This is a genomic window from Sphingobium sp. SA2, assembly GCF_032227065.1.
Classification (GTDB): Bacteria; Pseudomonadota; Alphaproteobacteria; order Sphingomonadales; family Sphingomonadaceae; genus Sphingobium.
Genome location: NZ_JAPMXX010000006.1, coordinates 2601474 through 2716816 on the forward strand (window position 1 = coordinate 2601474; position 115343 = coordinate 2716816).

The window sequence follows — 115343 nt, forward strand, 5'->3', positions numbered from 1 at the left end:
TTCAGCGATGTCGCGATTGTCGGGGTCAAGAAGAAGGGCGCGGGCTAAAGAACGCATTCCTTGTTCATGAAGATGCGTTTCGCGCTGCACATAGCCTAGATGGCGGTGACCGATAAAATTTTCCGGCTGCGCTTTCGTTGCATTGCGATAGGCGAGCTGTGCTGCATCCGGCATTCCCAAATGACCATAAGCATGACCTAGTTGCACCCAAAGGCGTGCATTCATAGGTACCAACCGCAATGCCCCAACATAGGCATCAACAGCTTGGCTCCAATTCATTGCATGGGCAGCGGCACGTCCCTTTTTCCTGGCTAAATATGCACAGAAGCAGGCGGCAAACGGGACCATCTTCAACTTAGCGATTTCAAATGGGGCGTTCGAAACAGGATCTACCAACTTCATAGCATACTCTAACTGTCAATTTTGACCGAATAAGGCGCGCTGCCCAAGCTTCAGCCTAACAAACCCAAGCCCTGGAAGACTTTACACCGTCGTAGCGATTACAATATGTCGGGAAAGCGCCCGTGAGCTCCGATTATGCAACTGCAAGCCCGAGGCTTTGTGTACAACGCCAATTCCATGCTGCTTAGTTTGGTCAAGCCCATATCAGAAAATATATCATTTTATATCAATTTTTTAGATCAAATTACATGACATATTATCTGGTATGCGACGTCTCAAATCGGAGGGAGCTGGCGTGTTGAAACCGGCGAATTTATGGTTTCTACAATTTCGAGCCTTGCAGCCGCCTTGGCAAGAAAAATTTGTCGAAAGGCGTAATTTCGTAAAAAACGGTACTGGGGTGTTATCTTCTGAACGAGGCAATGACTCGCATTGCTCAATGTTCGGCGAGCAAGACGCGTATCGTGACATTACCGTAATAGAGCGATCCCTCCACCCGCCGCAGGAAGTTACCGGTCGTGCAGCGGCACGTTGATTGACTAACCGCTGAGCGCTCCCTAAATCGCCGCGCATGTCTGCGCGCCTGCCCATCACTGGGCAACGCCTCCCTTTTGAGTCAGGAATGTCCATGTTCGGCGCACTCGCCAAGTCCATCTTCGGTTCGTCCAACGAACGCTATGTGAAGTCGCTGGGCAAGATCGTCGATCGGATCGCCTCGTTCGAACCATCGGTGCAGGCGCTGAGCGATGCGGATCTGGCCGCGCAGACGGCGCGGTTCCGCGAGCGGCTGGCCGCGGGCGAGACGCTGGACGATCTGCTGCCCGAAGCCTTTGCCACGGTGCGCGAAGCGTCCGTCCGGGTGCTGGGCATGCGCCATTTCGACGTGCAGATGGTGGGCGGTATCGTCCTACATCGCGGCGAGATCGCTGAAATGCGCACGGGTGAGGGCAAGACGCTGGTAGCGACGCTTGCCACCTACCTCAACGCGCTGGAGGGCAAGGGCGTCCATGTCGTCACCGTGAACGACTATCTCGCCAGCCGCGATTGCGACTGGATGGGGCAGGTCTATCGCTTCCTGGGGCTGACCACCGGCGTCATTGTGCCGAACATCAGCGAGGACCAGCGCCGCGCCGCCTATGCTGCCGACATTACCTATGCGACGAACAACGAACTCGGCTTCGACTATCTGCGCGACAATATGAAATATGACCGTGCGTCGATGGTCCAGCGCCCTTTCAACTATGCGATCGTCGATGAGGTGGACTCGATCCTGATCGACGAAGCACGCACGCCGCTCATCATTTCCGGCCCGACCGACGACAAGTCCGAACTCTATGTCTCGGTCGATGCGATCGTGAAGCAGGTCACGGAAGCCGATTATGAGAAGGACGAAAAGCAGCGCTCTGTCACGCTGACCGAGGATGGCACCGAGCGGATCGAGCGTCTGCTGGAGGATGCCGGGCTGCTGCAGGGCACCAACCTCTATGATTTCGAAAATACACAGGTGGTGCATCATGTGAACCAGGCGCTGCGCGCCAACGTCATGTTCCGCCGCGACATCGATTATATCGTCAAGGACGGCAAGGTCATCATCATCGATGAATTTACCGGCCGCATGATGGATGGTCGCCGCTGGTCGGATGGCCTGCATCAGGCGGTGGAGGCCAAGGAAGGCGTCCAGATCGAGCCGGAAAACCAGACGCTCGCTTCCGTCACGTTCCAGAATTATTTCCGCATGTATCCCAAGATTTCGGGCATGACCGGCACCGCGTCGACCGAAGCGACCGAATTCTACGAAATCTACAAGATGAACGTCGTCACCATCCCGACCAACAAGCCGGTGCAGCGGATCGACGAGCAGGACAGTTTCTACAAGAATATCGAAGACAAGTTCCGCGGGATTGCGCGCACGATCAAGGAACATGCCGAAAAGGGCCAGCCGGTGCTGGTCGGCACGGTGTCGATCGAAAAGTCCGAAATGCTGTCGGAATTTCTCAATCAGGAAGGCGTGCCCCACGCCGTTCTCAACGCCCGCTTCCATGAGAGTGAGGCGCACATCGTGGCGCAGGCCGGACGCAAGGGCGTGGTGACGATCGCCACCAATATGGCCGGTCGCGGCACCGATATTCAGCTTGGCGGCAATCTGGAACTGCGCGTCGAGGACGAACTGCGCGATGTGCCAGAAGGCCCGGAGCGCGACGCCGCAATCGAGCGGATGAAGGCGGAAATCGCTGCGGAGAAGGCCGAAGTACTGGCCGCCGGCGGTCTGTTCGTGCTGGCGACCGAGCGGCATGAAAGCCGCCGCATCGACAATCAGCTGCGCGGCCGTTCGGGCCGTCAGGGCGACCCCGGCCTGTCGCGCTTCTATCTCAGCCTTGACGATGACCTGATGCGCATCTTTGGCCCGGACACGATGTTCGCCAAGATGATCCGCTCCAACCTGGAAGATGGCGAGGCGCTGCCCCCGTCCAAATGGCTGAGCAAGGCGATCGAGACCGCGCAGAAGAAGGTCGAGGCGCGCAACTATGACATCCGCAAGCAGGTCGTCGAATATGACGATGTCATGAACGACCAGCGCAAGGTGATCTACGAACAGCGGTCCGACATCATGGATGCCGATACGGTGGACGACGTCGTCACCGACATGCGCCATGAAACCGTGAACGACATCGTCGGCGCATCCTGCCCGCCCGGCACCTATCCCGAACAATGGGACATGGTGAAGCTCAAGACCCGCACCTCCGAAATTCTGGGGCTGGAGGTTGATTTCGACGCTTGGATGGCCGAGGATTCGATCGACCCGGAAATGATCGAGGAACGGCTGACCGCCATGGCCGACGAAGCCGTCGCTGAGAAGGTCGCCAATGTCGATTCGGCCGACTGGCACATGATCGAAAAGTCGATCCTGTTGCAGAGCCTGGATCATCACTGGAAGGAGCATCTGGCCACACTCGACGCGCTGCGCCAGGTCGTCCATCTGCGCGCCTACGCGCAAAAAACGCCGATCAACGAATATAAGCAGGAAGCCTTCGCCCTGTTTGAACGGATGCTGGAAAATATCCGCGAGGATGTGACCGGGTCGATCGCACGGGTCCAGTTCCGCATGGACGAAGCGCCGTTGCCGCAATTCGACCTGCCGGTGCTGCCGGACTTCATCACTACCCATATCGATCCCTTTTCGGGCGAGGATAACAGCGCCGACATCGACGCCGGGCAATGGGGCGGGATCACCACGACCATCCCGAGTCGGCCGCTCGACACGGCACCCGATAGCGACTTCGCCAATCTCGACATCAGCCGGAATGCGCTTTGCCCATGCGGGTCGGGCCAGAAATACAAGCATTGTCACGGCGCCTTGGCCTGATCCTGCGTCGGGCGGATGAGTAAGGCCGTCCGCCTATGGCTAATATAGGGTTGACTAGATGAGGCATGGTTTCGGTAACGAAACCAGCCGATAATGGCGTTTGATCCTGGGGGGAAGCCGGGAGAAGGCCATGACAAGCACATCTTATTGTTCACAAAGTGACCGCCGTCGCGAAAGTCGCTTCATCGCCAATACGCCAGCGACCCTGCTATGGGACGGGGTAAGCAGCTCAGTCACCATCCTGAACATCTCGGTCTATGGTGCGCTGCTGGGCGGTGCCCATGTGCCACCGGTCGGTGCCCGTGTGACATTGATTGGCGATCATCTGGAAATATGCGGCACGGTCATATGGCAGGGTGATGACCGATGCGGCCTTCTGCTCAGCCGTGCCGTTGATCCGCTGGCCGTGATCGACGAACCATTGGTGCGCATGACCGAACCGCCCATCACGCTACGTCGGGTCGCGCCTGGCCGTTACGCTTAAAGAGAGCGCCATCGATCTTCTCGACCCGCGCGTCACTATCACAGTCCAGTTATACCGTTGCCCAAGCGCCGCCATCAGAGTGCTAAAGGCTTGGCAAGCCTAGAATTTGCAGCCATAGACCACGCCAATCATCCGTGTGACACTGTTACGGTAACGTTACATCTGATTTGAAGATTGACGGATTAATTAGGCGAAAAATGGCGAGCGAATCTCAATATATTGTTCCTGTGGTCTTGTCTGGGGGATCGGGAACTCGACTATGGCCGGTGTCGACGCCTGAGCGTCCCAAGCAACTGCTATCGCTAACGGCAAAGCAAACCATGCTTCAATTGACCATCAGTAGGACGGAAGGCTATGCCGGTGCTTCGGTTAGTTCCCCGATCATTGTTGCCAATGCCGCACACGCACCCATTGTCGATGAACAATTGCAGGCTATCGGAATCCACGACTATCGTCTGATACTTGAACCGTCGGGGCGCAACACCGCGCCCGCAATTGCGCTGGCAGCATTAGAGGCGCGACCTGATGATATTCTGCTGGTGATGCCAAGCGATCATATCATCCTTGATCTGCCTGCGTTCCATACTGCCATATCGCGTGCGTTGCCGCTTGTTTCAGAAGGTCTGCTAACCACATTCGGCATCGAAGCGGACGGCCCGGAGACGGGATATGGTTATATCCAGATGGGTGCTGACCTTGGCAATATGGTGCATAAGGTAGAAAGGTTCGTTGAAAAGCCTGACGCATCTACTGCCGTAAAGATGTTGGCTGAAGGCAAATATGTCTGGAATGCTGGCATATTTCTGTTCCGGGCCGACGCCTATTTGGAAGCGCTTGAACGTCACCGGCCGGATATGCTGGCCGCAGTCAGGGCGTCCCTGGAAGGGGCGAAGCGCGAAGGATTGCACATCCTGCCAGAACCGCAATCCTTCGCGGCTTGCCCCTCTGACTCGGTAGACTATGCCATTATGGAACGCGAGGCTCACGTGGCCTGTGTTCCCGTCAATATGGGGTGGTCCGATGTCGGCAGTTGGGACTCGTTGCATGCGGTCAGCACTAGGGACGCCAGTGACAATGCAGTGCGGGGGGACGCCCTCCTGTTGAACACAAAAAACTGTTTGGTGCATAGCGATGGACCCCGCGTCACGCTGGTCGATATCGACGACTTGATCGTGGTCGTTTCAGGACAAGAAGTCATGATATTGCGTCGCGGCGAATCTCAACAGGTTCGCCGCGTGACGGAAGCGGTAAAGGGCGCTAAGCCTGCCACAGGGGCGTAAGTTTTCCGCGTCTGCAATCACATTCCCTAGCGGGCATAGCGAGTTTTTATGACGGGTGTTTCTATCGCGGACCTGATGGCCGTGTCTGGCGTCGCTTTCGGTACAAGTGGCGCCCGCGGCCTCGTGAGCGCGATGAGCGACCGCATATGCTTCGCCTACACCATGGGCTTTCTGCAGCATCTGGAAGCCGAGGGATTGTTTCACTCCGGACAGCATGTTGCGATTGCTGGTGATCTTCGCCCATCCTCGCCCCGGATCATAGCCGCCTGTGCAGCCGCTATTGTTCATAAGGGCGGACATGTGGACTATTGCGGTTTCGTACCTTCGCCAGCGGTGGCAGCCTATGGCTTTGCGCGGGGCATGGGGTCGCTCATGGTTACGGGCAGCCACATACCCGACGATCGCAATGGCATAAAATTCAACCGTCCCGATGGTGAAATACTCAAGGCGGACGAACTGTCCATCCGGGGGCAAATAGTGGATTTGCCGGATATATTCGACGGCAGTGGGATGTTGTTGGCGCCTCCCCTAAAGTTTCCCCTTGTCGATGCTACGACAACATATATCGCGCGCTACGTCGATTTCTTTGGTGCGCGCGCATTGGAGGGGCTTAAGCTCGGCATCTACGAACATTCGGCCGTCGGTCGAGATGTCCTTGTTGCTTTGGTCAAGCAGATGGGCGGGCAAGCCTTTCCTCTCGGTAGATCGGAAACGTTCATTCCAGTCGATACGGAGGCGGTTCGCCCTGAAGACCATGTCCTCGCCCGCCAATGGGCTGCAGAATTGCAACTCGATGCCATTTTGTCGTCAGATGGGGATTCGGACAGGCCGCTGCTGGCCGACGAAACGGGTATATGGATTCGTGGGGATATATTGGGCATTTTATGTGCCAGGGCCTTGGGTATCAAGGCGGTCGCGACGCCGGTCAGTTGCAACAGCGCGGTCGAGCTATGCGGCCTGTTCGATGTAGTTCGTCGAACCCGGATCGGATCGCCATTCGTCATAGAAGGCATGCAGGGACTGAGCCGCGCTGGCCATGCCACGATATGCGGCTATGAAGCCAATGGTGGCTTTTTGCTTGGCACTCCTGTTGAAAGCGAGGGCGTTGTTTTAGAAGCGCTACCGACGCGCGACGCCATATTGCCAATGATAGCAGCACTAGTGAATGCAAAGCGCCGAAGCATCACTCTGTCGGCGTTGCAGGAACAGTTGCCGACCCGATATACGGTGAGTGATCGCCTACAAAATTTTCCCACCGATCGCAGCCATGCGTTGATTTCCTATCTTCAAGCTGGCAGCGAATCCGACATCCTTGCTCGGCTAACGAATATGCTGGGCGCGGTAGCGGGGAAAGCGATCCGGTTCGACACGACAGATGGGTTGCGGATCCATTTCGACAATGACGACATCGTCCATCTGCGCCCCAGCGGTAATGCACCGGAGCTGCGTTGCTATACGGAGAGTGCGGATGTGGAAGGGGCATCGACACTCAATCAGCAAATTCTACACCTTGTCGCAAATAGTGATAGTAATTTTCTTGAAGTTACGAACTAAAAATAGAATAATATTCTAGGGATATTATTTTCAATAACGTTCGATTGATGTAGAAATAAACATTTTATCTGGCACGAGGTTTATATGAAGACGGCGATAGTTACTGGAATAACTGGGCAGGATGGCGCCTATCTTGCTGAACTGTTGCTGGGCAAGGGTTATGAGGTTTATGGAACCTATCGCCGTACCAGTTCTGTCAACTTCTGGCGGATCGAGGAGCTTGGCATAAGCCAGCATCCCAATCTCAAGCTCGTGGAATATGACCTCACAGATCTCGCATCGAGCATCCGTCTGTTGCAAACAGCCAAGGCATCGGAAATCTATAACCTTGCCGCACAAAGCTTCGTAGGCGTATCCTTCGATCAGCCGATTACGACCGCCGAGATTACCGGCATAGGCCCTTTGAATCTCCTCGAAGCCATCCGCATCGTCGATCCCACGATCCGCTTCTATCAGGCCAGCACGTCGGAAATGTTCGGAAAGGTGCAGGCCGTACCGCAAATTGAGGACACGCCCTTTTACCCGCGCAGTCCCTATGGCGTTGCCAAGCTGTACGCGCATTGGATCACGGTGAATTATCGTGAAAGCTATGACATCTTCGGATGCAGCGGCATCCTGTTCAACCATGAAAGTCCACTGCGCGGCCGCGAATTCGTAACCCGCAAAATCACCGACACCGTCGCGAAGATCAAACTTGGTAAGATGGATTGCCTGGAACTTGGCAATCTGGACCCGAAGCGGGACTGGGGATTTGCCAAGGAATATGTCGAAGGCATGTGGCGCATGCTGCAGGCCGACGAGCCGGACACCTATGTTCTGGCGACCAACCGCACTGAAACCGTCCGCGATTTCGTTCGGATGGCGTTTAAAGCTGCGGATATTGAGGTCGAATTTTCGGGCGCCGAAGAGCATGAGGTTGCCACCGACGTTGCAACCGGCAAGATCGTCATGCGCGTCAACCCGCGTTTTTATCGCCCTGCCGAGGTCGATTTGCTGATTGGCAATCCCGAAAAAGCTGTCACAAAACTGGGCTGGAAGCCGGAAACGACATTGGAGCAGTTGTGCAAGATGATGGTAAACGCGGACCTCATACGAAACCGTTTGAACGCCTCTTTCTGATCTCGATTTGAGCGTTGGCGACAAGATGCCGGTAGCGGGCGATCGGATACCACATCTACGTGGCAACGGTCGTTCCACGGCCGCAGTTAAGGTGAGACATCTATGAGTAGAATTTTGATTACCGGCGTAGATGGGTTCACGGGACGCTACCTAACCACTTTGTTGTCGCGTCATGGTCACGAAGTCGTTGGTATATCGCATATGCCGATTACTTCGCCTATCGAAGGATTGAGCAGGTCTGTCATATGTGATTTGACCGACGCCAAAGCCCTTACGGACACGATCGCAGACATCAGGCCGGATAAGGTCGTGCATCTTGCTGCAATCGCATTTGTCTCTCATGGCGTAGCCGAAGATATTTATCGTACAAACATCGTGGGTAGTCGCAATCTGCTGGACGCCCTCGATAAAGCGGGAAATGTCGATACAATCCTTCTGGCCAGCAGTGCTAATATTTATGGAAATCGGGTAAGTGGCGCCATTACCGAATCTGTTTCGCCTGACCCTGTAAACGACTATGCTGTCAGTAAATTATCGATGGAGTTTGTTGCCCGCCTGTACAGAGAACGTTTGCCGATCATCCTCGCCCGGCCGTTCAACTATACTGGCGTCGGACAATCAATCAATTTTGTCATACCCAAGATCGTTCATCATGTGCTTCAAAAGGCAGATGAGATAGAGTTGGGAAATCTGGACGTTTCCCGTGATTTTTCGGATGTCCGTGATGTCGTGTCGGCCTATGCCTCTCTTCTGGACGCGCCTTCTGCTTTGGGCGAAACATTCAACATCTGCTCCGGCAAGGCCTATTCGCTGAGAGAAGTAATCGCCATGATCCAGGAGATTTCGGGACGCGATTTCGCCGTTCGCGTCAATCCGGACTTTGTTCGCGAGAACGAAGTAAAAACATTGTGGGGAGATCGTAGCAAGCTCGATGCGGTGTCCGGGCAAAGGCCGATATATGATCTACGCGATACGCTGACATGGATGCTCAATCACCAGTAAACGAGTGTTGCAGGCGAATGGCGTGGTTACTTTTGAACAATCACAGTTACTACGCTGAACTGAATATTGGTGGCATGGCTCTATCCTGACCGATGCGAAAATATGTTTGTTCCAAAGGGTATTGTGCCTAAACCGGCCTCCACCCCTGTCATAGCGAGACGAATATGCAACGCTCTCCCCTCGCCCCTGCCCACTTCCCTGCCCTGCCCTCTATCGCGGGCGTGACGCTGCGCGTGGCGCAGGCGCGCTATAAGGAATGGGACCGCTGCGACCTCACCTATGTCGAACTGGATGCGGGCACGGCGGTCGCGGGGGTGACGACGCAGAGCCTGTGCCCCTCGCCCGAAGTCGAATGGTGCCGTGACGCCATCCCGCTGGGGTCGGCGCGGGCTCTCGTGGTCAATGCGGGTAACGCCAATGCCTTTACTGGGCATCGTGGCCGCGCGGCGGTGGAGGCGATTGCGGCGAAGGTCGCCAACCATCTGGGCTGCCTGCCTTCCGACGTGCTGGTTTCGTCAACCGGGGTGATCGGGGTGCCCCTGCCCATCGACAAGGCCGAAGCGGGCCTCGAAGCTGCCTTTGTTGCCGCGCCCTGCGGCTGGGAGGCAGCGGCTACGACCATCGGCACCACCGACACCTATGCCAAGGGTGCCCATGCCTCCGCCATGATCGGCGACACGCGCGTCGAACTGGTCGGCATCATCAAGGGATCGGGCATGATCGCCCCGGATATGGCAACGATGCTGGGCTATATCTTCACCGACGCGGCGATCGATCCGGCACTGCTCCAACACATGCTGTCGGCGGCCAACAAGCGGACCTTTTCCTGCATCACGGTCGATAGCGACACCTCGACCAGCGACACGGTGCTGGCCTTTGCCACTGGCAAGGCGGGCAATGCGCCAATGACCAGCATGGACGATGCGGGGGCAGACGCCTTCCACGCCGCGCTGTCGGACATCTGCCGCCAGCTCGCGCATCTGGTCGTGCGCGATGGCGAGGGTGCGACCAAATTCGTCGAGATCAATGTCGAAGGCGCTGTGAGCGACGAAAGCGCGCATCGCATCGGCCTGTCGATCGCCAATTCGCCGCTGGTCAAGACCGCGCTGGCGGGCGAGGACGCCAATTGGGGCCGGGTCGTCATGGCCATCGGCAAGGCCGGCGAACCAGCCGATCGCGACCTGCTCTCCATCCGCTTCGGCACAACGCAGGTGGCGACCGGCGGCCTGGCGATCGAAGGCTATGACGAAGCGCCGGTGACCGCGCACCTCAAGGGGCAGGATATCGAGATCGGCGTCGATCTGGGCCTGGGCGAGGGTCGCGCGACCGTGTGGACCTGTGACCTGACGCATGGCTATATCGCGATCAATGCGGATTATCGCAGCTGATGCAGCTCGACATCCACGCCCCCGTCGTCGCCCTGATGCGCGACGTCGCGCGCGACATCGTCATGCCGCGCTACCAGAATCTGGCGCGTCACGAGATCAGCGAGAAGGCGGCAAATGATTTCGTCACCATCGCCGACAAGGAAAGCGAGATCCGTCTGGCCGAAGGGTTGAGTGTGATCCTGCCCGAAGCCGGGATCATCGGCGAAGAAGCCTGTGCGGCTGATCCCGCGATCCTCGACCGGGCGGGCGATGGGTTGAACTGGATCATCGACCCGATCGACGGTACCGGCAATTTCGCAGCGGGCAATCCGCCCTTCGGCATCATGATCGCGCTGGCCGATGGCGGCGCGACGCTGGCGGGGTGGATACTCGATCCGCTGACTGGCCGCCTGTGCCACGCCATGCTGGGCGGGGGCAGCCATATCGACGGGGAACAAGTGCAGGCGCGCGAGAGCGGTGGCGAGCTGCCGATCGCGGCGCTGGCCGTCTATTTCATGACGCCGGAGGAACGGGCGGATATTCAGCGGCGATCGCAGGACCGTTTCGCGCTGGTGGACATTCCTCGCTGCGCCGCCGAACAATATCCCCGGCTGGTGCTGGGGCAGAATGATGTTTCGGTGTTTGCGCGCACCCTGCCTTGGGACCATGCGGCGGGCACATTGTTCCTGAACGAAGCGGGCGGTTGCTGCCAGCGGCTCGATGGATCGCCCTATCTCGTTGGCGACACGCGCCGGGGTCTGCTGGGCGCATCCTCGCCGCGCTTGTGGGACAGGGCAGCGGAGATCTTGTTCCGCTAACCCTGCCCCGCATGCATCGATCTTACAGGACGCTTTCCAGCCAGCTCTTGAGTGCGCTCTTGGGCGCGGCGCCGACCTTGGTCGCGGCGGCTTCGCCATTTTTGAACAGGATCATCGTCGGGATGCCGCGCACGCCATATTTGCCGGGTGCATCGGGATTTTCGTCGATATTGACCTTGGCGATCACGACCTTGTCACCCAGTTCCTCGGAAATTTCCTCCAGAGCCGGGCCGATCATCTTACAGGGGCCGCACCATTCAGCCCAGAAATCAACAAGCACGGGCTTGTCGGCGTCGATCACATCCTGCTGAAAGCTGGCGTCGGTAACTGCCTTGGTGGCCATGTCGCTATTCTCCTTGCGTTGCGTGCTATCTAGGACGCCTGCTCGCCTTGCTCAACGGGCGGGAGCGGCAAATTCTCCTGCGCGGGCACAAAGCCGGGCTTGTGCGCCGCGAGCAGGGCGGACGGCAGGGTGATGAAACGCGGGGCGCTGGTGTAGAGCAGGCCCGCCTCGATCGTCCGGTCTGGGAAGATGACCTGCAGCGCCGCGACATAGGCCGCCATCTGGCGGACATGCGCCATCGGCACTTCGGCCAGCGTCAGCGGCGCGACGCGCCCAGTCTTGAAATCGACGATCTGAACACGATCCGCGCCGACGCACAGCCGGTCGACCGTGCCCGCAATCACCGCTTCGCCCACCACCGCCGCGATCGGCGCTTCGGCCAGCGCATCGGGACTGAACAGTCCGGCGAAATCGGGCGCTTCGATCACGCGCAACGCCTGGTCGATCACATCCTGGCGCAGCGCGGCGTCATCCGCGCCTTGCTGAGCCAGCCAGCGGTCAGCCGCATCCCGGCGGCGATCGACCGGCACGGCGGGTAGCCGTTCGAACAGCGCATGGAGCCAGCGGCCCCGATCGGCGGCTGCACGCATCGCCGAGGTGGGCGGCGGATAGGGCTGGTCATCCTCGACCGCGGCCGATGGTGCGAGCGGACGCGGCGGGCGCGCTTCGACCGGCGCGGGCTGGCGCAGCCATGACAGCTCGCCCACGCTATCGCGCGCCTCGGCCACTTCCGTATCGGCCTCGGCGGCCGGGAGATGCTCGGTCCCCCGCCAGCGACGCATCTGGCCCCAGATCGGATCGTCTTCCCACGGCGCGCCAAGCGATTCCATCGCTGCCTCTACCGCGCCATACCAGCTTTCTGGCTTCACCAGCCCCTTGGCGGCCGGACCCAGCGATCCGGCAACAACCAGCCGCTCCTCCGCTCGTGTCAGCGCGACATAGAGCAACCGCCAATGCTCCTGCCGCTCGACCCGCGCCGCCTCTTCGGCGAGGTCACCGATCGGCCCTTGCCGTTCGGGCTTGCGCGGGGGCAGGATCGGCAGGCCGTTCCATTCCAGACCATCCATCCGGTTGCCTGCATCGGGATCAAGACAGGCATCGGCGAGAATGACGATGGGGGCCTGCAAGCCCTTGGCCCCATGCACGGTCAACAGCCGCAGATTATCGCCCTGCGCGGCGGCATCGCGCACGATGTCCACCTCGCCCCGGTCAAACCAGTCGATGAACCGCTGGAGCGAGGGGTGATCGTCCTGCTCGAACCCCAGAGCGGTGTTCAACAATTCCTCGATCGGGTCCCCCGCTTCGGTGCCCAGCCTGTCGATCAGGCGGCGGCGGCCATCCATCGGCCCAGACAGGATCGCTTCGAGATAGCGATAGGGGGTCGAAAAATCCGCCACCGCCAGCAGGTCGCGCAACGGCTGGAGCAGGCCATCGTCCAGCGAGCGGGTCAGGTGCCGCCACAATCCGCCGCGCCGCCCAATCAGCCGGGTCATGAGGTCATCCTGGGTCCAGCCGATCAAGGGCGACACCAGCAGCGCGGCGAGGTTCAGATCATCCTCCGGCTGTACCGCAAAGCGCAGCGCGGCGAGCAGGTCTCGCACAGCGAGCGGCGCATTGAGCCGCAGGCGGTCGATGCCCGCAACCGCGACCTTTTCCTCATAGAGGCGCGCGACGATCAGCCGCGCCAGTTCATTGCGGCGACGCACCAGGATCATGATGTCGCCCGCGCGAACCGGGCGACCCCGGCTTTCGAGCATTAGCCCGTCATCGATCCAGCTCTTGATCTGGCGCGCGATATTCTCGGCCAGCTTGCGCTCCTGATCGGCAGCCCAATTTTCCTCGCCCTCGGCATCGTCGGACAGGCCGGCGATCACCGGCTTCCACAATTGCACTTCGCCAGGGTGGAGATTGGCGCTAATGTGGCGCACATCGCCCGGTTCCAAACCCAACCGTCCCGCGTCGAGGGTCGCGATGGTGCGGTCCACCACGTCCAGCACCGCCGGGGTCGAGCGAAAACTATGGTCCAGCGACAAGTCGTGGAGCCTGTGGCCGGACTGGTCGGCATCGCGCTGGAACAGGATTTGCGCGGCGGCAAAATTGGCGGGGCTGGTCCCCTGAAAGCCGAAGATCGCCTGTTTGAAATCGCCAACCGTAAAGATAGTGCGGATTTTTTCGCCCGCTTCCCATTCGGTTGCGAAAAACTCTTCGGCCAATGTGCGAACGATGCGCCATTGCGCGGCATTGGTGTCCTGCGCCTCGTCCACCAAAATATGGTCGATCCGCTGGTCGAGCTTGTAGCGGATCCATTCCGCGATACCGTCCTGCTCCAGCAGGCGCGCGGCGCGGGCGATCAGATCCTCGAAATCGACGGCCCCTGCCAGCCGCTTGCCCTCGGCATAGGCCATGGCATAGGCGCGCCCGGCATGGAGCCCCTGCGCCAGCAAAGCGGCATAATCAGCGCGAGCCTTGGTCGCCAGCAATTCCGCGCAGCGCGTATGCAGCCGCACGGACAAGGCACCATAGCCATCGTCCGGCGGCACCCAGCCCTTGGCCTCGATCAGATCGCCATCGGTTTTCGCCCAAGCGCGGTGCAGATCGGCCAAGGTGGCCGCGCGCGTGGTGGGATCGGCGGCGCGCCAAGCAGCGATCCGGTCACAGCGTTCCAGCCCCCGCCCCTTGCCCCAGGCGACATTGGCGGCTACCAGCGCAGACAAGGTCCGCACGTCGAAGACATCATTCGAACATTGGTCAGCAAGCCATTGATCAATATCGCCTTCCGGCAGATCGAACTGGCCCGCGAGCCAGGGTGCGATCGGATCGGGCAGTGCCGCCAGCGCATCGACGCGCGCGGCGCAGCGCAGCAGGAAATGTTCCGCACCACCCTCGCCCAGCCGCAGGCTGATCGCCTGCAGCGCGCCAATCAGTGCGTTGTCGCCCTGCTCCTGCGCGCGCACCGCCATGTCGGCCAAGGTCTGCCGCGCCAATGCGCTCTGTTCGCGCTGGTCGAGTGGGCGGAAGCCCGGCACCAGGTCCGCCTCCAGCGGAAAGGCGGTCAGCAATTGCTGGCAAAAGCCATGGATGGTCTGGATGCGCAGGCCACCACCCGTTGATTCCAGCACTTCGGCAAACAGGCGGCGGGCGCGTTCGCGGGCATCGGGGCCGGATTCTTCACCCAAAGCCTCAAGATCGGCGAACAACCCCTTGTCATCCATCTGCACCCAGGCGGCGAGCCGATCATGGATACGGTCGGCCATTTCCGCCGCACCTGCCTTGGTGAAGGTCAGGCACAGGATATTTTCCGGGCGCACGCCTTGCAGCAGCAGGCGGAATACGCGCGCCGTCAGCACATGGGTCTTGCCCGTGCCTGCTGACGCGGATAGCCAGACATGGGCGTCGGGCGCGGCGGCCTGGGCCTGATTGCCGAGCAGTTTCTGGAGCGGACGCGCCTTAGCCATCGTCGCGGCCATACCATTCCTCCAGCCGCATCAGCTGGTCATAATCGCCATAATCGGCGACTTCCGGGTTGAGTTGCGCAGTAAAGGGCGCGCTGCCAAGCAGATAGGCCTCGACCAATCCGCTGAATTGCTCATGGGCATGGGCGGTGAAGCTCGACGTGACGATCTTGCCGCGGCTGCCTGTCGGATCGACCGGGCTTTCGCGATAGCCGAACTTGTCGCCCTTCTTGGCGAGCGACCAATATTCGAAGTCGGCCGCGCGGGGTTGATTGCCCAGCCCCGCAAAACCGCCCATTTCGGCGATGACGCCCAGCAGACCCAGTTGCAGCGAATAGCCTGCCTTCACCATCTTGGCGCTGGGCGGCTTGCCGGTCTTATAGTCGATGACACCCAGCGTGCCGTCGGGCAAGCGGTCGATTCGGTCGGCCTTCCCCATCAATATGACCTCGGCGATTTCGGCCCGGCCTTCGCGCTCGACCGCCAATATGGTGCGCCCCGCCGCCTTGTCCTTGGCGACCTCCGCCGCGATCCAGCGGATCGCTTCCATCAGGCGCGGTTGCCACAGGGCTTTGAGCAAGGGATGGACTTCGGGTCGGTCGAACATCGCCTGCGCACGCGCTTCAAGGTCAGCGGGTTCGAGCGTGCCCGCCTCCGCCCAATGCTGGAGGATTTCATGCACCGCCGTCCCGCGCCAGGCCGGACCCGCATCGGCATCGACAGGGTCAAGCCGGGCCAAGCGCAAGATACGGCGGGCATAGAAAGCATAGGGGTCGGCCTTGAGCCGATCGACATCGGTGACCGGGATCAGCCTTGGCCGCACGGACAAAGGCGGCACTGGCGCGGGCCGCGTCGCCGGGTGATGGCCATCGGGCCGGTCGATCGCCTGCGCCAGGGCGGCATAGCGGTCGGCGCTTTTCCACTGCGGGCCAGACATGGCCTTTAGCCGCAGCCAGAAGCGCGAAGCGACCGCCGGGCCGCTCCCGCCGCGCCGCGCACGGGTGATGAGGACATAGGGCGCGCCCAAAGCACTGGCGAAATCATGCGCGGCAAGGCCAATCCGGGTTTCGAGGCCCGGAAGGCCCAATTCACGGCGGATGCGCGGTGCGAGCCAAGGATCGGGCGCGGGCAGACCGGGCCAGGTGCCTTCGTTGAGGCCACCCAGCACCATGAGATCGGCCTGCTGCAGTCGCGCTTCGATCAGGCCCAGTATCGCGATGCGCGGATGACCGCCCTGGGGTGGGCGCACCGACACGCCGCCCAGCATATGGTCGAGCAATACCGGCAGCGCGCGCATATCGGCTTGGCGCGGGCCTTCGGGCGCGGCCGCTTCCATCTCGGCGAACAGATCAGCGGCGGCCTGCCCCTGATGCCCGGCCCAGATCGCGTCCCCAGTCAGCGCGCCCGCCTGCTCGCGGATGGCGGCAAGCTGGCCCGACAGGTCAGGCGTTGCGAGGAAGGCGCGCTCCAGCGGTTCGAGCAGCGCGCGCGCCTGCGGCCACCAGTCGCGCACCTGTTCGCGCAAGGCACCTTGCCGGTCCTCATCCTCGCGCGGGCGCAATAATTGGTCGATGCCGATCAGCCCGGCCTGCGGACGCGGGCCACGCAGCAGCAGGTCAAGGCCGCGCACGCCCTCCAGCCAGGCCAACCGCCCCGTCCCGCGCATCACCAGCGGATGTTTGAGCAGCGTCAGCAGTGCAACCGGCGCAAAGCGTTCCGCCACCGCCTGCGCCATCGCGATCAGCAGCGTGCCGGGCGGCAGGCGCGAAAGCGGCAGGCCTGCCGAATCGTCCGCCTCTATCCCCCAGCGGCGCAGATGCGCGGACACGCGCGTCGCCAACTGCCGGTCGGGCGTGACCAGAGCGGCAGTGCGGCCCGGCGTCTCCAATGCCTCGCGCAGGGCGATGGCGATGGCTTGCGCCTCCTCCCCCGGTGTCGCGACATCCAGCGCCTCGACCCCGGCAAGCGAGCGGTCGGCGGTCTTGAGGTCACGCCAGCCGCTGGTGAGCTTTGGCGGCAGCATCGCGTTGGAGATGTTGCGCCCGCGCACCGCGCGCGCATCATGCTCGCTGCCCCAGCGCCATTGCGCCACATCGTCGCGCGTCGCGCTCATGGCGTGAAGCAGGCGCTTGAGCGCATATTGGGGGTGGCTCTCATGTCCCGCAGGCGCGCGGCCCGTCACTGGGTCAGGATCGAACGGGCCGATCGCCTGCCAGGCGGCATCGTCCATATGCTGGTCCAGCCCAGCGAACACCACCATGCCGCCCGGCATCTCGCCGATACGGCGCAACAGTCCGGCCACGGCAGGGGCCGTGGTCGAAATACCTGCCGCCACGACGAAGCCAGTAGGTGGCGCATTGGCCCAGCGTTTGGCCAGCCGATCGAACAGGCGATTGCGCCGATCGACCAGATCGATGCAGCCAAGCCGCGCCAGCTCGGCCGGCCAACGCGCGATAATGATTTCGAACAGGGTCAATGACTTCTGCCAATGACCTGACAATTCGTCTGAAAGGCTGAGCTTGCGCAGCGCGTCGGGGGTCAGCCGTTCGACCTGCATCTGGTCTAGCACCTGTCCCAGCGCCTGCCCCAGTTTCAGCGCCTGTCCGGCATCGATACCGGGCTGCGCCTGCTGCACCAGTCGGGCCAGGATCATCTGCCGCTGCATCGGCGCGATTGCGGGCGCGATGGGATCATCCTCGCCCAGCGGATCGAGCGCGCCGCCGACCTGCTCCCCTATGTCCGGGTCGCCGATCGGAATGAGCCGGGGCAGCAGCAATCCACCGCCTGACGCGCGCACGAAAGCGTCGGCTACCGCCCGCACGCCGCGATTGCTGGGCAACAGGATCATCCCCCGCGACAGCGCCAGCGGATCGCGCCCCTGCCGCGCCATGATGCCTGCGACCAGCGCGTCGGCGAAGGCGCGATGCGCCGGGATCGTGAAGAGTGCTGGCTGTCCGCGATCACCCATGGGCGAGCATGGCTTCGACCACGGGAATGGCCTGCGGCGTGCCGACGTCGAACCAGAGGCCCTGGTGCGACACGCCATAGAGCCGCCCGGCCGCGATCGCGCGGGACCAGAAGATGTTGGTGGAAAAGACGTCGGCAGGCGGATCGACCAGCAGCGACGGAGATAGGATCTGTACGCCGGTAAAGACGAAGGGCGCGACATGCGCGCTTTTGCGTCGGGTCAGCCGCCCATTGGCGTCCATGTGGAAATCGCCCGGCCCGCTATGGCAGTTGGCCCGCGCCAGCGGCACCAGCAGCAGCAGGGCATCCATCCGGTCGGCATCCCAATGGCGCTGCATCAGCGCCAGCGTATCCTGCGGCCCGTCGATCCACAGATTGTCGCTATTGGCGCAGACGAAGGGCTTGTCGCCCAACAGCGGCTTGGCGTGGACCAGGCCACCGCCCGTCTCCAGCAATTTGGCGCGTTCGTCCGAGATCAGAAACTCCGCCCCGCTTTTGCGCGCGCGCAGATGCGCCTCGACCGTGTCGGCGAGATAATGGACGTTCACCACGACCTTGCGGATGCCGCCCGCTTCCAGCCGGTCGAGCGCATGATCCATCAACGGCTGGCCCGCCACCTTGACCAGCGGCTTGGGTCGGGTGGCCGTCAGTGGGCGCATCCGTTTGCCAAGCCCCGCCGCCATCAACATCGCCGTATCGATCATGCCGCCGCAAACTCCGTGAGCGCCTCATGGCGCTGGTCGGCGGGAATGTTGGCGGCGAACCAGTCCGCCACCGGGGCCAGCGCGGGATGCGCGAGGTCGCGTTCCAGCAGCCCCCACATGCGCGGCAGATAGGAGAGGTAACGCGGCTTGCCGTCCCGCTGCCACAAGCGGGTGAAGATGCCGATGATCTTGGCATTGCGCTGCGCGCCGAGCACCGCATAGGCCGCATCGAAATCGGAGGGCGGGGTCGCCACGGCTTTGTAATGCGCCAGCATCGCGGCCTCGACTGCAGGCGGCACATCGCGCCGCGCATCCTGCAGCAACGAGACGAGATCATAAGCGGGATGCCCGGCGAGCGCGTCCTGAAAATCGAGCAGGCCCAGGCCATGCGACGCCGCCCGGTCGATCAGCATGATATTTTCGGCATGATAGTCGCGCAGCACCGTGACGGTCGGGCTGGCCGATTGCTCGACCAGCGGCAGCACCGCGTCCCAGGCTGCGACATATGCGTCCTGATCGACCGCGAGGCCGATCGCCGGGCAATAGCATTCCGTCAGCAATCCGACCTCGCGCTGATAGACGGCGCGGTCATAGGCAGGCACGGGCGCTGCAGGCAGGCGGTGCAGATCGGCGAGCAGGTCGATCGCACGGGCATAGACGGCCATTTCCTCATCGGGCCGGGCATCCAGATGCTCCTTGACGCGCAGGTCGCCAAAATCCTCGATCAGCACCAGCCCTTCGTCCAGGTCGCGCGCCAATATGCACGGCGCGGCAAAGCCGTCGGTCAGCAGATGTTCGGCAATGGCGATGAACGGGCGGGGATCTTCATGCGGCGGGGGCGCATCCATCAACACCGCGCGGCGGCTGTGGTCGATGACCCGGAAATAGCGGCGGAAGGAGGCGTCGCCTGCGAGCGGAACGATGGCCGCGTCGCCCCACCCCGCGCGGGCGAGGAAAGCGGGCGCGGCGGCGGGCGGGATCATAGCTGTGACCATCGCTCCGTCCAAGCGTCCGGCACGTCCGCTGTCAAGCGCCGTCCGCCATCCGGGTCGAACGCGATGGTCAATCGCAGCGCATGCGGCCACAGCGTATCGCCCAGCCGGTCGGGCCATTCGATGATCAACAGGCTGTCCATGAGATAATCGCCCAACGCCAGTTCGTCGGCCTCGCGCGCATCGTCCAGCCGGTAGAGATCGACATGAGCGACCGGCAGGCGGACTTCGGGCACGTCATAGGGCTGGACGATCGCGAAACTCGGACTGGGTGCCTCGCCTTCCAGCCCCAGCGCTTCGAGGATACCGCGCGCAAGCGTCGTCTTGCCCGCGCCCAACCCGCCATAGAGGGCAATCACATCGCCAATACGCGCTTGCTCGGCAAGGCGATGACCAAGGTCTAGCATCGCGGCTTCGTCGGACAGATGGATGGCGCGGTCAGCCACGTGGCAATTCAATCACGATCATCGTCCCCTGCCCTGCCTCCGACACCAGTTGCAACGTGCCGCCATGCGCCTGCGCCAGTTGCCGGGCGAGCGGCAGGCCGATGCCTGCGCGTCCCCCGGCCCGCGCTTGCCCCGCGCGCGCTGTCGGATCGAAAATCGCATCCTGTTGCGCCGTCGGGATGCCGGGACCATTGTCGGAAATCACAATCCGCGCCTTGTCCGCCCCGCCGTCACCGTGGAGCAGTACCCGCGCGCCCTTGCCGCAATGGGCCAGCGCATTGTCGAGCAGATGGTCGATCGCCTGGCCGATGCGCCGGGCGTCGCCCTGCACCACGCCCAGGCTGTTTTCCAGCGAAACGGCGAGGTCGATACCCTTGGCCTTGGCGTCGGCACTCAGCCGCACGGCGCTCTCCCGCGTCACGGCCGCCAGATCGACCGGCGCACGCTCGATCGGCAAGGTGCCCGCCTCGCCCTGGGTCAGGTCCAGCACATTGTCGATCAGCATCGCCAGGCGGCCGGTGCTCTGGAGAATGCCGTCGACATAATCCTTTGCCGATGGGCTGAGTTCGCCCGCATAGCCCGCGCTCATCATCTCGGCAAAACCAGCGATGGTGGTCAGCGGGGTGCGCAGTTCATAGCTCATATTGGTGACGAAGGCGGTCTTGACCTGGTCCGCTTGCTCCAGCGCTTCATTGCGATCGCGCAGCACCTGTTCGACCCGGCGACTGTCGGTCACGTCGAGCATCGTGAAGAGCGCATTACCGTCGGGCAGCGGAATGGCGGCAAATTCGAAGATGCGCCCATCAGCGAAACCGACATGGCCTGCGCGCTGCTTGCGCTCGATCGTGGCGGCGCGGACGAGTTCGCGGACCAGATTGGCCTGTTGCGGCTTGGCGAGCCGCGCCTGTACATCGCGCATCAGGTCGTCGATGCGGGGATGTTTGGCCAGCATTTCCTCGGTCGCGCCCCAGATACTGCGGAACCGGCTGTTCCACATCTGCAACCGTCCGTCGGATGTAAATACGCCGATCGATTCGAACAGATTGTCGAAGGTCGCCGTCCGCACCCGCAGCAACGTGTCGCGCGCGCTCGACAACTGCACCTGCTCGGTGCGATCCTCGAAGATCAGCAACAGGCCACCATCGGGCAAGGGCTGCGCATAGACGCGCAAATGGGTGCCGTCCTGCAACAGCCAATTTTCCTCGCGCGGATCAGGCGACAGAAACCAGTCGCGCCGCTCCGCGCGCCATGCGGGGAAATCGCGATGTTCCGGGATGCGCCGCGCGTCACGCATCTGGTCCAATACGCGCTCGAACAGGGGCGAGTCGGCCAGTTGCTCCTGATGCAGAGCGAACAGGCTGATGAAAGGCTGGTTCCAGAAACGCAGCGCCCGGTCAGGCCCGAAGCGCGCGACACCGGCCGACAGCCGATCAAGCAAGTCGCGCTGCGCCGCTTCCAGCCGCCGATGCTCGACCCGCGCCTGTTCCAGTTCATGCTGGTCGACCGCATAGCCCGCGACGCCCGCGACGCCGAGCGGCACGTCGACCACGCGCATCGTGCGTCGTTCGCCATCGATCGTGGCGGGCACCATCCGCGCAATCGGCTCGTCCTGCGCGACGGCATCAGCCGCGGCGGCCTGCGCGGAAAGGCCAGCCACCGGTTCTACCAATTCGATGCCCTGGGCGATGACGTCATGCGCACTGCCGCCATCGACGGCAGCGACATAAGCGCTGTTGACGAGGCTGAGGCGCAAGTCGGGGGTCCGATGCCACATTGGGAAGGGCGCAGCCTCGACCAGGCCCGCCAGCGCTTCGAGCGCGTCGCTCAATTGTTCGACCTTGCTCTGGAGCGAGCGGATTTCCGCCTGGCTGTCGGTCGCGTCGAATATCCAAAGCACGACGCCGCCATTGGACGCCAGTTCCGGTCCGGCGGGGGCACCACGTATCAGCAGCAACCGCGAGGAGCCCACGCCGCGCACCGGCAACGCGAAGCTCTTGCCCGCACGCTGCGCCGACGCGATCTCACCCGCCAGTGCGGCTGCGTCCTCAGGCTCCAGCCCGCCGTCGGCAGCCGTCAGTTCGGAGGCGAAGTTCGGCACACGCGGCTTGCCCAGCCATTTGGCGAGGCGATCGGCGGCTTCCATCCGTCCGTCAGGGTGAATAATGACCGGTGCGGCGGGGGCGGACGCCAGCAATGTGGCAAGCCGGTCGAACTTGCCCTGCGCCTGCATGCCCTCGCGCCGCATCCGCTGTCCGCTGGCAAGCGCCCAGACGGCCGCGGCCAGCCATAAGGCCAGCACGACACCCAATATGATGGCGGCAAGGGGGCTGAGCGTCATCATGACGCCGTCTCTCCCTTTCGCCGAACCTGCCTGTCCCTGTACATAATTACGCCCCGACTATCGCAAGTCGGGCGCAGCGGGAAGCGGGGATGCAAAGAATTGCAGGTTGGACGAAGAGACGAGATAAAAAAGGGGGAAGGCATCGCCCTCCCCCTTCATCATATTAGTAGCGGTAGTGGTCGGGCTTGTAGGGGCCTTCGACCGGCACGCCGATATAGTCGGCCTGGCGCTGGCTTAGCTTGGTGAGCTTCACGCCCAGCTTTTCCAGATGCAGTTCGGCGACCTTTTCGTCCAGATGCTTGGGCAGGACATAGACGTCGTTGCCGTACTGCTCGCTCTTGGTCCAAAGCTCGATCTGCGCCAGCGTCTGGTTGGTGAAGCTGGCCGACATCACGAAGCTCGGATGGCCGGTGGCGTTGCCCAGGTTAACGAGGCGGCCCTTCGACAGGACGATGATTTTCTTGCCATCGGGGAATTCGACTTCGTCGACCTGCGGCTTGATCTCGGTCCACTTCATGTTGGCGAGGCCGGCAATCTCGATCTCGCTGTCGAAATGGCCGATGTTGGACACGATCGCCATATTCTTCATAGCGCGCATATGGTCGACGGTCAGGACGGCTTCGTTGCCGGTCGCGGTGACGAAGATGTCGGCGCGGGGCGCTGCTTCTTCCATCGTCACGACTTCATAGCCTTCCATCGCCGCTTGCAACGCGCAGATCGGATCGACTTCGGTCACCAGAACGCGCGCGCCGCCATTGCGGAGCGAAGCGGCCGAGCCCTTGCCGACATCGCCGAAACCCGCGACGCAGGCGACCTTGCCGGCCAGCATGACGTCAGTGCCGCGACGGATCGCGTCAACCAGCGATTCCTTGCAGCCATAGAGATTGTCGAACTTCGACTTGGTGACGCTGTCGTTCACGTTGATCGCGGGGAAGGGCAGCTTGCCCTTCTTGGCCAGTTCATACAGGCGATGGACGCCGGTGGTGGTCTCTTCCGACACGCCCTTGATGCTGGCGACGGTCTTGGTCAGCCAGCCCGGACGCTCAGCCAAAACGCGCTTGAGCACCGCGCAGAAGATTTCCTCTTCTTCGTTCGACGGCGTGAACAATTCTTCACCGGCCTCGACCCGCGCGCCCCACAGCGCGAACATGGTGGCGTCGCCGCCATCGTCCAGGATCATGTTGCAGACGCCGGACTCATGATTGTGCCAGTCGAAGATGCGCTCGACATAGTCCCAATATTCCTGCAGCGTTTCGCCCTTGATGGCGAACACGGGCACGCCCGACGCGGCGATCGCGGCGGCAGCATGGTCCTGCGTCGAATAGATGTTGCAGGTCGCCCAGCGCACTTCCGCGCCCAGCGCGGTCAGCGTTTCGATCAGCACGGCGGTCTGGATCGTCATGTGCAGCGATCCGGTAATACGCGCGCCCTTGAGCGGCTGCGACGCGCCGAATTCCTCGCGCAGCGCCATCAAGCCCGGCATTTCGGTTTCGGCAATATCCATTTCCTTGCGGCCAAAGGCAGCGAGGCCGATATCGGCAATCACATAATCCTGCGCCTTGGCGGCGGGTACGGTGGCCACGAGCATATCTCCGTCAGTCAAATAAAGGCTGGCACCGCTGACGTGAGCCGGGCGGCGACGATGGGCCGGGCTTTACCAAGCGGCGGGCCTGATGGCAATGTAATATAAAGATGTCTTTATGTGCCTATCGCCTATGGCGCTCAGGCGGACCCGGCTCCGCTGACCAGATGCGACGAATCGATGCCCATCGCCGCGAAGATGGCCGACCATTTGCGGCGCGCAGGCGTTTCGAACAGCAGATCCTTGTCGCCTGGTGCCAGGAACCAGTTCTCGCCGGTCATCTCTTGTTCCAACTGCCCTGCGCCCCATCCGGCATAGCCCAGCGCCACGAGATAGCGACTTGGCCCTCTCCCCTCGCCGATCGCCTTCAAAATGTCGAGCGAACCCGACAGGCCCCAGCGGTCATCGACCTGCACCATATCCTGCCCCGCCCAGTCGAGCGAATGCAGCACGAAGCCCCGCCGCGGCTCGACCGGGCCGCCACGCAGCACGGGCATGTCCGGCACGCCACTGCCGTCGATATCGAAACTTTCGAGAAGGTCGCGCAGCCGCACCTCCTCCATTTCCTCGCCCACGGCGATCCCCAACGCGCCATGTTCGTCATGCACGCACAGCGCGATCACCGAATGATCGAAGCGCATGTCGTCCATGCCGGGAAGCGCGAGCAGGAAATGCCCACCATAGAAGCGCGACTGGTCCATAGGTTTGACTATAGCCGCACGCACAGCATTGCCAAGGACGGCTTGCATAACGCCCCTCCCCTTGACAGCCGGACCGCCAAGCCCGACCTCCCGCCCGACACAAGGCCAGGAGATATGACCATGACCATTGCCACAGGCGAACGCCTGCCCAGCACGACCTTCACCAAGATGACGCAAAACGGCCCCGAAGCCGTGGCTTCGGACGAGTATTTTGCGGGCCGCACCGTCGCCATCTTCTCGGTGCCGGGTGCCTTCACCCCGACCTGTTCGGCCAAGCATTTGCCTGGTTTCGTTGAAAAGGCCGATGCGCTCAAGGCCAAGGGCGTGGATGAAATCGCCTGCACCGCCGTCAACGATGTGTTCGTCATGGGTGCGTGGGGCAAGTCTGCCGGTGCCGATGACAAGGTAACGATGCTGGCCGATGGCAATGGCGATTTCGCCAAGGCGGTGGGCCTGACGATGGACGGCAGCAAGTTCGGCCTCGGCACGCGCGGCCAGCGTTTTTCGATGATCGTAAAGGACGGTGTCGTCACCGAGCTGAATGTCGAGGAACCGGGCGACTATAAGGTTTCGTCGGCCGACCATATGCTCGGCCAACTCTGATCGTTGCGAAGGCGCGCTGAACAACCAGCGCGCCTTTGTTGCAGCAAGCGTCTTCCTTCCGTCACGCAAAAGCGGTAACAGGAGGCGATGACACAGAGCATCGGCAAGGCGACGGTCGCGCAACTCGACCACATCTATCAGACATCCATCGAAAATTTGCGTGAGGCCATGCGCGCCTATGCCCGCGACGGCAGCGTGCCCGCGGCCACCGCGCGCAGCGAACGGCTTTTCTGCTATCCCGAATTGCGGATCATCTATCATGGTGAAAGCGACATGCCGCCGCCCGGCCGATCGTTTGCGCGCCTGTCGAAGCCCGGCCGCTATGTGACCACCATCACCCGTCCCGCGATGTTCGCCGACTATTTGGCCGAACAGATCGACCTGCTGGTCCGCGACTATGGCGTCGAAGTGGAGACGGGCCTCAGCACCCAGCAAATCCCCTTCCCCTATGTGCTGGACGGGCTGGACATCAGCGCGCTCGACGGCACGCCGCCGACCGAATTGGCGCGGCATTTTCCGGCGACCGAACTGGCCGAGATTGGCGACGAGATCGCCGATGGGCTGTTCATACCCAATGCTGATGGCGACCGACCCTTGGCGCTGTTCGACGGGCTGCGCACCGATTTCTCGCTGGCGCGGCTCAAACATTATACCGGCACGCCCGCAGAGGATGTGCAGCGCTATATCCTGTTCACCAACTATCATCGCTATGTCGATGAATTCGTGGCCTGGGCCTGCGCGGAGCTAAAGCGCGAAGGCAGCCGCTTCACCGCCCTGTCGGGCGCTGGCGGCGTCTATGTCACTTCCGAAACCGCCGATCCTGCGCGGATGATCGCCGACAGCGCCTGGCGCAGGCACCAGATGCCCGCCTATCACCTGATCGCGCCGGATCGCAGCGGCATCACCCTCGTCAATATCGGTGTCGGCCCGGCCAATGCCAAGACGATCTGCGATCATCTCGCGGTAGTGCGCCCCGAAGCCTGGCTGATGATCGGCCATTGCGGTGGCCTGCGCCCCAGCCAGCGGATCGGCGACTATGTGCTGGCCCACGCCTATCTGCGCGACGATAAGGTGCTCGACGCCATGCTGCCGCCGGAAATCCCGGTTCCGGCCATCGCTGAAGTGCAAGTGGCCATGGCCAGCGCTGCCGAGGCTGTGCTGGGTGGCGGCGACAAGGAGGATTTCCGCCGTCGTCTGCGCACCGGCACCGTCGTCACCACCGACGATCGCAATTGGGAATTGCGCTATTCAAGCTCGGCGCTGCGTTTCAGCCTCTCGCGGGCGGTAGGGATCGACATGGAATCGGCGACGATCGCGGCGCAAGGCTATCGTTTCCGCGTCCCCTACGGCACTTTGCTCTGCGTTTCCGACAAGCCGATCCACGGCGAACTCAAGTTGCCGGGGCAGGCCAACCGCTTCTATGAGGAAGCGATTGCAGGCCATTTGCGCGTCGGGCTGATGACCTGCGAATTGCTGCGCAAGGAGGGTGCGAAGCTGCACAGCCGCAAGCTGCGCGCATTCAACGAGCCGCCGTTTCGCTGATCAGGGGACCAAGAATCAGGCAGCCGCGCGCCAGATGGCGACGCGGTTCTTGCCTTCCTTCTTGGCATCATACAGCGCCGTATCGGCACGCGCGACCATATCCTCCAGGCTTTGGTCGGACGCGAGCAACTCGGCTACCCCGAAACTGGCTCGCAGCGCCGCTTCGGGCGCGTTTGGAACGACAAGGCAGCCAATCTCTGCCCGCACACGCTCCATGACGTCGGCCGCCGCCGCCGCATCGGTCTCCACCAGCAGCAGGCCAAATTCGTCACCACCCAGACGCGCCACGATATCCCCGCGACGCACCGCATTGGTCAGCAACTGGGCGAAACCGCACAATGCTGCGTCTCCGGCGATATGCCCATGGCCATCGTTCAACGCCTTGAACCCGTCCAGGTCGCAAACCACCAACGCCAGAGGCCGCTGGTGCCGGTGTGCATGCGCGATGGCGCGGCTTGCGGATTCGTCCAGCCCGCGCCGGTTCAACACATTGGTCAGCGGGTCATGGCGCATCTGCCTGCGCAATTGATGGGCAAGGTCGCCCGCCACCACCATGACGGCGGCGACGCCCAGCCCGACATAGATGGATGGAAGCCCCAGCCCAAGCAAAGCGCGATACAGGGCCATTCCCTCACCGGGCGCCCGACCCAAATCCGTTGCAGCACTGGCAACCAGCCCGGCTTCAAACAGCGCGAGGATGAGGCTCATGCTGAAAAAGGCCATCTCCGGCGCGCTGAAACGCCGGTTGCGGGGCCAGAGCGCGATCGCCGAACACAGCATCAATAGGCCGACATAAGATGGCACGACAATGCCTTGGAGCGAGCGGTCCCCGATCAACGCCACATAGCTGCCACCTGCGGCCACGACGGCACCACAGAGGATCAGCGCGAGCCATGGGACCGGCTTCCCCGATCGTTGCCGGACACCCACGAGCATCAAGGATGCGCTCACCACGATCAGGCAGGACGTCAGGGCCATCAGACCGCCGCTGCCCAGCGCGGCGCCACCCGCGTTGGCCAGCCACTGTCCCGTTGCCGCCACATAGGATAGCGCCCAACTGCGCACATGACGTTGCCGCCCAAAGTGCAACCACGCCACCCCCATCGCCAGTGCCATGATGACACTGGTGAAAATGAGCAAAGCAATGATGATGATAACCGGGTCCATGAAGACCAGCCCCTAAGAAGTTTACGCTGCTTTTACCAGCCGCAAGACTTGCCTTCATTCTGTTGGATCAGCCATTTTTGCAATGGCGCAAAATAGGCGGTCATGGACTTGCCGGAAATGGTGCGTGTACCAGTAAAGGTCTGCAGTGCGTCGGGCCAGGGTTTGGACGCCCCCATTTCCAGCATGGCGTTGAGTTTCGCCCCGACATCTTTGTTGCCATAGAAGGAACAGCGATGCAGCGGCCCTTTCCAGCCCGCTTGCTTGCACGCTGCTTCGTAGAATTGGAATTGCAGGATCCGGGCGAGGAAATAACGCGTATAGGGCGTGTTGCCGGGGATATGATATTTGCCACCCGCATCGAACTTCGTCTCATCGCGCGGCGCAGGCGGGATGATGCCTTGATATTGTAACCGCAGGTCGGTCCATCCCTTCTGCATCTGGTCCTGCGGGATCGACCCGTCGAACACACCCCAGCGCCATTTGTCGATCAGCAGGCCAAAGGGCAGGAACGCGACCTTGTCCATCGCCTGCCGCAGCAGCAGCCCCAGATCCTTGTCCGCGCCGGGCACCTTGGCGGCATCAAGAAGGCCGATCTTCACCAGATAATCGGGCGTGATCGACAATGCGACGAAATCGCCGATCGCTTCATGGAAGCCATCATTGGCCCCGTCCAGATAGAGATAGGGATTCTTGTTATAGGCGCGCTGATAATAATTATGGCCGAGTTCGTGATGGATGGTCACGAAATCGTCGCTGTTGATCTTGGTACACATTTTGACGCGCAGATCGTCTTTATTGTCCAGATCCCAAGCCGACGCATGGCACACGACTTCGCGGTCGAGCGGCTTGATGAACTGGGTGCGGTCCCAGAAGGTCGCAGGCAGCGGCTCCAGCCCAAGCGAGGAATAGAAGCCCTCGCCGATCTTGAACATCTGCTTTTCCCAATAGCCGCGCCGCTGCTTTTCCGGGGTGTCGGGGCCGTCCACCTGATCGGGCCGGGTTTCGACAAAGCCCTTCGCCTTGAGCAAGTCACCGACATCGAAGCCCAGATCGCCAGCGCCTGCAGGCGCCACCACATCATAGATATTGCCCCATTCCTGCGCCCACATATTGCCGAGCAGGTCGGCACGGATCGGCCCGGTCGCGGGCTGAACCTCCGCACCATATGTCTCGTTCAGCTTGGTGCGGGTGTAGCAATGCAATTCGTCATAGAGCGGCTTCACCTCCGCCCAGATCTTGTCGGTCAGCTTGGCGAAATCGTCGGCAGGCATGTCATATTTCGACCGCCACATCGCGCCGGTGTCGGCAAAGCCCAATTCCTTGGCCCCGGCATTGGCGATATCGACCAACTTGGCATAATCGCCGCGCATCGGCGCGCCGACATTATCATGCCAGCTCAGCCACATTTCCTTGAGTTCCTGCGGATTGCGGCTGGAACCCATTTTTTCTTCGATGTCGCTGCCGTTGATCGGCTGACCGTTCAGCGTGCCCTTGCCTTTGCCATAGGTGGATTGAAGCCGGGTCGAGAGGTCGTTCAACTGTTGGGCCGCGCCAGGCGTCGTCGGGGCAGGCAAAGTGAGTGCGGTGCGCAGCAGGTCGAGCCGCCGCTTGGTTTCCACCGACAGGCCAGGTGCGGTCGCATATTTGGCCGCTTCCAGCGCGTAATCGACCGTCATGGTGGTGCCGATCGCACCGAAATAGGCGGCGACGGCGTCACTGTCGTCGCTGATATAGGTGGAATTGATCCAGGCGGCCCGGCTGGAAATGAGCGAATGGTCGAACATCGCCTTTTCCACCTTGGCGAGGAAGGCGTCGGCCTCGGCCTCCGTGGGCGCGGGAGCCTGCTGCGCCATGGCGGGCGATATCAAAAGAGCGGCCGCAAGCGCGGCGATCGAGACGGCGATTTTCATGGGAGTCCCCTCATAGGCGTATGAGGGGAAAGTGGCCTGACGGTGCGATCCCGTCAAGCGGTGAGAAAATCGACCATCGTCTGTCCCATCTCCTTACGGGTGACGGCATTCATATGGTTGCCGGGAATCTCGGCATAGCTGCCATAGGGCAGAATATCGGCCAGTTCCTGCGCCACGCCATTATCCTGGTCGTCTGCCCCGCAAATGACCTTGGTCGGTTGCATGATCCCGGCGATAGTGGTCTCCGGCGTATCGACGAATGTGTTGAGGATATGGAGCAGCGCGACCGGATCGCCCTTGGTCGTCTTGAGGAAGGCTTCGGTCATCCATTGCGACGTGCCGCGTTCGAACGTGCCGAGGTTGGTCAGCACATTCTGATAATAGCCGCCATTGTCGAGCGATTGCACCAGACCGCGCAGTCCCATCCCCGCCAGGATCACCCGACGCGGCGTCGCACCGCGCGCGAGCATCCGCACCGTGGTCCGCGCACCCAGCGAATAACCGCCCAGATCATAATCGGTCAGCCCCATCTGTTCGATCAGCGCCAGACCGTCATCGGTCAGCGCATCGGCCGGATAGGCGGCGGGATCATGCGGCTTGCCGCTTTCGCCATGCCCGCGCAGGTCCGGCATGATGAGGCGGAAACCAGCCGCCACCAGCTTGGCGGCATGGCCATAGCGAATCCAATTGGTGTAGGCATTGGAGAAATAGCCGTGGATCAACACCAGATCCCGTCCTTCGCCCACGACATGAACCGCGATCGGCAGGCCGTCGAAACCCTTTACATCATGGCGTTCGATGGGGAGGTCGGTCATGGCATGGTCCTTTGGCTGGGGCGGTTTGCCGATATGGCGTCAGTCACGGCGGCGCAAGAGCGCGATCAAAGCGAGGGCGCTGCCGACTTGTGCGGCCGCCATATCCTTCTGCGCATCCCACACGTCGCCTTGCTGGCCATTATAATAATCTGCCGTCTCGCCCGCCGCGATGAGCGTCAGCAGCCACTCGAAAATCTCGTAGAGCGCGCTGCCCAGTCCGATGGCGGCAAAGGCGAAAGCAAGACTCCATCCGCTGCGCAAGCCACTGAATTTACCGGCGACCTCCACCATCGGCAGGGTCAGCAACGCCCCGAAGGCGAAATGAACCAGCCGGTCATATCCGTTGCGGGTCGTTCCGAAGAGGGAGGAGATGTCATGTCCGACAACCGCTCGTGCCCAGTCGTCATAAGGCACATAGGAATAAATCCAGCGCGCACCCAGCGTATGGAGCAAGAAGAAGGCGGCGATGCAGCCAATCGCCGCGGTAGACAGCGGCCAGCGCCGTAACAGCCAAGGCGCGGCAAAAAGCAGCGCAACCGTCGGCCCATGCTGGAGCGGTGCAAGGTCGGGATAGGGTTGCGCAATGTTGGCCAGGCAAACCGCCAGGGCCAGAGCGATAATCATCCGGCGCTGCGCGACTGGAACGGCTTTCCAGGCAGCGGCAGCGCCGGCAATCATCGAGCTATCAGCCCTTCTTAAGGTGGCGACGGCCCAGCAATTCAGCGATCTGCACCGCGTTCAGCGCCGCGCCCTTGCGAAGATTGTCGCTGACGCACCACAAGTTGATACCATTTTCGACGGTCGAATCCTCGCGCACGCGGCTGATGAAGGTCGCGAAATCGCCGACGCATTCGACCGGCGTGATATAGCCACCATCTTCGCGCTTATCGACCAGCATGATACCCGGCGCTTCACGCAATATGTCCTGTGCTTCCTTGGCCGAGATTTCATTCTCGAACTCAATGTTGATCGCTTCGCTATGGCCGACGAACACGGGAACGCGCACGCAAGTTGCGGTCAGCTTGATCTTGGGATCGAGGATCTTCTTCGTTTCCGCGACCATCTTCCATTCTTCCTTGGTCGAACCATCGTCCAGGAAAACGTCGATATGCGGGATCACGTTGAAGGCGATCTGCTTGGTGAACTTCTTGGGCTCGGCCGGATCGCCGACGAAGATGTTGCGGCTCTGCTCGAACAGTTCGTCCATGCCCGCCTTGCCAGCGCCCGACACCGACTGGTAAGTCGCGACGACGACGCGCTTGATCTTGGCGGCGTCATGCAGCGGCTTCAACGCCACGACCATCTGTGCGGTCGAGCAGTTGGGGTTGGCGATGATGTTCTTCTTCTTATAGCCATCGATCGCATCGGGGTTCACTTCCGGCACGATCAAGGGAACGTCCGGGTCCATGCGATAGAGCGAGCTATTGTCGATCACGACGCAACCGGCCGCCGCTGCCTTGGGCGCATATTGCGCCGTCGGGCCGCTGCCCACCGCGAACAGGGCGATGTCCCATCCGGTGAAGTCGAAATGCTCGATGCTCTGGCATTTGATGGTTTTGCCACTATCGCCGAAATCAACGGTCAGCCCCTGCGAACGCGAGGAAGCGACGGCCGCGATCTCGTCAATCGGGAACTCGCGCTCGGCGAGAATGGTCAGCATTTCGCGGCCCACATTCCCGGTGGCTCCTACGACGACGACCCTGTAACCCATGACTAAACTCTCCACTCCAAAGCAAATCTTGCGGAGTGCGCGCCATAGCGATACTGGGCCTTTTGTCCAGAAAGAAGGGCTTGTCCACTCGATAGCGGGCGCAATATCCAGTGCGTCGTACCTCTGTGCCGCCCTTCATCCTCTTTGAAAAACGGATTGTAATCGATGCAGTCAGCGCTGCTGCCCCCCCTGCCCGACCGCTGGTTTCACAGCTTCGCCTTTCCCGACGGCAGCCGCGCCGATGGCATCAAGCCGCTGGCCTCGCTGCAGGAAGAAGCCGACCAGATCTTCATCGCGCCGCTGGCGGGCAAGCGCGTGCTCGACATTGGTGCGTGGGATGGCTTCTTCTCGTTTCAGGCCGAGCAGCGCGGTGCGGCCGACGTGTTGGCGACCGACCATTTTTGCTGGTCAGGCCAGGGGTGGGGCGACAAGCGCGGCTTCGACCATGCCCATGCCCGCTTCGAATCCAAAATACGCTCTCTCGACCTCGACGTAGCCGACCATAAGGCGGACGAACTCGGCCAGTTCGACATGGTGCTGCTGCTGGGCGTCCTCTACCATGTACCCGACCCCTACCGCACGCTCGAAGCCGCCGCCGCGATGAGCCGCGATCATCTGGTGATTGAAACGGTGACGGCGCTGCGCCACGAGCCGGTTCCCGCGATGCGCCTGTTCACCGAACTGGAGCTGGATGGCGACCCCACCAATTTCTGGGCGCCCAACATCTTGGCCTTGCAGGAAATGTGTCGCCGCTTTGGCTATAGTCGTTTTCAGGTATTGCCCGAAGCGCTCGACAATCGGGGCTGGCGCAAATGGGCCATGCCGCTGCGCCGCAAGGACCGTTACCGCCGGGCGATCTTCCACGCCTGGCGATAATGGATGCTAGGCTGGGAGGGCATCAAAGGCGATAGTGAGCCGCGATTGCGATCCCGAAAAGGGTGCAGTGCCGTGCCATAGATAAGAGGGAAACAGTACCAGCCGACCGGCTTGCGGCTGTATCACCCGTCGAGGCGGTAGCGCGGTCAGGTTGAGGGCATCATCGGGCACGCCAAACAAAATGGCGCCTTCACCCGACCGAGCTTCCGCCGGAACATCATTGGGTAGCGCCACATAAAAAGCCGAACTGATCCAGCCTTGAGGATGGATATGGGGCACATGCCGCCCATTTTCGCGCAGGCGTACCGACCATGAGCCGGAAAATTGAATGTCGCCGGTACGTCGATCCAGCAACGGATGACCCGGTTGATTGGGCAAGTCCGCCAGCGCAGATTGCGTGCAACGGTGTAACTGTTGCTTGAGCGCCATGATCACGGGACATTTGCGGCGATCAAACAAATCACCGCGGGTCTGCGTGCCGCCGCGCAATGTCTGGTCGGCCGGGTGGGCGGTGGTCACATGCAAGCGTTCAAGCGACTCGCGCAGGTCTGCAAGAAAGGCCGATTGGTTGCTCCAGCCATCCGGCGTGCCAATATTAAGGTCACGAACATAATGATCGTAACCCGCCAGCCAATGCTCGCGTTCATCCTCAAGCAGGCGCCATATGACTGTCAACAATGCCCACCCGGTCTGGTCCGATGGCGCATGTCGGGTGGCCAGCAGCGCATGGCGGAGGGCCTCGTCGGGGTCACCCTGCGTCAAGAGCAGTTGGGCGAGATTGGCTTGCAAACCGGCGCGGGCGGGATCGGCAGCAGCAAGGGTTCGGGCCAGGTCAATGGCTTCCCCATGCCGTCCAGCCAGCCCCAACGCCCGGATGCGGACTACGCTTAGCTGATCGGGATCATCCAGCATGGGCTGCGCGCGGTCGATCAGTTCCAATGCCCGGTCATGATCGCGAATGTCCATGGCGACGCGGACGCCTGCCAATAGCAGTTGGATATGGCGTGGCTGCTGTTCAATTGCTAAATCGAAAGCGTCAAACGCTTCGGCCGCGCGTCCAATCTGAGGCAATAGCCTGGCCAATGTGTCCTGGGCATCGACATGATCGGGATAACGACGCAATGCCGCTTGATATTGCGCTACAGCCTCATCGAACCGCCCCATTTCCGCGAGGATATGCGCACGAAGCGTAAGCGCTGGCGCGATATCCAACCCGCCATCGATGGCGCGCTCGATCGCGTCCAGCGCGCTGGCGCGATCGTCGGACGCCCGGAGCGCCGTTGCGAGATTATAGCATGCGCGAAGATCCGATGGCTTTCTTACGAGTAGGGCGCGATACGCCGCCGCCGCCGCATCGGGTCGATCCTGAGCCTGCGCCATCAACCCTTGCACGTGCAGGATGCGATCATCCTGCGGCGCAATTCGTGCAGCCTGGTCCAGCGCCTCTTCGGCGATGCCGAATTGCATCTGATCGGTCGCCACGATTGCGAGGTTGATCCACCCCTCCGCATAACGGGGTTGCACGGCCACTGCCCGTTGAAGCGCGGCTATGGCTGCAGCCCCGTCGCCCATATCATGCAGATGATTGCCATAGGCGTTCCAAAGCTGCGGGTTGGTCGCCCCGCCTTTCAGTGCAGCTTCGAATGCCATTCGCGCGCCTGCCATGTCACCCTGGGCACGACGTGCAGACGCAAAGATATACAGCGCGTCAGGATGATTGCGCACTGGCGCGACCATAGCCCGCAGCATTCGCTCGGCAGTGACAGCCTGCCCTGCCTGCAGCGCGTTGAAGGCTTGCTGTAGGCGTTTTACGTCCTCGACCTGCAAAACGCCTGTCATGGTCCGGGCGCGATCCCGCGACGGGCCAGGAAATCCTCGATCGTGCGCCACAGATGCACGCTGACGCCCGGCCCACCGACGCGATGGGTCTGGCCGGGATAGGCCATCATCTCGAACGGCACCGCCGCACCCTGCATCTTCGCCATCAGCGCGGTGGCATTGTCGAACACGACATTGTCGTCGGACATGCCATGGATCAGCAGCAGCGGATCGACAATCTTCCCCGACTCCTCGACTGCGCCCGACGCGGGATAAGCGCTGGGTGTGTCCTGCGGCTGGCCCAGATAGCGTTCGGTATAATGGGTGTCGTATAGTTCCCATTTCGTCACCGGCGCGCCAGCGATCGCCGCAGCGAACACGCCCGGCGCCTTCTCCAGCAGTTTCAGCGACATATAGCCGCCATAGGACCAGCCATATGTTGCGATCCGCTGTGGATCGACGAAGGGCTGGGCCTTGAGCCATTCGACGCCGGTCAACTGATCCTCGACCTCTACCGTGCCCATCGCACGATAGAGATGATCCTCGAACGCCTTGCCGCGATCGGGCGTGCCGCGATTGTCGATCGCAAAGACGATCCAACCCCGGTCGACCAGATATTGGTTGAGCGCACCGCTCCAACTATTGGTCACCTGCCGCCCGCCGCCGGGACCGCCATAATGGATCATGAACACCGGATAGCGTTTCCCCGGCTCGATCGGCGGGGTCATGATCTTGGTATAGAGCGTCGTGCCGTCCGCCGCCTTTATCGTACCGAATGTCGTCTTCACATGGCTGGCGACATAGGACGCATAGGGGTGGCTGCCCGTCAGCACATTTTCCGACAGCCATTGCAACTGCTTGCCGCTGTTATCGGCCAGATAGACCTGTTTTGGCTGGTCGCTATTCTGGCGGCTGACGACGATCCGACTGGCCTTGCCGTCCATCACCGCATCATTCCACCAGCCACTGCGCGTCAACGCCCGCGCCGCCCCGGTCTTCGTCAGCGGTGCGACATAAAGTTGCTGCTCCAGCGGCGTTTCGCGGTTGCCGGTGAAGTAGACGAGGGCTTTGCCCTCATCGACGCCCACCACGTCGCGCACGTCCCACTTGCCGCTGGTCAGCGCCGTCCATTTGCCGCCACGCACATGATAGAGATGCCCATGGCCGGTCTTTTCCGACCACCATAGGAAACTCCCGTCGGCGAGCGGCCGGAAATTGTTGGACAGGTTGACCCAGCTTTTCGCCGTTTCCGTGAGGATCACCCGACCCTTGCCGGTCGCGGGATCGACCGCCAGCAGATCGAGCCGCTTCTGGTCGCGGCTTTCCCGCTGGACATAGAGGGTGCGGCCATCCTTCGACCAGTTGACCCGCGCCAGATAGATGTCGCGATCCGGGCCGAGATCGACCTTCACCTGACCCGAACCATCTGGCTTCATCACATAAAGATCGACGAGCGCATTGGGCGTTCCAGCCGCCGGGTAGCGTTGTTGGTAGACTTTGGTCCCCTCCCCGCCGATTGCGGTGCGGGTGACGATGCCGACCGGGGCTTCATCGACCCGCGCTACGGCGATCATCGCCTCATCGGGCGACCACCAATAGCCCGTGCGCCGGTCCATTTCCTCCTGCGCGACGAACTCGGCCACGCCCCAGTTCACCGTTTCGCTCGCGCCCTGCGTTATCTGCCGTTCCGCGCCACCGATCGGCTGCACGAACAGGTTGCCGCCGCGCACGAAGGACACGAAGCGGCCCTTGGGACTCACCACGCCATTCAGCTCGCCATCGGGCGTATCGGTCAGCCGTGTCACCTGGCCATCCAGCGCGGCGAGATAGAGGTCGCCATCCACCGGCACGAGGATGGTCTTGCCATCGGACGACCAGTCATAGCTGGTGATGCCGGTGCTGCCCGCGACGCTGCGATCCCGCTCGCGCTGCATCTTTTCCGCTTCGCTTAGCGCCGCGCCGCTTCCGGTCTTTTTCGAATCGACCAGCATCCGCTCCGCGCCCGTGGCGGTGTCGATCGCCCACAGATCGAGCCGCTCCTTTTCATCCGCGCGGGGCTTGAGCAAGGTGACCAGCGTCCCATCGGGCGACAATGTCAGCGCGCGCGGTTGTGGCCCGGCCAGATCGGGGCTGGCGAACACACGTTCCAGCGTCAGCTTTTCCTGCGCCTGCACGGCACCAGCGAAACTCACCAACAAAGCGCCAAGCGCCGCGCTGGCTTTCAGATAAGAGGGCATCGACATCCTTTCGGGCTCGACGCGCGCACGCGCCGGATCAGGGCAGCAGGATTAAAGCCGCGTATCAAAAGATCAATGCCGGGAAATAATCTGTCCTGTCATGGCGGGTAAGCCATGGTGGGCGCGGCAGGGATTGAACCTGCGACCCCACCCGTGTGAAGGGTGTGCTCTACCACTGAGCTACGCGCCCCCTATAAGGAGGAAGCGGCCATTGGCATTGCCGGCTGGCCCTGTCAAGCGGGTGCCGGATAGAGCAGGCGAAATCGCTCTTCCCGCCATCGCCAATCGGCTATAGAGGATCGCAACAACGCAATTGGAGTGATGAAATGATGCGCCCCGCAATTTGCCTGATGATCAGCGGACTGCTGCTGGCCCTGTCGGCCTGCAACACGGTGCAAGGCGTCGGGCGCGACATCGAGTCGGTCGGCACCGCGGGTAAGGACGCCATACGCTAACCGATGATTGGGCTTGGTCCCATGGATCGGTGAATTGGTAGCCGATAAGGCATGTTTTATCGGGAACGATTCGTTTCCCGTTACGGCTCTGGAACTTGTCAGGGGTGCGACCTATTGTGGTGGCGTCCCTTGATCGTTTCTGGAGTCTACCTCATGAAGAAATATCTGATTTCCGCCGCCGCTCTCATCGCCATTGCGGGTGGCACGGTCGTCATCGCGCAGGCCCCCGCCGGCGTGCCGGGCAGCAAGGACGTCGCAAAGGTCAGCGGCGGCAGCTACAAGGTCGATGGCGGCCACACCCAGATCGTCTTCGCCTATGACCATATGGGCTTCACCAACAATGTCGGTGTGTTCGCCGAACCGACTGGCACGCTGATGCTCGACAAGGCGAACCCGTCAGCCTCCACCGTCAGCATCGACGTGTCGATCGCCAACCTCAAGACCGGCGTCGCCAAGCTGGACGAACATCTGCTCAAGGCCGACTTCTTCGATGTCGCCAAATTTCCGACCGCCAAATTCGTCTCGACCAGCGTGAAGGCCGAAGGCAGCGGCGCTACCATCACCGGCAATCTGACCATCAAGGGCATCACCAAGCCCGTAACGCTGGACGCCGAATTTTACGGCGCGGGCACTAACCCCATGAACAAGCAGGAAAATGTCGGTTTCGTCGCCACCGGCTCGATCAAGCGCAGCGATTTTGGTCTCGGCTATGCCGTGCCCGTCGTCGGCGACGCAGTCGAACTCAAGATCATCGCCGGTTTCCAGAAGTAAAGTCTATCGCTGGGGGGAGGTCATCCCCCCATCCCCCTATTTCGCGAACCGCTTGAAGAAACTATCCTCGTTCCATGTCGGTCGCTCCGCCGCGTTCGCCACCTGCAACGTTACCGCCGTTACATAGGCGTTCAGCTTCGCCGTTTCCGCGGGCATGACCGGCTGGTTCACATCATCGAACGGCGAATGATAGAGGTTCGCGCGCCAGGCTTTTTCCGTTTCGGCTTCGGGCGTGCCCGCTTTGAAGCCATATTTGAAGAAGAGCGCGGGGATGCCTTCGCGGATGAAGGCATATTGGTCAGAGCGGATGAAGACGTTGCGATCCGGGAAGGGATCGGGCGTGATCGGCAGGTTCATCGCCGCGCTCACCGCCTGCGCTACGCCACCCAGCGAGCTTTGGTCATAGCCGACCGGCGTCACGCTGGTCAGCGGGAAGATGGGCAGCGCCATGTCGAAATTGAGGTTCGCGACGATGCTCTTCTGCGGCACGGTCGGTCGCCGCGCGAAATAGCGTGATCCAAGCAGGCCTTTCTCTTCGGCCGTGACGATGGCGAAGAGGATCGACCGTTTGGGCTTCACCTTGCTCGCTTTGAGCGCCTTGGCGATTTCCAGCAGGCTGGCGACGCCCGACGCATTGTCGAACGCGCCATTATAGATGGCGTCGCCCTTCATCGGCGTGCCAATGCCATAACCGTCGAGATGTGCGGACATGACGACATAATCATTGCGCAATGCAGGGTCGCTGCCGGGTAGGACCGCGACCAGATTTGGCGAAGACAGATCCCGCCGGGTTGCTACAACCTGCGCCTTTAGCCGCAAGGCGAGCGGGAAGGACGCCACTGGCGCGGAGGCATCGGCAGCGGCAGCGATGGTTGCAAAATCCTGTCCCGACCCGGCAAACAGGGCATCGGACTTGGCGGGGTCAAGCTGCGCGCCCAGGAACGGCGTGCGCGTCTCACGCAGCGCCGTATCGCGATAATAAAGCGCAGGCGCTCCAGCCAACGCTACTCGCCGCGTCCAGGGTATCTCCACCTGCTTGGGCGTGACCAGCATGATCATGCCGACCGCACCCTGCGCCGCCAGCCATTGCGCCCGCTCCGACCGGGCATGGGATTTGAGCGCGCCCGAAATCGTCGTCGGCCCACCCGACAGGACGACCACCATCTTGCCCTTTAGGTCCAGTCCGGCAAAATCGTCATGGCCAACTTCCGGCAGATGCAGACCATAGCCCGCGAACACCATCGGCGCGTCGATGCTTTCGGGAACCGGCCCACCGCCGCCGGAGAAAATGAGATCGCCCGGCACCGCCAGCGGCACCTCCCCCTGCGGCCCGACCAGCACGGCGCTGCTGCGGTCGGACTGAATCCGCTGCTCCACGAAATCGACGGGCTGCTTATACCCGTCCACGCCAGCGGGCTTCAGGCCAAGCGCCTTGAACTGGCCGATCACATAGTCGGCGGCGCGATCATAGCCCGGCGTACCGGTCCCGCGCCCCTCCATCGCATCGTCGGCCAATATCTTCACATGCGCCCACCAGGCCGCACCGTCATCCTCCTGCGCCAGCACCGGCGCGGACAAGGCCAGCGAAAGAAGCGGGAGAGCGGAAAAAAGCGCGCGCATGACGGGATGCTCCTCTATGAACCAGGCGCTATCTTGCCCTATCTGGTGAGACGAACAAGGGGGTGGGAACCGCTAACGACCTGTGTTCCTTGCCGATAGACCATGATCTGGGAGATGATTTTGCCACGCCCCCTTTTGCTGATGCCCCTGCTGCTTGGCCTATCGTCGTTGGGCCTGCCCGCTCAGGCCGCGACGCGCGGCTTTACCATCACCAGTTTCGATGCGATCCGCGTGGATGCGCCCGTGACCGTGGTCGTCAAGACCGGCAGCGGCGCGTCCGCGCGGGCGGAGGGCGCCCAGGGCGCGCTCGACCGGTTGAAGGTCGATGTGTCGGGGCGGCTGTTGATCATCACCATGGCGCGGCCACGATCTGGCGAGAAGAGCGGCGGCGCAGCAACGTTGTGGCTATCCACGGGCATGATCGATCGCATCGTTTTGACCGGTGGCGGTTCGGTGACGGTCGACCGCATGAAGGGATTGCAGGGCCAGATCGTGCTGGGCGGCAATGGCGATGTCGGCGTGGCCGATGTCGCGCTCGACCGGATCGACGTGGCGCTGGCGGGCGGCGGTCGGGCGACGCTTGGTGGTCGGACGGGCGTTGCCAATATTCGGGTGAATGGACCTGGGGCGGTCGCCGCCGAAGGGCTGCGCGCGCGGCAGGCGAGCGTCGCCAATGACGGGCCGGGCAGCCTCACGCTGACCGCCGAGGTGACCGCGAAGGTGGTATCGACGGGGTCGGGCGATGTGACCATCGGCGGCAAACCCGCCTGCACCGTGGACAATCGCGGCACCGGACGAATCCAATGCGGTGACGAAAGCTATTAGACGCAATATTTGCGGACAGGGAAAATGCTGCGCTGCATCGCGATTTTTCAACCAAAAGACTGGATATTGCGCCGACTTGGCGCAATGGTGCGCGCATGGTTGGCGCAATAAATCCTCACAGTTTCAGCGACTCTCTCGTCATTCTCGGCGCGGCAGGGCTGGTCATTCCCGGCTTCTCGCGCTTTCGCATCAGCCCGGTGATCGGCTTCATCCTCGTCGGACTGGCGGTGGGACCGAACGGCCTTGGTGCGCTCGTCGGGCAATATCCCTGGCTCTATCATGTGACGATCTCCAATCAGGAGGCGATCGAGCCCTTTGCCGAACTGGGCGTCATATTATTGCTCTTCTCGATCGGGCTGGAACTGAGTTTCCGCCGATTATGGACGATGCGAACGCAGGTATTCGGCGTCGGCGCGGCGGAACTGATCCTGAGCGCCGTGCTGATCGCCACTGGTCTTTATCTGCTCGGCCAGCCTACGGCTGGCGCGATCGGTTTGGGCTTGGCCCTCGCCCTCTCATCCACCGCTGTCGTGCTGCCGATGGTCGGCACTCAGAGCGCGGTCGGGCGGGCCGCCTTTTCGATGCTGTTGTTCGAGGATCTGGCGCTGGTCCCGATCATCTTCATGCTCGGCGCACTCGCGCCTTCCGTCGCCGCCAGCCCCGATGGCGCGTGGGGTGCCATGGGCGACACGCTGCTGCGCGGTGGCATCACCATCGCCTTCATGCTGGTGATGGGCCGTTTCCTGCTGCCCCATGTGTTCAGTCAGGCGGCACGCACCAAAAGCCCCGAAGTGTTCCTGGCGGCTAGCCTATTGGTGGTCATCGTCTCCAGCCTCGCCACCTCGCTCGCGGGCCTGTCGCCGATCGTGGGCGCCTTGCTCGCGGGCCTGCTAATCGCTGAGACGGACTATCATGGTGAGGTCGAGGTGATGACCGCGCCGTTCAAGGGGCTGGCGCTCGGCGTCTTCCTGATCACCGTTGGCATGAGCCTGGACCTGCGCGTCATCCTCGCCAACTGGCAGAGTCTGTTGATGGCGGTCGTTGGCGTCGTGTTCGCCAAGACGCTGGTGACGTCGGCGCTCCTCTATTTCTCCGGCGCGCGCAAGGGCACGGCGTTGGAGGTCGGCGTGCTGATGTCCAGCCCGTCGGAAACCACGTTGATCGTGCTGTCGACTGCGGCGGCGGCGCAACTGATCCTGCCCTCCACCGCCGCCTTCTGGCAGATCGTCACCGCAATCGGCCTTACGATCACGCCGCTGTTGGCGCGGATCGGCCATGATGTCGCACGGCGGCTGGAAATGGCACTGGGCGAGGATCGCGTCGATCCGACCGAAGACCATGCCGAAGCAGCCGCCGTGGTCATCGGCTTCGGCCGGGTCGGGCGCATGGTGTGCGACTTGCTCAAGACCCATAAACAGCGCTTCATCGTCGTGGAATCGGACCCCGACGTCGTCGCCGAAGCGCGGCGGGCAGGCTATCCCATATTGTTCGGCGACGTGTCGCGCGTGGAGATGCTCGACAAGCTGCGGCTGGGTCATGCCCGCGCGCTGATCCTGACGATGGACGACCCGGTGCTGTCGGTGCGGGTGACCCAACGGGTGCGCGGCTGGGTGCCGGACCTGCCGATCATCGCACGCGCCCGCGATACCGATCACGCCGCGCAACTCTATCGCGCAGGCGCAAGCGATGCTGTGCCCGAAACGCTCGAAAGCTCGCTGCAACTGGCCGAAACCGCGCTGGTCGATCTCGGCGTCGCGATGGGGCCAGTGATCGCGTCGATCCACCAGACCCGCGAAGATCTGCGGATGGGGATCAAGGAAGCGGCGCAAATGGAAACCGCGCCCAAGCTGCGCCGCCTTCGCTCGGACGAAGAGGCTGCTTAATCCGATACCACGGGCGGGCTGAACACCGACCAGCCGGTGCGGCGCGCCAGTTCCTCCAGCGCCGCCGTGCCGATCTGGCTATTGCCGCTGGCGTTCAGGCCCGGTGACCAGACGGCGATCGAGGCGCGGCCGGGCACGATTGCCATGATGCCACCGCCCACCCCCGACTTGCCGGGAATGCCGACGCGAAAGGCGAAGTCGCCCGACGCATCATAATGGCCGCAGGTCAGCATCAGCGCATTGATCCGCCGCGCCCGGCGGGGCGGCACCACCCTGCCCCCGCCCGGATGCTGCCCATCCAGCATGAGAAAGCGCCCTGCCAGGGCCAACTGACGGCACGTCATCTCGATCGCGCATTGGTGAAAATAGCTGCCCAGCACCAGATCGACCGGATGGTGCACATTATCGAAGGCGCGCATATAATTGGCGAGCGCCGCGTTGCGGAACCCCGTCGCGGTCTCGGACGCAGCCACCGCTTCGTTGATCGCGATACTGTCGTCGCCGCTCACATAATGCAGAAAGCGCAGCATTTCGCCGATCGCCACGCGCGGCTCATGCCCGCCCAGATTGACGTCGGTCACCACGATTGCCCCCGCATTGATGAAGGGATTGCGCGGAATCCCCTGCTCATGCTCCAACTGGGTGATCGAATTGAAGGCATTGCCCGACGGCTCGCGCCCGACCCGTTGCCATAGCTGATCGCCGACCTTGCCGAGCGCAAGGGTTAGCGCAAAGACCTTGGAAATCGACTGGATCGAAAAGCCGATGTCGGCATCCCCGCCTGTGATCATGCGTCCGTCGGCGGTGGCGATCGCGATGCCGAATTGCGCGGGATCGACTTTGGCCAGTTCGGGGATGTAGGATGCGACGGCACCACGCTCATCCGCCTGTGCCATCATGGCGATGATATCGCCGACAATGGCGTCGAGGTCAGGGGTCATGGGCGCTGCTACATATCCGCAATAACTATGACCTTAATCATAGGCGCTATTGCTGCCGGTTGGACAGATTATTCTGTCCCGCCCGATGATCCCCGACCTGACCCGCCCGCTGTTACTTCAACCCACCGCCCATGGCGCGGTAGAGTTCCACCATGTTGGAGGCGCGCGTCAGCCGCGTAGTGAGCAGGCTCTGTTCGGCATTGGACAACGCCCGCTGCGAATCCAGCGTCGTCAGGAAGCCATCGACTCCCGCACGAAAGCGAGCCTCCGACAGCGTATAGGCGACCCGCGCCGCATCACGCTGCGACGTCTGCGCCTCAAGCTGCTCCCCCATCGTGCCACGCCGAGCGAGCGCATCCGCGACTTCACGGAAGCCCGTCTGGACGCTCTTTTCATAGGTCGCCAGCATCGCGTCATAGGTCGCCTTGGCATAGGCGAGATTGCCCTTATTCTTCCCGAAGTCGAAGATCGGCAAAGAGGTGGTCGGCGCTACCGACCAGAAGCTGCTCCCCGATCCGAACAGGTTGGACAGGCCAAGGCTGAGCGAACCAAATGCCGCCGTCAGCGATATATTGGGAAAAAACGCCGCCCTCGCCGCGCCAATATTGGCGTTGGCGCTCGCCAATTGATGCTCTGCTGACGCAATGTCCGGGCGGCGCAACAGCACGTCCGACGCGATATCGGCCGGCAGATTTTCGATCGTCGCGCTCGCCGTCGGGAACCCTTCGGGCAAGTCCGTCGCTGGCACGGTCGTGCCTGCCAGCAGGTTCAGCGCATTCTGATCCTGCGCGACCAAGGTGGTCGTTTCGGCAATGGTCGACCGCGCCGCATCATAGCTGGTCTGCGCCTGACGCACTTCCAGTTCGGATGCGATGCCCTTGGCGAAGCGCGCCCGGTTGAGTTCCAGCGTCTTGCCGAATGCCTGTTCCAGGTCGCGGGCGATGCGCAACCGTTCCTGATCCGCCGCCATGGTGAGCCAGGCATTGGCCGTTTCCGCGATCAGCGCGGTTTGCGCCGCATTGCGCGTTTCGACGCTGGCGAAATATTGCTCCTGCGCGGCTTTGCTCAGATTCCGTACCCGGCCGAACAGATCGACTTCCCAGGCGGAAATCCCGACCTGTGCTTGATACAAATCCGTGCGGCCCGATCCCGCCAGCGAAAAGGGCGAGTCCTGATAGGTTGCCGTCCCCCCAGCCGAAACGCCGGGCAACAGGTCTGCGCGCTGCACCCGATATTGCGCCCGCGCCTGTTCGACATTGGCGAGGGCAATGCGCAGGTCACGGTTGTTGGCCAGTGCCGTTTCGATCACCCGCGCCAGCCGCGCATCGGTGAAGAAATCCCGCCACGCCGTATCGGCCGGGACGATCGCCGCGCCGTTGTCGACACCGTAGGCTGGTCCCTGCGGCGATGCCGCCGGGACCGCCAGTTGCGGCCGCACATATTTGGGGGCCATGTCGCACGCGGCGAGCGCCAGCGACAGGGTGATGGCGCCCAGCGCCTTTATATTATGCATGATCATGCCTCCTGCGGCGCGGCGGGCGTTGCCCGGTCGTCGGCCGCTTCATGAGTCTTATGTTCGCGGAACAGCCGCTTTACGACGGTGAAGAAGACGGGGACGAAGAAGATCGCCAGCACCGTCGCTGACAACATGCCGCCGACCACGGCCCAACCAATCGCATTCTGACCGCCTGCGCCCGCCCCGTTGGACAAGGCCAGGGGCAGCACGCCGAAGATGAAGGCGAAGCTGGTCATCAGGATCGGCCGCAGGCGCAGCTTGCCCGCTTCCAGCGCCGCCGCCGCAGGCGACAGCCCTTCGCGCATCTTCTCCTCGGCGAACTCCACGATCAGGATCGCATTCTTGGCCGACACGCCGATGGTGGTGATCAAACCGACCTGCAGATAGATGTCGTTGTTGAGGCCCGCCAGCGTCGCGGCGATGACCGCACCCAGCACGCCCAAAGGCACAACCAGCATGACTGCGATCGGCACCGACCAGCTTTCATAGAGCGCTGCGAGGCACAGGAAGACGATCAGCAGCGACAGTGCATAGACATAGCCTGCCTGCCCGCCCGACGTCCGTTCCTCATAGGAAATGCCGTTCCAGCTATAGCCGATGCCCGGCGGCAATTTGGCGATATGTTCTTCCATCGCCTGCATCGCCGTGCCGCTTGCGACGCCAGGTGCAGGCGCACCCATGATGTTCATGGACGGGACGCCATTGAAGCGTTCCAGACGCGCCGGTCCCTGGGTCCATTCGGTCGTCACGAACGAAGACAAGGGGGCCATGACGCCACTGCTGCCCCGCACATGCAACGCACCGATGGCATCGGGCGATGTCCGAAACGGCGCATCGGCCTGCACGAAGACGCGCTTTACTCGGTCACGATCGATGAAATCATTGACGTAGCTGCTGCCCATATTGGTGCTGATCGTGTCGTTGACGTCCGCCTGGGCAATGCCCAACGCGCCCGCCGCGGCCTGATCGACATTGAGTTTGAGCTGTGGCGTATCCTCCAACCCGTTCGGACGCACCTGCGCCAACCGCTTGTCGGCCATCGCCATGCCCAATAGCTGGTTGCGCGCCTCCAACAGCTTTTCATGGCCGACATTGGCATTGTCGAGCAATTGCAGGTCGAAGCCGGAGGCATTGCCCAATTCCTGCACAGCAGGCGGCACGAAAGCGATGACCATGCCCGACGAAATCTTGCTGAACGCCATGTTCGCGCGCTGGGCAACCGCCATGACGCTATTGTCCGAACCCTTGCGTTCCGACCAGTCCTTCATCCGGGCAAAGACGATGCCGACATTCTGGCCTTGGCCGACGAAGCCGAAGCCCGAAATGGTGAAGACCGCCGCAACATTGTCCTTTTCCGACTGGAGGAAATGGTCGCGCACCCTGGCCAGCGTGCGTTCGGTCTCTTCCAGCGAAGAACCGGCAGGCAAGGAGACCTGGCTGATCAACGATCCCTGATCTTCCTCCGGCAGGAAGCCGCTCGGCAAGCGCAGGAATATGAAGACCATCCCAACGACGATCGCGGCATAGACCAGCATGCTGCGGCCCCAACGATGCTCGATCTTTTCGACATTGCGGCCATAGCCCTTCACGCCCTTGTCGAAGGTGCGGTTGAACCAACCGAAAAAGCCCTTTTTGTCGGCATGGCCATGTTTGGCGGGCTTGAGGATCGTGGCGCACAAAGCGGGCGTCAGGATCAACGCGACCAGCACCGACAGGATCATCGAAGACACGATGGTGATCGAAAATTGGCGGAAAATGACGCCGGTCGATCCAGCGAAGAAGGCCATTGGCAGGAACACCGCCGACAGGACCAGACCGATGCCGATCAGCGCGCCGCTGATTTCGTCCATCGACTTCTTGGCCGCTTCCTTGGGGCTAAGCCCTTCGTCCTGGATCAGGCGCTCGACATTCTCGACCACCACGATCGCGTCATCGACCAGCAGGCCGATCGCCAACACCATGCCGAACAGGGTCAGCGTGTTGATGGTGAAACCGGCAGCGCTCAGGATGGCGAGCGACCCCAACAACACCACCGGCACGGCGATGGTCGGGATCAGCGTGGCGCGCCAATTCTGGAGGAAGAGGAACATCACGACGAAGACGAGCAACACTGCCTCGATCAGCGTATGGATGACCTGCTCGACCGAGAGGGCCACGAAGGTCGAGTTATCGACCGGGAAATCATATTTGACCCAGGACGGGAAGTTCTTGGACTGCGCCTTGATCTGTTCCTTGACGCCTTCCACCGTGTCCAGCGCGTTCGCACCGGGGGCCAGCTTGATACCGAAGCCGGCGGCCGGATGGCCATTGAACTTCGCACCGAAGCTGTAATTTTCCGACCCCAATTCCACGCGCGCCACATCCGACAGACGCACGACCGCGCCGTCGCTATTGCTGCGCAGACGCATCGCGCGGAATTGTTCGGGCGTCCGCAGGCGTGACTGGGCGGTGATGGTGGCGTTGAGCGCTTGGCCCTTCGGCGACGGCGTGCCGCCGATCTGGCCAGCGGAAACCTGGGCATTCTGGGCCTGGATCGCGGCTTTCACATCGCCGGTCGTCACGCCCAGATTGGCCATCTTATAGGGGTCGAGCCACACGCGCATAGCATATTGCGCGCCCAGCAACTGGGTGTCGCCGACGCCTTCCACACGGCTGATGGGATCTTGCAGGGTCGATGCGACGAAATCGCCCGCATCCTGCTGATCATGAATGCCATCATCGGCATAGACCGCCATGACGAGCAGGAAGCTGGACGTCGATTTGGTGACGCGCAGCCCTTGTTGCTGCACTTCCTGCGGCAATAGCGGCGTCGCCTGCGAGAGTTTGTTCTGGACCTGCACCTGCGCAATGTCGGCGTCCGTCCCCTGTTCGAAGGTCAGGGTAATGGACAGGTTGCCCGCGCCGTCACTGGTGGAGGAAAAATAGCGTAGATTGTCGATGCCCTTGAGCTGTTGCTCGATGATCTGCGTCGTCGTGCTTTCCAGCGTCTGCGCGTTCGCGCCGGGATAGCTGGTGGAAATGCCGACCGAAGGCGGGGCAATTTCGGGGAATTGCGCCACGGGCAGCGTGCGAAGCGCAAGCAGGCCCGCCAGCATCATGACGATGGCCAAGACCCATGCGAAGATGGGTCTGTCGATGAAATAGCGTGCCATGGCTTAGTTCGCCCCGCCCTGCTTTGATCCCTGCGGCGCACCCGGCGCCGCCGTCACCTGCTGCGGTGCGCCGGGCGTGACGACCGTGCCGGGGCGCAGGTTGAGCAGCCCTTCCACGATCAGCTTATCGCCAGGCTTCAACCCGCTGGTGACGATCCACTTGTCGCCAACCGCGCGGGCTACCTGAACCTGGCGCATCTCAGCCTTATTGTCTTTCCCCAGCACCATCGCCGTGGCCCGACCACGCGCATCGCGGGTGATGCCCTGCTGCGGTGCCAATATCGCCTCGCTCTGCTGGCCTTCGACCAGCTTGGCGCGGACATACATGCCCGGCAGCAACATGCCGTCGGGATTGGGGAAGGTCGCGCGCAGCGTCACGGCACCCGATGTCGGATCAACCGACACTTCGGAAAATTGCAGCCGTCCTTCGATCGGATAGGTGCTGCCATTGGGCAGCAGCAACTGGATGCGCGCGCCGTCCGCTTCGCTGACGCCGCCCCGCTTCATGGCTTGTTTAAGGTCGATGATCTCGGCGGCGGACTGCGTCATGTCGACATAGACCGAATCGGTACGCTGGATCGTTGCCAGCGGATCGGCCTGGCCGGTCTGAACCAGCGCGCCGGGCGTGAACAGAGACCGACCGATCCGGCCCGAAATCGGCGCCTTGATGCGGGTGAAGCCTTGGTTGACCTGGGCGGCCTCTACCGCGCCACGCTGCGCTGCAACATCGGCACGCGCCTGCTGCGCTGCCGCATCGGCATTGTCATATTCCTGGCGGCTGACGGCGTTCACGCCGACAAGATCCTTGTAGCGCTGCGCCTGCAACGCCGTCGATCGGATCGCGGCGTTGGCGCGGGCCAGCGAGCCTTGCGCTTGTGCCAGCGCCGCGCGGTAGGGCGCGTCCTCGATTTCGTACAGCAGTTGCCCCGCGCGCACCATGGCGCCTTCGGTAAACAGGCGGCGGCGAATGACGCCACTGATCTGCGGACGTACCTCCGCTATTTCGAGGGCCACGATGCGGCCGGGCAATTCATTCACCAACGGCACCGACTCGGTTTTCAGCGTGACGACGCCGACGGCCGGTGGCGGGGGCGCGGGCGGCGGGCTTTCCCCGCACGCGCTCAGCGCCAATGCCGACGCACACGCCAGCAACCCGATGAATGTCCCCTTGTGCATCGCCTGAATTCCGTTCCGATGTAGATATCCATTCGGAATGAACGTTCATTCCGCTTGCCCCGCAATTAGGTTCGTGCCACAGGATATTCAAGAGACAAAATCGCAGGGGAGCAGAAATTGGTTGCGGTGCAGCATGGCAAGAGCGTGGTGAACATAGAGAAATCCGGCAAGGCCCGCATTTTGGCGGCGGCCCGTGACCTGTTCGACAGCCATGGGTTCCACCAGACCTCGATGGCAGAACTGGCGGCCGCTGCCCAAGTGTCGGTCGGCCAGATCTATCGGCTCTTCAAGGGCAAGGAAGACATTATCGAAGCCCTTGTCCATGCCGACGCCGACGAATGGTGCGACGATATGGCCATCCTGCGCGAACGGCTACATGCCGGTTTGTTGTCGATCGAACAGACGTTCGAACAATTGCTGCTGCATACGATCGATGAAAAGAACGAAGCGCTGTCCTTCGACATATTGGCCGAAAGTTTCCGCAACCCCGCCGTCGGCGATACGATTGCGAATATGTGCATGCGGTTTCGTACGTATATTCGCGATTTCGCCTGCGCCGCCAATCCTGACCTCTCGGGCGAAGCGCTGGAGGGCGCGGAGGAAGTGGTGTTGGCCTGCATGTTCGGATTGGGCCATCGCAGCCTGTCGCGACCGCAACTGAGCGCCGCCGCCACCGCCACCCTGTCGGCACGGATGATCATCGCGGCGCTCCGCGCGATCAACTGAGCCATCACCGCACCTTGCGGTAGACCTCTACCGTTTCGCGCGCACAACGATCCCAGCTATAGCGGGCCGCAACACGCAATCCGTCCGCGCGCGCCTGCGCCCGCCAGCCGTCATCGACCAGGGCCTGTTCCAGCCGCCGGGCGAAATCATCGACATCCTCCGGCGCGACCAGCATCGCCGCGCCGCCGGTGACTTCCGGCAGGCAAGACGCATTGGCGACAACCACCGGCACCCCGCTCGCCATGGCCTCGACCGGCGGCAGGCCAAAGCCTTCATAGACCGAGGGATAAACGAACAGGGCCGCCCCCGCATAGAGCAGCGGCAGATCAGCGTCGGGCACGAAGCCCAGATAGCGCACCCAGCCTTCGCGCCCGCCCTTTTCCATCCGCGCCTGCACCGCATCGCTGAGCCAGCCAGCCCCGCCGGTCACCATCAAGGGCCAGCGGTTCCGCACGGCAGGCGGCAATTTCTCCCAAGCGCATAGCAATTCAGCGATCCGCTTGCGCGGCTCGACCGTGGAAACGCACAGGACATAGCCCTGCGGCTGCAGGTCATAGCGCGCCAGCGTGGGCGCGATCGCTTCGTTCGTGCGCGGGTGGAAGTCGGGACTGGCCGCCAGCGGCACCGCCGTCACAAGTGCCGGATCGATCGAGAGAAAGTCCGCCACTTCCGCCCGCGTCGTTTCGCAATCCGTGATGATATGCCCCGCCCGTTCGACCGAAAGCCGAAAATAGCGCTCGAACTGCCGCAATCGCTCGGCCGGGTGGGTTTCGGGATAGCGGAAGATGGAGAGGTCATGGACCGTGATCACGCCGCCCTCCCCAGCCGGAGGCAGGAAATAATTGGGGCCGTGGAACAGGTGCGTTCGCATGACCGTGGCGTCGCGCAAATTCTGCGCCCATTTGCTGTGCTTGCGCAGCCAGCGTTGCACTTTGTTCCGACGTTTGCCGTTCGGTATATCCAAAAGCAGGCTAGCCGGATCAGCGATCCATTCGCCATTGCGATAGAATCGAACGCTATCCACCCCGTCCAGAAGCGGAAGGCGCTGCGCCAATTCCCAGCTATAGCGCCCGATACCCGACAGCCGGGGTTCGAGCGCTTCGACCGAAAGAATGATCCGAAGGCTCACGTCATCCTGTCCCAAGCCGTACATACCAGCGCGCGGCTATCGACGGACTGCGCAAAACCGCAAGAAAAATCAGCGGCCGTCTCTTTATTTCGCCGCCACGCCTTCCGGCAGGACGACTGCGGACCAGCTTTTGCCGGGCACCAGATATTTGGCCGCCAATGCCTGCAACTGCGGCGCGGTCACGGTCAGCATATCCTGGCCCATCCGCTGCATCGCCTCGACATAGCGCGGATCATGAGTCGCGCCCTCCATCTGGTTCATCCAGAAAGCATTGCCGGTGCTGGCGCGCGTCAGCAATTGCCGCATCGGCGCGACAGCCCTTTGCAATTCATCCTCGCTGACTGGATTTTTCACCAGATCGGCGGCGGTGCTTTTGACGACGTCGTAGAAATAGGCGACGCGATCGGGCCGGACCTGACTGGTCACCAATATATAGCCACCTGCATCATAGGAAAAAGGCCAATTATTCTGGACGCTCGGCGAATAGGCAGCCCCTTCTGCCGACCGCAACCGGTCGAACAGGCGATCGTTGAAGATCTGGGTCAATATCTCCAACTGGCGCGCTTCCTTTTGTAGCGTGAAGCCGCCTGCCGTCGGCCAGGCCAACACGGCCGCCGCCTGCTCCTTGTCGCCCTTATGCCGCAACACCACCGGCTCTTTCACAGGGGCGGGGAAGCGCATCGCGCGATTGGCCGCAGGTGCCGGCGTATCGGATCGCGGTGCCAAAGCGCCAAAGGTCGCGGCAACCGCCTGGATCGCCTCCTCCGCCTTCACATCCCCGAATATCTGGACCTCGATCGGACCCGATGCCAGCACCGGCTCCCAGACAGCGCGAAAAGCCTGCGGCGTCAGCGCGGCGATCTCTTCGCGTGACGGCGTGCGGAAACGCACATCCTTGTCATGGAGCAACCAGTTGAGATCGCGGCCCAATACCGCATCGGCCGATTGCGACATGGCATCATAGGCCAGGATCGCGCCGGTCTTCACCCGCTCGATCGGCGCTGGATCCCAGCCGGGTGCAGCCAGCTTGGTTGCAAACAGGCGCAACTGGTCGCGATAATCCGCTGGCCGGGTCACAGCCTGCAATTCGAAGGCATCATCGTCGATGCCGAACTCCATGCCCATGCGGCGGCCATTGGTCAGCTCGTCCAACTCGCGCTGGCCCAGCTTGCCGATCCCACTGGCGACCAGCGCATAGCCGCCTGCCCAGCTCGCCACCGGCTTGGTCGGCGAAAAACTCTGCTGGCCATGACCGAAGCGGACGTTGATCCGCACCTTCTCTGTCTCGGCATCATTGGCAAACAGGGTCAGCTTGACGCCGTTGGAGAAAGTGATGCTCTCCATCCCCGGCAGACCAGTGGCCGTGCGCGACACGACCGTGGCCGGTGCGCCAAGCACAGGCAGGTCGTTCATCGTCACCGGCTTTTCGGCGAGCCGGACATTGGTCGCCGCCTTGACCGGGGCGGCAACGGCCGCGGCGAGACGAGTATCCGTGCCCGCCTCCACCTTGCCCGTCACCAGCAGCGCGCGGAAGACGTCGGCGGAAAACAACCGCCGCGTGGAATCCAATATCTTCTGCGGTGTCATGGCGGGCTTACCGGCGCGAAAGATATCCACGGCGGCCTGCGGACTGACGGTTGTCTCGCGAATATCCACCGCGCTGACCAGATCGCTCGCCTGCCTGGCGCTCGCCTCGGTATCGGCATTTTCGACCTGGATCGACAGCGCCGTATCCATCTGCGCATATTCGCGGTCGATTTCCAGCTGGCTGGGCGGACTGGCCTTGGCATCTTCCACAATGGCGCGGACATCGGCCAGCGCCTTCTCCCAATCATCATTGGCGGGAATGATCGACATAAAGGTGCCGTCCGCTGAACGGCTCACATCCTGCTGCTCGACGCTTGCCTGCAGGAAGCTGCCCCCGGCCCTTGCGGCCTGTTCCAATCGGCGGCTGATGATCTGCAGCGCCAACATGTCGGTCAGCTTGTCCTGATTATACAGGATCGTGTCGGCCCGCGGCTTCCACGGACGCAGCCAGGCCGCCGTCAGGCCGACCGGCGTGCCGGGTTCGACCAGCACCCGCGTCGCCGGGCTTTTTGGATCGGGTTTGCCGAAGTCGGGAATGGCCGCGCCCTTGCCCGTTGCGCTCCACGCCGCGAAATTGTCGCGGATCAACTGCTCGGCCTGCGCGGGGTCGATGTCACCCGCTATCGCGATCACCGTATTTTCAGGGCGATACCAGCGCTGGTGAAAGGCAGCCATAGCCTTGGCAGTCGCGGCGTTCAGAGTGGCGACAGTGCCGATGGGCGAATGATCGGCCAGAGGCTGTCCGGCGAAGAAATGCTGGCGGCTGGCATCCGATACCCGCATCTGGGTGCCCTCGCTTTCCCGCCGTTCGGCCAACACCACGGCGCGCTCGGCGGCGATGGCGCTATCAACGATGTTGGGATCAGCCATCATACCCGAAAGAATTTTCAAACTTTCGTTCAGGCTGGCCTGTGTGGCTTGGGGCAAGTCGAGTGCGTAGGTGGTGCCGGTCGGCGACGTGACGGCGTTGCTGTCGCTGCCGAAGGTCACACCCAAACGCTGCCAGATACGTTTGGATTCGCCGTCCGGCACATGGCGCGACCCACGCATCGTCAGATGCTCCATATAATGGGCGTATCCCATTTCATCGGGTCGCTCCATCAAGGAACCGGCATCGATCCGCAACCGCACCGACACCTGCCCCGGCGGCACGCCGTTACGCCGGATGGCATAGCGCAACCCGTTGGACAGAGTGCCGAACTGCCAGGCGGCATCAATCGGCACATCGCTATTTTCATAGAGCCAGGGGCGCGTCTGCGCCTGCGCAGCGCCCGTCTTGGCAAGCGCGGTCGGGGATTGCGTCTGTGCGACAAGCGGCACGGACGACACCGACAGCAACAGGGCGAGAACGGAGAGCGAAGTGGCCGAACGGCGGGGGAAAAAATGCATAGGCCTGTCAGCCTAGCGGCACTTTCCTGAATGGCCACTGACAATCATCGTCAGGACGGGAGACTGTTGCCCCCATCGGGTGGAGCGTGCCGGAACCCCGTCCCGGCACGCTCGATCCTATTTTATACGCGCGGTGCGCCGGTGCGCTGCACGGCGCTCTTGTGCGCGCCGACCGGGCCGCCGCTGCGACGACGACGGAAGGGACGCTTCTCGCCACCCTCGGAGTCGGGGCGATGCGCCCGATCCGGCGTGCCGCGCGACTGCTTCTGGCCGTCCTGATATTTGCGCTGACCATCGGCGCGACGTGCCTGCTGCTGGGGCGACTGGCTCGGACCCTTTTTCGGGGCTGCGGGCTTGGGCATATTGCGCACCGCTTCCATGAAATTCTCAGGCAGCGCTTCGATTTCCAGCTTTACGCGGGTCGTCTTTTCGATCGCCTTGAGGAAAGGCCGTTCATCATCCGCCACGAAGCTGATCGCGATGCCTTCGGCGCCGGCGCGCGCGGTGCGGCCGATGCGGTGGACATATTGTTCCGCCACATTGGGGATTTCAAAGTTGATGACATGCGACACGCCCGACACGTCGATGCCGCGCGCGGCGATGTCGGTCGCGACCAGCAGCTTCACCTTGCCCTGGCGGAAAGCCTGCAAGGCGGTGGTGCGCTGGCCCTGGCTCTTATTGCCATGGATCGCGAAAGCGTCGATCCCGGCGCCTTCCAGGAAGCGCACGACACGGTCGGCACCATGTTTGGTGCGCGTGAAGATCAGCGCGCGGTCAATCTCTTCGCTCTTGAGCATCAAGTGGAGCAGCGCCTGCTTTTCCGCCTGGTTCACGAAGATCGCGCGCTGGCGCACACGTTCCGCTGTGGTCGATTGCGGCGCGACGCTGACCTTGACCGGATCGTTCAGGAACTGGGCGGCGAGCGCTTCGATTTCCTTGGGCATGGTGGCCGAGAAGAACAGATTCTGCCGTTCGCGCGGCAGCATCTTGGCGACGCGCTTCAACGGCTGGATGAAGCCCATGTCCATCATCTGGTCGGCTTCATCGAGAACGAAGATTTCCGTGTCCTTGATGGTCAGCGCGCGCTGGTCGATAAGGTCGAGCAGGCGGCCAGGCGTTGCGACGACGATATCGACGCCGCCAGCCAGAACACGGATCTGCTTGTTGATCGGCACGCCGCCGAACACGGTTTCGACGCTCAGCTTGAGGAAACGGCCATAGTCGCGGAAGCTCTGTGCGATCTGCGCCGCCAGTTCGCGGGTCGGTGCCAGCACCAGCATGCGGCAGCCCTTGAGTGGCGTCACCTTGGGATTACGCGCGAAATAGTCGAGGCTGGGCAGCGCGAATGCCGCTGTCTTGCCGGTGCCGGTCTGCGCGATGCCGCACAGATCCTTGCCTTCCAACAGCGCCGGAATGGCCTTTTGCTGGATCGGCGTCGGGGTAACGTAATTTTTGGAGGCGAGCGCCTTCATGATCGGCTCAGCCAGACCAAAGTCATTGAATTCCATGTGTAAACTCACAAGTGGGCCATGCGCCAACCTGATCTGCGGACGCAGCAAGGGCGCTAAGGCGGGTTACGAAACGACCCGCGTGAAAAGGGAAGCCTCAAGCTTGACGCAGACTCTCATTGGCCGGTCCGTGAGCCCTTTGTGACTGCTTCAGCCACCGTAGGTTTGCGGACGATCACGCTGCCAATCGCTGTGGGACCAAAATGGTCCCTCTGCTGCGCTGCAACGCGTATGGCGAAGGCGCAGACAAAAAGCAAGCGGCCGCAACATGCTGTCGCGGCCGCTCATTTCTTCAGGCGAAAAGGCTCAGAGCGTTATTTCGACATGCTTGGTCTTCATTTCGTCACGCACATCGCCACCGAACATCATCTTGAACACGCCCGTCAGCGACATGTCCGCACGCCAGATTTCCGCCGTGCCCAGATCAAAGCGCAGCATAAGTAGGTTGGGATCATTCCGCCCACCCGGATACCAAGCCTCGACCTGCTTGGACCAATAACGATCGATGACCGCCGCATCCGTCTCCTCGGTCAATGTCCCGTCGATGCAGGCGAACAGATCATGATCCTTGGCGGCATATTGCGCCATCGCGGGGCCGCCTGGGGCCAATCGATTGTCGCGGCTGGTGTAGAACCAGAAGCAATGATTGGCATCGGGATCGAGCTGCGCCGTCATCGGCAGGCTATGCTCATGGCTGTTCTGCAGACCGATCATCACGAACGGGCTGCTTGCCAGATCGCTCCAGAAACGGTCGCGGATTTCTGATTCGGTGCTCATATGCGCTCTCCAATTGCTTCCCCCAATCAATCGACGGCAGCCAACGAAGTTCCCCGCCGCTTGATCTTGGACCTGCTTGCCTCCACATAGCGTCCATGCTGATTGAGACCGAACTGACGCCCAACCCGGCGACCATCAAATTCCTCCCCGGCCGCACCGTCATGGGCGCAGGCACCCGCGATTTCGCGACGCCGGAGGAAGCCGAGGCTTCGCCGCTCGCCGATGCGCTGTTCGGCCTTGGTGACGTGACCGGCGTCTTCTTCGGCAGCGATTTCATTTCCGTCACGATCGCACCGGGGTCGGAATGGTCCTATGTAAAGCCGGATATTCTCGCGACCTTGCTCGAACATTTTTCCGCTAACATGCCGCTCTTCAAGGCTGGCTCCGCCGCCGAAATCAGCGTGCCCGGCGATGAAGGCAGCTTTGGCGATGATCCGGCGGACGCCGAAATCGTCGAACAGATTCGCGAGCTCATCGATACGCGCGTGCGCCCGGCGGTTGCCAATGACGGCGGCGACATCATCTATCGCGGCTTCGACAAGGGCACCGTCTACCTCAAGATGCAGGGCGCGTGCGCTGGTTGTCCCTCGTCCACCGCGACGCTCAAGAACGGGATCGAGCAATTGCTCAAACATTATGTTCCCGAAGTGACTGAAGTCCGCGCGGTCTAAGCCGCGCATGTGATTTGGCAAAACGCGACTGATCGACTAACCGCTAGGCGAATCCGCTCTTTTGCGGAGCCTAAAGGGAGTATCCTTTGCGCCTGCTGGTGATCGACACTGCGACACAGGCCTTGTCCGTGGCGTTGCTGGAAGACGGCGCGCTCATCGGCCGCCATCATGAAATCGTCGGGCGCGGCCATGCCGAAGCCTTGCTGCCGGCCATCGCTGCCCTCCCCGACGGCGGACGCGCCGACGCCATCGCAGCGGATGTGGGGCCGGGCAGTTTCACCGGCGTCCGCATCGGCATAGCGGCCGCCCGCGCGCTCGCCCTCGCCTGGGCGCTCCCGCTCCATGGCTACAGCGCGTCGTCGATCATCGCCGCCAGCGCCGCGCGACGGCATCAGGGCGACGATCCAATCATCGTCACCATCACCGGCGGTCATGGCGAGCTTTTCTGGCAAGCCTTCACCAGCGACGGCATGACCGCGACCGGCCCGGTCCAATCCACGCCCATCGCCCTCCTCGCGGATCAGATCAGCGCGCCCGTTATCTATGGCACAGGGGCTGAGGCGTTGGTCACCGCGCGCGGTGCGGGCGCGGCGCTGACCCTTTATCCCGATGCGGCCGACTATCCGTTGATCGCCGACCTGCCCCCCCTTTCCTCGACGCCCCTCTATGGCCGGGGTGCCGATGCCAAGACGATCGCGGAGCGCGCAGCATCATGATGCCAGAGCTGATCTTCGACACTTATGACGAGGGCGAACGCAACGCCATTGCCGACGCCATGACGGTCATGGACGCCGCCTTCGATCCGGTTTTCGGGGAGGCGTGGACCTCTGCACAACTCGCAGGCGTCATGCTAATGCCAGGCACTTGGTTAACAGTCGTGCGGATTGATGCGGCCCCGTTAGGCTTTGCTCTGGTGCGATCCGTATTGGACGAATGCGAACTGTTACTACTCGCGGTTGACCCGCTGTGGCGCGGTCGCGGTGTTGGCGAAGCGCTGTTGCGCGACAGTTTGATGCGTGCGCGCCGTAGGGGCATCACATCGATGAACCTGGAAGTACGCGCTTCAAATAACGCCATAAAACTATACGAAAAAACCGGCTTCGAATATGTGCATCGTCGCCCCGGTTACTATCGCGGCAATGATGGACAACTTCATGATGCTCTGAGCTTTCGTATTGACATGCGGATATGAGCCTATAGCCCCTTGCGAAATGAGGCTATACCGTCTAGCGGAAACCTACCGCTGCAGAAATCCATTTCCACCGGCGGGTCGCATTATAAAAAGCCTTCGTAGGAAATAGAAAAATGGAAACCGAATCGGCACAGAGCGAACTGCTCATTACTTTGACGTCCGACATCGTCGCCGCACATGTCTCCAACAATAGCGTTGCTGTCTCCGACGTCGCCACGCTGATCCAGAATGTACATGGTGCATTGTCGGCGCTCAACGAGCCGGTCGCCGCGCCTGAAGTCAAGCCGGAGCCTGCCGTCTCGGTTCGCTCTTCGATCAAGCCTGACTTCATCATCTGTCTGGAAGATGGCAAGAAGCTCAAGATGCTCAAGCGCCATTTGATGACCCATTATCAGATGACCCCGGACGATTACCGCGCCAAGTGGGGTCTGCCGGCCGACTATCCCATGGTCGCCCCCAATTATGCCGAACAACGCCGCAATCTGGCGAAGAAGATCGGCCTGGGCACCAAGCGCCGCCGGACCACCCGCGTCGCAAAGTAAGTCTTTGCCCGCATGAATAAGGGAAGCCAGGGGCGCATCGACGATGCGTCCCTTTCCTGTATCTGGCCTTTCCTGTCCGCGTAAAAGCCGCTAGGCAATGGGTCTTTCCCCAGACTTTCCATTTGAGCGAGCCTTCATGAACCGCAAGATCGACGTCGAAGCCCTGTGCCATGAAAAAGGCCTTCGCATCACCGAACAACGGCGGGTGATCGCTCAAGTGTTGAGCGACGCCATGGATCATCCCGATGTCGAGGAATTGCACAAGCGTTCCGCGATGATCGATCCCGGCATCTCCATCGCCACGGTATACCGCACCGTCCGCCTGTTCGAGGAAGCGGGCATCTTGGAACGCCATGACTTTGGCGACGGCCGCGCCCGCTACGAAGCGGCACCGGAATCGCATCATGACCATCTGATCGATGTCGAAACCGGCAATGTCATCGAATTTGTCGACCCCGAACTGGAACAACTGCAAAAGCAGATTGCCGAGAAACTGGGCTTCCGCTTGGTCGACCACCGCATGGAACTGTACGGCGTCGCGCTGGAACGGAAGAACTGACGCTGGCGCCTGTCCGCCGCACAGCCCGCATCGCAGCGCTGGTCGCCAGCCTGCTTGCCTGTCTTATCCCCCATCTGCTCTGGAAGCTGGCTAGGCAACGGTCACCCTGGCCTCGCTGCTTCCTGGCGCTGGCGGCGCGCGCAATCGGCGCGCGCGTCGAGCGTGCGGGGCAGCCGCATGACGGCGACATGGTTCTGCTCGCCAACCATGTCAGCTGGATCGACATATTGGCACTCGGCGGCTCAACCGGCGCAGCCTTCGTTGCGCATGACGGCATCGCACGCTGGCCGGTGATCGGCTGGCTCGCAGCCCAGAACAACACGCTGTTCGTCGCCCGCGAACGGCGCGGCGCTCTGTCCCATCAACTCGATGCGCTGCGCGCCGCGATGCAAGGGCATCAGCCGGTCGCGCTCTTTCCCGAAGGCACCACCAGCGACGGCAGCGGCCTGCTGCCGTTCAAACCCTCGCTGCTCGCCGTCCTGCTACCACCGCCCCGCGCCGTGCTGATCCAGCCGGTGCATATCGACTATGGCGCAGCGACCGGTGAGATCGCCTGGCATGGCGACGAACCGGCAGGCACCAACGCCTGGCGTGTGCTTGGACACAAGGGGCCGCTCGTCGTGACGCTCCGCTTCCTGGCGCCCTTCGACCCGGCAAGCTGCGCCGATCGCAAAGCCATTGCAGCCACCGCGCGCGACGCGATCGCCGCAAGTATCGCCCTGCACCAGCGCCCTTTCGCTTCTGTCCCGCCCTCTATATAGCTGGTGGTCATGAATCGTACCGATGCCCCCAAAGCGCCTGCCACCTTCCACGTCAAATCCTTCGGTTGCCAGATGAACGTCTATGATGGCGAGCGCATGGCCGAGATGCTTGGCGCGCAGGGAATGACGGCGGCGGCGGACGGGACGGATGCCGATCTGGTCATCCTCAACACCTGCCACATCCGCGAAAAGGCGGTGGACAAGGTCTATTCCGACATTGGCCGCATGACCCGCGAAGACGGCAGCCGCCCGATGATCGCTGTCGCAGGCTGCGTCGCGCAAGCCGAAGGCAGCGAGATCAGCCGCCGCGCCAAGACCGTCGATATCGTCGTCGGCCCGCAAGCCTATCACCGCCTGCCCGACCTGATCGAAAAGGCCGGACGCGGGGAAGAGGCCGTCGATACCGACATGCCCGCGGCATCCAAATTCGGCGCGCTGCCCGCCCGCACCAAGCAGGCGCGCCCCACCGCCTTCCTGACAATCATGGAAGGATGCGACAAATTCTGCACCTATTGCGTCGTACCCTATACGCGTGGCGCGGAGATCAGCCGCTCGTGGAGCGCCATCCTGGATGAAGCCAAGGCGCTGGTCGATGGCGGAGTGAAGGAAATCACCCTGCTGGGTCAAAACGTCAACGCCTGGTCGGGCGAGGATGACCAGGGCCGGATGCAGGGCATGGACGGCCTGGTGCGCGGATTGGCCGAACTGCCCGGCCTCCATCGCATCCGCTACACCACCAGCCACCCCAACGACATGAGCGACGGCCTCATTGCCGCGCATGGAGATTGTGCCAAGCTAATGCCCTTCCTCCATCTGCCGGTACAGTCGGGCAATGACCGCATCCTCAAGGCCATGAACCGCAGCCATGATGTGGCGAGCTATCTGCGCCTCCTCGACCGGGTCCGCGCCGTGCGGCCCGACATCGCCCTGTCGGGTGACTTCATCGTCGGCTTTCCCGGCGAGACTGATGCGGAGTTCGAAGATACGCTACGCATCGTCGATGCGGTCGGCTATGCCCAATGCTATTCGTTCAAATATAGCCCCCGCCCCGGCACCCCTGCCGCCGACATGGAGGGTCAAGTCCCCGCCCTCGTCATGGACGAACGCCTCGCCCGGCTGCAGGCCGCGATCAACCGCCATCAGGTTGCGTTCAACAGCGCCACCGTGGGTCGCCGCACTGATATCTTGCTGGAGCGCAAAGGCCGTTATCCCGGTCAGTTGATCGGCAAAACGCCCTGGCTCCAGTCCGTCCACGTCACCGCGCCCGACAGCGCGATCGGCGACCTCATCGAAGTCGATATCATCAGCGCCGGTCCCAATAGTCTGGCCGGCGAGTATAGCAGGAGGAAAGCCGCTTGAACCAAAGCCTCGTCATTCCCGCATGGGCGGGACGCCATCTCCCCGATCTCCCACTGGGACGGATCTTCACGAGATGCATGACGAGCAAGGGAGGCTGACCATGGGCAAGAAACCGAACCCCCACCATCGCAGCGAAGTCGCCGAACGCGCAAAACTCGAAGTCACCTTCGACAAGCCGCATCTGCTCGGCACGTTGTTTGGCCAATATGACCGCAATCTCGTCGCGATCGAAAATCGGCTGGGCGTCTACATCGCGGCACGCGGCAACAAGCTGCAGATAGAGGGCGAGGCGCAGGCCGCCGCCCGCGCGCGCGACGTCATGACCGGCCTCTACAACCGCATCGTCGCGGGGCAGCAGATCGATACCGGCGCGGTCGAGGCGGTTATCGCCATGTCGTCCGAACCGACGCTGGACGGCATCATCCGCCACGATGTCGCCGAACCGCCCACGGTGATGATCCGCACCCGCAAGAAGACGATCGTCCCGCGTTCGGCCACCCAGGTCACCTATATGGAGGCGCTGAACCGCAACGACATCATCTTCGCGCTTGGGCCAGCAGGCACCGGCAAAACCTATCTCGCCGTCGCGCAGGCGGTCAGCCAGCTTATCACCGGCACGGTGGACAAGCTGATCCTGTCGCGTCCTGCGGTCGAGGCGGGCGAGCGGCTGGGCTTCCTGCCCGGCGACATGAAGGAGAAGGTCGATCCTTATCTCCGCCCGATCTACGACGCGCTCTACGACACGCTGCCTGCCGAGCAGGTCGAACGGCGCATCGCCAGCGGCGAGATCGAAATCGCGCCGCTCGCCTTCATGCGCGGCCGTACCCTCGCCAACGCCTTCATCGTGCTGGACGAAGCGCAGAACACCACCATCGCGCAGATGAAGATGTTCCTCACCCGCTTCGGCGAAGGTAGCCGCATGGTTGTCTGCGGCGATCCCAAGCAGGTCGATCTGCCGCAGCCCGGCGCATCGGGCCTGGCAGACGCGGTCGCGCGGCTCGAAGGTGTCGAGGGCATCGCCATGGTGCCCTTCGGCATCGGCGACGTCGTCCGCCACCCCGTCGTCGGGCGCATCGTCCAGGCCTATGAGGGGCCGGATGCGTAAACGACATACTCGTCCGTTCGCACTGAGCGAAGTCGAAATGCCCTGCCGAGCAGAGCGAGGCGCCTTCGCTTCGCTCTGGCACGGGCTTCGACTTCGCTCAGCCCGAACGGAAAGCAAGGCATATCATGATTGAAGTCGCTCTCCTCCACGAAGATGGCTGGCCCGGTGCGGACTGGGAACAACTTGCCCAAAGCGCCGTCGCCGCCGCCATCGCCCACAGCCCCTATGCCGCCTTCGCGACCGACCAGGCGCTGTATGAAATCGCGGTCAAGCTGACCAGCGACGCCGAAGTGCATGAGTTGAACCGCGCCTATCGCGACAAGGACAAGCCGACCAACGTCCTGTCCTTCCCGATGGTGCAGGCTGACCTGTTGCAAGGCACCGCCAACACCGATGATGGCGAAGTCCTGCTCGGCGACATCGTGCTGGCCGAGGGGGTTTGCGCCGCCGAAGCGGCCGACAAGGGTATCTCCATCGCTGATCATGCAACGCATTTGATTGTTCACGGGACTTTTCATTTGCTCGGATATGATCATATGGACGACAATGAGGCGCAGGCCATGGAAGCGTTGGAAATCGCCGCGCTGGCCAGTCTTGGACTTCCCGATCCCTATGGGGATCGCATGATGACAGGGGATTAGGACTAACTATGGCTGAGGGCAGCCCGAAGGACGGCAACGGTTCCAAGGAATCGGACAGTAGTAACGACGGCGGCTTATGGAGCGGCATCAAGTCGCTCCTGTTCGGCGATGGCGAATCCACCAGCCTGCGACAGGAACTGGAAGAAGCGCTCGACGAATATGACGAGGATAGCGAGGAAGTCGGCGCAGCGCCGCCGACCAAGGGCGACCTGTCGGCGATCGAGCGGCAGATGGTCCGCAACCTCCTCCATTTTTCCGAACATACGGTCGACGACGTCGCCGTGCCCCGCGCCGACATCATCGCGATCGAGGAGAAAGCGAGCTTCGCCGATCTCGCCGCGCTGTTCGCCGAGGCGGGCCACAGCCGTATCCCGGTTTATCGTGACACGCTCGATACCATCGTCGGCATGGTCCACATCCGCGACGCTTTCGCCATATTGGCGGGCAAAGACCCGGTGCCGGAAACGCTCGAACCGCTGATCCGTCAGCCGCTCTATGTGCCCGAAAGCATGGGCGCGCTCGACCTGCTCGCCGAAATGCGCGCCAAGCGCACGCATCTCGCCATCGTTCTGGACGAATATTCGGGCACTGAAGGGCTGTTGACCTTCGAGGATCTGGTCGAGGAAATCGTCGGCGAGGTCGAGGATGAGCATGACGATGCCCCCGAAGCGATGCTGGTCCCGCTGGAAGACGGTCTGTGGGAAGCCGATGCCCGCGCCGAACTGGAGGACGTTGCCGAGGAAATCGACGAGAAGCTGGGCGATATCGACGAGGATGTCGATACGCTGGGCGGTCTCGCCTTCGTCATCGCGGGCCGCGTGCCCGAACCCGGCGAAATATTGATGCACGACCAAAGCGGCTGGAAACTCGAAATCCTCGCCAGCGACGGACGGCGCGTGACCCGGTTGCGGCTGCACCCGCCGATCAAGCGGGCAATCGAAGAAGACGGCTAGGCAATCCCAGCAAAATTGAGTTACGGACGGGAAATATTAAGGGCTGGGCTTTAGCATCGCGGTCATAGGGTAAAGTGCGGCGGCGATGCGAAGCGAACGGATCAGGACTAGAACGGGTGCCCGTAGCGCCGACATGCTGCTGGCCGCGCCATGGAGTCGGCTGGAAAAGCTGTTGCTGGCGGCTATCGCCATCGCCACCCTCTTCTGCACGCTGATCACGCCCCCCTTTCAGGCACCCGACGAAAATCAGCATTATATGAAGGCGCTGCTGCTGTCGGAGGGGCGCGTACTGACCGAACAGCGCGGCGATCTGATCGGCGCGACCTTGCCGCACGCCGCTGTGGACTTTCATGCCGTCGATTTCCCGACCGATGTTCCGCCCACCCTGCGCCGCTTCGATCGCGCCATGCTGGAACGGAACGGCGACGCGGATGCGCAGCGGCCCGGCATCGCCTTCGCCGACTTTCCCAATGTCGCCAGCTACGCGCCAACCCTCTATGCCCCCGGCGCGGTCGGCCTCTATCTTGGCAATGCGATCGACCTGTCGCGGCGCGACGCCTTCTATGTCGGTCGCCTGGTCAACGCGGCGACCGGCCTGCTGCTGCTGATCGCCGCGCTGCAATGCCTGCCCTTCGGCCGCAATGCATTGCTCGCGACCGCGCTGCTCCCGACCTTCGCCTATCAGACCGGATCACTCTCGCCCGATGCGGTCATCAACGGCCTCGGCTTTCTCGGCCTAGCGCTTGCGCTGCGGATCGGCTTCATGGGCGCAAGCCCCGCCCGCGCTGCCGGATTGTTCGTCACCGCCCCACTTCTGGCCCTCGCTAAAGGCGTCTACCTTCCCATCATGGCGGCAAGCCTGCGCTGGCCGCAGGACCGGCGCGACTATCGGCCATGGCTGCTGATCGGGGCGATGTTGGTGGGGGCCATCGGCTTCATCTTGTGGATGACATTGTCCGGCGGCAGTCAGGCGCTTTACCATATCCAGTCGCGCCGCACCGGCGAGACGATGATCACCGCCCCGCTCGCCGACCAACTGGCCGTCATCCTGCGCGATCCGCTGGCTTATGTGCGCATCCTCATCTCCAGCGTGATCGAACGCGCGCCCGTATATGCGCTGCAAATCGTCGGCCGCTTTGGCTGGAATGCGATCCTGCTGCCGCTGCTCGCCTATCCGCTGGCGCTGCTGATGCTCGGCGCGGGCGTTGCGACCGGCACAGGCGCGCGTTTCGGTATCGGTCAGCGGCTCTGGTGGCTGGCGGTCGCGGGCGGCATCGCCCTGCTGATCGAAACCGCCATGTATCTGACCGGCACGCCGCTGGGTGCCGACTATATTCAGGGGACGCAGGGCCGCTATTTCCTGCCGATCCTGCCCCTGATCCTGATCGCCCTCTCGCCTGACCGGCCGATGCGCGGCGCGCCCCGTCTGTTCGCAGGCACAGCCCTGCTGCTGCTCGTCATCGCCGCCATGACGCTATTCGACAGTTTCTGGGTTCATGGCTTCATCACCACCGACGGCATGCCACCGCATGACAGCCTCGCCCGCGCGCTACTGCTACCCTCGCCGCGCTGGTAACCACACCCGGCACAGCAGCAGCCAGCCGAACCCAGTGACCCAACCCGCCAGCACGTCGCTCGGCCAATGCACGCCCAGCCACACCCGGCTGATACCGATCAGTACGATCATCACGCCCGCCGCCCAATAGACGCTACGCCGCCCGGCCAGCATCGCCAGTGCGCCGAACAGCATCATATTGCCTGCCGCATGGCCGCTCGGAAAGCTGTAACTCTGGACGATGTCGAGATGCGGCAACAGGTCGGGGCGCGGCGCGGCGAATATCTGTTTGAGGATCAGGTTGAGCGCCGTACCCCCCGCCATCATCAGCGCCAGCCATAGCGCATCGGCCCGCCGACGCCACCACAGCAACACGGGAAACACCACCGCCAATATCGCTAATCGGCCGATCGTGTCGCCGATCGCCGTCGCCAGCCGCATCAGCGCAATGGATGGCCCGCCCCAGGCACCATCGCGCGCCTCGCCAGCCGCGCCCATCAGCCCGACATTCAGTCCATCCAGCCACCCCGCGTGCTGCATCCACGCAATGGCGATGACGCACAAAAGCGCGAGGACCAAAGCCCCCGCGCCTTTCTGTCCTGTCCAGCGATCAGATATGGATCGCACGCCCATAAGCGGCCAGCACGCTTTCGTGCATCGATTCCGAAATGGTCGGATGCGGGAAGACCGTGTGCATCAATTCCGCCTCGGTCGTCTCCAGCGTCTTGCCGATCGTATAGCCCTGGATCATCTCGGTCACTTCCGCACCGATCATATGCGCACCCAACAGTTCGCCGGTCTTGGCGTCGAACACCGTCTTGGTGAAGCCCTCGGCCTCGCCCAGCGCGATCGCCTTGCCATTGCCGATGAAGGGGAACATGCCGACCTTCACCTCATAACCCGCTTCCTTCGCTTTGGCTTCGGTCAGGCCGACGCTGGCGATCTGCGGGTGGCAATAGGTGCAGCCTGGAATGTTGCGCACGTCCATCGCATGGGGATGGACATCCTTGTTGCCCAGCACCTGCGCGATCATCTCGGCGACGATCACGCCCTCATGGCTCGCCTTGTGCGCCAGCCATGGCGGCGCGGTCACGTCGCCGATCGCCCAGATGCCATCGACATTGGTGCGGCCATAGGCGTCGGTCTTGACGTGGAAGCGCTGGTCCGGCTCGACGCCGACCTCTTCCAGACCCAGATTTTCGACATTGGGGACGATGCCGATCGCCACGATCACATGGCTATATTCGGCCTCGATCGCCTTGCCCGTCTTGTCCTTGATCGTCGCGGTCACGCCCTTGTCGCCGGTCGCGATTTTTTCGATCTTGGCCCCGGTCAGCACGGTCATGCCCTGCTTCTTGACCGCCTTTTCCAGGAAAGCGGACACATCGGCATCTTCGACGGGGACGATGCGGTCCATCATCTCGACCACGGTCACATCTGCGCCCATGTCGTTGTAGAAGCTCGCAAATTCGATGCCAATCGCGCCAGACCCGATGACCAGCAGCTTGGTCGGCATTTCCGGCGGCGTCATGGCGTGGCGATAGGTCCACACCCGCTTGCCGTCGGCCTTGAGCTGCGGCAGGTCGCGGGCGCGCGCACCGGTCGCGATGATGATATGCTTGGCCGTCAGTTCCTCGGTCTTGCCATCCTTGGTAACGGACAGCTTGCCCTTCGCCACCAGCTTGCCATCGCCCATATGGACGGTGATCTTGTTCTTCTTCATCAGGTGGGTGACGCCCTGATTAAGCTGCTTGGCAACGCCGCGCGACCGCTTCACCACCGCTTCGATGTCCGCCGTGATATTGTCCGCTGCCAGGCCATAATCCTTGGCATGCTGCATATAATGGAAAATCTCGGCCGACCGCAGCAGCGCCTTGGTCGGGATGCAGCCCCAGTTAAGGCAGATGCCGCCCAGATTTTCGCGCTCGACGATGGCCGTTTTGAGGCCGAGCTGCGCAGCGCGGATCGCGGCGACATAGCCGCCGGGGCCGGAGCCGAGGACGATGAGATCGTAGGTATCAGCCATGGGTCACACTCGCTTCTTGTAATTAAGCTTCCGCGATCGGCGGAACGGAACGGGGCTGGCGATCCTCTCCGATCGCCACGAAGGTAAAGGTCGCCTGGGTCACGCGATAGGATCGGTCGTCATGTCGCGCACGACGCCACGCTTCTACCGCAATCTTCATCGACGTGCGCCCAACGGATTTGAGGGTAGCGAACACCGAAACCTCGTCGCCGACCACGACCGGGCGCAGGAACGTCATGCCCTCCACCGCGATCGTCACGGCACGGCCATGGCTGTAGCGCGCAGCTACCGATCCTGCCGCCGAATCCATCAGGCTCATCAGCCAGCCGCCGAAAATATCCCCATAGGGATTGGTATCGGCGGGCATGGCGATGACCCGCACCGCCGGATGATGCTCCGGCGGCTGCTCGTCGACGAACGGCATCAGGCCAACATGCCGATCGGGTTTTCGATCAATTCCTTGAACGCCTTCATCAACCGCGCACCATCGGCACCGTCGATGGCGCGATGGTCGAAGCTGCCGGTGGCCGACATCACAGTCGTGATCTGCAGGCTGTCATCGACCACGAACGGCCGCTTCTCGCCCGCGCCGATCGCCATGATCATGCCCTGGGGCGGGTTGATGACCGCTTCGAACTGCTTGATGCCGAACATGCCCATGTTGGACAGCGAGGCGGTGCCGCCCTGATATTCTTCCGGCTTGAGCTTGCCGTCCTTGGCGCGGCTGGCGAGATCCTTCATCGCGTCGGAGATAGCGGCGACGCCCTTGCTGCCGGCATCGGTGATGATCGGGGTGATGAGACCACCGGGGATCGACACCGCGACCGAAATGTCGGCGCGCTTGAACTGCAGCATCTGGTCGCCTGCAAACTGGACGTTGCATTCGGGCACCTCGGCCAGCGCAACGCCAAGCGCCTTGATCAGCAGGTCGTTGACCGACAGCTTGACCTTGCGGCTGGCAAGCCCCGCATTGAGTTCGCCGCGCAGCTTGAGCAGCTTGTCGAGCTGGATATCGACCGTCAGATAGATGTGCGGCACTTGCTGCTTGGATTCGGTCAAGCGGCGCGCGATCGTCTTGCGCATGCCGCTCAGCTTCACGACCTCGTGCGGAATGCCGAAATCCTGCGCGCCGGTCGGCGCGGCCGGTGCCGGGGCCGCCGGAGCCTTTTCGGCAGGGGCGGCAGCAGGCGCAGCGGCCGACTTGGCCGTGCCAGCCTTGGCCCCGTCCAGATCGCCCTTCACGATGCGGCCATTGGGACCGGAACCGGTGACCGCCGCCAGATCGATGCCCTTGTCCTGCGCCAGGCGGCGCGCGAGCGGGCTGGCCTTGACCCGACCCTCGGCAGGAGCAGCAGCGGCGGGCGCAGCCGCTGCTTTGGGCGCGGCGGCAGGCGCTTCGGCTTCCGCCTTGGCAGGCGCTGCCTCGGCCTTAGGCGCAGCTTCGCCACCACCGGCGGCGACGGTCGCAACGTCCTCACCTTCTTCGGCGATGATCGCGATCACGGTGCCGACTTTCACGCCTTCGGAGCCTTCGGATACCAGGATCTTGGCGATCACGCCTTCATCGACCGCTTCGAACTCCATCGTCGCCTTGTCGGTCTCGATTTCCGCCAGCAGATCGCCGGACGATACCGTATCCCCTTCCTTGACCAGCCATTTGGCCAGCGTCCCTTCCTCCATGGTGGGGGACAAAGCGGGCATCTGGATCGTCTTGCTCATGCGTTCTGGGCCTCTTCTTCAATTATGCGGCACGCGCCATTTGCTGTTCGTTTTCACGCATTCGCCGGAACGGTCAAGGGACGCCTTGCGCCAAAGCCGATTATGGCCCACATTTCACCCCTATGGTTCGTTCGGTCCCATTGACCGAACGGCATGGCCATCAAATCTTTGCAGGGGCAATATTCAGTGCGGGCATATCTGGTTGTCGTGGACGAATCGCCGGAGGCGGAAACCGCGCTGCGCTTCGCTGCGCGGCGCGCGGCCAAGACCGGCGGCACCGTCCGCATTCTCGCCCTGATTCCGCCGGCCGAGTTCGTCCAATGGGGCGGCGTACAGGCGACGATGGAGGATGAAGCGCTGCAACGCGCCGAGGCGCTGGTAACCAGTGCAGCCGGAACATTGATGGATGAATCCGGCATCCGTCCCAGCATCACCGTGCGCCAGGGCGAAGCCGTTGCCGTGGTGCGCGAAACACTCGATGAAATGGACGATGTCGCCGCACTGGTATTGGGCGCCGCCGCCAGCGGCCCGCCCGGCCCTCTGGTGTCGCATTTTGCCGGCGCAGATGCGGGCCGCATGCCCTGCCCCATCATGGTCATCCCCGGCGCGCTCGACGCGGAATCGATCGACCGCCTGAGCTAAAGGCGCACACTCAATACCCCCGTCATTCCCGCGAAAGCGGGAACCCATCTCCCACCCAAGTGCCCCGGCACCAAGTCGAGAATGAAGCACCACCATTGCGGGCAAGCTAGAGCGTGATGACTTTACCCAGAACCGTTCGTCCTGAGTAGCCCCTTCGACTGCCTGCCAAGGCAGGCGCTCAGGACAGGCATTGAGCGAAGTCGAAATGGCGTATCGAAGGATATACAGCGCAGCCGACCCTTCGATACGGGTCTTCGACAAGCTCAGCCCCTACTCAGGGCGAACGGAGTGATGCGACTTAAAATCATCATGCTCTAAACGGTAGCCTTACCGCTTATGCTTGCCCCGCTTGGCGCCCATATGCCGGATATTGATCGGCCGCCCGCGATGGCTACCCGGCCGTGTCCGGTCGCGCTTCATCGGCCCGCCGCGCGGCGCGGGATGATCGGGCAGTTCGAAGCGTAGCGAGCCGTTGATCGGGTCCGCCTCGGCCAACCGCAGTTCCAGCCGCTGACCGACCGTATAGCGATCGCCGCTCTCGACCCCTTCCAGCGCCTTACCCGCCTCGTCATAGAAAAAGCGTTCAGCGCCCATGGTCGATACCGGCACCAGCCCATCACCGCCCAGGCCATCGACGGTCGCGAAGAAGCCGAAATTCTGGACTCCGGTAATCCGCGCCTTGACCAGCTCGCCGACATGGGCGGCCAGGAACGCGGCGACATAGCGATCGACCGTATCGCGCTCGGCCTCCATCGCGCGCCGTTCGTGGCCGGAGATCATCTCGCCGACCTTGCCCATATTCTCATAATCCTCCTGGCTCAGCGAGGATCGATCGGGGATGGTCCCGCCCTTGGGCGCGGGCAGTTCCAGCCCATAAGCCCCCACCAGCGCGCGATGGACCAACAGGTCGGCATAGCGGCGGATCGGCGAGGTGAAATGGCCATAAGAACCAAGCGCCAGGCCGAAATGCCCCATATTCTGCGGGCTATAATAGGCCTGGGTCTGGCTGCGGAGGATCTGCTCCATGATCTGCGGCCTCGCCTCGGCCTCTCCCACACGCTTGATCAGATGGTTGAAAGTCGCGGGCCGGATCACCTGCCCCAGCGCAAATTCGATGTCGAAGGTCGCCAGATATTCCTTGAGCGCCACCAGCTTGTCGCGGCTTGGCGGTTCATGAACGCGATACATGACCGGCGCCTTCTTCGCTTCCAGCGCCTTGGCCGCCGCGACATTGGCTGCGATCATATAATCCTCGATCAGCATATGCGCGTCGAGCCTTTCGCGGACAGCGACGCTGACGATCTTGCCCCATTCGTCCAGCACCACCCGCCGTTCGGGCAAGTCGAGCGCCAATGGCTCACGCGCCAGCCGCGCCTTGTGCAACAAAGCCCAGCAAGCCCAAAGCGGCTTGAGCGCCGTTTCGAGCAATTCATGCTCGCCCGTGCCGTCGATCGCCGCCTGCGCATCCTCATAGGCCATGACCGACGCGACGCAGATCACCGCGCGACTAAAGCGCCAGGCGGTCACCTTGCCCTGCGCGTTGATGGTCAGGTGGCACGCCATCGCCGCCCGGTCCTGTCCGGCCCGAAGCGAACACATGTCCGACGATAGCTGATGCGGCAGCATCGGCACGACAAGGTCCGGAAAATAAACGCTATTTCCTCGCTTGCGCGCTTCGCGATCGAGCGCGCTGCCGGGGCGTACATAGTAGCTGACATCGGCAATCGCGACGATCGCGCGAAACCCGCCACTATTGTCCGGGTCGCTGTCCGCTTCCGCCCACACCGCATCATCATGGTCGCGCGCATCCACCGGATCGATCGCGACGATCGGCAAGTGGCGCAAATCCTCGCGCTTCTCCTCATGCAGCGGCAGGGCGGCGGCGACCAGCGCCTCTTCCTCGGTCGCTTCGGGAAAGACATGGGGGATGCCATGTTTGTGAATGGCGATCAGGCTGAAGCTGCGCGGCGCGAACGGGTCGCCCAATATGTCTGTCACCCGCGCCGAAATGCGCGGCGGGCGGCCGGACGGTTCGGCCAGAACGAGGTCGCCCTTCTTGGCGGTGCCGGCGTCGCTGATCGGCGTATCCTTGCGGATGCGCTTGTCCACCGGGCGCAGCCATAATTTGCCGTCGGCCATTTCCTCGACCACGCCCAGCAACATCTCGGTCGCTTTGGCGAGCTTCTTCATCGGATGCGCAACCCAGCCGCGTCCCGCTTCCTCGGTCCGCGCCAGGATGCGGTCGCCGATGGTCAGCGCGCCGCGCTTGCCGCGTTCCACGATCCGCAGCCGCGGCGCGGGCTGGCCTTCGGCCTCCCACCGTTCCGGGGTCGCGATCAGCGTCGTATCATCGACATCGATGATCCGCAGCACCGTCACCTTAGGCACACCGCCCAGCTTGTGAAAGGCTCGCGCCGGGCCAAGGTCGATCAGCCCTTCGTCGGCCATATCCTTGAGCAGCGCCTTGAGCGCGATCTTCTCCTGCCCCTTGAGGCCGAAGGCCTTGGCGATCTCGCGCTTGCCCGCGGGCTGGTCCGATGTGGTGATGAAGTCCAACACCTGATCGCGCGTCGGGAAGCCTGCGGGGCGGACCTTGTCCGGTGTCTTGTGCTTTTGGGTTGATGCCATGCACTTAGCTATAGGCACGCGACCTGCGTGACGCCAGTGCCCTGGTCCGAACTGCCGTTCGACTGACCCGTTGCCATCGTTCCTTATTTGTTCTATTCTTGGTCATGACCATCGAAAAGGGCAGAGGCGCGACCATCAACGGCGAAAGCCATCGCTTCAATCTGCCGCAGCGATCGGTGGACGGCGACTGGCTCGATCTGGCCATGCAGGAAGGCGCGCTCCCGCGACTCCGCACCGAAGTCACGATCGAACGACCACGGGCCATCATGGCCCGCAATGCCTCACCCGACATCGGCTTCGACCGGTCGATCAACGCCTATCGCGGCTGCGAACATGGCTGCATCTATTGTTACGCGCGACCCAGCCACGCCTATCATGACCTGTCGCCGGGGCTGGATTTCGAAACCAAACTGTTCGCCAAGCCCGACGCCGCCGCTTTGCTGCGGGCCGAGTTGGGCAGGAAAAATTACAGCGTCGCGCCGATCGCGATGGGCACCAATACCGATCCCTATCAACCGATCGAGAAGGATTGGCGGATCACGCAGCAAGTGCTGGAGGTGCTGGTCGAAACGCGGCACCCGACCTTCATCACGACCAAGTCCGACCGCATCCTGCGCGACATCGACCTGCTCGCGGACCTGGCGCGCGACAATCTGGTGGCGGTGATGCTCTCCGTCACCACGCTCGATCCCAAGGTCGCCCGCACGCTGGAACCGCGCGCGCCGCACCCGGAAAGGCGGCTGGAAGCGATCGCGCAACTGGCGCAGGCGGGCATTCCCGTGTCAGCCAACATGTCGCCGATCATTCCGGCCATCAACGACCATGAAATCGAAAGCGTGGTCGCCCGCGTCGCAGCGGCAGGGGCGCGGGACGTCAACTATATCCTCGTCCGCCTGCCGCATGAGGTGGCGCCGCTGTTTCGGGCCTGGCTCGACGCGCATCATCCCGACCGCGCGGCCAAGGTGATGGCGATCATCCGCGACCTGCGCGGCGGACGCGACAATGACCCCAATTTCGGCAGCAGGATGCGCGGCCACGGAGCCTGGGCCGACCTGATCCGCAGCCGCTTCGTCAAGGCGCGGCGGAAGGCGGGCTTTGGCGACGATCGGCTGACCTTGCGCACCGACCTGTTCCGCCCACCCGAAGGCGCGCAGATGCGGTTCTTCTGATCAGCCGACCAATCGCATGCCCGATCGGCGGGTGCGCGTCTTATAGCCATCCGCCTTCACGTCCATCCGCTCGAAGCGATGGATGGTCAGACCCCGGATCGCCCCGATCGCATCGACCTGATCCGCGCCCAGGCTGAACCTGTCGCCCAGGAAGACGCGCGCCGCCTGACCATCGCTGACGGGGGCGCGCAGGAAGATTTCGCTGCGCCCGCCTTCGGCCTGTCCCAATATCTCGGCAAGCTTGGCAACCGCCTCCGCCGTTTCCACGTCAACGGTCAATTCCATGCGCGAAGCACTGGCGATCTGGCGGAAGGGTTCGACGCCGCGCACGGTAACGCGCGGGGTTTCCTCGCCCGGTAGCCGGTCCAGTTCGACAACCAGCAAGGCGCAATCACCGTCGCGCGCCAGTTCCTCGATCGCCTTGCACGCATCCTCTTCGAAACAGCTCGCCTGAAACTGGCCGCTACTGTCGGAGAAGGTCGCGTTGGCGTAGCGCGCCCCGCGCTTGGTTTCGCGCCAGCGCACATCTTCCACCATGGCCGCCATGATCGTCATCACCCGCCCTTCCTCATTGGGCATTCCCACCGGCTGCTGACAGACCGCGCCATAGCTGCGCGCACCACGCGCATCGGCCAGATGGCGGTAGCGATCGACCGGATGGGCGGAGAAATAGAAGCCGAACGCCTCCTTTTCCTGCGCCATGCGGTCGGACACGGTCCAGGCCTGATGCGGCGGAATGCGGACATCGGCATGGGGCGTCTCAACGTCGCCGAACAGGCCACCCTGCCCGCTCTCCCGCGCCTGCGCCGCGCTGACGCCCACGGCCAAGATCGTTTCTGCGGCAGCATGGACTCCCGCACGGTCGGGATGGACATCATCGAACGCCCCCGCCGCCGCCAGGCTTTCCAGCTGCCGCCGGTTGAGCAGGCGCGGTTCGATGCGGTCGGCGAAATCATCCAGCGATTTGAATGGCCCGGCCGCATCGCGCTCCGCAACCAACTGGTCCATCGCCTTCTCGCCCACGCCCTTGAGGCCACCCAGCGCATAGCGCACGGCAAAACCAAGCCGAGGGTCTTCACCTTCATAAGGCACCGCCTCGACCGAAAAGTCCGCCTGGCTTCGGTTGATGTCTGGCGCAAGGCAGGTCAGCCCCATGCGGCGCATATCATCGACGAAGATCGTCAGCTTGTCGGTCAGATGGATATCGAAGGCCATCGACCCGGCGTAGAATTCCGCCGGATAATGCGCCTTAAGCCAGGCCGTCTGGTAAGCAAGCAACGCATAGGCGGCGGCGTGGCTCTTGTTGAAACCATAGCCTGCAAATTTGTCGATCAAATCGAACAGTTCGTTCGCCTTGGCCTTGGGAATGTCGCTCTTGGCGGCGCAGCCCTCGACGAAGCGTGAGCGCTGCGCGTCCATCTCGGCCTTGACCTTCTTGCCCATGGCGCGGCGCAACAGGTCGGCGTCGCCCAGGCTGTAGCCCGCCAGTATCTGCGCGGCCTGCATCACCTGTTCCTGATAGACGAAGATGCCATAGGTTTCTTCGAGGATCGGTTTCAGCAATATGTGGGGATATTCAATCGCCTCCTGACCGTTCTTGCGACGGCCGAACATGGGAATATTGTCCATCGGGCCGGGCCGATAAAGCGAGACGAGTGCGATGATGTCGCCGAAATTAGTCGGTCGGACAGCCGCGAGCGTCTTGCGCATGCCTTCGGATTCCAACTGGAACACGCCGACCGTGTCGCCACGCTGGAGCAGGTCGTAGACCGCGCTGTCGTCCCAGGCGAGCGTGTCGAGATCGACCGTCACGCCCCGCGCCGCCAGCAACTGGACCGCCTTTTGCAGCACCGACAGCGTTTTCAACCCCAGAAAGTCGAATTTTACCAGGCCTGCGCCCTCGACATATTTCATGTCGAACTGGGTGACGGGCATGTCGGAGCGGGGATCGCGATAGAGCGGCACGAGCTGCTGCAAGGGCCGGTCGCCGATCACCACGCCCGCCGCATGGGTGGAACTGTGGCGCGGGAAGCCCTCCAACTTCATCGCATAGTCGATCAGCCGTTTGACCTGCGCGTCATTGTCATATTCGGCACGGAACTCGGCAACACCGTTCAACGAGCGTTCCAGCGTCCAGGGGTCGGTCGGATGGTTTGGGACCAGCTTGGCGAGCCGGTCGACCTGGCCATAGCTCATCTGAAGCACGCGGCCCGTGTCCTTGAGCACGGCGCGGGCCTTCAGCTTTCCGAAGGTGATGATCTGCGCGACATGATCGACGCCATATTTCTGCTGGACGTAGCGGATGACTTCGCCGCGCCGGGTTTCGCAAAAGTCGATGTCAAAGTCGGGCATCGACACACGTTCTGGGTTCAGGAAGCGTTCGAACAGCAAGCCCAGTTGCAGCGGATCGAGGTCGGTGATCAGCAGCGCCCAGGCAACAACCGACCCGGCACCGGAACCACGGCCCGGACCCACCGGAATATCATGATCCTTGGCCCATTTGATGAAGTCGGCGACGATCAGGAAATAGCCGGGAAAGCCCATCTGGATGATGATGTCCGTCTCGAACTGGAGCCGGTCCAGATAGGGCTGACGGGCTGCAGCGTCGATGATGCCCAGCTTGGCGAGCCGCGCGTCAAGGCCTGCGCTCGCCAAGTCGCGCAGCATCCGCGCCTCGCCCTCGATATCGCCCGCGAGGCTAGGAAGGATCGGCTTGCGCTTGGGCGCGGCGACGGCGCAGCGTTGCGCCACGACCAGCGTGTTGGCCAGCGCTTCGGGCAGATCCTCGAACAGCCGCTTCATCTCACCGGTCGGCTTCATCCAGGCGTCGGGCGAGCTTGTGCGCCGATCGGGCATATCGACATAGGCGCTGTCGGCGATGCAGAGCATGACGTCATGCGCCGCATGGAAATGTGGCTCGGTGAAACAGGTCGGGTTCGTGGCGACCAACGGCAAATCGCGCGCGTAGGCCAGATCGAGCAGATGCGGTTCGGCCTTGCCCTCGACCGGATCGAGACGACGGCAGAGTTCGATATAGAGCCGGTCGGGAAATAGTGCCTGTAGCCGGTCGGCATAAGCGAAGGCAGCGTCGGGCTGATCCTCGGCAAAGAGGCGGGCCAACGCCCCTTCCCCGCCTGCTGTCAGCGCGATCAGCCCGTCAGTGCGGCCCTCCAGCACGTCGAGGCCGACATGGGGCACTTCTTCCAACGGCCGGTCGAGATGCGCCATCGAAACGAGCGCACAGAGATTGTCATAGCCCGTCGCATCCTGCGCATAGAGGGCGAGCCAGTCATGGACCGCCGACGCATTGGCCGGACGGCCCGGCCGCAGGATGCCGAGCATGGCGCCGATGATCGGCTGCACCCCGTCGCTTTTGCACGCGTCGGAAAAGGCCATCGAGCCATAAAGGCCATTGCGGTCGGTGATGGCGGCGGCCGGAAAGCCCAGCGCCTTGGCCTGTTTGGCGATGACCTTGGGATCGATCGCGCCTTCCAGCATGGTGTAGGAGGAGAAAATGCGGAGGGGAACGAAAGCGGCATGAGGCATGGCCCCAATATGCACCTGCCGCGAGTCGACGCCAGCCCCCTGCCCATCATTCTTCCAAATCGCACAATGATCTTGCCTTCGCCGCGTCCTGCTGGTCAAATTCCGCGACAAACAGGGAGAAGGCCATCATGACGGACATGAACCCGGTTTCCACGCCCCCCGGACTGATCGACAGGGCGAAATCCATATTGCTCAAACCCAAAAGCGAATGGGAAGTCATCGACGCTGAACCTGCCAGCATCGGTAGCATCTTCATCGGCTATGCGATGATCCTGGCCGCGATACCGCCGCTGGCCGGGCTGGTTGGTGGCCAGATGTTCGGCTATGGCGCGCTTGGCATAAGCTTTCGGCCATCGCTGGTCGGCGCCGTTGGCAGCGCCATTGCCCAATATGTCTTTTCACTGATCGGCCTGTTCGTGCTGGCCTGGCTGATCAACATGCTGGCACCCCGGTTCGGCGGCCAGAAGAATATGGTCAAGGCAGTCAAGGTCGCGGCCTATTCGGCGACGGCAAGTTGGCTGGCCGGAATATTCCTGCTGCTGCCGATGCTCGGAATATTGAGTATATTGAGGCTCTACAGCCTCTATCTCCTGTATCTCGGCTTGCCACGATTGATGCGGGCACCAGCCGACAAAGCCATGCCTTATACGGTCGTGACGATCGTCGCCGCCATATTGCTGTCGCTCCTTGCCGGTGCGGTCGCAGCGCCCTTTTCGCGATTTGCAGCGCCGTCAGTGGGGGACTCCGCAGTCGATGGGCAAATGACCATTCCGGGTGTCGGCACGGTCGATCTCGGCAAGCTCGACGCCGCCGGCAAGAAGATGGAGGAAGCCGCGCGCAAGATGGAGGATGCGGCCAAGACTGGCGCGCCCGCCGTCGCCCTGTCCCCGTCCGCGCTGCAGGCGTTGTTGCCTGAACGAATCGGTCGGTTCGAGCGGACCGAAATCGAAAGCGCGGGAATGGCTGGCGGCGCGCAAGCGAGCGCCCGCTATCAGGCAGGCGACGACGATATGAAGGTGGAAATCATCGACATGGCGGCGATGGGCGCGATGACCGGGATTGGCGCAGCGTTCAATGTCCAGTCCAACCGCGAAACAGCGACCGGCTATGAGCGTACGCAGACGGTCGATGGACAGTTGGTCAACGAAAGCTGGGATCAGGAAAGCCGCGACGGCAAATATGCGACGAGCATTGCCAATCGCTTCATGCTGTCCGCCAGCGGCACCGTGGCCAATATCGACGAACTCAAGTCTGCGGTCCAGGCGATCGGCCCGGAGAAGCTGGCCGCGATGGCGCAGTGACAGACAAGGCGCGACATCCATGTTGGTGTCGCGCCTTGCCTTAATGTTGTTCCAGCCGTCCTTCGTGCAGGCGAACCACCCGGTCCATCTTTTGCGCCAACCGCTCATTATGCGTGGCGACCAGCGCGGCGGAGCCTTCGCCACGGACTAGCCCCAAAAATTCCGCAAGGACGACGTCGGCGGTGCGCTCGTCCAGGTTGCCGGTCGGTTCGTCGGCCAGCACCAGCGCGGGGCGGTTGGCCAGCGCGCGGGCGACGGCGACGCGCTGCTGCTCGCCGCCTGACAATTGGCTGGGGCGATGGTCGAGCCGGTGTCCAAGACCAAGCGCGGTAAGCAGCGATTCGGCACGCGCCTTGGCAGCGCCCATGTCCACGTCGCGGATCACCTGCGGCAGGATCACATTTTCAGTTGCGTTGAAATCGGGCAGCAGATGGTGGAACTGATAGACGAAGCCCAATGCATCACGGCGCAGGCGGGTGCGGCCGTCATTGTCGAGCTTGGCCGCTTCCTCGCCGCCGATGCGGATCGAACCATCGAAGCCACCCTCCAGTAGGCCGACGGCCTGGAGCAGCGTCGATTTGCCCGACCCCGATGGACCGAGCAGGGCGACGATCTCGCCCGGCCCCACATTGAGGTCGACGCCGCGCAGCACGTCAATGGTGACGCCGCCCTGGGTGAAGCTGCGGGTGAGGCCCGTGACCTTCAATATGTCATTCATAGCGCAGCACCTGGACCGGATCGGTATTGGCGGCCTTGAAGGCCGGATAAAGGGTGGCAAGGAAGCTGAACACCAGCGCCATGATGCAAATGGTGGCAATCTCCACCGGATCGGGCTGCGATGGTAATTCGGTCAGGAAGCGGATCGAGGGATCCCAGAGATTTTGCCCCGTCACGAACTGGATCGCGTTGACGATCCCCTGGCGGAAGAACAGAAAGGTGAAGCCCAGTATCATGCCCGCCACCATGCCTAGCGTGCCGATCGTGACGCCAACCGTCATGAAAATCTTGACCAGGCCGATCCGGCTGGCCCCCATCGTCCGCAGGATGGCGATGTCGCGCGTCTTGGCGCGGACCAGCATGATGAGCGAGGAAAGGATATTGAACACGGCGACCAGCACGATGATCGAGAGGACGACGAACATCGCGATCCGCTCGACGGCCAGCGCCTCGAACAGCGAAGCGTTCATCTGTCGCCAGTCGGTGACGACGGCGCGCCCCGCGACTTTGCCAGCGAGCGGCTCCAATATCTGACCGACCCGATCGGCATCGACGGTTTCGACCTCGATCATGCCGACCACGTCACCCAGCAGCAGCAGCGTCTGCGCATCCTCCATCGGCATGACGACGAACGCCTTGTCATAATCATAGACGCCGACTTCGAAGATGGCGGCGACCTGATAGGCGACCTGGCGCGGCACGGTGCCGAAGGGGGTCGAGCGACCGGCCGGATTGATGATGGTCAGGCTGTCGCCCAACTGGATGCCTAGATTTTCCGCCAGCCGCGAGCCGATGCCGATCCGGCTGCTATTGGCAGTCAGATTGTTGAGCGTCCCCGCCAGCACCTTGCCCTTGAGCGTCTTGTTGGTGCGGATGTCGGGCACCGTCATGCCACGCACCAGCACGGCTTCGACCCGGCCGTTGAAGGTGGCGAGTAAGGGCTGCTCAATCATCGGCGTGGCGTTGGTGACGCCGGGCGTCGCCCTCGCCTGAGCCAGCACCGACTGCCAGTCCGGCAGACGCCCACCGTAGCCCTGCACCACCGCATGGCCGTTCAGCCCCACGATCTTGTCGAACAGTTCGGCGCGAAAGCCGTTCATGACGCTCATCACGATGATGAGCGCGGCGACGCCGAGCATGACCGCGGCCAGGCTGATGCCGGCGACGAGGAAGATGAACCCTTCCCCCTTGCCGGGCAAAAGGTAGCGCTTGGCGATCATGCGTTCGTAGCGGGAAAGAATCATGTGGCGCGGACGGCCTCTGTGGAAGGATAGGCTGATCGTCTAGGCATGGCGGGACCGAACGGCAAGCATTGCCAGATTGTTGCATCACGGCCACAGGGCGCACCGCAAAATCACAGACGCCCGATTTTGCCCGTGACTCCGGCCCGCCGCAGTCATAGCAAGACCCTAGAAGCACAGGTAAAAGGCCGTGGTTCAGGGATACTGCATCCCGCTTCGAGCTTAGGGGGCTGAGAAGCGGTTGAGGCAGACCAAGGGGGAGACGAGCAATCGTCTATGAAGCGCCCGGATCGTGAAAACACGATCCGGGCGCTTTTTATTTGTCTTCTGCGCCCAACGATCGCCATTGGACAAAAGGTCCAAGGTCGGCATTTTTCCGCGCGCGCCATGCCCGTTTCGCCCTCTTGAAACCGTCGGGCTCAAAACCATATCCACGCTGTCCAGCCGCCATATGGGGCTGGGCGCAGTATAGCCGGACGCCTGTTTCGGGTCCGGCCTGTTCATTTTGCTCTTTGGGAGATTATGACAATGCGTGCATTTGACCTTACCCCCTATCGTCGTTCCACCGTGGGTTTCGATCGTCTGTTCGACCTGATCGAAAACAACGCCCGGTTGAGCCAAGGGGACAATTATCCCCCGTTCAACATCGAGCGCCTGTCGGAGGATCGCTATCGCGTGACGCTGGCCGTGGCCGGCTTTCGTCCCGACGAGATCGACATCACCGCGCAGCAAAACCTGCTCCAGGTGATCGGTCGCAAGGATGAAGGGTCCGCATCGGATCGGTCCAAATATCTGCATGTCGGCATCGCCAATCGCAGCTTCGAGCGGCGGTTCGAACTCGCCGATTTCGTGCGGGTGGAAAAGGCGGATCTGGCCGATGGCCTGCTGGTGATCGACCTGTTGCGCGAAGTGCCCGAAGCGATGAAGCCCAAGAAGATTGCCATCAATGGCGGTCAGCTTGTGGAGATCACCGCCAAGGACCGCGACGCCGCCTGAGCGGTGGAATGACGTAAGCCTGTGGGGCGCGGCCTTTGCGAAGGCCGCGCCCTTTTCTATATCTCGACCTGGCTGCCCAGTTCGACCACGCGGTTGGTGGGCAGGCGGAAGAATTCCATCGCGCTTTCCGCGTTGCGCAGCATCCAGGCGAAGATTTTTTCGCGCCAAAGCGGCATGCCGGGTTTGGACGACGGCAACAGGGTCTGACGGGCCAGGAAGAAGCTGGTGTCCATCATCTTGAACGCCTGACCACAGCCCGACACATTCTTAAGCGCGGCGGGCACATCGGGTTCCTGCATGAAGCCATATTGCAGGACCATACGGAAGAAGCCGCGTCCCAGATCCTCCAGCTTGCAGCGGCCGTCATCTTCGACCACCGGTACGTCCTTGATCTTGACCGTCAGCAGGATGACTCGCTCGTGCAGCACCTTGTTATGCTTGAGATTGTGGAGCAGCGCATGGGGCACGCCATCGGGCGTCGAGGTCATGAAGACCGCCGTGCCCGGCACGCGCACCGCGCTGTTGGCGGCCGACGCCACGAACACCGGGATCGGCATCGCGGCTTCGCGTAACCGATCCTGCACCAGGCGGCGACCGCGCGACCAGGTGGTCAGCAGGGTGAAGATGATGAAGCCGATCAGCAGCGGGAACCAGCCACCATCGGGCACCTTGGTCAGGTTGGCCGCGAGATAGGCACCATCGACGATGTAGAAGACGGCCAGCACCGGCGCGGCATAATACCATTTCCAGTTCCACAGCCGGTACAGCACGACGGTCAGCAGGACGTTGTCGATGAACATCGCACCAGTGACCGCGATGCCATAGGCGGCGGTCAGGTTGGACGAGGTCTTGAAGGTCAGCACCAGCAGGATGACCATCACCATCAGGCCCCAGTTGATGAGGGGGATGTAGATCTGGCCCGCCGTCGCGGCGCTGGTATGGGCGATGCGCAGGCGCGGCATGAAGCCTAGCTGGATCGCCTGCTGCGTGACCGAGAAGGCACCGGAGATCACCGCCTGCGACGCGATGATCGCGGCCATGGTGGCGAGTGCGATGAGGGGCAACTGCGCCCATTGCGGGGCGAGATTGTAGAAGGGACTGTCGAGCGCTGCGGCCCCCTCTCGGAACAGTAACGCGCCCTGCCCCATATAATTGAGCATCAGCGCGGGCAGCACGAAGGCGAGCCAGGACACGCGGATCGGATTGCGGCCGAAATGGCCCATATCGGCATAGAGCGCTTCGGCCCCCGTCACCGCCAGCACGACCGAGCCGAGCGCCAGGAAGGCGGGCAGCGGATCAGTGACGAAGAACATCACCGCCCAATAGGGGTTGAAGGCGTAGAGGATGCCGGGCGTCTTGATGATCGAGAGGATGCCCAGCGTCGCGATCGTCACGAAATAGAGCAGCATGATCGGACCGAACAGGGTCGCGACCTTGTTGGTGCCCAGCCCCTGTATCCAGAACAACCCGACGAGAATCAGGATCACCACTGGCAGGATCGCAGGGGCCAGCACCGGATTATAAACGGCAAGCCCCTCGACCGCCGACAGGACCGAGACGGCCGGGGTGATCATCGAGTCGCCGTAGAACAGCGCCGTCGCGAACACGCCGAGCAGGACGATGCCGCGCGACCAGCGCTGCGTCTTCGTCTGCCCGTTGATCAGCGCCAGCAGCGCCAGGCTGCCGCCCTCGCCCTTATTATCCGCGCGCATGATGATGCTGACATATTTCAGCGTCACCACCAGCATCATCGACCAGAACATCAGGCTGATGACGCCCAATATATGGTCGGGGTCGAGCGTCAGTTCATGATGCCCGGCGAAGGTTTCGCGGAAGGCGTAGAGCGGGCTGGTGCCGATGTCGCCAAAGACGATGCCGATCGCGCCGACCACCAGCTTGACGGTGGCCTTCTGCCGGGCGTGGCCGTGGCCGGATTCTTCCTCGCCGGACGTCAGCGCGGTGTTGGGAAGCAGGTCAGCCATGCAGGAAAAACGCAATGGTCATACTGTGTCGACATCCGAAGAGAAGCGATGACGGACGATGCTGTCACCCCACAAACCGCCGCGCCCTACCATGCCCTCCGGGGGCGTGCAATGCGACGCTGCGTGCCTAAGGTGCGGCCGTTCCATCCTGAGCCAGAAGGGCGTCGATACGCGCGATATTGGCTTGAAGTTCCGCCTTCATCCGACTGTCTGCCGGCGCGCTCTCCGCCAACGGAGCCCAGATGCCACGAGCAGCCTGCAACTGGTTGTTGCGTGCCAGCGCCAGACCATAGAAATAGCGCGGCGCAAGACCTTCGGCATCCAGCGCCATGGCCCGCCGGAACGCGAAATCCGCGCCCGGCGACAATATGCCATCGGCATGGGCGACGAGCGCATTGCCAAAGCCGAGCCAGAGCGTGGCGTCGTCGGGCCGCGCGCGCAGGCCGGACAGCAGGATGTTGGCGGCATCCTTCGTCTTGCCCTGACGGCCCAGGCCATCGGACAGGATCAGCCATTGCCCGGTCGGGCCGAAACGTTCGCCGAGGCTGCGCCGTTCTTCGGCCAGCTTCTCGTCGAACTGGCCCTCGACCGGTTTGGTCGACCGCGGCGCACCGGCAAGGCTGGGGTTCCCCTGCCAGGCATAGCCCGCCAGCCCCAGCAGGAGCGCGGCCGCGCTGATCTCCCGCGCGGAACGGGGGATGCGGCCAAGCAGCAGCATGGCGAGGAAAGCCAGAGCCGCGAGGCCGAAGGCGAGGAACCAGCCGGTCATGACCGCACCTTTCGCTTGATCCGGCCGCGCAGCAGCAGCAGGCCAAGGCCAAGCAGCAGCAAGGGCGCGCCCCAGAGCGGCCAGAGGATGGGGGCGGCGGTAGGCTCGTAGCTGACCCAGTCGCCATAGCGAGCGATCAGCCAGGTGCGGATCGCTTCGGGCTGCTCGCCCGCCATGATCCGTTCGCGGATTTGCGAGCGCATGTCCCCCGCCATGCTGGCATTGCTGTCGGCGATCGACTGGCTCTGACAGGTGAGGCAGCGGATGGTTTCCATCAGCGCCTTGGCCTTGCGCTCCTGTGCGGGGTCGGCGAGTTGGCGATCGGCCCAAGGCGCGGGCGGCAGCGCTGTCTGGGCAGCGAGCGGGGTCGCGATCAGCGCGAGGAGGAAAGCCATGATCAGTCTCATTGCGCGGCCCTCAGCTTTTCGAGGATCATCGGCACATCATCGGCGCGGATGTCGCCGATATGCTGGTAGGCGATGCGCCCCTTGCCATCGATGACGAAGGTTTCAGGGACGCCGGACGAGCCGAGCGCGATCTGGACGGCGCTGCGGGCGTCGAGGCCGATGCGGGCATAGGGATTGCCGTAGCGAGCGAGGAAGGCATCGACATCGGGCCGGGCGTCGCGGATGGCGATGGCGTCGATCGGGACACCGGCCTGCTTGAGCGCCAGCAATTGCGGGGCTTCGGCGGCACAGGGAACGCACCAGCTGGCAAAGATGTTGAGCAGGCGTGGCTGGCCGGTCGCCATCTGCGCGCTGGCGAGCGGCGGGCGGTCGCTGGCGGCGGCGGGCAATGTGAAGGCCGGGAGCGGCTGGCCGATCAGGCGGGAATGGATGACGCGATCGTCAGGCTGGAACAAGCCGCTGGCGAACAGGGCGATGAAGCCGAGGAACAGCCCAAGCGGCAGCCAGATCAAAAGCTTCCTCATGCCGTCGCCGCCCTGGCACGCCACTTCATCAGCCAGCCGCGCCGTTCGCGGCCCAGCAGCGCCAGGAAGCCGCCCAGCGCAATCAGGATGCCGCCGAACCAGATGAGGGTGACGAAGGGCTTCCACCAGATGCGCAGTTGCCAGCGACCGCCTTCGACTTCCTCGCCCAGCACGACATAAAGCTGGCCGTTCCAGCGGGTGAGCAAGGCGGCCTCGCTGGTGGTGGTCGGGGGCGAGGCGAAGAAGCGGGACTGGGGGTGGATCATCACCGGCGCGCCGCCGCGGCGGACCTCCATGTCGGCCTGAAGCGCGGTCCAGTTATCGCCCGCTATGGGTTGGATCTGTACGAATCGCAGTTGCCAGCCCGCGGTCTGGATCATGTCGCCGGGGCGGGCGGCGACCAGTTTCTCGACCGTGAAGGCGGAGTCGCTGGCCATGCCGCCTAAGCTGACCGCGCAGCCGAGATGCGCGATGACCATGCCATAGGTGAAGAGCGGTGTGCGGCGCAGATTGCGTTTCCACAAGGGCGCGAGGCTGGCGACGCCGACAGCACCGGCAATGACGAGGCCGAGGAAGGGCAGGATGCCGATGCGGCCCCAGGCCAAAACGGACAGCGAAGCGGACAAGGATAGCGCTATGAGAAAGGGGATTACCAAACGTTTGGTCACCACCCGCGCATCGTCCCTGCGCCAGCGCACCAATGGGCCGACGGCCATGGCGATCATCAGCGCCAGCGCGATCGGCCCGGCGATCCGGTCGAAATAGGGCGCGCCGACCGAGACCTTGTGGCCGAAGGCTTCGGTCATCAGCGGATAGAGGGTGCCGATCAGGACCAGTCCCAATATGACCGTCAGCAGCAAGTTATTGATAACCATCATGGTTTCACGGCTAACCAACTCGAACGGCGCGCCTTCGCGTACGGCACCGATGCGCCAGCCGAACAAAGCCAGCGCGCCACCGATATAGAGGGCGAGCAGGCCGAGGATGAAGCTGCCGCGTTCCGGGTCCACGGCGAAAGCATGAACGCTGGTAAGAATGCCCGAACGGACGAGGAAGGTGCCTACCATCGACATGGAGAAAGCAACGACCGCCAGCATCACCGTCCAGGCGCGCAGGGCGTCGCGGGTCGCCAGCACCGTGACGCTGTGGAGCAAAGCGGTCGCGGCGAGCCAGGGCATGAGCGAAGCGTTTTCGACCGGATCCCAGAACCACCAGCCGCCCCAGCCCAATTCATAATAGGCCCAATAGCTGCCCGCGGTGATGCCCAGCGTCAGCATCACCCAGGCGGCCAGCACCCAGGGGCGCATCGCGCGGGCAAAGGCGGCATCGACCTGCCGCGTCAGCAACGCGCCGATCGCGAAGGAGAAAGCGACCGAGAGGCCGACATAGCCGATATAGAGCGTGGGCGGATGGAAGGCGAGACCGGGATCTTGCAGCAGCGGGTTCAGCCCCTGCCCGTCCGCTGGCGCGGGGGAGATGCGGGCGAAGGGGTTGGAGGAGAAGAGCAGGAAGGCGTAGAAGCCGAGCGAAATCGCGGCTTGGCCGCCCAGTGTCGCTATATGGGTGTCGCGGCGCAGCGCGCGCTCGAACAGCGCAACGGCGGCTCCGGCGACGCCCATGACCGTGACCCAGAGCAGCATCGACCCTTCATGATTGCCCCATGTGCCCGCGAATTTATAGAGCCAAGGCTTGGCCGAATGGCTGTTGGTCGCGACCAGCAGCACCGACATGTCCGAGCGCAAAAAGAGCGTGACGAGCGCGATGAAGGCGATGGCGGTCAACACGCCCTGCGCCACGGCGGCGGGACGCACGGCGGCGAGCAGGTCGGGCTTGTTGCCCTTAAGGCCCGTGAAGGCGAGGACAAGCTGGAGCAGCGCCAGCGCAGCGGCGAGCCAGAGCGCGGCGAGGCCGATTTCGGCGATCATAGGGCCTTATCCACGCAAAAATGATCCTCCCCCTGTGGGGGAGGTGGCTGGCCGCAGGCCAGACGGAGGGGTGTCCTGCTATCGAGAGGGTGACACCCCTCCGTCAACGCTTCGCGTTGCCACCTCCCCTGCCAGGGGAGGATGAGAATATCGTACAGCCTCACTGGTCCACCTCGATTTCACGGGTGGTTTCGTTGTAGCTCATGCCTTCCAACTCGCGGGGCATATAGCGTTCGTCATGTTTGGCGAGCAGGTTGGTGGCGACGAAGGTGCCTTTGGTATCGAACGATCCTTCGGCGACGACGCCGCTGCCTTCCTTGAACAGGTCGGGCGCGATGCCGCTGAAGGTGGCGGGCACGGTGGCCTTGCCGTCGGTAACGTCGAAAGTGATGGTGACGCCATCGGGCGCGCGCTTGAGGCTGTCCTTGACCACCATGCCGCCAAGGCGGATCGGCTTGCCGGGTTCGACACCCTTGGTCTTCACATCGCCCGGCGCATAGAAATAGGCGGCTTCATCCTTGAGCGCGGAAGCCGCCAGCAGGCCCGCACCGATGAGCGCCACCAATGCAGCGAGCGCGAGGATCAGCCGTTGATGCTTGGCCTTCATGCGCGGTCCGCCAGTTGCTCGGCCTGGGCCTCGGCACGGCGCATCGCGCGCCAGCTAAGCCAGCTGACCGCCGCCGTGCCCAGCAGGGTGACCGCATAAGCGGCGATGACGAAGGTCCATTGCTGCATCGGGGTCACCCTCTCGCGAGACGCTGCATGCGCGCCTCGACCTTGTTCTGCGCCAATATCGCGCGCATCCGCATCAGGACGATCGCGCCGAACCAGAGTGTGAAGCCGAGCAGCGTCAGGCCCAGCGGCCACAGGATTGCCATGTCGATGCTGGACCCCCGCATCGTGATCGACGGCCCCTGATGCAGGCTGTTCCACCAGACGACCGAGCGGTTGATGATCGGAATATTGACCGCGCCGACAAGGCCGAAAATGGCAGTGACGTTGCTGACGCCGCCCTGCCCGGCCCCCTGTCGCGCGCTGGCATTGGCGAGCGCGATATAGCCAAGATAGAGGAAGAACAGGACCAGCATGGAGGTCATCCGCCCGTCCCATTCCCACCAGGTTCCCCAGGTCGGGCGACCCCAGATCGATCCCGTGGCCAGGCAGATGGCAGTAAACAGCGCGCCGGGTGCGGCAATGGCGCGGCCTGCCACAGCGGCGAGCGGATGCCGCCACACCAGTTGCATCAGCGCGGCGATGGCGATGCCGGTCCAGCCGCCCATGGCGAGCCAGGCGGCAGGCACATGGATATAGAGGATGCGCACCGTCTGCCCCTGCAAATAGTCGGCAGGCGTCAGGAAAAGGCCGCACGCGCAGCCCGCTAACAACAGGGCAAGCCCCGGCCAGAACAGCCAGCCCGTCAACGGGCGCGCGATCTTGAGGAAGCGGGCGGGATTGGCGAAACGATGCATCAGGGCTGCGTCTGTAGCGGGGCATGCAGGGCAATGCCAGTGGGGCGTTTTGCGGATAGCGGGCCAGCTGAAACGCTGCGTTGCGACACGCCTCGACGCTTTTTTATGACAGGAGGGCGACAAAGCGGCTTCGAGTGACTATATGCGCGCTCAACGACGACCCTTGGATATTCCTTATGGGTTGTCAGGAACGGCTATGGAACCGCTCGCACCCATGATGACTACGAACCCCTTCGACGACGACAAGTTGCGCGAGGAATGCGGCATTTTCGGCGTTTCGGGCGCTGATACGGCGTCCGCTATCGTCGCGCTTGGCCTCCACGCGCTACAGCATCGGGGGCAGGAAGCCGCCGGCATCACCAGCTGGGACGGGCATGATTTCCATACCCACCGGGCCATGGGCCATGTGGCGGGGAATTTCGACCGGGACGAGGTGATTCGCGGATTGCCGGGCGACGCGGCCTGCGGCCATGTGCGCTATTCGACCACCGGCGAGACATCGCTGCGCAATGTGCAGCCGCTCTATGCCGAGTTGAATTCGGGCGGATTCGCGATCGCTCATAATGGCAATATCTCCAACGCAATGAAGGTGCGGCGCGAGCTGATTCGGCGCGGGTCGATCTTTCAGTCGACGTCGGATACCGAGGTCATCATCCATCTGGTGGCGACGTCCAGCTATCGCACGCTGCTCGACAAGTTCATCGATGCGTTGAAGCAGGTCGAGGGTGCCTATTCACTGATCGTCATGACGCCCGAAGGGATGATCGCCTGTCGCGATCCGCTGGGCATCCGGCCATTGGTGATGGGGAAGCTCGGCGATACGACGATCTTCGCGTCCGAAACGGTGGCGCTCGACGTGGTGGGTGCGGAATATCTGCGCACGATCGAGCCGGGTGAACTGGTGATCGTTACCAACGAAGGCGAGATTCGGTCGCATCGGCCGTTCGGCCCCGTCCATCCGCGCCCCTGTATCTTCGAGCATGTCTATTTCAGCCGTCCCGATTCGATCGTCGACGGATCGAGCGTCTATTCGGTCCGCAAGGCGATCGGCGCGCAGCTGGCGATCGAAAATCCGGTCGAGGCCGATTATGTGATCCCCGTGCCCGACAGCGGCGTGCCCGCGGCGATCGGCTATGCCCAGCAATCGGGCATTCCGTTTGAACTCGGCATCATCCGGTCGCACTATATCGGGCGGACCTTCATCCAGCCGGGCGACAAGGTGCGCCATCTGGGTGTGAAGCTGAAGCATAATGCCAACCGCGCGCTGATCAAAGGCAAGCGGATCGTGCTGATCGACGATTCGATCGTGCGGGGGACGACCAGCTTGAAGATCGTGCAGATGATGCGCGAAGCAGGCGCGGCTGAAGTGCATATGCGCATCGCGTCGCCACCAACCAAACATAGCTGCTTCTATGGCGTCGATACGCCCGAACGCACCAAGCTTTTGGCGCATAAGCTGGACGTGGGTGGCATGCAGGATTTTATCCATGCAGATAGCTTGTCGTTCATCTCGATCGATGGCCTTTATAAGGCGCTGGGCGAAGCGAAGCGGGCCGATACGCGGCCGCAATATTGCGATGCCTGCTTCACCGGCGACTATCCCACCGCGCTGACCGACCAGGATGATGTGGTGGTGACCAATCAGCTCGAATTGCTCGCCGAGCGGGTGGCCTGACGGGCTTTCCTTGCGATCTTCGCCGAACCTAAAAAATCCGTTCGGGCTGAGCCTGTCGAAGCCCCTTACTTCTCCAGGAAGTGAGGCCCTTCGACAGGCTCAGGGCGAACGGAACATAAATCAGTTTGAAAATGACGAGATGCTATGACTGACACTTCCTCCCGCTCCGGCCCCCTTTCCGGCAAATTGGCGCTCGTCACCGGGGCAAGCCGGGGTATTGGCGCAGCCACGGCCGAGGCTTTGGGCCGGGCTGGTGCGCATGTCGTGCTGACCGCGCGGACGACAGGCGGGCTGGAAGAGGTGGAGGAACGCATCCACGCCGCAGGCGGCAGCGCGACGATCGCGCCGCTCGACCTGATCGATGGCGAGAGCATCGGGCGGCTGGCGCAGGCGATCGGGGGGCGCTGGGACGCGCTCGATATATTGGTGCTGAACGCCGCGACGCTGGGCGCGCTGGCGGCGGTGCCGGCGATCGACGCCAAGGAATTTGCGCGACTGTTGACGCTCAATATCGCTGCCCCCCAGGCGCTGATCGCGGCGTTCGACGGGATGCTGCGGGCAAGCAAGGATGCGCGGGTGGTGGCGGTGACGTCGTCGGTCGTCAGCCCGCGCGCTTATTGGGGTGCCTATGGTGCGTCGAAGGCGGCGCTGGAAACGCTGGTGGGTGCCTATGGTGAGGAGATGAAGAATATCTCGGCCATCCGCACCCATATCGTCGATCCGGGCGCGACCCGCACGGCGATGCGCGCGCGGGCCTTTCCGGGGGAAGACCCTGCGACGCTCAAGGGGCCGGAGGTCGTGGCCGATGCGATTGTCGGACTGGTCGCGGCGGATACGCCGACCGGGCACCGGATGCGGGTTGAGGGCTGAACGCGGCGCGGGCGTTTCTCGACTGCGCTCGACACGAACGGCGGTTTTAGGCGGGCTTCACCAGCGTCACTTGTGCCACGTCGATGCCGCCGCCGCGGAAGCCGCCTTCGCAATACATCAGATAATAGCGCCATAAGGCCACGAAATGTTGGTCGAAACTGGCGGGCAGCAGGCCTTGCTCGATCGCTAGGTCGAAGCGTAAGCGCCAGCGGCGGAGTGTCTGCGCATAATGCTGGCCGAAGCGGTAGATGTCGCGCCACTCCAGCCCCTGTTGCTCAGCCAACGCGCGGAAGCGGCTTTCCGACATCAGCATCCCGCCGGGGAAGATATAGGTCTGGATGAAGTCCGCGCCGCGCGCATAGCGGTCGAAGATCGCGTCATCGATCAGGATATATTGGATCGCCGCGCGGCCGCCGGGCTTGAGCAAGCGGTGGATGGTGGCGAGATAGGCGGGCCAATAGCGCTGGCCAACCGCTTCGACCATTTCGACGCTGGCTATGGCGTCATATTGCCCCTGCGCATCGCGATAATCGGTGAGGCAAATTTGTGCGCCGGAGCCGAGACGATCGCGGGCATAGTCGGCCTGCTCGGTCGAGAGGGTGAGGCCGGTATAGGCGATCGCCTGCCGCTCCATCGCCTGTTCGGCAAGGCCACCCCAGCCGCAGCCGATTTCGAGCAGGCTATCGCCACCCTTGAGCGCCAGCCGGTCGAGGATCGCGTCGACCTTGCGCCGCTGAGCCTGTTCCAGAGTCTCGGTATCGCTGTCAGGATCGGTGAATAAGGCACTGGAATAATGCATGAGATCGTCCAGCCAGAGCTGGTAGAAATCATTGCCCAGGTCATAATGATAGGCGATGTTGTGGCGCGATCCGGTGCGGCTATTGCGCCGTGCCCAATGGATCGCGCGGCCGATCCAACGGGTCGGGCCATTGGGCCGCGCGACGCGGCCGAGCGCGACGGCATTGGTCATGAACAGGGCAAAGAGGGGCACCGGGTCGGGACTGGTCCATTCGCCCGCCGCCCAGGCACGATACCAGCCCGCCGATCCGCCAGTGGCCAAGCGGATCAGCGCGCGCCAGTGGACGAGATGGACTTCGCAATGCGGCCCCGGCGCGCGACCACCCAGCATCCGGCGCGCGCCGTCGGGCAGGATGGCATCGAGCGATCCTTGATCCAGCCCCCGGTCGATCCGGTCGAGCAGGCGATGGAAGAGCGGTCCCAATGCGCGGCTCATCCGGCTGGGGTTGCCGGAACGGGGCGGCTGGCGCACGGAAAGCGCGCGGCGGCCGCGGCGGGGATCGACTGCATTCATGGCGTCATTCCTGCCCGAAGCAGGCGAGCGCTGCAATCACCCCTTTGCGTGGCGATAGGCGGCGAGCGCGCGCTCGCGCCCTTCGCGATGGTCGATGATCTTGGGCGGATAAGCAGCGGGGCGCGCGCCATGGGCGTCAGGGTCGTGGATAACGCTGTCGTTGAGGTCGGCCAGTTCGGGCACCCAGCGGCGGATATAGGCGGCGGCATCGAATTTTTCCGACTGGCTGAGCGGGGCCATGATGCGGGTGAAGAGATTGGCGTCAACGCCGCTGCCCGCGACCCATTGCCAATTGACGCTGTTATTAGCGTAGCTGGCATCGACGAGCGTGTCCCAGAACCAGCGCGCGCCGTGGCGCCAGTCGATCAGCAGATGCTTGATGAGGAAACTGGCGGCGATCATGCGGACGCGGTTATGCATCCAGCCGGTCGCCCAAAGCTGGCGCATCCCTGCATCCACGATCGGATAGCCGGTCCGCCCGGTCTTCCAGGCGGTAAAATCCGACCCGGCGCTGCGCAGGTCGCGCCATTCCAGCGCATCGAAATCCGACCGGGCATTTTCCGAGCCATAGGTCGGCATCTGGCAAATCTGCACATGGGCATAATCGCGCCAGATCAGTTCCTTGAGATAGATTGTTGCATCCTGCCCTGAAGATGCGACGCGGTGCCAGACGGTGGCGGGCGAGATTTCGCCGAAATGAAGATGCGCCGACAGGCGCGAGGAGCCTTCGACCGAGGGCAGGTTGCGCGCGACCGGATAGTCGCCGACTGCATCGAGAAAGCTGTTGAGGTGCGCGCGCGCGCCTGCTTCGCCGGGCGTCCAGTCTTCGGTAAAGCCGCTCGCCCAATCGGGCTTGGTGGGGAGCAAGGCCCAGTCATCCAGCGCGTCGCTGGCTGGCCATTGGTCCGGCGACGGGATGGCCGCAGGCGCGCGGGTCGGCGTGGGCGGTGGCATATGCTCCATCACCGCGCGGGAAAAGGGCGTGTAGATGCGATAGACTCCCCCTGCCCCGGTCCGCACCGCGCCGGGCGGCAACAGCAGGCCGCCGTCGTGAAGGCAAAGATCGAGCGTCTTGGCCACCGCCTTTTCCGCGTTGCGCCACCAGGGTTCATAATGGTGCAGGGCATGGACGCGGCGCGCGCCGGTTTCTTCGGCCAGTTGCGCCAGCATGTCGGCCGACGCCCCGCGCCGCAGGATGAGGCGCGACCCCTTTTCGCGCAGCCGCTCGTCTAGGCTGGTCAGGCTGTGGTGCAGCCACCAGCGCGACGCGCCGCCCATCGCCCAACTGCGCGGCGTGTCATCGTCCAATATATAGACCGGGATGACCGGCCCCTCCTCCACCGCAGCGGCGAGCGCGGCCTGATCGGACAGGCGCAGATCCTGGCGGAGCCAGAGGAGGACGGGGGCGTTGGTGGACATGATGGGGCAATGCGCGGCACCGGGCCGGGTTCCAACCACCCTATCGGGCATATTGTGGACCAACGGCCCGTCGCAAATCAGGCCATGCGCGATTCGATCCATGGACGCGCACGGCAGCCGCGCTTATCCTTAGGTTCGGTGCCCTGCTGGGGTCTGTGGCACCATATGAGAAAGATTCAGGGGATTTATGGCTTCCACGCCCAATGAACGGGAAATGGCATATCGGCCGTGCGTCGGCATCATGCTGGTCAACAGGGATGGCAAGGTCTTCGTCGGTCAACGGCTCGATAATGTCGTGGAAGCCTGGCAAATGCCGCAGGGCGGGATCGACGAGGGCGAGGACGCCAAGGCGGCGGCGCTGCGCGAACTGGGCGAGGAAACCGGCATCGGGCCGGAACATGTCGAGATCATCGCCAAGGCCAAGGACGAGCATTTCTACGATCTGCCGCCTGAATTGCTGGGCAAATTATGGGGCGGCAAATATCGCGGCCAGCGCCAATATTGGTATCTTGCCCGCTTTCTGGGGCAGGACAGCGACGTCAATATCGAGACCCAGCATCCCGAATTTCGCAGCTGGAAATGGGCCGACCCTGAAACGCTGCCGGAACTGATCGTACCGTTCAAGCGCAAGCTGTATCGCGATATCCTGCAGGAATTCAAATCGTTGATCTGACCGTTTCGATACCGTTCCTGCGGCAGGCCGTGCGCAAAACAGGCACTTAGGGGCTTAAGTTTTGCCGTCGAGCGGGTATGACAGACCCATGCGTGCCTGTTTGATCCTGATGTCGTTCCTGTTTGCCGCCCCTGCTTTGGCCGCCGACCCCGTGTTGCTGCCGTCATCGGTGCGCGAAATGCTGGAGGCGGCGATCGCCAATGGCAGCGAGACGGAGATTGCCACCGTCGCCAAGATCGCGCGGCAGACCAATCCTGCTTCGGGCGACGAAATCCAGCGGATGGTCAACAGCTGGAAGGAACGCACCAAGGCGACTCACGACACCGTGATTCGCGAGGCGCGCTTCACCGAATTATGGACGGGCCGGGTCGAGGCGGGCGGGTTCCGCTCGACCGGCTCCACCAGCGAGCTGGGCCTGAGCGGCACGGCCACGGCGACTCGCGCAGGCTTGCAATGGACGCACAAGCTGAGCGCGACGGCGGATTATCGTCGCGCCAATGGCGTGACCTCGCGCGAACGCTATCTCGCCAGCTACGAGCCACGCTATCAGTTCGATCCGCGCGGTTTCGCCTATGGGCTGACCCAGTTCGAGCGGGATACGTCGATCGGCTATGACGAACGCTATACCGGGTCGGTCGGTATCGGCTACAAGCTGATCGTCAGCCAGCCGCTGGATTTGCAGGTCGATATCGGTCCGTCGGTGCGCCATGCCAAATATCTGACCGGGGAGCGCGAAACCAAGCTCGGCGCGCGTGGATCGATGGCGGCGGTGTGGCGCTTGTCGCCGACGCTGACGCTCAAGCAGACGGCGGCGGGCTATGCCGAGAGCGAAGTTTATTCACTCAACTCGCTGACCGCGATCGAGACGAAGGTGGCGGCGCGGCTGTCGGCCGCCCTGTCCTACAACGTCCAATATGAATCGGAAACGTTGCTGAGCGCGCGCGATCTGGACACGCTGAGCCGGTTGACGCTGACCTACGACTTCTGACGCGGTGGGGGTGGAGGCGCGCGACGCGCTCTGATAGACCCTTGCCATGAACCCCTTATCATCGATCGAAGCCGCCCTGATGGAGCGGGCCGCCGATACGCCGATGCTGGCGCAGGTGCAGGATTGGGCCGCGATCAACAGCGGGTCGTGGCATCTGGACGGGCTGGCGCGGATGGCTGCGACGCTGGCGGATAGCTTTGCCGTACTGCCGGGCGACGTGACGCTGATCGACGCTGTGCCGGTCGAGACCATGCGCGCCGATGGGCAGGTCGAGACGATCATGCATGGGCAACATCTGCATCTGTCGGTGCGGCCGCAAGCGCCTGTGCAGATTTTGCTCACCGGGCATATGGATACGGTCTTTGCCGCCGATCACCCGTTCCAGGCGCAGCGCTGGATCGAACCCGGCGTGCTGAACGGGCCGGGGGTCGCCGACATGAAGGGCGGCATCGCGGTTATGCTCTCGGCGCTGCAGGCGATCGAGGGGACGGACGCGGCGCAGATGCTCGGCTATGACGTCGTCATCAACAGCGACGAGGAAGTAGGCAGCCCCTCCTCCGCTGGCCTGTTGCGGACGGTGGCGGCGGGCAAGGTCGCGGCCTTCACCTATGAGCCGGCCCTGCCCGATGGCACGCTGGCGGGCGCGCGGGCGGGGAGCGGCAATTTCTCGATCGTGGTGAGCGGGCGCAGCGCCCATGCCGGGCGCAATCCCGATGATGGACGCAACGCGCTGCTGGCGGCGGCCGACCTGGCGCTGCGGCTCAAGGCGGGGAGCGGCCCCGGCTGTTCGTGCAATCCGGCGAAGATCGAAGGCGGCGGGCCGAATAATGTCGTGCCCGACCATGCCGTGCTGCGCGTCAATTTCCGGCCCCGAACGCCGCAGGACGAGACGGCGGCGCGCGCGCTGATCGAGCGGGCGATGGCCGATGTAGCGCGCGACCATGACGTCAGCCTGCATCTGCATGGCGGTTTCGGACGGCCGCCAAAGCCGATGGATGACAAGGCCGAGCGTCTGTTCGGGCTGGTCAAGCAATGCGGAGCCGATCTGGGGCTGGAGATTGGCTGGCGCGACACCGGCGGGGTGTGCGACGGCAATAATATCGCGGCCTGCGGTGTGCCGGTGGTCGACACGATGGGCGTGCGCGGCGGGAGCATTCATAGCGATGCCGAATTTCTGATCGCCGACAGCCTGCCCGAACGGGCGCGATTGTCGGCGCTGGCGCTGCTGCGGATCGCGCACGGACGATATAAGATATGAAGAAGAGAGGGTAAGCGCTTGAGTTTCATCATGCGAACCGCGCGCGCGGAGGATTTGCAGACGCTCTATGAAATGGCGAAGCTGACCGGGGGTGGCTTCACCAACCTGCCGCCTGACCGAAAGTCTTTGGCGGCCAAGCTGGAGCGGACCGAGGCGGCGCTGGCGCGGGCGGAGGATGGCATTGCCGACGAGTTGATCGTCATGGTGCTGGAAAATGTCGAGACGGGGCAGGTGCGCGGCACTTGCCAGATTTTCTCGACCGTGGGGCAAAGCTGGCCCTTCTATTCCTATCGACTGGGGATGCTGACCCAACATAGCCGTGAACTCGGCCGGACATTCCGGGCGCAGATGCTGTCGCTGACCACCGATCTGGAAGGATCGGTCGAGGTCGGCGGGCTGTTCCTGCATCCGCGCGAACGGGCCGAGGGGCTGGGCCTGCTGCTCTCGCGCAGCCGCTATCTCTATATTCGCGGGCATCGGCAGCGCTTTGGCGACAAGGTGATTGCCGAATTGCGCGGCGTGATCGACGAGGCGGGCGGGTCACCCTTCTGGGACGGTTTGGCCGGGCGCTTTTTCGGCATGAGCTTTCAGGAGGCGGACGAATTCAATGCGGTGAACGGCAACCAGTTTATCGCCGACCTGATGCCCAAGACGCCCATCTATACCGCGATGCTGACCGACAGCGCGCGCGCGGTCATCGGCCTGCCCCACCCCAATGGCCGGGCGGCGATGCGGATGCTGGAAACCGAAGGGTTCGACAATGCGGGCTATGTCGATATTTTCGATGGTGGGCCGACGATGGTCGGGCAGATCGACCAGTTGAAGACGATTGCGGGCGCGCGCGACGTGACGCTGGGCGCGACGCATGAAAAGGGCGGCGACAAGATGCTGATCGCGACCGGGTGCCTCGCGGACTATCGCTGCACCTGGGGCTTCGTGCAGGAAGCGGATGGCGTCGTGTCGCTCGATGCGGCGAGCGCGACGCGGATCGGGCTGGAACCGGGGGTCGAGTTCACCATGGCGGGGCGGGCATGAGCGTTACCGAGATCAATTTCGACGGGCTGATCGGGCCGAGCCACAATTATGCGGGCTTGAGCGTCGGCAATCTGGCGTCGGCGCGCAATGCAGGCGCGGTGTCGCATCCGCGCGCGGCGGCATTGCAGGGTATCGAAAAGATGCGCGGCAATATCCGGCTGGGGCTGACGCAGGGCATTTTCCTGCCGCAATGGCGACCCGATGGGGCGTGGCTGGCGCAATTGGGGACCGATGTCGGCGCGGCCGAGCCGCATATCCGCGCGGCGGCGATGTCGGCTTCGTCCATGTGGGCGGCCAATGCGGCGACGGTCTCCCCCGCCAGCGACACGGACGACGGGCGCACCCACCTGACCGTCGCGAACCTGGTGACGATGGCGCATCGCAGCCATGAATGGCCCCAGACCTTGGCCCAGTTGCGGGTCGCCTTTTCCGACCAGAGCGTCTTTGCCGTCCATGGCCCGGTGCCGCCGCCCTTTGGCGACGAGGGCGCGGCCAATCATATGCGGTTGGCCGAACGGCATGACCAGCCGGGGGTCGAGGTCTTCGTCTATGGCCAGTCGGGCGGCCCCTTCCCCGCGCGCCAGCATGTCGAGGCGAGCAAAGCGGTCGCGCGGCGGCATGGGCTGGACCTGGCGCGGACGTTGTTCGTGCAGCAATCGGAGGAAGCGATTGCGGCGGGCGCGTTCCATAATGATGTGGTGGCGGTGGCCAATGAGCGGGTGTTGTTCACCCATGAACTGGCCTTTGCCGACAAGGAAGGCTTCTATGCCGATCTGCGTGCCGCCCTGCCCTGCGTCGAGATTGTCGAGGTGCCCGCCAGCGCGGTGAGCCTAGCCGATGCGATCAAAAGCTATCTCTTCAACGCGCAACTGGTGACGCTACCGGCGGGCGAGATGGCGCTGGTGCTGCCGACCGAAGCGCGGGACACGCCCGCTGTGTGGCAATGGCTGGAGCAGATGATCGCGGGCAATGGGCCGATCCGGCGCCTCGTGCCGGTCTATGTGCGCCAGTCCATGGCCAATGGCGGCGGCCCGGCCTGCCTGCGGCTGCGCGTCGTGGCTGATCCGGCGACGATCGATCCACGCTTCCTGGTGGATGAGGCGAAGCTGGATGCCATCGCGGCAATCGTGGCGGCCTATTGGCCCGAAGATATTGCGCCTGATGGCCTTGGCGACACGACGTTGATCGCGCGCATCGAACAATCATGGTTAACGCTTGTTGACCATTTGCAGCTTTCGGGCGATCTCATGCCGTAGTGGCGGGGGCCAAACGCCGGATGGAATCGGAATGGAACGGATCAAGCGTCTTTTCATCGTCAAGACCAAGTTCGAGGCGTTTCTGATCATCTATGCGCTCGCGCTGGGCGCGACCGAGCGCGGCCTTGCCTATATGCAGCAATATCCCGGCACCGGCGGACAGCTATTGGCGCTGGCCTGTACCGGTGCGGTATTCATGGGTGGCGGCATGATATTGGACACGCTCGAATATCGGCGCACCTACGGATAGCTGAGGGGCTTGCGCTGACGGCACTCGCCGGTCAGGGATGATGGCCATGGGTGCCATCATGTTGCAGGGAACCGGATCGGATGTGGGCAAGTCGGTGCTGGTCGCCGGACTGTGCCGGGCGCTGGTGCGGCGCGGCTATCGGGTGCGCCCGTTCAAGCCGCAAAATATGTCCAATAATGCCGCCGTGACGGCCGATGGCGGTGAGATCGGCCGGGCGCAGGCGTTGCAGGCGGTCGCCTGCCGCGTGCCGCTGCATACCGACATGAATCCGGTGCTGTTGAAGCCGCAGGCCGACCGGACATCACAACTGATCGTCCATGGCCGGGTGCGGGGCACTTTGGGATCGGTCAATTTCCGCGCCGCGCGGGGCGAATTGCTGGGCGCGGTGCTGGAAAGCTATGCGCGGTTGCAGGCGCAATGCGACATCGTCGTGGTCGAAGGCGCGGGATCGCCCGCCGAGATCAACCTGCGCGCGGGCGATATCGCCAATATGGGCTTTGCCCGTGCCGCCAATGTGCCGGTGATATTGGTGGGCGATATCGACCGGGGCGGCGTGATCGCGGCGGTGGTCGGCACGCGCACCGTGATCGACCCGGAGGATGCAGCGATGATCCAGGGTTTCCTGATCAACAAATTTCGCGGCGATCCGGCTTTGTTCATGGATGGCTATGCGCAGATCGAGATGCTGTCGGGCTGGCGCGGGTTGGGGGTCGTGCCGTGGCTGGACGCCGTGGCGCGACTGCCGAGCGAGGATGCGGTCGTGCTGGAGCGGCGGCAATTTTCGGTCGACGCGCCGCTGGTGGTCGCCTGCCCGGTGTTGCCGCGCATTTCCAATTTCGATGATGTCGATCCGCTGAAGCTGGAGCCGGGCGTGGACCTGCGCATGGTCGGACCGGGCCAGGTTATCCCCGCCGAGGCGGTGCTGGTGATCCTGCCCGGTTCCAAGGCCAGTGTCGCGGATATGCGGGCGATGGTCGCGCAGGGGTGGGACATCGACATACGCGCGCATCACCGGCGCGGGGGCGCGGTGCTGGGGATATGCGGCGGATACCAGATGCTGGGACGGACGATCGCCGACGCGGACGGGCTGGAGGGACCGCCGGGGTCAGTCGCGGGGCTGGGGCTGCTGGATGTCGAGACGGTGCTGGGCGGGACCAAGACGTTGGAAGCGGTGCGTGGCAGGGCGCTGGGGGCCGAATTTGGCGGCTATGAGATGCATATGGGGCAAACCGACGGGCCGGATCGTGCGCGGCCCTTTGCCATGCTGGGCGATCGGCCGGATGGCGCGATCAGCCGCGATGGGCGGGTGATGGGCAGCTATGTGCATGGGCTGCTCGCCAGCACGGAGCTGCGTGACGCCCTACTGCAGCCGCTGGGCAGCGCGTCGGCGGGGCAGGATTATGACCAGTCGGTCGAGGATGCGCTGGACGAGGTCGCTGCGCTGCTCGAAACCCATGCCGATGTCGATGCCATGATCGCGCTGGCAATGGGCTGACGCTGATAGGAAAAATGGTGCACCCAGAGCGATTCGAACGCCCGACCCTCAGATTCGTAGTCTGATGCTCTATCCAGCTGAGCTATGGGTGCAGAGGAAAGACTGGCGGAGAGGCTGGAAGCCCGACCGTTAAAGCCCTTCGGAAAAATGGTGCACCCAGAGCGATTCGAACGCCCGACCCTCAGATTCGTAGTCTGATGCTCTATCCAGCTGAGCTATGGGTGCATTTGGAGAGGCGCAGATAGAAGCGCCCGGCCATTTGGGCAAGCCCCTTTTTTGCACTTTTATGGCCCGTTTCCGAAGCGGAACGAGGAAAGGGCAACTTTTGCCGCGCTGCACCGTTCGGATGGGCAGGAGGACCCGCCATGAGCTTTACCCTGAATGACATTGCCTTGCTGTTGATCGCTTTGGTCATCGGCCTGATATTCGGTCTGATGATGAGTGGGCGCGGCAAATATCGCCGGGCTTGGCGCGACGAGCAATTGCTGCACCGGCAATCGGTGAAGGAGCGCGATGCGCGGATCGAAGCGGCGGAGACGCGCGTGCGTGAACTGGAACGGCAGGCGGTGCCCGTGGGGGCCGGTGCGGCGGGCGTGGCTGCCGCCAGCGCGACGCATGAGCGGGACGATCTGAGCCGCATCAACGGGATCAGCCAGGCGCAGGAAGTGTCGCTCAACGAGGCAGGCTATCAGCGCTTCGAGCAGATTGCGGCCTTGGGTGCCGAGCAGGAAGCGGCGCTGGAAGCGCGGCTGGGGTTGCGGCCCGGAACGATCGTTCAGGAGGACTGGCGCGGTCAGGCGCGCACGCTGGAGACCAAGCCCGCCAAGCGTGGTCTGTTCGGCTAGAGCGTGATGACTTTACACAGAACCGTTCGTCCTGAGTAGCCATTGAGCGAAGTCGAAATGGCGTATCGAAGGATATAAAGCGCAACCGACCCTTCGATACGGGTCTTCGACAAGCTCAGCCCCTACTCAGGGCGAACGGAGTGATGCGACTCAAAGTCATCATGCTCTAAGCCCCGGCTTCGACGACAAGGAGAAAGGGCGGGGATTGCTCCCCGCCCTTTTCTTATGCCTTCTTAGCCAGCGCGGCCTGGGCCGCCGCCAGCCGGGCGATCGGCACGCGATAGGGCGAGGCCGAGACATAATCGAGTCCCGTCGCTTCGCAGAAGGCGATCGAGGCCGGATCGCCGCCATGTTCGCCGCAGATGCCAAGCTTGATGCCGGGGCGAGTCTTGCGACCGCGTTCGGCGGCGAGCTGGATCAGTTCGCCTACGCCCTCGACATCGATGCTGACGAAGGGATCGCGGGCGAAGATGCCCTTGTCGACATAGGTGCCGAGGAACCGGCCCGCATCGTCGCGGCTGATGCCGATCGTGGTCTGGGTCAGATCGTTGGTGCCGAAGGAGAAAAATTCGCCGACTTCCGCGATCTCGCCTGCCTTAAGCGCGGCGCGGGGCAGTTCGATCATCGTGCCGACGAGATATTCGACGCTGTCGCCCTGTTCGGCGAAGACTTCGGCGGCGACGCGATCGACGATCGCCTTCATCAACTCCAATTCCTTACGCGTGGCAACGAGCGGGATCATGACTTCGGGGATCGGCGCTTCGCCACCACGCTGCTTGACGATCAGTGCCGCCTCGAAGATGGCGCGCGCCTGCATCTCGTAGATTTCGGGATAGGTGACGCCGAGGCGACAGCCGCGATGGCCGAGCATCGGGTTGAATTCATGCAGTTCGTTGGCGCGGCGCTTGAGCACGTCCACCGACACGCCCGCCGCCTTGGCCACTTCCTCGAACTCCGCTTCTGCGTGGGGCAGGAATTCGTGCAACGGCGGATCGAGCAGGCGGATGGTGACGGGCAGGCCCGCCATCACCATGAAAATCTGCGCGAAATCGTCACGCTGTTCGGGCAGCAGCCGTTCCAATGCGACGCGGCGGCCCTTTTCGCTGTCGGCCAGGATCATTTCGCGGACGGCGGTGATGCGGGCCGCGTCGAAGAACATATGTTCGGTGCGGCACAGGCCAACGCCTTCCGCGCCAAATTCGCGCGCGACCTTGCAATCCTGCGGCGTTTCGGCATTGGCGCGGACCTTGAGCCGACGGACCTTGTCGGCCCAAACCATCAGCGTGCCGAAGTCGCCCGCCAATTCGGGCTGCACGGTGGGGACTTCGCCCGCCATGACTTCGCCGGTCGACCCGTCGAGGGTGAGGATATCGCCTTCCTTCAATTCACGGCCGCCGATGCGCAGGACTTTGGCCTTGCTGTCGATCGAAATGCCGCCCGCGCCGGAGACGCAGGGACGGCCCATGCCGCGCGCCACGACGGCGGCGTGGCTGGTCATGCCGCCACGCGCGGTCAGGATGCCCTTCGCCGCGTGCATGCCGTGAATATCCTCCGGCGAGGTTTCGACGCGGACGAGGATGACGGCGTCGCCCATTTCATTGCGGCGCTCGGCGGTGTCGGCGTCGAACACGATCAGGCCCGAAGCCGCACCAGGCGAAGCGGGCAGCCCCTTGGTCAGCACATCGCGCGGCGCCTTGGGATCGAGCGTGGGGTGAAGCAGCTGATCGAGCGCGGCGGGATCGACGCGGGCGACGGCTTCTTCCTCGGTGATCAGGCCTTCATGCGCCATGTCCACGGCCATCTTCAGCGCCGCCTTGGCGGTGCGCTTGCCCGACCGGGTCTGGAGCATCCACAGCTTGCCCTGCTGGACGGTGAATTCAATGTCCTGCATGTCGCGATAATGGGTTTCGAGGATCTGGAACACCTTGGCCAGTTCGGCATAGGTTTCCGGCATCGCCTCTTCCATCGACAGCGGCTTGGCCCCTGCCCGCTCGCGCGCGGCGAGCGTCAGATATTGCGGGGTGCGGATGCCGGCGACGACATCCTCGCCCTGCGCGTTGATCAGAAATTCGCCATAATAGACATTTTCGCCGGTCGACGGGTCGCGGGTGAAGGCGACGCCGGTGGCCGATGTTTCGCCCATATTGCCGAACACCATCGCCTGCACATTGACGGCGGTGCCCCATTCGCCGGGGATGTTGTTGAGGCGGCGATAGACTTTCGCGCGCTCCGACTGCCAGGAGCCGAACACGGCGCTGATCGCGCCCCACAGCTGGTCATGCACATCCTGCGGGAAGGGCTTGTCCCACAGCTTCTTCACGAGCGCCTTATATTCGGCGACCAGGGCCTTCCAGTCGTCGGCGGTCATTTCGGTGTCGAGGCTGTAGCCCTGATCTTCCTTGGCGACTTCGAGCGCTTCCTCGAACGCGCCATGGTCCAGTTCCAGCACGACGTCCGAATACATCTGGATGAAGCGGCGATAGCTGTCCCAGGCGAAGCGTTCGTCGCCCGATGTGTTCGCAAGGCCGATGACGGTTTCGTCGTTGAGGCCGAGGTTGAGGACCGTGTCCATCATGCCGGGCATCGAGGCGCGCGCGCCCGACCGGACCGAGACGAGCAGCGGATCGGCGGCATCGCCGAATTTCTTGCCGGTGATCCCTTCGATATGGGCGAGGCCGGTGGCGACTTCCGCCTTCACGCTGTCGGGATAGACGCCGCCATCTTCATAATAGCGGGTGCACATTTCCGTGGTGATGGTGAAGCCCGGCGGCACCGGCAGGCCGATCGCGGCCATGCCGTCGAGGTTCGCGCCCTTGCCGCCCAGAAGATTGCGGTCCCCCTGCCCGCCATCATCCACGCCGCCACCAAAACGATAGACATAACGGGTCGCGGTGGTGGTCATGATGGCCTCTTGTGTCTCAGTCATTCCCGGCTCTCCCTGCACTGATTGCCGATTATATTGCGTTGCAACAATCCAGCAGCAATAGCGGGATGATGCGCGATCGAATAGGATTATTACGCTTTAACTTCGCACTTTTCCCGCAGATTTTGTCATTTCGTTGCGTTAGCCCGCAATCTTTGAAAAGTCGGCGACGCTATGAACGGCGTCACGCACCCGCGCCAGCAGCGCAAGGCGGGCGGCGCGCTTGGCGGGATCAGCGTCGTTGACCGTCACGCTTTCAAAGAAGGCGTCGATGGGCGCGCGGAGGGTGGCAAGGGCAGCCATCGCGCCCTCGAAATCCTCCGCCGCCACCGCCTGCGCCGTGCGCGGTTCCGCCACGTCGAGCGCGGCGATGAGCGCAGCTTCGGCTATTTCGGGCGTGTAGGACAGCGGGAAATTGCTGCTATCCTTGAGATTGCCCTCCCCCTCATGGGGGAGGGTTGGGTGGGGGTGTGCCACATCGAGAGCCGGACGCTCGGCTTCGCCTCGCTCCCCCTCTCCCCGGCCCTCTCCCCGCTGGGGAGAGGGAGTCTGTGGCACTTCCTTCTTGAGGATGTTCGCGGCGCGCTTGTAGCCTGCGAGCAGGTTCGCGCCGTCGTCGGTCGCGACGAAGGATTGCAGCGCATGGACGCGGGCGAGCAGGCGGACGAGATCATCCTCGATTTGTCCGGTTTCTTGGCCAAGCGCGAACGCCGCGTCGATCAGGTCGTGGCGGACGCCGGCTTCGCGTTGCTGGACCTTGAGGCGGTCGGCGAAGAAGTCGAGGAGATCATCCACCTCTACCCACGTATTAGGTTCGTCACCGCTGTAGTAGTTTTCCCAACCTGCTAACTGCTCAAACAGACGTTTTAACGGCAACCTTGTATTCGTCGCTTGCACTTGCGCTATGACGGCCAAAGCTGCGCGTCGCAGTGCAAATGGGTCCTTCGATCCAGAAGGCTTCATCCCACGCGCAAAGAAATTTACAATGGTATGCAGCTTATCCGCCAAACTCACCGCCACCGTGACCGGTGCGGTGGGGACGTCGTCGCCTTGGCCGACCGGCTTGTAATGGTCGCGGATGGCGTCGGCTACGGCATCCGGCAGGCCTTCGGCGCGGGCGTAGTAGCCGCCCATGATGCCTTGCAATTCGGGAAACTCGCCGACCATTTCGGTGACGAGGTCGGCTTTGCAGAGGCGGGCGGCTTGTTCGGCGAGGGTGGCGAGTTGCGCAACATCAAGCCCCTCCCCTTCAGGGGAGGGGTTGGGGTGGGGCGTGCAGCAAGCGCCGTACTATCCGGCACGCCCCCCCCCCCCCCCCCTGAAGGGGGGGGGAAGAAGTCACGATGCCCTCTTCCACCAACCACCGCGCCAGCTTCGCGACGCGCTCGACCTTGTCGGCCACCGTCCCCAGTTTTTCGTGGAAGGTGATGCGTTCGAGTTTCTTGGCGTGGTCTTCCAGCCGCGTCTTGCGGTCCTGTTCCCAGAAGAAGCGCGCGTCGCTGAGCCGCGCGGCCAGCACCTTGCGGTTGCCCGCGATGATCGCCGCGCCGCCATCCTTGGCGTCGATATTGGCGGTGCAGATGAAGGCGGGGGCAAGTTTGCCCGCGCCGTCGCGCAGCACGAAATATTTCTGGTTAATGCGCAGGGTTAGCTGGATGACTTCAGGCGGCACCTCAAGAAAGACGGGATCGAAATCGCCCAGCAGCGGCACCGGCCATTCGGTCAGGCCCGCATTTTCCGCGACCAGTCCCTTGTCCTCGATGACCGTGTAGCCATGCGCGGCGGCGGCCTGCGCGGCCTTGTCCGCGATGATCGCCTGGCGTTCGTGATGGCTGACGATGACATGGCAGGCGCGCAGCTTTTGCGCATAGTCGCCCGCGCCGCCGATGGTGATTTCGGCCGGGTGGTGGAAGCGATGGCCGAGCGTGGCATAGCCGCTGCGGATGCCGTCGATCTCGCAGTCGATCAGATCTTCGCCCAGGATCGCGACGATGCCCTGCAACGGGCGGACCCAGCGCAGGCTTTCGGTCGTCTGCGACGCTGTGCCCCAGCGCATGGATTTGGGCCAGGGGAAGGCACGGATGATGGCGGGGATGGCTTGCGCCAATACCTCTGCGGTGGCGCGGCCAGGCTTGTTGACGACAGCGAACCAGATGCCGTTCCGGTCTTCGAGCTGGTCCTGGGTCAGGCCGGTCTTGCGCAGGAAGCCTTCGAGCGCCTGCGGCGGCGCGCTGGTGCGCGGGCCTTTATGCTCTTCGCTGACGGCGGCGGTTTCGAGCGGCAGGTCGCGGGCGATGAGCGCCAGGCGGCGGGGCGTGACGAAGCTGTCGATGCTGCCCGGCGCTAGGCCGGACTTCGCCAGTTCCTCGGTAAAGAGGCGAGTGAGATCGTCACTGGCCTTGAGCTGCATGCGCGCGGGGATTTCTTCGCAGCGCAGTTCGAGGAGGAAGTCGGTCATATTTCATTCTTCCGTTCGTCTCGAGCGAAGTCGAGAGACGTGGAGGACAGGTCGCGCGAGCGTGTCTCGACTTCGCTCGACACGAACGGATGTAGAGTACAGCTCACAAGGCTCACACCACCCACCCCGGAAATTTCGCGCTCCAAGCATCGCTATTGCTCGCAATCCATGCCTCGCAACTGCCCTTCGCCATGTCGCGCACTTGCCCCATATAGCTTGCGCGTTCCTGTACCGAGATCACGCCGCGCGCCTGGAGCAGGTTGAAGACGTGGCTGGCCTTGATCGCCTGGTCATAGGCGGCCAGCGGCACGCCATTGTCGATGCAGCTGCGCCATTCGGACTGGCAATCCTTGAACCAGCGGAACAGTTTTTCGGTGTCGGCGACCTCGAAATTCCATTTCGACATCTGCTGCTCGTTGGCCAGGAATACGTCGCCATAGGTGACGCCAGCGTCGTTGAATTTCAGGTCATAGACGCTGTCGACGCCCTGAATATACATGGCGAGCCGTTCGAGGCCGTAGGTCAGTTCGCCCGCGACCGGCTTGCAGTCATAGCCGCCCATCTGCTGGAAATAGGTGAATTGCGTGACTTCCATGCCGTCGCACCACACTTCCCAGCCCAAGCCCCAGGCGCCCAGCGTCGGGCTTTCCCAGTCATCCTCGACAAAGCGGATGTCGTGGACCAAGGGATCGATGCCGATTTCCACCAGGCTGCCCAGATACAGCTCCTGCAGATTGGCGGGGCTGGGCTTCATGATCACCTGATATTGGTAATAATGCTGCAGCCGATTGGGGTTTTCGCCATAGCGGCCATCCGTGGGGCGGCGGCTGGGCTGAACATAGGCGGCGTTCCACGGCTGCGGCCCGAGCGCGCGCAGGGTGGTGGCGGGGTGGAAGGTGCCCGCGCCGACTTCCATGTCATAGGGCTGGAGGATGACGCAGCCCTGTTTCCCCCAATAGGCATGGAGGGTCAGGATGAGGTCCTGGAAGGAAAGCGCTTTGCCTTCGGCCACGAATAGTCCTTCGCGAAATGGTCGGTTTTGCTGGCTCGCGCCTTGGCGCATGGGGCCGATAGGGTCAAGGGCAGGACGCAGCGAAACAGGGTTAAGTGGCTTGCCCTTCCGCTATCCGCCCCGCATGGTCGGGGCTATGAAGATGCTTGCTTATCTGGCCCATGGCCTTGCCGCCGCCTTGCTGTTGACTGGTGGCCCGGTCGCCGCCCGCCCTGCCCCGCCCGCCACCAACGTCGCGACGCCCGCGCTGTGGCGGGTGCAGGATGCGGACACGACGCTCTATCTGTTCGGCACCGTGCATGTGATGAAGCCGAACGTGGACTGGTTTCGCGACGGGGTGAAGGCCGCGTTCGACGGATCTGACGAGCTGGTGCTGGAGATTATCGAGCCGGACGATCCCAATGCGATGAGCGCTATCATGATGCCCAAGGCGTTGGCGCAGGATCGCGTGGCGCTGTCCGACCGGCTAACCCCGGAGGCGCGGGAGAAATATCGCGCGGCGATGGCGGCGAATGGCCTGCCCGCACCGGCCTTCGACCGGATGAACCCATGGATGGCGGGCATGGCGCTGGCCGTCGCGCCGTTGGCCAAGATGGGCTATCAAGCGGACCTTGGCGCGGAGAAGATTTTGCGCTCGGCGGCGGTGAAGGCGGGCAAGCGGGTCGAGGCGCTGGAGACGGTCGAGCAGCAGATCGATTTCTTCGCGACGCTGCCGATGGAACAGCAGGTCGCTTTCCTGAACGCGACCGTCGATGGCCTGCCGGAGATGGAAACGGAGTTCGCCGCCTTGCTGCGCCACTGGCAGGCGGGCGACCCGGAGAAGCTCGGCACATCGATGAACGAGTCGCTGGAGGCGACGCCGGAGCTGGCGCAAGTGCTGCTGATCGGGCGCAATGCGAACTGGGCGCAATGGATCAAGGCGCGGATGGCGACGCCGGGGACGATATTCGTCGCGGTCGGCGCGGGGCATCTGGCGGGCAAGGGCAGTGTGCAGGATCAGTTGAAGACGCTGGGCATCAAGGCCCGGCGGATCAAGGAGTAAGCGACGATGCGGCGGTTCACCCATTTCCTGGCGCTGTGCGCGCTGACGCTGGTCGCGGCCTGTGGGCAAGATAACAGTCCCAAGCCGGAGGCTGCGCAAGCTGGCCCGGCGCTGTGGCAGATATCACGCGGCCCCATGAAGGGCTGGCTGTTCGGCACCATCCATGTGCTGCCCAAGGGGGTGGCGTGGGAGACGCCGACGATCAGCGAGGCAATGGCGCAGGCGGATCGGCTGGTGCTGGAAGCGGCGGATTTGCAGGACGAGCAGAAGACGCTGGCATTGTTCGAATCTATGGGGCGCAGCCCCGGCCTGCCCCCGCTCGACCAGCGCGTGCCGGAGGAAGATCAGGCCGCGCTCGTCAAGGCGGTGGCGGATGGCGGCACCAGCACGCAGATGCTGTCGGGCTATGAAAGCTGGGCGGCGGCGATGCTGTTGTCGGCCGCCAGCCAGCAGGCGCTCAAGGTCAGCCAGGATGATGGCGTGGAGCCGGTGCTAATCGCCGCGTTCAAAAAGGCGGGCAAGCCGATTGGCGGGCTGGAAACGGTGGAGCGGCAATTCGCCGCGTTCGACACGTTGCCTGATTCCGCGCAGGCGAAGCTGCTGGTGCAGACGGTGCGCGAGACGAAGGATATGAAGGCCCTGTTCGACCGCATCCTGACCGCCTGGCGCAACGGCGACATGGAGGCGATCGCGAAGGAGGACCAGAATGGCGAACAGCCCGATCCGGTGGTCGAGGAAGCCGTGCTGGTCGCGCGCAACCGCGACTGGGTGAAGGCAATCGCGCCGATGACGGGGCGGCCTTTCATCGCGGTGGGTGCCGGGCATCTGACGGGGCGCGAGAATCTGATCGAGTTGTTGAAGGCCAAGGGCTTTACGGTGACGCGGGTGCAGTGATTGCAAATGTCCGTTCGTCCTGAGTAGCTATTGAGCGAAGTCGAAATAGCGTATCGAAGGACCGGCTCACGCGCATCCTTCGATACGAGGCTTCGACAAGCTCAGCCTCTACTCAGGACGAACGGACATTGTGTCGCGCCCCACCTTGCAATCTTGCCCTTTTCTGCTAAAGGGCGCGCTCCCGCGATGGTCATCCCTGGAGGCGTGGCGGGAAAATGTAACTCAAACCAGCTTTTGGAGACACGCAATGAGCGAGCAGCTTACGCTGTCGGCCGAGGCACGCGATCGGGCAGGCAAGGGAGCCTCCCGCGCCCTCCGCCGTGAGGGCCGCGTACCCGCCGTCATCTATGGAATGAACGAAGAACCCCAGTCGATCCACGTCGAGGAAAAGCTCCTCAACAAGCTGCTGGGCACCGGTCATTTCTTCAACTCGGTCGTCATGGTGGAAGTCGGTGGCAAGTCCATCCGCACCCTCGCCAAGGACGTGGCCTTCCACCCCGTCTCCGACCGTCCGCTGCACGCCGACTTCCTGCGCGTTTCGGAACATGCCAGCGTCACCGTAGCGGTGCCGGTGCGCTTCGAAAATGAAGCCGCTTCGCCGGGCCTGAAAAAGGGCGGCGTGCTGAACATCGTTCGTCATGACGTCGAACTGATCGTCGATGCCGCCGACATTCCCGAAGATGTCGTGGTTGATCTGACCGGCTTTGAAGTCGGTGATTCGATCCACATCAGCGCGGTCAAGCTGCCCAAGGGCGCGAAGGCGGCGATCGATGATCGCGACTTCACCATCGCGACGATCGTGGCCCCGTCCGCGCTGAAGAGCGCCGAGGGTGGCGAAGGCGACGCCGAGGCGGAAGCCACGGCCGAATAAGCCTCTAACGCTTCAAACTCTCAAACCTCCGTTCGTGCTGAGTAGGGACTGAGCTTGTCGAAGGCCCGTATCGAAGCATTGGTCCCAGGGACTGATCCTTCGATACGCCATTTCGACTTCGCTCAATGCCTGTCCTGAGCGACTGCCTTAGCAGGCAGTCGAAGGGGCTACTCTGGACGAACGGAGGTTTTTGATTCGGGAAGAAAAGCCATGCAAATCTGGGTGGGGCTCGGCAATCCGGGCACGCAATATGCGATGCACCGGCATAATGTCGGCTTCATGGTCGCCGACCTGATCGCCGATCTGCATCGCTTTTCGCCGCCCAAAAAGCAGTTTCAGGGCTGGGTGCAGGAAGGGCGGATCGGCACGGAGAAGATCCTGCTGCTCAAACCCGCAACCTTCATGAACGAAAGCGGCCGGTCGGTGGGTGAAGCGATGCGCTTCTACAAGCTGACGCCGCAGGATGTGACCGTCTTTCACGACGAACTCGACCTGGTGCCGATGAAGGTGAAGGTGAAGCGCGGCGGCGGCAATGCCGGGCATAATGGCCTGCGATCGACCGACGCGCATATCGGCGCGGATTTCCGCCGGGTGCGGATCGGCATCGGCCATCCGGGCCATAAGGACAAGGTCCATGGCTATGTGCTGGGCAATTACGCCAAGAGCGAGATGGATGCGCTCGCCGCGATGCTGGGCGCGATCGGGGCCGAGGCGGAATGGCTGGCCAAGGGCGATGATGCGCGCTTCATGAACGAAGTCGCGTTGCGGCTGGCGGACTGAGCGCCAAAGGCAAACGGCGTCCGACAGGGTGCCGGACGCCGCTTCCTATGGGCAGGAGGGGTTGGCCCCCTGCCCTTGCTACATCAGACGATCACGAACTCGGCGTTGGTCATCGCCAGCCCGGTGGAGATGGACGCGAACTGCACCGCAGCCCCCGCCCCATTGCCATCGGCATCGAACAGCAGCGCGCCGGTCGCGCTGTTGTAGATGATCCGGTCACTGGCATCGGCGGCGCCTGCCCCGATGCGGAACGCCGCAGCGGTCAGCACCCCGACCGGCAAGCCACCAAAGGCCGCCGAATTCAGCCGGAACTGGTCGTTCGCCACCGAATAATCAGTGATGGTGTCGAGATTGGCAGTCAGACCATTCATGAAGGCGAAGATGTCGTTGCCGGCACCACCAACCATCGTGTCGTTGCCCGACCCGCCGCTCAGCACATCATTACCGCCGCCGCCTTCCAGCGTATCATTGCCGCCACCGCCGATCAGTTCGTCGTTGCCAGCGCCGCCCTTGATGACGTTATTGGCGGAGCTGCCGGTCAGCACGTCGTTGAAGGCCGAACCGTTGATATTTTCCATCAACGCCACGGTGTCCGTCCCGGCACCGCCGGTCACCTGCGCAGCTGCGACCGACAGGCTGACCGTGACGGCCGAGGTTGCATTGACATAGCTGAGCGTGTCGATGCCGTTGCCGCCGTTGATCGTGTCGTTGCCAGCGCCCCCTTCGAGCAGGTCATCCCCATCGAAGCCGAACAGAATGTCGTTACCGTTTTCGCCGGTCAGCTTGTTATTGCCGCTGTTGCCGTTGAGCGCATTGTCGAGGGCGTTCCCCGTGAGGCTGGACCCCGACGTCCCCGTCAGGGTCGCATTTTCGACCGCGCGACCAACCAGCGTGTAGGTCACGGACGAATAGATCAGGTCCGTACCGGCACCCGACGATTCGATGACATTGTCGCTCGCCGTATCGACATAGTAAGTGTCGTTGCCAGCGCCGCCATTCATGACGTCTACGCCGGTGCCGCCATCCAGAATGTCATCGCCATCGCCACCGATCAGCGTGTCGGCATCGCCCAGGCCATAGAGCGCATCATTGCCTGCATTACCAACCAGTCTATTGGCTTCACCCGACCCAATCAACGTATCATTGGCCGCGTTACCGATGACATTTTCAATACTGGACAGGCTGATAGGCCCCGACCCGCCCGGTGTGTATGTGAACGTGCCGTCAGTGAGATTGACAGTGGCCGTCGAACTGATGCCGGTGATGTCGAACGTATCGGAGCCTGCGCCGCCGACATAGATTTCGCCATAACCACCATTCCAGCCGCTCACGAGCCGGAACGTATCGTCACCTGCCTCACCATAGATGATATCGATGCCACTGCCGCCGTCAAAGACATCATTACCGTCGCCACCTATCAACAGGTCGTTGCCGTCGCCGCCATTGATGATGTCGTTGCCGGTGCCGCCGTAAATCATGTCGGTGCCGCTGCCGCCGTTCAGCGTATCATTGCCCGCCTCGCCATAGAGCGTATCATCTCCAGCATTGCCGTTGATGACGTTGGCGGACGCATTGCCGGTGATGGTGTCTGCCAATTGCGTGCCATCGACATTTTCGACGGCCGTAATCGTCCAGGGACCACCATAAAGCGGGTTATATTGCCAGCTACCCGACGTCAGATTGACGGTCGAGCCATAGATCGTCGTAATCTGGCTGAGGTCCAGCCGATCGACGCCGGTGCCGCCATCAACATTGTCGCCGAATTCCGTCGCCGACCCCGTTTGGCGAACGATGAAGACATCGTTCCCTGCCTCGCCATAAACCGAATCGCCGAAATAGCCGCCGTAGATGGTGTCATTGCCATTGCCACCATAGACAACGTCGGTGCCGTCGCCAGCATCGAGTATGTCGTTCCCGTCGCCGCCATAGAGGGTATCGTCGCCCTGACTGCCATCCAGCACGTCATCGCCCGACCCGCCATATAGCGTATCATTGCCCAATCCGCCGTTGAGCACATCGCTGCCGCCATTGCCGTTCAGCACGTTATCGGCCTGGTTACCGGTGATCGTGTCGTTGCCCGACCCGCCATTGGCGTTTTCGATCAAGGATGCGGTGTTGCCGCCGAACAGCAGCGCATTGAAGATATTGCCGCGGGCATAATTGCCATCGCCCAGATAAGCGATCTGCGCGCTGCTGAACGTCGAATGGCCGCCGGGATTGAGATCCAGCGTCAGATTGGTGGTATAGTTGGAAAGATTATAGGTATCGATGCCGCCACCGTCCCAGATGGTCGCGAAGATGCGGTTGCCGCCCGGATCGATGGCCACCGACCCATTGATCAGGGTTTCGCCGCCGGTCTGGCTCCACGTATAGACGGTGTCGCCCGAATTGACCGAATAGTCGGCCCCGTACATCGTCTGCAAAGCCAGGATGTCGAGCATCATATAGCTTTGCGGCGCTCCCCATTGTTCATAGGAATAGCCGCCGGTCAGCGGATCGCCGATATAGCTGCGATAGGTCATGACCGTGAATTCGATCGAATCCCAAGCCGTTGGCAGTGCGCCATAGGCTCCGCCCGTCTGACCATGCGCCAGACCCAGCGAATGGCCAAGTTCATGGAACATGGTGTGCCAGGCATAGTTGCCCGCCGTCGGCGTCTTCAGCGAATAGACGGTGCCGTCATAGGCGTTGCCGAAGAAGGTATCGCCGCCATAGATGCTGTTGCTGGGATAGTAAGCATAAGCCGTGCCAGGGTCGCTGGAGTTGGCACCGCGGATCGTGGCTGCCGATGACCCGGCGCCATCATAGTCGAGCGTCAAATTCGTGAAGGATTCGA

92 protein-coding genes, 3 tRNA genes and 1 pseudogene (2 of these 96 cut by a window edge) are annotated in these 115343 nt (G+C 62.8%); 45 read left to right on the forward strand and 51 right to left on the reverse strand.

Translation table 11 applies throughout. The annotated features are described in order from the left end of the window. Positions 1 to 402, reverse strand: partial view of a tetratricopeptide repeat protein gene (locus OVY48_RS20250; protein ID WP_313924217.1) — the beginning only. Its footprint begins 576 nt before the window's first position; the window shows 402 of its 978 coding nt (coding positions 1-402); its start codon is at positions 400 to 402; the stop codon falls past the left edge of the window. Between the two features lie 628 nt (positions 403 to 1030). Between OVY48_RS20250 and secA the strand changes: the two genes are divergently transcribed. The 8 genes from secA (at position 1031) to OVY48_RS20290 (ending at position 11390) form a co-directional block, all read left to right on the forward strand. Beyond that, on the forward strand, positions 1031 to 3766 hold the full coding sequence (gene secA / locus OVY48_RS20255; RefSeq protein WP_037480242.1) for a preprotein translocase subunit SecA: 2736 nt from the start codon (positions 1031 to 1033) through the stop codon (positions 3764 to 3766). 130 nt (positions 3767 to 3896) lie between these two features. Next, entirely contained in the window at positions 3897 to 4250 is a 354-nt protein-coding gene (locus OVY48_RS20260; protein WP_313924218.1) for a PilZ domain-containing protein, read from the forward strand. Positions 4251 to 4447: 197 nt separating this feature from the next. Beyond that, on the forward strand, positions 4448 to 5530 hold the full coding sequence (locus OVY48_RS20265) for a mannose-1-phosphate guanylyltransferase/mannose-6-phosphate isomerase (RefSeq protein WP_313924219.1): 1083 nt from the start codon (positions 4448 to 4450) through the stop codon (positions 5528 to 5530). Between the two features lie 48 nt (positions 5531 to 5578). Next, entirely contained in the window at positions 5579 to 7084 is a 1506-nt protein-coding gene (locus tag OVY48_RS20270) for a phosphomannomutase (RefSeq protein ID WP_409593509.1), read from the forward strand. Positions 7085 to 7168: 84 nt separating this feature from the next. Beyond that, a complete protein-coding gene (gene gmd, locus OVY48_RS20275) occupies positions 7169 to 8203 on the forward strand; it encodes a GDP-mannose 4,6-dehydratase (protein ID WP_037480249.1) in 1035 nt (344 codons plus the stop codon). 102 nt (positions 8204 to 8305) lie between these two features. After that, positions 8306 to 9205: a GDP-mannose 4,6-dehydratase gene (locus OVY48_RS20280; RefSeq protein ID WP_313924220.1), complete on the forward strand. Its 900-nt coding sequence runs from the start codon at positions 8306 to 8308 to the stop codon at positions 9203 to 9205. Between the two features lie 164 nt (positions 9206 to 9369). Continuing rightward, a complete protein-coding gene (gene argJ / locus OVY48_RS20285; RefSeq protein ID WP_313924221.1) occupies positions 9370 to 10593 on the forward strand; it encodes a bifunctional glutamate N-acetyltransferase/amino-acid acetyltransferase ArgJ in 1224 nt (407 codons plus the stop codon). Next, positions 10593 to 11390: an inositol monophosphatase family protein gene (locus OVY48_RS20290; RefSeq protein ID WP_313924222.1), complete on the forward strand. Its 798-nt coding sequence runs from the start codon at positions 10593 to 10595 to the stop codon at positions 11388 to 11390. The genes argJ and OVY48_RS20290 overlap by 1 nt, the downstream gene beginning before the upstream one ends. Before the next feature lie 22 nt (positions 11391 to 11412). Here OVY48_RS20290 and trxA read toward each other — a convergent pair whose 3' ends face one another. The 9 genes from trxA to OVY48_RS20335 all read right to left on the reverse strand — a co-directional run bounded on the left by trxA (position 11413) and on the right by OVY48_RS20335 (position 24918). Further along, positions 11413 to 11733, reverse strand: coding sequence for a thioredoxin TrxA (gene trxA / locus OVY48_RS20295; protein ID WP_069066681.1), 321 nt, complete (start codon positions 11731 to 11733; stop codon positions 11413 to 11415). A 29-nt stretch (positions 11734 to 11762) separates the two neighbouring features. Next, on the reverse strand, positions 11763 to 15200 hold the full coding sequence (gene addA, locus OVY48_RS20300; RefSeq protein ID WP_313924223.1) for a double-strand break repair helicase AddA: 3438 nt from the start codon (positions 15198 to 15200) through the stop codon (positions 11763 to 11765). After that, entirely contained in the window at positions 15181 to 18153 is a 2973-nt protein-coding gene (gene addB / locus OVY48_RS20305; protein WP_313924224.1) for a double-strand break repair protein AddB, read from the reverse strand. Before addB ends, addA begins: the two co-directional genes overlap by 20 nt. Continuing rightward, positions 18146 to 18856: a nucleotidyltransferase family protein gene (locus OVY48_RS20310; RefSeq protein ID WP_313924225.1), complete on the reverse strand. Its 711-nt coding sequence runs from the start codon at positions 18854 to 18856 to the stop codon at positions 18146 to 18148. The genes addB and OVY48_RS20310 overlap by 8 nt, the downstream gene beginning before the upstream one ends. Beyond that, positions 18853 to 19839 carry a phosphotransferase gene (locus OVY48_RS20315; protein WP_313924859.1) on the reverse strand — a complete coding sequence of 329 codons (987 nt, stop codon included), beginning with the start codon at positions 19837 to 19839 and terminating at the stop codon, positions 18853 to 18855. The genes OVY48_RS20310 and OVY48_RS20315 overlap by 4 nt, the downstream gene beginning before the upstream one ends. After that, positions 19836 to 20294, reverse strand: coding sequence for a tRNA (adenosine(37)-N6)-threonylcarbamoyltransferase complex ATPase subunit type 1 TsaE (gene tsaE / locus OVY48_RS20320; protein ID WP_313924226.1), 459 nt, complete (start codon positions 20292 to 20294; stop codon positions 19836 to 19838). The genes OVY48_RS20315 and tsaE overlap by 4 nt, the downstream gene beginning before the upstream one ends. After that, complete coding sequence (locus OVY48_RS20325) at positions 20287 to 22632, reverse strand: sensor histidine kinase (RefSeq protein ID WP_313924860.1); 2346 nt, start codon at positions 22630 to 22632, stop codon at positions 20287 to 20289. The genes tsaE and OVY48_RS20325 overlap by 8 nt, the downstream gene beginning before the upstream one ends. Positions 22633 to 22798: 166 nt before the next feature. After that, the gene (gene ahcY / locus OVY48_RS20330; RefSeq protein WP_310223926.1) at positions 22799 to 24217 is read right to left on the reverse strand and encodes an adenosylhomocysteinase; all 1419 of its coding nucleotides are present in this window, start codon (positions 24215 to 24217) and stop codon (positions 22799 to 22801) included. Positions 24218 to 24357: 140 nt separating this feature from the next. After that, the gene (locus tag OVY48_RS20335) at positions 24358 to 24918 is read right to left on the reverse strand and encodes a YqgE/AlgH family protein (RefSeq protein WP_313924861.1); all 561 of its coding nucleotides are present in this window, start codon (positions 24916 to 24918) and stop codon (positions 24358 to 24360) included. A gap of 120 nt (positions 24919 to 25038) precedes the next feature. On the opposite strand from OVY48_RS20335, the gene OVY48_RS20340 reads away from it, so the two are divergent. Both OVY48_RS20340 and OVY48_RS20345 read left to right on the forward strand, forming a co-directional pair. Then, positions 25039 to 25521, forward strand: coding sequence for a peroxiredoxin (locus tag OVY48_RS20340; protein WP_313924227.1), 483 nt, complete (start codon positions 25039 to 25041; stop codon positions 25519 to 25521). An 87-nt stretch (positions 25522 to 25608) separates the two neighbouring features. Further along, a complete protein-coding gene (locus OVY48_RS20345; RefSeq protein ID WP_096062066.1) occupies positions 25609 to 27063 on the forward strand; it encodes an AMP nucleosidase in 1455 nt (484 codons plus the stop codon). Positions 27064 to 27078: 15 nt separating this feature from the next. Here OVY48_RS20345 and OVY48_RS20350 read toward each other — a convergent pair whose 3' ends face one another. From OVY48_RS20350 to OVY48_RS20370, 5 genes are read right to left on the reverse strand one after another with little or no spacing between them, the layout of a single operon-like run. After that, positions 27079 to 28230, reverse strand: coding sequence for a GGDEF domain-containing protein (locus OVY48_RS20350; protein ID WP_313924228.1), 1152 nt, complete (start codon positions 28228 to 28230; stop codon positions 27079 to 27081). 32 nt (positions 28231 to 28262) lie between these two features. Beyond that, the gene (locus tag OVY48_RS20355) at positions 28263 to 30140 is read right to left on the reverse strand and encodes a M2 family metallopeptidase (protein ID WP_313924229.1); all 1878 of its coding nucleotides are present in this window, start codon (positions 30138 to 30140) and stop codon (positions 28263 to 28265) included. Positions 30141 to 30193: 53 nt separating this feature from the next. Further along, positions 30194 to 30955, reverse strand: a complete 762-nt coding sequence (locus OVY48_RS20360; protein ID WP_037476525.1) for an alpha/beta fold hydrolase — start codon at positions 30953 to 30955, stop codon at positions 30194 to 30196. 39 nt (positions 30956 to 30994) lie between these two features. Next, a complete protein-coding gene (locus OVY48_RS20365; RefSeq protein WP_313924230.1) occupies positions 30995 to 31633 on the reverse strand; it encodes a DUF2238 domain-containing protein in 639 nt (212 codons plus the stop codon). Between the two features lie 7 nt (positions 31634 to 31640). Then, entirely contained in the window at positions 31641 to 32666 is a 1026-nt protein-coding gene (locus OVY48_RS20370) for an aspartate-semialdehyde dehydrogenase (protein WP_069066669.1), read from the reverse strand. Between the two features lie 165 nt (positions 32667 to 32831). On the opposite strand from OVY48_RS20370, the gene OVY48_RS20375 reads away from it, so the two are divergent. Then, positions 32832 to 33542 (forward strand): class I SAM-dependent methyltransferase, encoded by a 711-nt coding sequence (locus OVY48_RS20375; RefSeq protein WP_313924231.1) that lies wholly within the window; start codon positions 32832 to 32834, stop codon positions 33540 to 33542. 6 nt (positions 33543 to 33548) lie between these two features. Here OVY48_RS20375 and OVY48_RS20380 read toward each other — a convergent pair whose 3' ends face one another. From OVY48_RS20380 to OVY48_RS20390, 3 genes are all read right to left on the reverse strand, one after another. Further along, the gene (locus tag OVY48_RS20380) at positions 33549 to 35381 is read right to left on the reverse strand and encodes a tetratricopeptide repeat protein (protein WP_313924232.1); all 1833 of its coding nucleotides are present in this window, start codon (positions 35379 to 35381) and stop codon (positions 33549 to 33551) included. Continuing rightward, positions 35378 to 37597, reverse strand: a complete 2220-nt coding sequence (locus OVY48_RS20385) for a S9 family peptidase (RefSeq protein ID WP_313924233.1) — start codon at positions 37595 to 37597, stop codon at positions 35378 to 35380. Before OVY48_RS20385 ends, OVY48_RS20380 begins: the two co-directional genes overlap by 4 nt. A 115-nt stretch (positions 37598 to 37712) precedes the next feature. After that, positions 37713 to 37787, reverse strand: a tRNA-Val gene (locus OVY48_RS20390). Between the two features lie 136 nt (positions 37788 to 37923). Here OVY48_RS20390 and OVY48_RS20395 point away from each other — a divergent pair. Both OVY48_RS20395 and OVY48_RS20400 read left to right on the forward strand, forming a co-directional pair. Beyond that, positions 37924 to 38052 carry an entericidin gene (locus OVY48_RS20395; protein WP_409593514.1) on the forward strand — a complete coding sequence of 43 codons (129 nt, stop codon included), beginning with the start codon at positions 37924 to 37926 and terminating at the stop codon, positions 38050 to 38052. 153 nt (positions 38053 to 38205) lie between these two features. Further along, positions 38206 to 38823: a YceI family protein gene (locus OVY48_RS20400; protein ID WP_313924234.1), complete on the forward strand. Its 618-nt coding sequence runs from the start codon at positions 38206 to 38208 to the stop codon at positions 38821 to 38823. A gap of 36 nt (positions 38824 to 38859) precedes the next feature. Here the strand turns inward: OVY48_RS20400 and OVY48_RS20405 are convergent, their stop codons facing one another. Beyond that, the gene (locus tag OVY48_RS20405; RefSeq protein ID WP_313924235.1) at positions 38860 to 40443 is read right to left on the reverse strand and encodes a M28 family metallopeptidase; all 1584 of its coding nucleotides are present in this window, start codon (positions 40441 to 40443) and stop codon (positions 38860 to 38862) included. A 114-nt stretch (positions 40444 to 40557) separates the two neighbouring features. Here OVY48_RS20405 and OVY48_RS20410 point away from each other — a divergent pair, with 114 nt between their 5' ends. Further along, entirely contained in the window at positions 40558 to 41268 is a 711-nt protein-coding gene (locus OVY48_RS20410) for a GIN domain-containing protein (RefSeq protein WP_313924236.1), read from the forward strand. Positions 41269 to 41363: 95 nt separating this feature from the next. Continuing rightward, positions 41364 to 43151 carry a cation:proton antiporter gene (locus OVY48_RS20415; protein WP_313924237.1) on the forward strand — a complete coding sequence of 596 codons (1788 nt, stop codon included), beginning with the start codon at positions 41364 to 41366 and terminating at the stop codon, positions 43149 to 43151. On the opposite strand, the gene OVY48_RS20420 is transcribed toward OVY48_RS20415, so the two are convergent. The 4 genes from OVY48_RS20420 to OVY48_RS20435 form a co-directional block, all read right to left on the reverse strand. Beyond that, positions 43148 to 44092, reverse strand: a complete 945-nt coding sequence (locus OVY48_RS20420; protein WP_313924238.1) for a glutaminase — start codon at positions 44090 to 44092, stop codon at positions 43148 to 43150. The two genes, OVY48_RS20415 and OVY48_RS20420, sit on opposite strands and share 4 nt — an antisense overlap. A 112-nt stretch (positions 44093 to 44204) precedes the next feature. Next, entirely contained in the window at positions 44205 to 45605 is a 1401-nt protein-coding gene (locus OVY48_RS20425; RefSeq protein WP_313924239.1) for an efflux transporter outer membrane subunit, read from the reverse strand. A 2-nt stretch (positions 45606 to 45607) separates the two neighbouring features. Next, on the reverse strand, positions 45608 to 48760 hold the full coding sequence (locus OVY48_RS20430) for an efflux RND transporter permease subunit (RefSeq protein WP_313924240.1): 3153 nt from the start codon (positions 48758 to 48760) through the stop codon (positions 45608 to 45610). Between the two features lie 3 nt (positions 48761 to 48763). Next, the gene (locus tag OVY48_RS20435) at positions 48764 to 49936 is read right to left on the reverse strand and encodes an efflux RND transporter periplasmic adaptor subunit (protein ID WP_037476510.1); all 1173 of its coding nucleotides are present in this window, start codon (positions 49934 to 49936) and stop codon (positions 48764 to 48766) included. A gap of 117 nt (positions 49937 to 50053) precedes the next feature. Between OVY48_RS20435 and OVY48_RS20440 the strand changes: the two genes are divergently transcribed. After that, on the forward strand, positions 50054 to 50662 hold the full coding sequence (locus tag OVY48_RS20440) for a TetR/AcrR family transcriptional regulator (RefSeq protein ID WP_052027699.1): 609 nt from the start codon (positions 50054 to 50056) through the stop codon (positions 50660 to 50662). A 4-nt stretch (positions 50663 to 50666) separates the two neighbouring features. On the opposite strand, the gene OVY48_RS20445 is transcribed toward OVY48_RS20440, so the two are convergent. The 4 genes from OVY48_RS20445 to OVY48_RS20460 all read right to left on the reverse strand — a co-directional run bounded on the left by OVY48_RS20445 (position 50667) and on the right by OVY48_RS20460 (position 57052). Beyond that, the gene (locus tag OVY48_RS20445) at positions 50667 to 51791 is read right to left on the reverse strand and encodes a glycosyltransferase family 1 protein (RefSeq protein ID WP_313924241.1); all 1125 of its coding nucleotides are present in this window, start codon (positions 51789 to 51791) and stop codon (positions 50667 to 50669) included. 84 nt (positions 51792 to 51875) lie between these two features. Beyond that, on the reverse strand, positions 51876 to 54767 hold the full coding sequence (locus OVY48_RS20450; protein ID WP_313924242.1) for a M16 family metallopeptidase: 2892 nt from the start codon (positions 54765 to 54767) through the stop codon (positions 51876 to 51878). Between the two features lie 122 nt (positions 54768 to 54889). Continuing rightward, positions 54890 to 56275, reverse strand: coding sequence for a DEAD/DEAH box helicase (locus OVY48_RS20455; protein ID WP_313924243.1), 1386 nt, complete (start codon positions 56273 to 56275; stop codon positions 54890 to 54892). 306 nt (positions 56276 to 56581) lie between these two features. After that, the gene (locus OVY48_RS20460) at positions 56582 to 57052 is read right to left on the reverse strand and encodes a pyridoxamine 5'-phosphate oxidase family protein (RefSeq protein WP_069066658.1); all 471 of its coding nucleotides are present in this window, start codon (positions 57050 to 57052) and stop codon (positions 56582 to 56584) included. A gap of 95 nt (positions 57053 to 57147) precedes the next feature. Between OVY48_RS20460 and OVY48_RS20465 the strand changes: the two genes are divergently transcribed. The 11 genes from OVY48_RS20465 (at position 57148) to OVY48_RS20515 (ending at position 66411) form a co-directional block, all read left to right on the forward strand. After that, complete coding sequence (locus OVY48_RS20465) at positions 57148 to 57723, forward strand: NifU family protein (protein WP_313924244.1); 576 nt, start codon at positions 57148 to 57150, stop codon at positions 57721 to 57723. A gap of 86 nt (positions 57724 to 57809) precedes the next feature. Then, positions 57810 to 58439: a tRNA (adenosine(37)-N6)-threonylcarbamoyltransferase complex dimerization subunit type 1 TsaB gene (gene tsaB, locus OVY48_RS20470; protein ID WP_313924245.1), complete on the forward strand. Its 630-nt coding sequence runs from the start codon at positions 57810 to 57812 to the stop codon at positions 58437 to 58439. Continuing rightward, positions 58436 to 58915, forward strand: a complete 480-nt coding sequence (gene rimI, locus OVY48_RS20475; protein ID WP_313924246.1) for a ribosomal protein S18-alanine N-acetyltransferase — start codon at positions 58436 to 58438, stop codon at positions 58913 to 58915. Before tsaB ends, rimI begins: the two co-directional genes overlap by 4 nt. Positions 58916 to 59028: 113 nt before the next feature. Next, positions 59029 to 59457, forward strand: a complete 429-nt coding sequence (locus tag OVY48_RS20480; RefSeq protein ID WP_037474566.1) for a MucR family transcriptional regulator — start codon at positions 59029 to 59031, stop codon at positions 59455 to 59457. A gap of 136 nt (positions 59458 to 59593) precedes the next feature. Then, entirely contained in the window at positions 59594 to 60016 is a 423-nt protein-coding gene (locus tag OVY48_RS20485; RefSeq protein ID WP_037474568.1) for a Fur family transcriptional regulator, read from the forward strand. A 2-nt stretch (positions 60017 to 60018) separates the two neighbouring features. Then, positions 60019 to 60777 (forward strand): lysophospholipid acyltransferase family protein, encoded by a 759-nt coding sequence (locus tag OVY48_RS20490; protein WP_313924864.1) that lies wholly within the window; start codon positions 60019 to 60021, stop codon positions 60775 to 60777. Positions 60778 to 60786: 9 nt separating this feature from the next. After that, positions 60787 to 62136 carry a tRNA (N6-isopentenyl adenosine(37)-C2)-methylthiotransferase MiaB gene (gene miaB / locus OVY48_RS20495; protein ID WP_313924247.1) on the forward strand — a complete coding sequence of 450 codons (1350 nt, stop codon included), beginning with the start codon at positions 60787 to 60789 and terminating at the stop codon, positions 62134 to 62136. 100 nt (positions 62137 to 62236) lie between these two features. Next, positions 62237 to 63241: a PhoH family protein gene (locus tag OVY48_RS20500; RefSeq protein WP_313924248.1), complete on the forward strand. Its 1005-nt coding sequence runs from the start codon at positions 62237 to 62239 to the stop codon at positions 63239 to 63241. A 125-nt stretch (positions 63242 to 63366) separates the two neighbouring features. Then, positions 63367 to 63882: an rRNA maturation RNase YbeY gene (gene ybeY, locus OVY48_RS20505; RefSeq protein WP_313924249.1), complete on the forward strand. Its 516-nt coding sequence runs from the start codon at positions 63367 to 63369 to the stop codon at positions 63880 to 63882. Between the two features lie 8 nt (positions 63883 to 63890). Further along, entirely contained in the window at positions 63891 to 64835 is a 945-nt protein-coding gene (locus tag OVY48_RS20510; RefSeq protein WP_096060652.1) for a hemolysin family protein, read from the forward strand. 85 nt (positions 64836 to 64920) lie between these two features. Beyond that, a complete protein-coding gene (locus OVY48_RS20515) occupies positions 64921 to 66411 on the forward strand; it encodes a DUF2142 domain-containing protein (RefSeq protein WP_313924250.1) in 1491 nt (496 codons plus the stop codon). On the opposite strand, the gene OVY48_RS20520 is transcribed toward OVY48_RS20515, so the two are convergent. The 4 genes from OVY48_RS20520 to OVY48_RS20535 are packed head-to-tail and all read right to left on the reverse strand — an operon-like array spanning position 66391 to position 70135. Beyond that, on the reverse strand, positions 66391 to 67023 hold the full coding sequence (locus OVY48_RS20520) for a phosphatase PAP2 family protein (RefSeq protein ID WP_313924251.1): 633 nt from the start codon (positions 67021 to 67023) through the stop codon (positions 66391 to 66393). The two genes, OVY48_RS20515 and OVY48_RS20520, sit on opposite strands and share 21 nt — an antisense overlap. Further along, the gene (gene lpdA, locus OVY48_RS20525) at positions 67001 to 68416 is read right to left on the reverse strand and encodes a dihydrolipoyl dehydrogenase (RefSeq protein ID WP_069066648.1); all 1416 of its coding nucleotides are present in this window, start codon (positions 68414 to 68416) and stop codon (positions 67001 to 67003) included. Before lpdA ends, OVY48_RS20520 begins: the two co-directional genes overlap by 23 nt. A 22-nt stretch (positions 68417 to 68438) precedes the next feature. Then, a complete protein-coding gene (locus OVY48_RS20530; protein WP_037474587.1) occupies positions 68439 to 68840 on the reverse strand; it encodes an acyl-CoA thioesterase in 402 nt (133 codons plus the stop codon). Then, entirely contained in the window at positions 68840 to 70135 is a 1296-nt protein-coding gene (locus OVY48_RS20535; RefSeq protein ID WP_313924252.1) for a pyruvate dehydrogenase complex dihydrolipoamide acetyltransferase, read from the reverse strand. The genes OVY48_RS20530 and OVY48_RS20535 overlap by 1 nt, the downstream gene beginning before the upstream one ends. Positions 70136 to 70321: 186 nt before the next feature. Here OVY48_RS20535 and OVY48_RS20540 point away from each other — a divergent pair, with 186 nt between their 5' ends. Beyond that, positions 70322 to 70777: a universal stress protein gene (locus OVY48_RS20540; RefSeq protein ID WP_069067086.1), complete on the forward strand. Its 456-nt coding sequence runs from the start codon at positions 70322 to 70324 to the stop codon at positions 70775 to 70777. Between the two features lie 327 nt (positions 70778 to 71104). Here OVY48_RS20540 and rnr read toward each other — a convergent pair whose 3' ends face one another. Further along, complete coding sequence (gene rnr, locus OVY48_RS20545) at positions 71105 to 73405, reverse strand: ribonuclease R (protein ID WP_313924253.1); 2301 nt, start codon at positions 73403 to 73405, stop codon at positions 71105 to 71107. 104 nt (positions 73406 to 73509) lie between these two features. Here rnr and OVY48_RS20550 point away from each other — a divergent pair, with 104 nt between their 5' ends. After that, on the forward strand, positions 73510 to 74574 hold the full coding sequence (locus OVY48_RS20550) for a PA0069 family radical SAM protein (protein WP_313924254.1): 1065 nt from the start codon (positions 73510 to 73512) through the stop codon (positions 74572 to 74574). Here OVY48_RS20550 and dnaE read toward each other — a convergent pair whose 3' ends face one another. After that, the gene (gene dnaE / locus OVY48_RS20555) at positions 74575 to 78120 is read right to left on the reverse strand and encodes a DNA polymerase III subunit alpha (protein ID WP_313924255.1); all 3546 of its coding nucleotides are present in this window, start codon (positions 78118 to 78120) and stop codon (positions 74575 to 74577) included. It abuts the gene before it with no gap. 128 nt (positions 78121 to 78248) lie between these two features. Here dnaE and OVY48_RS20560 point away from each other — a divergent pair, with 128 nt between their 5' ends. Beyond that, complete coding sequence (locus OVY48_RS20560) at positions 78249 to 79421, forward strand: Yip1 family protein (RefSeq protein ID WP_313924256.1); 1173 nt, start codon at positions 78249 to 78251, stop codon at positions 79419 to 79421. Between the two features lie 40 nt (positions 79422 to 79461). Here OVY48_RS20560 and OVY48_RS20565 read toward each other — a convergent pair whose 3' ends face one another. Continuing rightward, positions 79462 to 80139 (reverse strand): ABC transporter ATP-binding protein, encoded by a 678-nt coding sequence (locus tag OVY48_RS20565; RefSeq protein WP_313924257.1) that lies wholly within the window; start codon positions 80137 to 80139, stop codon positions 79462 to 79464. After that, positions 80132 to 81382: a lipoprotein-releasing ABC transporter permease subunit gene (locus tag OVY48_RS20570; RefSeq protein ID WP_037474611.1), complete on the reverse strand. Its 1251-nt coding sequence runs from the start codon at positions 81380 to 81382 to the stop codon at positions 80132 to 80134. The genes OVY48_RS20565 and OVY48_RS20570 overlap by 8 nt, the downstream gene beginning before the upstream one ends. 519 nt (positions 81383 to 81901) lie before the next feature. On the opposite strand from OVY48_RS20570, the gene OVY48_RS20575 reads away from it, so the two are divergent. Then, complete coding sequence (locus tag OVY48_RS20575) at positions 81902 to 82375, forward strand: Hsp20 family protein (protein ID WP_171899275.1); 474 nt, start codon at positions 81902 to 81904, stop codon at positions 82373 to 82375. Positions 82376 to 82431: 56 nt separating this feature from the next. Here the strand turns inward: OVY48_RS20575 and OVY48_RS20580 are convergent, their stop codons facing one another. The 8 genes from OVY48_RS20580 to ccmC all read right to left on the reverse strand — a co-directional run bounded on the left by OVY48_RS20580 (position 82432) and on the right by ccmC (position 89451). Beyond that, positions 82432 to 84357 carry a potassium transporter Kup gene (locus tag OVY48_RS20580; protein ID WP_313924258.1) on the reverse strand — a complete coding sequence of 642 codons (1926 nt, stop codon included), beginning with the start codon at positions 84355 to 84357 and terminating at the stop codon, positions 82432 to 82434. Positions 84358 to 84484: 127 nt separating this feature from the next. After that, positions 84485 to 85126: a cytochrome C biosynthesis protein gene (locus tag OVY48_RS20585; protein WP_313924259.1), complete on the reverse strand. Its 642-nt coding sequence runs from the start codon at positions 85124 to 85126 to the stop codon at positions 84485 to 84487. Beyond that, the gene (locus OVY48_RS20590) at positions 85123 to 85533 is read right to left on the reverse strand and encodes a cytochrome c-type biogenesis protein CcmH (RefSeq protein WP_096060662.1); all 411 of its coding nucleotides are present in this window, start codon (positions 85531 to 85533) and stop codon (positions 85123 to 85125) included. The genes OVY48_RS20585 and OVY48_RS20590 overlap by 4 nt, the downstream gene beginning before the upstream one ends. After that, a complete protein-coding gene (locus OVY48_RS20595) occupies positions 85530 to 86057 on the reverse strand; it encodes a redoxin family protein (RefSeq protein WP_037474627.1) in 528 nt (175 codons plus the stop codon). The genes OVY48_RS20590 and OVY48_RS20595 overlap by 4 nt, the downstream gene beginning before the upstream one ends. Continuing rightward, a complete protein-coding gene (locus OVY48_RS20600; protein ID WP_313924260.1) occupies positions 86054 to 87982 on the reverse strand; it encodes a heme lyase CcmF/NrfE family subunit in 1929 nt (642 codons plus the stop codon). The genes OVY48_RS20595 and OVY48_RS20600 overlap by 4 nt, the downstream gene beginning before the upstream one ends. A gap of 160 nt (positions 87983 to 88142) precedes the next feature. Continuing rightward, positions 88143 to 88589, reverse strand: a complete 447-nt coding sequence (gene ccmE, locus OVY48_RS20605; protein ID WP_037474631.1) for a cytochrome c maturation protein CcmE — start codon at positions 88587 to 88589, stop codon at positions 88143 to 88145. Further along, a complete protein-coding gene (locus OVY48_RS20610) occupies positions 88586 to 88717 on the reverse strand; it encodes a hypothetical protein (RefSeq protein WP_272945507.1) in 132 nt (43 codons plus the stop codon). The genes ccmE and OVY48_RS20610 overlap by 4 nt, the downstream gene beginning before the upstream one ends. Before the next feature lie 5 nt (positions 88718 to 88722). Continuing rightward, on the reverse strand, positions 88723 to 89451 hold the full coding sequence (gene ccmC / locus OVY48_RS20615) for a heme ABC transporter permease CcmC (protein ID WP_313924261.1): 729 nt from the start codon (positions 89449 to 89451) through the stop codon (positions 88723 to 88725). A gap of 214 nt (positions 89452 to 89665) precedes the next feature. Between ccmC and purF the strand changes: the two genes are divergently transcribed. Further along, complete coding sequence (purF, locus tag OVY48_RS20620; RefSeq protein ID WP_333972528.1) at positions 89666 to 91126, forward strand: amidophosphoribosyltransferase; 1461 nt, start codon at positions 89666 to 89668, stop codon at positions 91124 to 91126. A 144-nt stretch (positions 91127 to 91270) separates the two neighbouring features. Further along, positions 91271 to 91996 carry an SDR family NAD(P)-dependent oxidoreductase gene (locus OVY48_RS20625; protein ID WP_037474636.1) on the forward strand — a complete coding sequence of 242 codons (726 nt, stop codon included), beginning with the start codon at positions 91271 to 91273 and terminating at the stop codon, positions 91994 to 91996. A gap of 46 nt (positions 91997 to 92042) precedes the next feature. Here OVY48_RS20625 and OVY48_RS20630 read toward each other — a convergent pair whose 3' ends face one another. Then, complete coding sequence (locus OVY48_RS20630) at positions 92043 to 93308, reverse strand: cyclopropane-fatty-acyl-phospholipid synthase family protein (RefSeq protein WP_313924262.1); 1266 nt, start codon at positions 93306 to 93308, stop codon at positions 92043 to 92045. A 36-nt stretch (positions 93309 to 93344) separates the two neighbouring features. After that, the gene (locus OVY48_RS20635) at positions 93345 to 94727 is read right to left on the reverse strand and encodes a deoxyribodipyrimidine photo-lyase (protein ID WP_313924865.1); all 1383 of its coding nucleotides are present in this window, start codon (positions 94725 to 94727) and stop codon (positions 93345 to 93347) included. A 187-nt stretch (positions 94728 to 94914) separates the two neighbouring features. Here OVY48_RS20635 and OVY48_RS20640 point away from each other — a divergent pair, with 187 nt between their 5' ends. The 7 genes from OVY48_RS20640 to OVY48_RS20670 all read left to right on the forward strand — a co-directional run bounded on the left by OVY48_RS20640 (position 94915) and on the right by OVY48_RS20670 (position 101682). Then, positions 94915 to 95400 (forward strand): RNA pyrophosphohydrolase, encoded by a 486-nt coding sequence (locus tag OVY48_RS20640; protein ID WP_313924263.1) that lies wholly within the window; start codon positions 94915 to 94917, stop codon positions 95398 to 95400. A gap of 88 nt (positions 95401 to 95488) precedes the next feature. Continuing rightward, complete coding sequence (locus tag OVY48_RS20645) at positions 95489 to 96388, forward strand: YdiY family protein (RefSeq protein WP_313924264.1); 900 nt, start codon at positions 95489 to 95491, stop codon at positions 96386 to 96388. Positions 96389 to 96434: 46 nt separating this feature from the next. Next, a complete protein-coding gene (locus OVY48_RS20650; RefSeq protein ID WP_313924265.1) occupies positions 96435 to 97646 on the forward strand; it encodes a hydrolase in 1212 nt (403 codons plus the stop codon). 18 nt (positions 97647 to 97664) lie between these two features. After that, the gene (locus tag OVY48_RS20655; RefSeq protein WP_313924266.1) at positions 97665 to 98681 is read left to right on the forward strand and encodes an arginine N-succinyltransferase; all 1017 of its coding nucleotides are present in this window, start codon (positions 97665 to 97667) and stop codon (positions 98679 to 98681) included. Then, entirely contained in the window at positions 98678 to 99937 is a 1260-nt protein-coding gene (locus OVY48_RS20660; protein WP_313924267.1) for an N-succinylarginine dihydrolase, read from the forward strand. The genes OVY48_RS20655 and OVY48_RS20660 overlap by 4 nt, the downstream gene beginning before the upstream one ends. 31 nt (positions 99938 to 99968) lie before the next feature. Continuing rightward, positions 99969 to 100187, forward strand: coding sequence for a hypothetical protein (locus OVY48_RS20665; protein WP_037479554.1), 219 nt, complete (start codon positions 99969 to 99971; stop codon positions 100185 to 100187). Between the two features lie 46 nt (positions 100188 to 100233). Next, positions 100234 to 101682: a cobyric acid synthase gene (locus OVY48_RS20670; RefSeq protein ID WP_313924268.1), complete on the forward strand. Its 1449-nt coding sequence runs from the start codon at positions 100234 to 100236 to the stop codon at positions 101680 to 101682. A 15-nt stretch (positions 101683 to 101697) separates the two neighbouring features. Here OVY48_RS20670 and OVY48_RS20675 read toward each other — a convergent pair. Together OVY48_RS20675 and OVY48_RS20680 are read right to left on the reverse strand one after the other, a co-directional pair. Next, a tRNA-Arg gene (locus tag OVY48_RS20675) sits at positions 101698 to 101774 on the reverse strand. 56 nt (positions 101775 to 101830) lie between these two features. After that, positions 101831 to 101907, reverse strand: a tRNA-Arg gene (locus OVY48_RS20680). Between the two features lie 140 nt (positions 101908 to 102047). On the opposite strand from OVY48_RS20680, the gene OVY48_RS20685 reads away from it, so the two are divergent. Further along, complete coding sequence (locus tag OVY48_RS20685) at positions 102048 to 102527, forward strand: hypothetical protein (RefSeq protein ID WP_096060672.1); 480 nt, start codon at positions 102048 to 102050, stop codon at positions 102525 to 102527. Positions 102528 to 102750: 223 nt separating this feature from the next. On the opposite strand, the gene ppdK is transcribed toward OVY48_RS20685, so the two are convergent. From ppdK to OVY48_RS20700, 3 genes and pseudogenes are all read right to left on the reverse strand, one after another. After that, entirely contained in the window at positions 102751 to 105453 is a 2703-nt protein-coding gene (gene ppdK / locus OVY48_RS20690) for a pyruvate, phosphate dikinase (RefSeq protein WP_313924269.1), read from the reverse strand. A 138-nt stretch (positions 105454 to 105591) separates the two neighbouring features. Then, positions 105592 to 107908: pseudogene (glyS, locus tag OVY48_RS20695) on the reverse strand (glycine--tRNA ligase subunit beta). 112 nt (positions 107909 to 108020) lie between these two features. Further along, positions 108021 to 108920: a glycine--tRNA ligase subunit alpha gene (locus tag OVY48_RS20700; protein WP_096060751.1), complete on the reverse strand. Its 900-nt coding sequence runs from the start codon at positions 108918 to 108920 to the stop codon at positions 108021 to 108023. Between the two features lie 136 nt (positions 108921 to 109056). On the opposite strand from OVY48_RS20700, the gene OVY48_RS20705 reads away from it, so the two are divergent. From OVY48_RS20705 to pth, 4 genes are all read left to right on the forward strand, one after another. Beyond that, positions 109057 to 109962, forward strand: a complete 906-nt coding sequence (locus OVY48_RS20705) for a TraB/GumN family protein (RefSeq protein WP_313924270.1) — start codon at positions 109057 to 109059, stop codon at positions 109960 to 109962. Positions 109963 to 109968: 6 nt separating this feature from the next. Further along, positions 109969 to 110856, forward strand: a complete 888-nt coding sequence (locus tag OVY48_RS20710; RefSeq protein WP_313924271.1) for a TraB/GumN family protein — start codon at positions 109969 to 109971, stop codon at positions 110854 to 110856. 247 nt (positions 110857 to 111103) lie between these two features. Next, complete coding sequence (locus OVY48_RS20715; protein WP_069066626.1) at positions 111104 to 111727, forward strand: 50S ribosomal protein L25/general stress protein Ctc; 624 nt, start codon at positions 111104 to 111106, stop codon at positions 111725 to 111727. 210 nt (positions 111728 to 111937) lie between these two features. Continuing rightward, complete coding sequence (pth, locus tag OVY48_RS20720) at positions 111938 to 112507, forward strand: aminoacyl-tRNA hydrolase (RefSeq protein ID WP_069066625.1); 570 nt, start codon at positions 111938 to 111940, stop codon at positions 112505 to 112507. An 83-nt stretch (positions 112508 to 112590) separates the two neighbouring features. Here the strand turns inward: pth and OVY48_RS20725 are convergent, their stop codons facing one another. Next, positions 112591 to 115343: the 3' portion of a M10 family metallopeptidase gene (locus OVY48_RS20725; RefSeq protein WP_313924272.1), read on the reverse strand. It continues 478 nt past the right edge of the window; only the last 2753 of its 3231 coding nucleotides appear in the window; its start codon lies beyond the right edge, outside the window — the gene reads right to left on this strand; it ends in the stop codon at positions 112591 to 112593.

Coding starts and splice junctions, on each gene's coding strand:
- secA (WP_037480242.1), top strand. CDS start 1,031: ATGTTCGGCGCACTCGCCAAGTCCATCTTCGGTTCGTCCAACGAACGC.
- OVY48_RS20260 (WP_313924218.1), top strand. CDS start 3,897: ATGACAAGCACATCTTATTGTTCACAAAGTGACCGCCGTCGCGAAAGT.
- OVY48_RS20265 (WP_313924219.1), top strand. CDS start 4,448: ATGGCGAGCGAATCTCAATATATTGTTCCTGTGGTCTTGTCTGGGGGA.
- OVY48_RS20270 (WP_409593509.1), top strand. CDS start 5,579: ATGACGGGTGTTTCTATCGCGGACCTGATGGCCGTGTCTGGCGTCGCT.
- gmd (WP_037480249.1), top strand. CDS start 7,169: ATGAAGACGGCGATAGTTACTGGAATAACTGGGCAGGATGGCGCCTAT.
- OVY48_RS20280 (WP_313924220.1), top strand. CDS start 8,306: ATGAGTAGAATTTTGATTACCGGCGTAGATGGGTTCACGGGACGCTAC.
- argJ (WP_313924221.1), top strand. CDS start 9,370: ATGCAACGCTCTCCCCTCGCCCCTGCCCACTTCCCTGCCCTGCCCTCT.
- OVY48_RS20290 (WP_313924222.1), top strand. CDS start 10,593: ATGCAGCTCGACATCCACGCCCCCGTCGTCGCCCTGATGCGCGACGTC.
- trxA (WP_069066681.1), bottom strand. CDS start 11,733: ATGGCCACCAAGGCAGTTACCGACGCCAGCTTTCAGCAGGATGTGATC.
- addA (WP_313924223.1), bottom strand. CDS start 15,200: ATGGCCGCGACGATGGCTAAGGCGCGTCCGCTCCAGAAACTGCTCGGC.
- addB (WP_313924224.1), bottom strand. CDS start 18,153: ATGGGTGATCGCGGACAGCCAGCACTCTTCACGATCCCGGCGCATCGC.
- OVY48_RS20310 (WP_313924225.1), bottom strand. CDS start 18,856: ATGATCGATACGGCGATGTTGATGGCGGCGGGGCTTGGCAAACGGATG.
- OVY48_RS20315 (WP_313924859.1), bottom strand. CDS start 19,839: ATGATCCCGCCCGCCGCCGCGCCCGCTTTCCTCGCCCGCGCGGGGTGG.
- OVY48_RS20325 (WP_313924860.1), bottom strand. CDS start 22,632: ATGACGCTCAGCCCCCTTGCCGCCATCATATTGGGTGTCGTGCTGGCC.
- OVY48_RS20335 (WP_313924861.1), bottom strand. CDS start 24,918: ATGGACCAGTCGCGCTTCTATGGTGGGCATTTCCTGCTCGCGCTTCCC.
- OVY48_RS20340 (WP_313924227.1), top strand. CDS start 25,039: ATGACCATTGCCACAGGCGAACGCCTGCCCAGCACGACCTTCACCAAG.
- OVY48_RS20345 (WP_096062066.1), top strand. CDS start 25,609: ATGACACAGAGCATCGGCAAGGCGACGGTCGCGCAACTCGACCACATC.
- OVY48_RS20350 (WP_313924228.1), bottom strand. CDS start 28,230: ATGGACCCGGTTATCATCATCATTGCTTTGCTCATTTTCACCAGTGTC.
- OVY48_RS20355 (WP_313924229.1), bottom strand. CDS start 30,140: ATGAAAATCGCCGTCTCGATCGCCGCGCTTGCGGCCGCTCTTTTGATA.
- OVY48_RS20360 (WP_037476525.1), bottom strand. CDS start 30,955: ATGACCGACCTCCCCATCGAACGCCATGATGTAAAGGGTTTCGACGGC.
- OVY48_RS20365 (WP_313924230.1), bottom strand. CDS start 31,633: ATGATTGCCGGCGCTGCCGCTGCCTGGAAAGCCGTTCCAGTCGCGCAG.
- OVY48_RS20370 (WP_069066669.1), bottom strand. CDS start 32,666: ATGGGTTACAGGGTCGTCGTCGTAGGAGCCACCGGGAATGTGGGCCGC.
- OVY48_RS20375 (WP_313924231.1), top strand. CDS start 32,832: ATGCAGTCAGCGCTGCTGCCCCCCCTGCCCGACCGCTGGTTTCACAGC.
- OVY48_RS20380 (WP_313924232.1), bottom strand. CDS start 35,381: ATGACAGGCGTTTTGCAGGTCGAGGACGTAAAACGCCTACAGCAAGCC.
- OVY48_RS20385 (WP_313924233.1), bottom strand. CDS start 37,597: ATGCCCTCTTATCTGAAAGCCAGCGCGGCGCTTGGCGCTTTGTTGGTG.
- OVY48_RS20395 (WP_409593514.1), top strand. CDS start 37,924: ATGATGCGCCCCGCAATTTGCCTGATGATCAGCGGACTGCTGCTGGCC.
- OVY48_RS20400 (WP_313924234.1), top strand. CDS start 38,206: ATGAAGAAATATCTGATTTCCGCCGCCGCTCTCATCGCCATTGCGGGT.
- OVY48_RS20405 (WP_313924235.1), bottom strand. CDS start 40,443: ATGCGCGCGCTTTTTTCCGCTCTCCCGCTTCTTTCGCTGGCCTTGTCC.
- OVY48_RS20410 (WP_313924236.1), top strand. CDS start 40,558: ATGATTTTGCCACGCCCCCTTTTGCTGATGCCCCTGCTGCTTGGCCTA.
- OVY48_RS20415 (WP_313924237.1), top strand. CDS start 41,364: ATGGTTGGCGCAATAAATCCTCACAGTTTCAGCGACTCTCTCGTCATT.
- OVY48_RS20420 (WP_313924238.1), bottom strand. CDS start 44,092: ATGACCCCTGACCTCGACGCCATTGTCGGCGATATCATCGCCATGATG.
- OVY48_RS20425 (WP_313924239.1), bottom strand. CDS start 45,605: ATGCATAATATAAAGGCGCTGGGCGCCATCACCCTGTCGCTGGCGCTC.
- OVY48_RS20430 (WP_313924240.1), bottom strand. CDS start 48,760: ATGGCACGCTATTTCATCGACAGACCCATCTTCGCATGGGTCTTGGCC.
- OVY48_RS20435 (WP_037476510.1), bottom strand. CDS start 49,936: ATGCACAAGGGGACATTCATCGGGTTGCTGGCGTGTGCGTCGGCATTG.
- OVY48_RS20450 (WP_313924242.1), bottom strand. CDS start 54,767: ATGCATTTTTTCCCCCGCCGTTCGGCCACTTCGCTCTCCGTTCTCGCC.
- OVY48_RS20455 (WP_313924243.1), bottom strand. CDS start 56,275: ATGGAATTCAATGACTTTGGTCTGGCTGAGCCGATCATGAAGGCGCTC.
- OVY48_RS20460 (WP_069066658.1), bottom strand. CDS start 57,052: ATGAGCACCGAATCAGAAATCCGCGACCGTTTCTGGAGCGATCTGGCA.
- OVY48_RS20465 (WP_313924244.1), top strand. CDS start 57,148: ATGCTGATTGAGACCGAACTGACGCCCAACCCGGCGACCATCAAATTC.
- rimI (WP_313924246.1), top strand. CDS start 58,436: ATGATGCCAGAGCTGATCTTCGACACTTATGACGAGGGCGAACGCAAC.
- OVY48_RS20480 (WP_037474566.1), top strand. CDS start 59,029: ATGGAAACCGAATCGGCACAGAGCGAACTGCTCATTACTTTGACGTCC.
- OVY48_RS20485 (WP_037474568.1), top strand. CDS start 59,594: ATGAACCGCAAGATCGACGTCGAAGCCCTGTGCCATGAAAAAGGCCTT.
- miaB (WP_313924247.1), top strand. CDS start 60,787: ATGAATCGTACCGATGCCCCCAAAGCGCCTGCCACCTTCCACGTCAAA.
- OVY48_RS20500 (WP_313924248.1), top strand. CDS start 62,237: ATGGGCAAGAAACCGAACCCCCACCATCGCAGCGAAGTCGCCGAACGC.
- ybeY (WP_313924249.1), top strand. CDS start 63,367: ATGATTGAAGTCGCTCTCCTCCACGAAGATGGCTGGCCCGGTGCGGAC.
- OVY48_RS20510 (WP_096060652.1), top strand. CDS start 63,891: ATGGCTGAGGGCAGCCCGAAGGACGGCAACGGTTCCAAGGAATCGGAC.
- OVY48_RS20515 (WP_313924250.1), top strand. CDS start 64,921: ATGCGAAGCGAACGGATCAGGACTAGAACGGGTGCCCGTAGCGCCGAC.
- OVY48_RS20520 (WP_313924251.1), bottom strand. CDS start 67,023: ATGGGCGTGCGATCCATATCTGATCGCTGGACAGGACAGAAAGGCGCG.
- lpdA (WP_069066648.1), bottom strand. CDS start 68,416: ATGGCTGATACCTACGATCTCATCGTCCTCGGCTCCGGCCCCGGCGGC.
- OVY48_RS20530 (WP_037474587.1), bottom strand. CDS start 68,840: ATGCCGTTCGTCGACGAGCAGCCGCCGGAGCATCATCCGGCGGTGCGG.
- OVY48_RS20535 (WP_313924252.1), bottom strand. CDS start 70,135: ATGAGCAAGACGATCCAGATGCCCGCTTTGTCCCCCACCATGGAGGAA.
- rnr (WP_313924253.1), bottom strand. CDS start 73,405: ATGGCATCAACCCAAAAGCACAAGACACCGGACAAGGTCCGCCCCGCA.
- OVY48_RS20550 (WP_313924254.1), top strand. CDS start 73,510: ATGACCATCGAAAAGGGCAGAGGCGCGACCATCAACGGCGAAAGCCAT.
- dnaE (WP_313924255.1), bottom strand. CDS start 78,120: ATGCCTCATGCCGCTTTCGTTCCCCTCCGCATTTTCTCCTCCTACACC.
- OVY48_RS20560 (WP_313924256.1), top strand. CDS start 78,249: ATGACGGACATGAACCCGGTTTCCACGCCCCCCGGACTGATCGACAGG.
- OVY48_RS20565 (WP_313924257.1), bottom strand. CDS start 80,139: ATGAATGACATATTGAAGGTCACGGGCCTCACCCGCAGCTTCACCCAG.
- OVY48_RS20570 (WP_037474611.1), bottom strand. CDS start 81,382: ATGATTCTTTCCCGCTACGAACGCATGATCGCCAAGCGCTACCTTTTG.
- OVY48_RS20575 (WP_171899275.1), top strand. CDS start 81,902: ATGACAATGCGTGCATTTGACCTTACCCCCTATCGTCGTTCCACCGTG.
- OVY48_RS20580 (WP_313924258.1), bottom strand. CDS start 84,357: ATGGCTGACCTGCTTCCCAACACCGCGCTGACGTCCGGCGAGGAAGAA.
- OVY48_RS20585 (WP_313924259.1), bottom strand. CDS start 85,126: ATGACCGGCTGGTTCCTCGCCTTCGGCCTCGCGGCTCTGGCTTTCCTC.
- OVY48_RS20590 (WP_096060662.1), bottom strand. CDS start 85,533: ATGAGACTGATCATGGCTTTCCTCCTCGCGCTGATCGCGACCCCGCTC.
- OVY48_RS20595 (WP_037474627.1), bottom strand. CDS start 86,057: ATGAGGAAGCTTTTGATCTGGCTGCCGCTTGGGCTGTTCCTCGGCTTC.
- OVY48_RS20600 (WP_313924260.1), bottom strand. CDS start 87,982: ATGATCGCCGAAATCGGCCTCGCCGCGCTCTGGCTCGCCGCTGCGCTG.
- ccmE (WP_037474631.1), bottom strand. CDS start 88,589: ATGAAGGCCAAGCATCAACGGCTGATCCTCGCGCTCGCTGCATTGGTG.
- OVY48_RS20610 (WP_272945507.1), bottom strand. CDS start 88,717: ATGCAGCAATGGACCTTCGTCATCGCCGCTTATGCGGTCACCCTGCTG.
- ccmC (WP_313924261.1), bottom strand. CDS start 89,451: ATGCATCGTTTCGCCAATCCCGCCCGCTTCCTCAAGATCGCGCGCCCG.
- purF (WP_333972528.1), top strand. CDS start 89,666: ATGATGACTACGAACCCCTTCGACGACGACAAGTTGCGCGAGGAATGC.
- OVY48_RS20625 (WP_037474636.1), top strand. CDS start 91,271: ATGACTGACACTTCCTCCCGCTCCGGCCCCCTTTCCGGCAAATTGGCG.
- OVY48_RS20630 (WP_313924262.1), bottom strand. CDS start 93,308: ATGAATGCAGTCGATCCCCGCCGCGGCCGCCGCGCGCTTTCCGTGCGC.
- OVY48_RS20635 (WP_313924865.1), bottom strand. CDS start 94,727: ATGTCCACCAACGCCCCCGTCCTCCTCTGGCTCCGCCAGGATCTGCGC.
- OVY48_RS20640 (WP_313924263.1), top strand. CDS start 94,915: ATGGCTTCCACGCCCAATGAACGGGAAATGGCATATCGGCCGTGCGTC.
- OVY48_RS20645 (WP_313924264.1), top strand. CDS start 95,489: ATGCGTGCCTGTTTGATCCTGATGTCGTTCCTGTTTGCCGCCCCTGCT.
- OVY48_RS20650 (WP_313924265.1), top strand. CDS start 96,435: ATGAACCCCTTATCATCGATCGAAGCCGCCCTGATGGAGCGGGCCGCC.
- OVY48_RS20660 (WP_313924267.1), top strand. CDS start 98,678: ATGAGCGTTACCGAGATCAATTTCGACGGGCTGATCGGGCCGAGCCAC.
- OVY48_RS20665 (WP_037479554.1), top strand. CDS start 99,969: ATGGAACGGATCAAGCGTCTTTTCATCGTCAAGACCAAGTTCGAGGCG.
- OVY48_RS20670 (WP_313924268.1), top strand. CDS start 100,234: ATGGGTGCCATCATGTTGCAGGGAACCGGATCGGATGTGGGCAAGTCG.
- OVY48_RS20685 (WP_096060672.1), top strand. CDS start 102,048: ATGAGCTTTACCCTGAATGACATTGCCTTGCTGTTGATCGCTTTGGTC.
- ppdK (WP_313924269.1), bottom strand. CDS start 105,453: ATGACTGAGACACAAGAGGCCATCATGACCACCACCGCGACCCGTTAT.
- OVY48_RS20705 (WP_313924270.1), top strand. CDS start 109,057: ATGAAGATGCTTGCTTATCTGGCCCATGGCCTTGCCGCCGCCTTGCTG.
- OVY48_RS20710 (WP_313924271.1), top strand. CDS start 109,969: ATGCGGCGGTTCACCCATTTCCTGGCGCTGTGCGCGCTGACGCTGGTC.
- OVY48_RS20715 (WP_069066626.1), top strand. CDS start 111,104: ATGAGCGAGCAGCTTACGCTGTCGGCCGAGGCACGCGATCGGGCAGGC.
- pth (WP_069066625.1), top strand. CDS start 111,938: ATGCAAATCTGGGTGGGGCTCGGCAATCCGGGCACGCAATATGCGATG.